Origin of the sequence: Neorhizobium sp. S3-V5DH, assembly GCF_004343065.1 — a bacterium.
In the GTDB taxonomy this organism is placed as follows: domain Bacteria; phylum Pseudomonadota; class Alphaproteobacteria; order Rhizobiales; family Rhizobiaceae; genus Neorhizobium; species Neorhizobium huautlense.
This window is the reverse complement of the sequence record NZ_SMCL01000017.1, coordinates 1-114,999: the sequence shown is the minus strand read 5'-3', so window position 1 is coordinate 114,999 and position 114,999 is coordinate 1. Positions and strand designations below refer to the sequence as shown.

Annotated in this window: 102 protein-coding genes, 11 pseudogenes and 1 other annotated feature (1 of these 114 only partly in view); of the genes and pseudogenes, 45 read left to right on the top strand and 68 right to left on the bottom strand. The window is 59.2% G+C overall.

Annotation, left to right across the window (positions count from 1 at the left end; all coding sequences use genetic code 11):
* Positions 1-429, top strand: partial view of a hypothetical protein gene (locus EDE09_RS20800; protein ID WP_105374721.1) — the 3' portion only. 153 nt of this gene lie to the left of the window's left edge; only the last 429 of its 582 coding nucleotides appear in the window; its start codon lies off the left edge, out of view; its stop codon occupies positions 427-429.
* Positions 430-491: 62 nt separating this feature from the next.
* Here the strand turns inward: EDE09_RS20800 and EDE09_RS20795 are convergent, their stop codons facing one another.
* Positions 492-800, bottom strand: coding sequence for a DUF736 domain-containing protein (locus EDE09_RS20795; RefSeq protein ID WP_132412755.1), 309 nt, complete (start codon positions 798-800; stop codon positions 492-494).
* Positions 801-1,262: 462 nt separating this feature from the next.
* Between EDE09_RS20795 and EDE09_RS28305 the strand changes: the two genes are divergently transcribed.
* On the top strand, positions 1,263-1,436 hold the full coding sequence (locus tag EDE09_RS28305; RefSeq protein WP_165924247.1) for a hypothetical protein: 174 nt from the start codon (positions 1,263-1,265) through the stop codon (positions 1,434-1,436).
* 3 nt (positions 1,437-1,439) lie between these two features.
* On the opposite strand, the gene EDE09_RS20785 is transcribed toward EDE09_RS28305, so the two are convergent.
* Both EDE09_RS20785 and EDE09_RS20780 read right to left on the bottom strand, forming a co-directional pair.
* Complete coding sequence (locus tag EDE09_RS20785) at positions 1,440-2,363, bottom strand: zincin-like metallopeptidase domain-containing protein (protein WP_105374717.1); 924 nt, start codon at positions 2,361-2,363, stop codon at positions 1,440-1,442.
* Positions 2,364-2,635: 272 nt separating this feature from the next.
* Positions 2,636-3,223 carry a hypothetical protein gene (locus EDE09_RS20780; protein ID WP_112796853.1) on the bottom strand — a complete coding sequence of 196 codons (588 nt, stop codon included), beginning with the start codon at positions 3,221-3,223 and terminating at the stop codon, positions 2,636-2,638.
* Between EDE09_RS20780 and EDE09_RS28300 the strand changes: the two genes are divergently transcribed.
* The gene (locus EDE09_RS28300; protein WP_157949113.1) at positions 3,222-3,377 is read left to right on the top strand and encodes a hypothetical protein; all 156 of its coding nucleotides are present in this window, start codon (positions 3,222-3,224) and stop codon (positions 3,375-3,377) included. The genes EDE09_RS20780 and EDE09_RS28300 overlap by 2 nt on opposite strands.
* Positions 3,378-3,577: 200 nt before the next feature.
* Here EDE09_RS28300 and EDE09_RS20775 read toward each other — a convergent pair whose 3' ends face one another.
* A complete protein-coding gene (locus EDE09_RS20775) occupies positions 3,578-3,919 on the bottom strand; it encodes a hypothetical protein (protein WP_207914876.1) in 342 nt (113 codons plus the stop codon).
* A 109-nt stretch (positions 3,920-4,028) separates the two neighbouring features.
* Here EDE09_RS20775 and EDE09_RS28975 point away from each other — a divergent pair, with 109 nt between their 5' ends.
* Entirely contained in the window at positions 4,029-4,427 is a 399-nt protein-coding gene (locus tag EDE09_RS28975; RefSeq protein ID WP_157949111.1) for a hypothetical protein, read from the top strand.
* Positions 4,428-4,459: 32 nt separating this feature from the next.
* Here the strand turns inward: EDE09_RS28975 and EDE09_RS20765 are convergent, their stop codons facing one another.
* The 13 genes from EDE09_RS20765 to EDE09_RS20705 all read right to left on the bottom strand — a co-directional run bounded on the left by EDE09_RS20765 (position 4,460) and on the right by EDE09_RS20705 (position 18,311).
* Complete coding sequence (locus tag EDE09_RS20765; RefSeq protein WP_132412751.1) at positions 4,460-5,719, bottom strand: TRAP transporter large permease subunit; 1,260 nt, start codon at positions 5,717-5,719, stop codon at positions 4,460-4,462.
* The gene (locus EDE09_RS20760; protein ID WP_132412749.1) at positions 5,716-6,246 is read right to left on the bottom strand and encodes a TRAP transporter small permease subunit; all 531 of its coding nucleotides are present in this window, start codon (positions 6,244-6,246) and stop codon (positions 5,716-5,718) included. The genes EDE09_RS20765 and EDE09_RS20760 overlap by 4 nt, the downstream gene beginning before the upstream one ends.
* A gap of 26 nt (positions 6,247-6,272) precedes the next feature.
* Positions 6,273-7,277 (bottom strand): TRAP transporter substrate-binding protein, encoded by a 1,005-nt coding sequence (locus EDE09_RS20755; RefSeq protein ID WP_105374678.1) that lies wholly within the window; start codon positions 7,275-7,277, stop codon positions 6,273-6,275.
* Positions 7,278-7,375: 98 nt separating this feature from the next.
* Positions 7,376-8,128, bottom strand: coding sequence for an SDR family oxidoreductase (locus EDE09_RS20750; RefSeq protein WP_132412747.1), 753 nt, complete (start codon positions 8,126-8,128; stop codon positions 7,376-7,378).
* A 47-nt stretch (positions 8,129-8,175) separates the two neighbouring features.
* Positions 8,176-9,195: a transketolase C-terminal domain-containing protein gene (locus EDE09_RS20745; protein WP_207914879.1), complete on the bottom strand. Its 1,020-nt coding sequence runs from the start codon at positions 9,193-9,195 to the stop codon at positions 8,176-8,178.
* 11 nt (positions 9,196-9,206) lie between these two features.
* Complete coding sequence (locus EDE09_RS20740) at positions 9,207-10,061, bottom strand: transketolase (RefSeq protein ID WP_105374681.1); 855 nt, start codon at positions 10,059-10,061, stop codon at positions 9,207-9,209.
* A 109-nt stretch (positions 10,062-10,170) separates the two neighbouring features.
* Positions 10,171-11,157, bottom strand: coding sequence for a LysR substrate-binding domain-containing protein (locus EDE09_RS20735; RefSeq protein WP_132412743.1), 987 nt, complete (start codon positions 11,155-11,157; stop codon positions 10,171-10,173).
* A gap of 130 nt (positions 11,158-11,287) precedes the next feature.
* On the bottom strand, positions 11,288-12,181 hold the full coding sequence (locus EDE09_RS20730; RefSeq protein WP_132412767.1) for an amidohydrolase: 894 nt from the start codon (positions 12,179-12,181) through the stop codon (positions 11,288-11,290).
* Positions 12,182-12,259: 78 nt separating this feature from the next.
* Complete coding sequence (locus EDE09_RS20725) at positions 12,260-13,219, bottom strand: substrate-binding domain-containing protein (protein ID WP_105374683.1); 960 nt, start codon at positions 13,217-13,219, stop codon at positions 12,260-12,262.
* Between the two features lie 22 nt (positions 13,220-13,241).
* The gene (locus tag EDE09_RS20720; protein WP_105374714.1) at positions 13,242-14,213 is read right to left on the bottom strand and encodes an ABC transporter permease; all 972 of its coding nucleotides are present in this window, start codon (positions 14,211-14,213) and stop codon (positions 13,242-13,244) included.
* Between the two features lie 17 nt (positions 14,214-14,230).
* Positions 14,231-15,694, bottom strand: coding sequence for a sugar ABC transporter ATP-binding protein (locus EDE09_RS20715; RefSeq protein ID WP_105374684.1), 1,464 nt, complete (start codon positions 15,692-15,694; stop codon positions 14,231-14,233).
* 282 nt (positions 15,695-15,976) lie between these two features.
* Positions 15,977-16,810, bottom strand: a complete 834-nt coding sequence (locus tag EDE09_RS20710) for an SDR family oxidoreductase (RefSeq protein WP_132412765.1) — start codon at positions 16,808-16,810, stop codon at positions 15,977-15,979.
* 82 nt (positions 16,811-16,892) lie between these two features.
* Positions 16,893-18,311, bottom strand: a complete 1,419-nt coding sequence (locus EDE09_RS20705; protein WP_132412741.1) for a coniferyl aldehyde dehydrogenase — start codon at positions 18,309-18,311, stop codon at positions 16,893-16,895.
* Between the two features lie 93 nt (positions 18,312-18,404).
* Between EDE09_RS20705 and EDE09_RS20700 the strand changes: the two genes are divergently transcribed.
* Positions 18,405-19,019: a TetR/AcrR family transcriptional regulator gene (locus EDE09_RS20700; protein WP_132412739.1), complete on the top strand. Its 615-nt coding sequence runs from the start codon at positions 18,405-18,407 to the stop codon at positions 19,017-19,019.
* A gap of 409 nt (positions 19,020-19,428) precedes the next feature.
* Here EDE09_RS20700 and EDE09_RS20695 read toward each other — a convergent pair whose 3' ends face one another.
* The 3 genes from EDE09_RS20695 to EDE09_RS20685 all read right to left on the bottom strand — a co-directional run bounded on the left by EDE09_RS20695 (position 19,429) and on the right by EDE09_RS20685 (position 24,396).
* Complete coding sequence (locus tag EDE09_RS20695) at positions 19,429-20,058, bottom strand: glutathione S-transferase family protein (protein ID WP_132412737.1); 630 nt, start codon at positions 20,056-20,058, stop codon at positions 19,429-19,431.
* Between the two features lie 115 nt (positions 20,059-20,173).
* On the bottom strand, positions 20,174-23,287 hold the full coding sequence (locus tag EDE09_RS20690) for an efflux RND transporter permease subunit (protein WP_132412735.1): 3,114 nt from the start codon (positions 23,285-23,287) through the stop codon (positions 20,174-20,176).
* Positions 23,287-24,396, bottom strand: a complete 1,110-nt coding sequence (locus EDE09_RS20685; RefSeq protein WP_132412733.1) for an efflux RND transporter periplasmic adaptor subunit — start codon at positions 24,394-24,396, stop codon at positions 23,287-23,289. The genes EDE09_RS20690 and EDE09_RS20685 overlap by 1 nt, the downstream gene beginning before the upstream one ends.
* Before the next feature lie 98 nt (positions 24,397-24,494).
* Here EDE09_RS20685 and EDE09_RS20680 point away from each other — a divergent pair, with 98 nt between their 5' ends.
* Positions 24,495-25,082, top strand: a complete 588-nt coding sequence (locus tag EDE09_RS20680; RefSeq protein ID WP_105374691.1) for a TetR/AcrR family transcriptional regulator — start codon at positions 24,495-24,497, stop codon at positions 25,080-25,082.
* Positions 25,083-25,248: 166 nt separating this feature from the next.
* The gene (fabF, locus tag EDE09_RS20675) at positions 25,249-26,547 is read left to right on the top strand and encodes a beta-ketoacyl-ACP synthase II (protein ID WP_132412731.1); all 1,299 of its coding nucleotides are present in this window, start codon (positions 25,249-25,251) and stop codon (positions 26,545-26,547) included.
* Positions 26,548-26,588: 41 nt separating this feature from the next.
* Here fabF and EDE09_RS20670 read toward each other — a convergent pair.
* From EDE09_RS20670 to EDE09_RS20625, 10 genes and pseudogenes are all read right to left on the bottom strand, one after another.
* Positions 26,589-27,065 (bottom strand): annotated as a pseudogene (locus EDE09_RS20670) (gluconokinase).
* Between the two features lie 22 nt (positions 27,066-27,087).
* Entirely contained in the window at positions 27,088-27,843 is a 756-nt protein-coding gene (locus EDE09_RS20665; protein WP_132412729.1) for an SDR family oxidoreductase, read from the bottom strand.
* A gap of 67 nt (positions 27,844-27,910) precedes the next feature.
* Positions 27,911-28,942, bottom strand: coding sequence for an L-idonate 5-dehydrogenase (locus EDE09_RS20660; RefSeq protein WP_105374694.1), 1,032 nt, complete (start codon positions 28,940-28,942; stop codon positions 27,911-27,913).
* 8 nt (positions 28,943-28,950) lie between these two features.
* Positions 28,951-29,898 carry a 2-hydroxyacid dehydrogenase gene (locus tag EDE09_RS20655; RefSeq protein WP_132412727.1) on the bottom strand — a complete coding sequence of 316 codons (948 nt, stop codon included), beginning with the start codon at positions 29,896-29,898 and terminating at the stop codon, positions 28,951-28,953.
* 44 nt (positions 29,899-29,942) lie between these two features.
* Positions 29,943-30,713, bottom strand: a complete 771-nt coding sequence (locus EDE09_RS20650; protein ID WP_112796834.1) for a 5-oxoprolinase subunit PxpA — start codon at positions 30,711-30,713, stop codon at positions 29,943-29,945.
* Positions 30,714-30,732: 19 nt separating this feature from the next.
* On the bottom strand, positions 30,733-31,137 hold the full coding sequence (locus EDE09_RS20645; protein WP_132412725.1) for a hypothetical protein: 405 nt from the start codon (positions 31,135-31,137) through the stop codon (positions 30,733-30,735).
* Positions 31,134-32,120 (bottom strand): biotin-dependent carboxyltransferase family protein, encoded by a 987-nt coding sequence (locus tag EDE09_RS20640; RefSeq protein WP_132412723.1) that lies wholly within the window; start codon positions 32,118-32,120, stop codon positions 31,134-31,136. Before EDE09_RS20640 ends, EDE09_RS20645 begins: the two co-directional genes overlap by 4 nt.
* Positions 32,117-32,791: a 5-oxoprolinase subunit PxpB gene (pxpB, locus tag EDE09_RS20635; protein ID WP_132412721.1), complete on the bottom strand. Its 675-nt coding sequence runs from the start codon at positions 32,789-32,791 to the stop codon at positions 32,117-32,119. Before pxpB ends, EDE09_RS20640 begins: the two co-directional genes overlap by 4 nt.
* Positions 32,788-34,161, bottom strand: a complete 1,374-nt coding sequence (gene accC / locus EDE09_RS20630) for an acetyl-CoA carboxylase biotin carboxylase subunit (protein ID WP_132412719.1) — start codon at positions 34,159-34,161, stop codon at positions 32,788-32,790. Before accC ends, pxpB begins: the two co-directional genes overlap by 4 nt.
* Complete coding sequence (locus EDE09_RS20625; RefSeq protein ID WP_165924245.1) at positions 34,158-34,598, bottom strand: biotin/lipoyl-containing protein; 441 nt, start codon at positions 34,596-34,598, stop codon at positions 34,158-34,160. The genes accC and EDE09_RS20625 overlap by 4 nt, the downstream gene beginning before the upstream one ends.
* Positions 34,599-34,854: 256 nt before the next feature.
* Here EDE09_RS20625 and EDE09_RS20620 point away from each other — a divergent pair, with 256 nt between their 5' ends.
* Both EDE09_RS20620 and EDE09_RS20615 read left to right on the top strand, forming a co-directional pair.
* Positions 34,855-36,060, top strand: coding sequence for an aspartate transaminase (locus tag EDE09_RS20620; protein WP_132412715.1), 1,206 nt, complete (start codon positions 34,855-34,857; stop codon positions 36,058-36,060).
* 67 nt (positions 36,061-36,127) lie between these two features.
* Complete coding sequence (locus tag EDE09_RS20615; protein ID WP_132412713.1) at positions 36,128-36,802, top strand: 4-carboxy-4-hydroxy-2-oxoadipate aldolase/oxaloacetate decarboxylase; 675 nt, start codon at positions 36,128-36,130, stop codon at positions 36,800-36,802.
* An 82-nt stretch (positions 36,803-36,884) separates the two neighbouring features.
* Here the strand turns inward: EDE09_RS20615 and EDE09_RS20610 are convergent, their stop codons facing one another.
* From EDE09_RS20610 to EDE09_RS20595, 4 genes are read right to left on the bottom strand one after another with little or no spacing between them, the layout of a single operon-like run.
* A complete protein-coding gene (locus EDE09_RS20610; protein WP_105374704.1) occupies positions 36,885-38,189 on the bottom strand; it encodes a TRAP transporter large permease subunit in 1,305 nt (434 codons plus the stop codon).
* A gap of 48 nt (positions 38,190-38,237) precedes the next feature.
* Positions 38,238-38,831 (bottom strand): TRAP transporter small permease, encoded by a 594-nt coding sequence (locus EDE09_RS20605; protein ID WP_105374705.1) that lies wholly within the window; start codon positions 38,829-38,831, stop codon positions 38,238-38,240.
* A gap of 1 nt (position 38,832) precedes the next feature.
* On the bottom strand, positions 38,833-39,834 hold the full coding sequence (locus EDE09_RS20600; RefSeq protein ID WP_105374706.1) for a TRAP transporter substrate-binding protein: 1,002 nt from the start codon (positions 39,832-39,834) through the stop codon (positions 38,833-38,835).
* Positions 39,835-39,884: 50 nt separating this feature from the next.
* Entirely contained in the window at positions 39,885-40,631 is a 747-nt protein-coding gene (locus EDE09_RS20595; RefSeq protein ID WP_105374707.1) for an SDR family oxidoreductase, read from the bottom strand.
* 183 nt (positions 40,632-40,814) lie between these two features.
* On the opposite strand from EDE09_RS20595, the gene nac reads away from it, so the two are divergent.
* Entirely contained in the window at positions 40,815-41,753 is a 939-nt protein-coding gene (gene nac, locus EDE09_RS20590) for a nitrogen assimilation transcriptional regulator NAC (RefSeq protein WP_105374708.1), read from the top strand.
* 29 nt (positions 41,754-41,782) lie between these two features.
* On the opposite strand, the gene EDE09_RS20585 is transcribed toward nac, so the two are convergent.
* Positions 41,783-42,715 carry a sugar-binding transcriptional regulator gene (locus EDE09_RS20585; RefSeq protein WP_132412711.1) on the bottom strand — a complete coding sequence of 311 codons (933 nt, stop codon included), beginning with the start codon at positions 42,713-42,715 and terminating at the stop codon, positions 41,783-41,785.
* 160 nt (positions 42,716-42,875) lie between these two features.
* Between EDE09_RS20585 and EDE09_RS20580 the strand changes: the two genes are divergently transcribed.
* The 6 genes from EDE09_RS20580 to EDE09_RS20555 are packed head-to-tail and all read left to right on the top strand — an operon-like array spanning position 42,876 to position 49,065.
* Positions 42,876-44,186 (top strand): extracellular solute-binding protein, encoded by a 1,311-nt coding sequence (locus tag EDE09_RS20580; protein WP_245505213.1) that lies wholly within the window; start codon positions 42,876-42,878, stop codon positions 44,184-44,186.
* Positions 44,173-45,162 (top strand): ABC transporter permease subunit, encoded by a 990-nt coding sequence (locus EDE09_RS20575; RefSeq protein ID WP_132412709.1) that lies wholly within the window; start codon positions 44,173-44,175, stop codon positions 45,160-45,162. The genes EDE09_RS20580 and EDE09_RS20575 overlap by 14 nt, the downstream gene beginning before the upstream one ends.
* A 2-nt stretch (positions 45,163-45,164) precedes the next feature.
* Positions 45,165-46,085, top strand: a complete 921-nt coding sequence (locus EDE09_RS20570; protein WP_105374711.1) for an ABC transporter permease subunit — start codon at positions 45,165-45,167, stop codon at positions 46,083-46,085.
* Between the two features lie 10 nt (positions 46,086-46,095).
* On the top strand, positions 46,096-46,848 hold the full coding sequence (locus EDE09_RS20565; RefSeq protein WP_132412707.1) for a glycerophosphodiester phosphodiesterase family protein: 753 nt from the start codon (positions 46,096-46,098) through the stop codon (positions 46,846-46,848).
* The gene (locus tag EDE09_RS20560; RefSeq protein ID WP_132412705.1) at positions 46,835-48,358 is read left to right on the top strand and encodes an alkaline phosphatase D family protein; all 1,524 of its coding nucleotides are present in this window, start codon (positions 46,835-46,837) and stop codon (positions 48,356-48,358) included. The genes EDE09_RS20565 and EDE09_RS20560 overlap by 14 nt, the downstream gene beginning before the upstream one ends.
* 23 nt (positions 48,359-48,381) lie before the next feature.
* Positions 48,382-49,065 carry an HAD-IA family hydrolase gene (locus EDE09_RS20555; protein WP_105375157.1) on the top strand — a complete coding sequence of 228 codons (684 nt, stop codon included), beginning with the start codon at positions 48,382-48,384 and terminating at the stop codon, positions 49,063-49,065.
* Positions 49,066-49,133: 68 nt separating this feature from the next.
* Here EDE09_RS20555 and EDE09_RS20550 read toward each other — a convergent pair.
* The 3 genes and pseudogenes from EDE09_RS20550 to EDE09_RS20540 all read right to left on the bottom strand — a co-directional run.
* Positions 49,134-49,587 (bottom strand): annotated as a pseudogene (locus EDE09_RS20550) (DDE-type integrase/transposase/recombinase); the annotation flags it as partial.
* A 4-nt stretch (positions 49,588-49,591) separates the two neighbouring features.
* Positions 49,592-49,744: pseudogene (locus EDE09_RS20545) on the bottom strand (hypothetical protein); the annotation flags it as partial.
* A gap of 837 nt (positions 49,745-50,581) precedes the next feature.
* Complete coding sequence (locus EDE09_RS20540; protein ID WP_245423073.1) at positions 50,582-50,875, bottom strand: hypothetical protein; 294 nt, start codon at positions 50,873-50,875, stop codon at positions 50,582-50,584.
* 309 nt (positions 50,876-51,184) lie between these two features.
* Here EDE09_RS20540 and EDE09_RS20535 point away from each other — a divergent pair, with 309 nt between their 5' ends.
* From EDE09_RS20535 to istA, 4 genes are all read left to right on the top strand, one after another.
* Positions 51,185-51,919: a phosphotransferase gene (locus EDE09_RS20535; protein ID WP_132412703.1), complete on the top strand. Its 735-nt coding sequence runs from the start codon at positions 51,185-51,187 to the stop codon at positions 51,917-51,919.
* Between the two features lie 131 nt (positions 51,920-52,050).
* Positions 52,051-52,662, top strand: a complete 612-nt coding sequence (locus tag EDE09_RS20530; RefSeq protein WP_132412701.1) for a 3'-5' exonuclease — start codon at positions 52,051-52,053, stop codon at positions 52,660-52,662.
* Between the two features lie 852 nt (positions 52,663-53,514).
* The gene (locus tag EDE09_RS20520) at positions 53,515-53,742 is read left to right on the top strand and encodes a DUF6678 family protein (RefSeq protein WP_105375113.1); all 228 of its coding nucleotides are present in this window, start codon (positions 53,515-53,517) and stop codon (positions 53,740-53,742) included.
* Positions 53,743-53,820: 78 nt separating this feature from the next.
* Positions 53,821-55,296, top strand: a complete 1,476-nt coding sequence (gene istA, locus EDE09_RS20515) for an IS21 family transposase (RefSeq protein ID WP_105375114.1) — start codon at positions 53,821-53,823, stop codon at positions 55,294-55,296.
* A gap of 282 nt (positions 55,297-55,578) precedes the next feature.
* Here the strand turns inward: istA and EDE09_RS20510 are convergent, their stop codons facing one another.
* Complete coding sequence (locus EDE09_RS20510) at positions 55,579-56,832, bottom strand: HipA domain-containing protein (protein ID WP_105375115.1); 1,254 nt, start codon at positions 56,830-56,832, stop codon at positions 55,579-55,581.
* Positions 56,825-57,139: a helix-turn-helix domain-containing protein gene (locus EDE09_RS20505; RefSeq protein WP_112803376.1), complete on the bottom strand. Its 315-nt coding sequence runs from the start codon at positions 57,137-57,139 to the stop codon at positions 56,825-56,827. Before EDE09_RS20505 ends, EDE09_RS20510 begins: the two co-directional genes overlap by 8 nt.
* Positions 57,140-57,377: 238 nt before the next feature.
* Here EDE09_RS20505 and EDE09_RS28970 point away from each other — a divergent pair.
* Together EDE09_RS28970 and EDE09_RS20495 are read left to right on the top strand one after the other, a co-directional pair.
* Positions 57,378-57,677: pseudogene (locus tag EDE09_RS28970) on the top strand (hypothetical protein); the annotation flags it as partial.
* Between the two features lie 209 nt (positions 57,678-57,886).
* Positions 57,887-58,148, top strand: a pseudogene (locus tag EDE09_RS20495) (transposase); the annotation flags it as partial.
* Between the two features lie 112 nt (positions 58,149-58,260).
* Here EDE09_RS20495 and EDE09_RS20490 read toward each other — a convergent pair.
* The 6 genes from EDE09_RS20490 to EDE09_RS20465 form a co-directional block, all read right to left on the bottom strand.
* Positions 58,261-59,580 carry an aminotransferase class III-fold pyridoxal phosphate-dependent enzyme gene (locus EDE09_RS20490; protein ID WP_132412699.1) on the bottom strand — a complete coding sequence of 440 codons (1,320 nt, stop codon included), beginning with the start codon at positions 59,578-59,580 and terminating at the stop codon, positions 58,261-58,263.
* Positions 59,581-59,719: 139 nt separating this feature from the next.
* The gene (locus tag EDE09_RS20485; protein WP_112803380.1) at positions 59,720-60,487 is read right to left on the bottom strand and encodes an SDR family oxidoreductase; all 768 of its coding nucleotides are present in this window, start codon (positions 60,485-60,487) and stop codon (positions 59,720-59,722) included.
* A 79-nt stretch (positions 60,488-60,566) separates the two neighbouring features.
* Positions 60,567-61,472, bottom strand: coding sequence for an aminotransferase class IV (locus tag EDE09_RS20480; protein ID WP_112803382.1), 906 nt, complete (start codon positions 61,470-61,472; stop codon positions 60,567-60,569).
* A 91-nt stretch (positions 61,473-61,563) separates the two neighbouring features.
* A complete protein-coding gene (locus EDE09_RS20475; RefSeq protein WP_132412697.1) occupies positions 61,564-63,378 on the bottom strand; it encodes a hydantoinase B/oxoprolinase family protein in 1,815 nt (604 codons plus the stop codon).
* 13 nt (positions 63,379-63,391) lie between these two features.
* Positions 63,392-65,491: a hydantoinase/oxoprolinase family protein gene (locus tag EDE09_RS20470; protein ID WP_132412695.1), complete on the bottom strand. Its 2,100-nt coding sequence runs from the start codon at positions 65,489-65,491 to the stop codon at positions 63,392-63,394.
* Positions 65,492-65,591: 100 nt separating this feature from the next.
* Entirely contained in the window at positions 65,592-66,719 is a 1,128-nt protein-coding gene (locus EDE09_RS20465; protein ID WP_112803388.1) for a LacI family DNA-binding transcriptional regulator, read from the bottom strand.
* A 513-nt stretch (positions 66,720-67,232) separates the two neighbouring features.
* Between EDE09_RS20465 and EDE09_RS20460 the strand changes: the two genes are divergently transcribed.
* From EDE09_RS20460 to EDE09_RS20440, 5 genes are all read left to right on the top strand, one after another.
* Positions 67,233-68,156, top strand: coding sequence for a substrate-binding domain-containing protein (locus EDE09_RS20460; RefSeq protein ID WP_132412693.1), 924 nt, complete (start codon positions 67,233-67,235; stop codon positions 68,154-68,156).
* 59 nt (positions 68,157-68,215) lie between these two features.
* The gene (locus tag EDE09_RS20455; protein WP_132412691.1) at positions 68,216-69,736 is read left to right on the top strand and encodes a sugar ABC transporter ATP-binding protein; all 1,521 of its coding nucleotides are present in this window, start codon (positions 68,216-68,218) and stop codon (positions 69,734-69,736) included.
* Between the two features lie 26 nt (positions 69,737-69,762).
* A complete protein-coding gene (locus EDE09_RS20450) occupies positions 69,763-70,788 on the top strand; it encodes an ABC transporter permease (protein WP_112803394.1) in 1,026 nt (341 codons plus the stop codon).
* Between the two features lie 168 nt (positions 70,789-70,956).
* Complete coding sequence (locus EDE09_RS20445; RefSeq protein ID WP_132412689.1) at positions 70,957-71,493, top strand: gluconokinase; 537 nt, start codon at positions 70,957-70,959, stop codon at positions 71,491-71,493.
* Between the two features lie 135 nt (positions 71,494-71,628).
* Positions 71,629-72,462 carry a sugar phosphate isomerase/epimerase gene (locus EDE09_RS20440; RefSeq protein WP_132412687.1) on the top strand — a complete coding sequence of 278 codons (834 nt, stop codon included), beginning with the start codon at positions 71,629-71,631 and terminating at the stop codon, positions 72,460-72,462.
* Positions 72,463-73,422: 960 nt separating this feature from the next.
* Here the strand turns inward: EDE09_RS20440 and hisN are convergent.
* Complete coding sequence (gene hisN, locus EDE09_RS20430; protein ID WP_132412683.1) at positions 73,423-74,205, bottom strand: histidinol-phosphatase; 783 nt, start codon at positions 74,203-74,205, stop codon at positions 73,423-73,425.
* 135 nt (positions 74,206-74,340) lie between these two features.
* Positions 74,341-75,510, bottom strand: a complete 1,170-nt coding sequence (locus EDE09_RS20425; RefSeq protein WP_132412681.1) for an MFS transporter — start codon at positions 75,508-75,510, stop codon at positions 74,341-74,343.
* A gap of 541 nt (positions 75,511-76,051) precedes the next feature.
* Between EDE09_RS20425 and EDE09_RS20420 the strand changes: the two genes are divergently transcribed.
* Entirely contained in the window at positions 76,052-76,843 is a 792-nt protein-coding gene (locus EDE09_RS20420; protein ID WP_132412679.1) for a DeoR/GlpR family DNA-binding transcription regulator, read from the top strand.
* 432 nt (positions 76,844-77,275) lie between these two features.
* On the opposite strand, the gene EDE09_RS20415 is transcribed toward EDE09_RS20420, so the two are convergent.
* Positions 77,276-78,106 carry an SDR family oxidoreductase gene (locus EDE09_RS20415; RefSeq protein ID WP_112803406.1) on the bottom strand — a complete coding sequence of 277 codons (831 nt, stop codon included), beginning with the start codon at positions 78,104-78,106 and terminating at the stop codon, positions 77,276-77,278.
* A 111-nt stretch (positions 78,107-78,217) separates the two neighbouring features.
* Here EDE09_RS20415 and EDE09_RS20410 point away from each other — a divergent pair, with 111 nt between their 5' ends.
* Positions 78,218-79,105 carry a LysR family transcriptional regulator gene (locus tag EDE09_RS20410; protein ID WP_112803408.1) on the top strand — a complete coding sequence of 296 codons (888 nt, stop codon included), beginning with the start codon at positions 78,218-78,220 and terminating at the stop codon, positions 79,103-79,105.
* A 368-nt stretch (positions 79,106-79,473) separates the two neighbouring features.
* Here EDE09_RS20410 and EDE09_RS20405 read toward each other — a convergent pair whose 3' ends face one another.
* Positions 79,474-80,784, bottom strand: coding sequence for a lipase family protein (locus EDE09_RS20405; RefSeq protein ID WP_245505211.1), 1,311 nt, complete (start codon positions 80,782-80,784; stop codon positions 79,474-79,476).
* Between the two features lie 573 nt (positions 80,785-81,357).
* Between EDE09_RS20405 and EDE09_RS20400 the strand changes: the two genes are divergently transcribed.
* From EDE09_RS20400 to EDE09_RS20390, 3 genes are read left to right on the top strand one after another with little or no spacing between them, the layout of a single operon-like run.
* Complete coding sequence (locus EDE09_RS20400) at positions 81,358-81,978, top strand: (2Fe-2S)-binding protein (protein WP_112803409.1); 621 nt, start codon at positions 81,358-81,360, stop codon at positions 81,976-81,978.
* A 3-nt stretch (positions 81,979-81,981) separates the two neighbouring features.
* Complete coding sequence (locus tag EDE09_RS20395) at positions 81,982-82,983, top strand: xanthine dehydrogenase family protein subunit M (protein WP_132412677.1); 1,002 nt, start codon at positions 81,982-81,984, stop codon at positions 82,981-82,983.
* Positions 82,980-85,160, top strand: coding sequence for a xanthine dehydrogenase family protein molybdopterin-binding subunit (locus tag EDE09_RS20390; protein WP_132412675.1), 2,181 nt, complete (start codon positions 82,980-82,982; stop codon positions 85,158-85,160). Before EDE09_RS20395 ends, EDE09_RS20390 begins: the two co-directional genes overlap by 4 nt.
* A gap of 61 nt (positions 85,161-85,221) precedes the next feature.
* Here EDE09_RS20390 and EDE09_RS20385 read toward each other — a convergent pair whose 3' ends face one another.
* A complete protein-coding gene (locus EDE09_RS20385; RefSeq protein ID WP_132412673.1) occupies positions 85,222-86,127 on the bottom strand; it encodes a LysR family transcriptional regulator in 906 nt (301 codons plus the stop codon).
* A 120-nt stretch (positions 86,128-86,247) separates the two neighbouring features.
* On the opposite strand from EDE09_RS20385, the pseudogene EDE09_RS28965 reads away from it, so the two are divergent.
* Together EDE09_RS28965 and EDE09_RS20375 are read left to right on the top strand one after the other, a co-directional pair.
* Positions 86,248-86,527 (top strand): annotated as a pseudogene (locus EDE09_RS28965) (MBL fold metallo-hydrolase); the annotation flags it as partial.
* 56 nt (positions 86,528-86,583) lie between these two features.
* Positions 86,584-87,240, top strand: a pseudogene (locus EDE09_RS20375) (IS3 family transposase); the annotation flags it as partial.
* Positions 86,868-86,986: a sequence feature (AL1L pseudoknot), on the top strand. (Overlaps the previous pseudogene by 119 nt.)
* A 322-nt stretch (positions 87,241-87,562) precedes the next feature.
* Here EDE09_RS20375 and EDE09_RS20370 read toward each other — a convergent pair.
* The 3 genes and pseudogenes from EDE09_RS20370 to EDE09_RS20360 form a co-directional block, all read right to left on the bottom strand.
* Positions 87,563-88,150 carry an RES family NAD+ phosphorylase gene (locus tag EDE09_RS20370; protein ID WP_132412671.1) on the bottom strand — a complete coding sequence of 196 codons (588 nt, stop codon included), beginning with the start codon at positions 88,148-88,150 and terminating at the stop codon, positions 87,563-87,565.
* Positions 88,147-88,845 (bottom strand): hypothetical protein, encoded by a 699-nt coding sequence (locus EDE09_RS20365; protein WP_245505210.1) that lies wholly within the window; start codon positions 88,843-88,845, stop codon positions 88,147-88,149. The genes EDE09_RS20370 and EDE09_RS20365 overlap by 4 nt, the downstream gene beginning before the upstream one ends.
* Positions 88,846-88,994: 149 nt before the next feature.
* Positions 88,995-89,591: pseudogene (locus EDE09_RS20360) on the bottom strand (transposase); the annotation flags it as partial.
* Positions 89,592-89,604: 13 nt separating this feature from the next.
* On the opposite strand from EDE09_RS20360, the gene EDE09_RS20355 reads away from it, so the two are divergent.
* The gene (locus EDE09_RS20355) at positions 89,605-90,129 is read left to right on the top strand and encodes a hypothetical protein (protein ID WP_132412669.1); all 525 of its coding nucleotides are present in this window, start codon (positions 89,605-89,607) and stop codon (positions 90,127-90,129) included.
* A gap of 59 nt (positions 90,130-90,188) precedes the next feature.
* Complete coding sequence (locus EDE09_RS20350; RefSeq protein WP_132412667.1) at positions 90,189-90,428, top strand: hypothetical protein; 240 nt, start codon at positions 90,189-90,191, stop codon at positions 90,426-90,428.
* 361 nt (positions 90,429-90,789) lie between these two features.
* Here EDE09_RS20350 and EDE09_RS20345 read toward each other — a convergent pair whose 3' ends face one another.
* From EDE09_RS20345 to EDE09_RS20335, 3 genes are read right to left on the bottom strand one after another with little or no spacing between them, the layout of a single operon-like run.
* A complete protein-coding gene (locus EDE09_RS20345; RefSeq protein ID WP_132412665.1) occupies positions 90,790-91,686 on the bottom strand; it encodes a hypothetical protein in 897 nt (298 codons plus the stop codon).
* Positions 91,662-92,648: a hypothetical protein gene (locus EDE09_RS20340; RefSeq protein WP_132412663.1), complete on the bottom strand. Its 987-nt coding sequence runs from the start codon at positions 92,646-92,648 to the stop codon at positions 91,662-91,664. Before EDE09_RS20340 ends, EDE09_RS20345 begins: the two co-directional genes overlap by 25 nt.
* 26 nt (positions 92,649-92,674) lie before the next feature.
* Entirely contained in the window at positions 92,675-93,490 is an 816-nt protein-coding gene (locus tag EDE09_RS20335; protein ID WP_105374953.1) for a hypothetical protein, read from the bottom strand.
* Between the two features lie 569 nt (positions 93,491-94,059).
* Between EDE09_RS20335 and EDE09_RS20330 the strand changes: the two genes are divergently transcribed.
* Positions 94,060-95,271 (top strand): multidrug effflux MFS transporter, encoded by a 1,212-nt coding sequence (locus EDE09_RS20330; RefSeq protein WP_132412661.1) that lies wholly within the window; start codon positions 94,060-94,062, stop codon positions 95,269-95,271.
* Between the two features lie 326 nt (positions 95,272-95,597).
* Here the strand turns inward: EDE09_RS20330 and EDE09_RS20325 are convergent, their stop codons facing one another.
* From EDE09_RS20325 to EDE09_RS20305, 5 genes are all read right to left on the bottom strand, one after another.
* Entirely contained in the window at positions 95,598-96,962 is a 1,365-nt protein-coding gene (locus tag EDE09_RS20325) for a sigma-54 dependent transcriptional regulator (protein WP_105374951.1), read from the bottom strand.
* Positions 96,959-98,755: an ATP-binding protein gene (locus EDE09_RS20320; protein ID WP_132412659.1), complete on the bottom strand. Its 1,797-nt coding sequence runs from the start codon at positions 98,753-98,755 to the stop codon at positions 96,959-96,961. The genes EDE09_RS20325 and EDE09_RS20320 overlap by 4 nt, the downstream gene beginning before the upstream one ends.
* A gap of 208 nt (positions 98,756-98,963) precedes the next feature.
* Positions 98,964-101,096: a TRAP transporter permease gene (locus EDE09_RS20315; RefSeq protein WP_132412657.1), complete on the bottom strand. Its 2,133-nt coding sequence runs from the start codon at positions 101,094-101,096 to the stop codon at positions 98,964-98,966.
* A gap of 64 nt (positions 101,097-101,160) precedes the next feature.
* On the bottom strand, positions 101,161-102,117 hold the full coding sequence (locus tag EDE09_RS20310; RefSeq protein WP_132412655.1) for a TAXI family TRAP transporter solute-binding subunit: 957 nt from the start codon (positions 102,115-102,117) through the stop codon (positions 101,161-101,163).
* A gap of 348 nt (positions 102,118-102,465) precedes the next feature.
* Positions 102,466-102,951 (bottom strand): Lrp/AsnC family transcriptional regulator, encoded by a 486-nt coding sequence (locus EDE09_RS20305; RefSeq protein ID WP_132412653.1) that lies wholly within the window; start codon positions 102,949-102,951, stop codon positions 102,466-102,468.
* Positions 102,952-103,075: 124 nt separating this feature from the next.
* Between EDE09_RS20305 and EDE09_RS20300 the strand changes: the two are divergent.
* Together EDE09_RS20300 and EDE09_RS20295 are read left to right on the top strand one after the other, a co-directional pair.
* Positions 103,076-103,375 (top strand): annotated as a pseudogene (locus EDE09_RS20300) (transketolase); the annotation flags it as partial.
* 17 nt (positions 103,376-103,392) lie between these two features.
* On the top strand, positions 103,393-103,797 hold the full coding sequence (locus tag EDE09_RS20295) for a substrate-binding domain-containing protein (RefSeq protein WP_245505209.1): 405 nt from the start codon (positions 103,393-103,395) through the stop codon (positions 103,795-103,797).
* 135 nt (positions 103,798-103,932) lie between these two features.
* Here the strand turns inward: EDE09_RS20295 and EDE09_RS20290 are convergent, their stop codons facing one another.
* Genes EDE09_RS20290 through EDE09_RS20280 form a run of 3 tightly spaced genes read right to left on the bottom strand, consistent with a single transcriptional unit; the run spans position 103,933 to position 106,956 of the window.
* Positions 103,933-104,964: an L-idonate 5-dehydrogenase gene (locus EDE09_RS20290; RefSeq protein WP_132412649.1), complete on the bottom strand. Its 1,032-nt coding sequence runs from the start codon at positions 104,962-104,964 to the stop codon at positions 103,933-103,935.
* A gap of 13 nt (positions 104,965-104,977) precedes the next feature.
* On the bottom strand, positions 104,978-105,745 hold the full coding sequence (locus EDE09_RS20285) for an SDR family oxidoreductase (protein ID WP_207914875.1): 768 nt from the start codon (positions 105,743-105,745) through the stop codon (positions 104,978-104,980).
* An 11-nt stretch (positions 105,746-105,756) separates the two neighbouring features.
* Entirely contained in the window at positions 105,757-106,956 is a 1,200-nt protein-coding gene (locus EDE09_RS20280) for a mandelate racemase/muconate lactonizing enzyme family protein (RefSeq protein WP_132412645.1), read from the bottom strand.
* A gap of 164 nt (positions 106,957-107,120) precedes the next feature.
* Here EDE09_RS20280 and EDE09_RS20275 point away from each other — a divergent pair, with 164 nt between their 5' ends.
* The 5 genes from EDE09_RS20275 (at position 107,121) to EDE09_RS28960 (ending at position 111,644) form a co-directional block, all read left to right on the top strand.
* The gene (locus EDE09_RS20275; protein WP_132412643.1) at positions 107,121-107,906 is read left to right on the top strand and encodes a GntR family transcriptional regulator; all 786 of its coding nucleotides are present in this window, start codon (positions 107,121-107,123) and stop codon (positions 107,904-107,906) included.
* A 141-nt stretch (positions 107,907-108,047) separates the two neighbouring features.
* A complete protein-coding gene (locus tag EDE09_RS20270; protein WP_132412641.1) occupies positions 108,048-109,067 on the top strand; it encodes a TRAP transporter substrate-binding protein in 1,020 nt (339 codons plus the stop codon).
* Between the two features lie 54 nt (positions 109,068-109,121).
* Entirely contained in the window at positions 109,122-109,694 is a 573-nt protein-coding gene (locus EDE09_RS20265; protein ID WP_132412639.1) for a TRAP transporter small permease, read from the top strand.
* Positions 109,695-109,697: 3 nt separating this feature from the next.
* The gene (locus tag EDE09_RS20260; RefSeq protein ID WP_207914874.1) at positions 109,698-111,026 is read left to right on the top strand and encodes a TRAP transporter large permease subunit; all 1,329 of its coding nucleotides are present in this window, start codon (positions 109,698-109,700) and stop codon (positions 111,024-111,026) included.
* A gap of 297 nt (positions 111,027-111,323) precedes the next feature.
* Complete coding sequence (locus EDE09_RS28960; protein WP_348631327.1) at positions 111,324-111,644, top strand: class II aldolase/adducin family protein; 321 nt, start codon at positions 111,324-111,326, stop codon at positions 111,642-111,644.
* Positions 111,645-111,720: 76 nt separating this feature from the next.
* On the opposite strand, the pseudogene EDE09_RS20250 reads toward EDE09_RS28960, so the two are convergent.
* The 3 genes and pseudogenes from EDE09_RS20250 to EDE09_RS20240 all read right to left on the bottom strand — a co-directional run.
* A pseudogene (locus EDE09_RS20250) lies at positions 111,721-112,620 on the bottom strand (SMP-30/gluconolactonase/LRE family protein).
* On the bottom strand, positions 112,617-113,651 hold the full coding sequence (locus EDE09_RS20245) for a 4-hydroxythreonine-4-phosphate dehydrogenase PdxA (protein ID WP_132412637.1): 1,035 nt from the start codon (positions 113,649-113,651) through the stop codon (positions 112,617-112,619). The pseudogene EDE09_RS20250 and the gene EDE09_RS20245 overlap by 4 nt, the downstream one beginning before the upstream one ends.
* A 107-nt stretch (positions 113,652-113,758) precedes the next feature.
* Positions 113,759-114,574, bottom strand: a pseudogene (locus EDE09_RS20240) (ATP-binding cassette domain-containing protein); the annotation flags it as partial.
* Here EDE09_RS20240 and EDE09_RS20235 point away from each other — a divergent pair.
* A complete protein-coding gene (locus EDE09_RS20235; RefSeq protein ID WP_245505208.1) occupies positions 114,567-114,800 on the top strand; it encodes a hypothetical protein in 234 nt (77 codons plus the stop codon). The pseudogene EDE09_RS20240 and the gene EDE09_RS20235 overlap by 8 nt on opposite strands.
* Positions 114,801-114,999: the final 199 nt, after the last annotated feature.

The window sequence follows — 114,999 nt, the reverse complement described above, 5'->3', positions numbered from 1 at the left end:
GACTCCGAGGCGCAAGTCGAGGCAAACCTGCGCGACCCAGATACTGACTCGACGGACATCGAAACGGCGACACCAGTTGTAGCGAAAGCTCCTGCGGCCCCAGCCAGAAACGAGGAGCCGGCAGCGCTCCCCCCATCGCAAGAGCCTGACGAGAAGCCGCCTGCTCCCAAGCCGACCCGAGCTGCCGAAACACCGGTCGAGCGAGCGCCGGCACGCCAAAAGAAGATTAAGCCGATCGTGGAGCCGGTGGTTTCCGTCGCCCAAACCGACGAGGTCGCCCCTGCCGTCGCTGCCGGCCCGAAATCTTTCGCGGATGAAATGGCTAACCTGGATGTGGAGGTCGATGCGTTGCGGCGCCAGCTTGCAAAGAAGCTCATCGAGCAGAACGCGCAACTACGCAAGATGCTCGCCAGGTTCGACGCGCGGTAATCGCGCGTCCCCATTCCGATAAGGGAAAAGGCTCCGCCGGTGGCGGAGCCTCGTGATCTTGATCAATCCCGGTTCGGGCGGGACGAGATTAGCTGGATGCCGTCTTCGCCTTCGACTTCGGCGAGTGTTGCGTAGATTGGAGCCGGGAAGCTCGGATCGTCGAGTTTAACCGAGAGGTAGTCGCGGCCCTCACCGGAGGTCTTCTGCCAGGCGACGCCTAGTTCAACGCTCCCGGCGTAGACGCGGAACTGCGGGCCCTTGTCGGACGGGTTCTCGACGCGGGCGATGCGGGCTTTGACGTTGAGGGCGAGAGTGCGGATGGAGCCAGTGAAGCCGTTTTCGGTGGAGGTGAAGGTGCCGATGGTTGCCATTGTCGTATTCCTTTTCTCGTATTCGGGCCGCGCCCATCGCGGTCTCGATGGCTGTCGCAAAGACCGGTGACGATCGGACCGCACCTGATAAGGCCGGAATGAAATGGAGGGCGGCAACTGCCACTTTTGTTAGTGGGAGAGGAATGGCGGCGCAGCCGACGGGGGTAAGAAAAGTGGTCGTGGCCGTTGCGGGAAAACGATCGAGGCGCAGCCGGTCTCCGGTCAGACATGCCTCATCGAGCTCGCAGATGGGTTGCCGGCAACTCCGACGGGAAGGGATATGGCAGTGGCGTCCCGCCGCATTTCCCTCGGTCAGGAATAGTAGCCTAGGCCCTGCCTCACTTGCACCGCCGTCGTTGCCTGCTTCAATTGGGGAAACGAGCTCCACGTAGACATCGGCCGGCTTGTCCAAGACGCCTCGTGCGATATCGTTGCACCCGCGAATCGTAGCCTGGAGAACCAATGCGTCAGCAGACCAAGCCGTTCATCGTCGAACGCAAGCCGTCCCGTAAACCCAAACCCGACACCGCAAAACCGTCGATCTGGGGAAGGCTGGATGCTGACATTGCACAAGGTCTCAGGGACCAGCGTGATACGGATCACGCGGCCGCCACCGGTGGTGACGACCGCGCTTGAGCATTAGGCCGCAGCCATCAAATCCGCTTCCGGCTGTAAGGAATGCAGAAAGCTCACTGCCTGCTGCGCATGGGCGGCCGCCTGGAAAATTGCTCGCTTGTCGTTGGCCAGCACCGATAGCCACGACTGCAGATACGATGCATGATCCGGCCGCGGCTCAAGTTCCGGCGCGATACCGAGGTCAGCGCACAGGAAGCAGCTGCCGAGTTCGGCAACAAGTTCTTCCCGCGCGCGCTCCGTCCGGTCCTTGGCATAGCGGGACAGGTCACGTCCGACGCGATGCGCTGCCGCTGTCCAGTGCGTCGCCTCATGACTGAGGACGGCCGCGTACCCGGCAGCATCGCGAAACGCCTCGAAGGGCGGCATCTGGATATAGTCCATGACCGGCGAATAGTAGGCTTGATTGCCGCCGTGCCGGATGACTGCGCCGGTATTGCGGAAAAAGCGATCGGCACTCTTGATCCGGTCGATCGGATCAAGAACCTTGGCCGGCGGCGCATAGTAGCCATCGGGCAAACCCTCGATCTGCTCCACATTGAACACCGAATACGCCTTCAGGAACGGGATCTCCCGATCGACTTCGTTGCCGTTTCCGTCGGCTTCGGACTTGGTGAAACGGCTGGCGAAGACAACGGTCGAGCCGGTCTCGCCCTTGCGCACGGCCCCGCCCAGTTCGAGCGCCTGCTTGAAGGTCATCCACATCGACGAGGCGAAGCCGCGCGACATCTGCTCCGACCATAGGAGGAGCACGTTCATGCCCGAGTAGGGAACGCCGTTGTGGCGCACCGGCCGGCTTATGCGACCATTGGTGTTGGCGGCGCTCCACGGCTTCATCCAAGTACGCACGCCTTGTTCGAGATCCTCGACAATCCGATCGGTGATCCGCGCATAGATGTCGACGCGGTTGGAATCCGTTTTCCTGCTCATGACTTCTTTCTCCATTAGGATAGCGCCTATCGCGGTCCGTCACGGAGGTCCGAACTCAGGGGCCGATGGTGTGGCCATGCACCGGAACGGCCGCAACAGCGTGGAGGACGGCAAAGCCGTTGCATGGGCGCCCGGCTCCTGCAGGACCGCCGAGCGGGGCGGGTCGCGATAGGCGCGTCTCCAGTTTTCCTTTTCGGCATGAGAAAAGCCGGCGCTGTAAGCACCGGCCTTGGACCAGGAAAAGAAGGCGGGGTGCGACCCCGCCAAATGAGTTATCCGAATGCAGCCATCTGAACTTCGGCCGCTTTGCGGTCGAGCGATGCGCCCGGGTTTTCGACCGGCCGGTCGAATGGTTTCCAGCTCTCGCCGACGACCTGTTCGTAAGCCGCCACCGCGCCCTCGGCTGCCATGCGCAGCGGATGGGACTGGATACCCATGTCAGCCGCGAATTCCCGCTTGCGTTGTGCGGCGCTGTCATAGCCGACCGGACCGTCGAGATCCTCGTCGCGGGCATCGTTGGATGCCTTGGCCGTTGCGTCGCGCGCCTCGGTGACGACGCGCGAGTAGAACTGCCCGACGCCATGCGCCGATCCGACGAAGGCCCCGACGATGCGCTGCAGATGGATCTGCATGGCCCGCTCGCCCAAGCCTTCGGAGAGGCTGTCGGCGGTTTCGACGATCAGCCGCTCATGCAGGCTGCGGATGCCTTCGCTGTCGACAACCGTGGTGCCGAAGCTTTCGGCGATCTTGAGCGCCTGGGCCGCATCGGGGCATGTGAGACGGACCATTTCGAGTGTTGCTCCTTTGCGAAGTTGCGAGATCCGTGCGTTGGAGCGGTTTGAAGTTGCTGGCTTGGCCATGGCTGTTCCTTCCTTGGCTGCCGAAGCGGTTCCGGCCCGTGCCGGTCTGCCCTTCGATGCGGACGACCAGAACCGGCAAAGGACGGGCGGCTTCACAGGTCCGATCCGGCTGAGCCAGCAGGGCCGGTCTGCGGGCAAGCAGGTTTTGACCTGAGCAGACGGCGAGCCTGCCCTCGCGCAGGGAGGCTGGGTCGGCCGCCACGCGGCGCGACAGCGGCCTTGAAACGCCCGGCCGCCGGTTCAGACCGCAGCGAACAAGAAGGGCAGTCCAGCACGGCCCGATATCTGGCTCTAGCGGGGAAGGAACAGACGCGGCCAAACCCGCCACGCCGACGACATCGAAGCCGGGCAAGTTCAGCACCAGTGGCTACGTTTCCGGGCCTGCCTATGTCGGCGGACAATGCAAAGGTCGCTCGTCGCGATGCTGCAGTTCACCGATGACACTCTCTGCATCGCCAGCCTGCGGCGGATCATGTCGAGTTCGACCCAACGCTCGAAGGTGAGGCGGTCGACGAGCTCCTGATGGCAAGTACGACGACCCGATCGGCGACGCGCTCGGCTCAGGGCTTTCACCGTCGTCGTCTGCCTTCCCGCGCGCGCTGTAATTTGCCGGGTGAGACATTCCAGATGCCGCTGGATCTCTCGCCGGTCGACGATTGCTTTTGCCAGCGGTTTCGAAACGCGGACATTGATCATCGCCCATCCCCCGGTCGCCGGCGGCCGATGAAGGAGGATGGTCTGTCGACGGATAAACCGTCCGCACTGCTTGCAAACTCCACCCCCGAAAAATAAGGGGTGGGTGCTGGTGCTGCCACGTTCGACGGGGAGACGGCGCTCACGCTGCATCCCTCTGATCGAAGTCGGCATCGTGCTCTTCGTGGTTAGAACAGTCTGTATCCTGCACATAGTATTGGTCCGCTTCCTCGTCGATCTTCCCTTCCTGGACTTCAGCGGAGTCGTCAGCATCACCGTCGTCGTCGCACGGCGCCGCGCCATTGACGGCCGTGGCAGAATTTGCCCGGATCCAATCGAGCAACTCGCCGGCTGGCGGTGCGAAGCGCGCCGACGCATGAACGAAGTGCTCGTTAGAGAAATGCTCGACGTGCGCTGCGGGGTTTCACGAACCTTGGGCCGAGGCTGCACGGATGCCTCGGCGCACGATGCTTCCAGTGCCTGGCGGGACAAGCACAGGAGGAGCGTCTGAGGCGTCGACTGTAGAACGCCCCAGATACTCTGTCAGTAGACGGTCAACGCCGGAATAAAACTCACAGCCAGCAACAGAAGTATCGCCATCGTGAAGAACGGCACGAGTTCCCGCGTTGTTTCGCCAAGCGGAGACTTGGCGATCGACGACGAGATGAACAGCGTGGTTCCGATCGGAGGCGTGTAGAGACCTATACCAAGATTGATAACCATCATCAGCCCAAGTTGCACACGGTCGAGGCCGATGGCATCAGCCAGCGGCACGAAGATAGGGCCGAGCAACAGAATCGCCGGTGGCATGTCGAGCGGCATGCCAACGATCAGCATGATGATGTTCATCATCAGGATGATGGCGATGGGGCTCGAGATATTGCTAGCAACCCAGTCGGCCATGTGCTGCGGCGCCTGATCGAACGTCAGCACCCAGCCGACCGCCGCACTCCCCATGATCACGAGCATGACCACACCAGTCCCGACACCGGCTTCCACGACGTTCTCGCAGAAGCGCTTCCATGTGAGATCTCGGTAGAACAGTAGACTGAGAAGCAGTGAGTAAACCACAGAGAGCACTGCGACTTCTGTCGGCGTTGCGAAACCGAAGCGTAAGAGCAGGATGATCAGGATCGGCAGAAGAATGGCCGGGAAGCTCTTAGTCGCGAGAGTCGCCAGCTCCCGCCCGCCGAGGCGGGACTTCTCCGTGGGATAGTTCCGGCGCACCGAGACGAACCAGCAGACGAGGACGAAGCTCGCCGCCATAATCAGTCCGGGCAAGATGCCGGCGATGAACAGGTCCCCGACGCTGACCCCGCTGACCAGGGCGTAGAGGATCATTGGGATCGACGGCGGGATCAGCACGTCGATGACCGAGGAGGTCGCATTGTTGGCGGCACAGAGCGCCGGCGGATAGCCGTGCTTCTTCTGCCAGGGGATCAGCACCGACCCCAGGGCGCTGGCATTGGCGACGGCCGATCCAGAGACGCCACCGAACACCACGGACGAAACGACGGTGGTCGAGAGGGGACCGCCCCGCCAGCGCTGCATCGCCTTGGAGGCGAGTTCGAGCAATTGCCGACCGAGTTCTCCGCCGAGCATCAGCGTGCCCGCCAGCATAAAGAACGGCAGCGCCAGCATGGGAAAGGACTGGGTCTGATCGTAGATCTGCTGGGCCACGATCGAGAGCGGTAAATAACCGTTGAACAGCACCGCGATGCCGGCGGAGATTATCAGGGCGTACCCGACAGGGACTGCCAGAACCATGAGGATGCAGAAGGCGGCGATCATGATGAGCGTCATAGCGGCACATCCTCTAACTTGAGTTCAATCCGGTGCTCCCAACCGCGCCGGAAGACACGGGCCGTGGCAGCGATCGTCACCAGGGCGACGAGCAGGGCACCAATTGCCAGCGCGTAGTAGCCGACGCTGTTCGGGATACCGAGCACGGGGCTGCTTTCGACGCTGGCAATTTCGGCCACCAGGACCGCCTGATAGGCGAGAACCACAAACGACAGGACGCTGATCGCGCCTGCCAGGGCGAAGGCGCCAAGCCGGGCGGTCCCGGTCAGCTTGTCGTAGAGCCACTCGACGGCCATGTGGCCGCCCATATTCGCGGCCAGCACGATCCCTGACAGGATGAACCAGGGAAAGATCAGCATCGGTAGTTCCTGTGCGAAGGAAAAGCCGCCGCTGCTGAGCGCGTATCGGGCCAGGACGTTCGCCGTTGTGACGACGGTCAGCGCGATGCCGCTGGCAATGACCATGAAGCGTGCGAACTTCACGGTCAGAAGCGCCAGAATGTCGAGGGACCTCAAAAGAGTAGACATGGGAAGCCTCCGGCTTGGCTTTGTCATCAGCCGCGTGCGGCAGCTTCGATCTGCTTGACGAAGTCCCCGAACGGCTTCTGTTTCCAGTTTTCCGCAACGGTTGCTGTCGCCTTGACGAAGGCCTCGCGATCGACTTCCGTCACTTCAACCGCCGAATTCTTCTTGAAGGCCTCCAGCACCTGCGCCGACTTCTCGAGCGACAGCTTGCGCTGCAGGTCCCCGGCCTCCTTCGCGGCGGCGCGAACGGCCTCCAGATCGGCACCGAGCCGCGCCTCGGCGATTTTGGACATCAGGAATGGCGTCGATTCCCACTTGTGCGCGGTGAGGCTGATGAAACGGTTGACCTCGAACAGCTTGGAGCTTTCGATATTGGCAAGCGGGTTCTCCTGCCCGTCGACGACACCCTGTTGAAGGGCGATGTAGAGTTCGCCAAAAGCAATCTGTTCCGTGCTCGCCCCGAGTGCATGGAAGATGTCGATGGTCATCGGATCGGCGGGCGTGCGAATTTTCATGCCCTTGAGGTCGTCCGGCGTGGCGACCTTGCGTTTGGAATTGGTCAGGTGGCGGATGCCGTTGTCCCACCAATCGAGCGGAACGACACCGACGGCCTCGAAGCGCTTGTTGAGATCCTCGCCGACGGGACCGGCGAGCACGCGCATGGCCGCCGCAGTGTCGGCAAACAGGAAAGGCAGGCCGAGAGCGGCGAGTTCCGGCACGATCGCCGAGGTCGCCCCCTGGCTGTTTGCGGTGAAGTCGAGCGCCCCGGTGCGCAGGCTGGTCAGCATGGCGGAGTCGCTGCCGAGCGTCTCGGCGCCGGCGACATTGATGGTCACGCGGCCCTCGGTCTTCTGTCCAACGAGTTCGGCAAACTTTGCCGCAGCCACGGTGCGGGGATTGCCCGGCGCAGCGCCATGGCCGAGCGTGAGAGTGGTCGCCGCACGGGCCGGACGAATGCCGGAGACGATGGCGGGGGCCGCAAGAGCCACGCTGGCACCGGTCAGGAATGTCCGTCTGTTGATGTTCATATGCATATCCTCCTCCTTGGTGTGATGTTTAAGGGCGAAGCGAGGCTTCGCCTAGGCCGTCTCCCTCCTCTTGAAAGACGGCCATCCTGTTGACCTGGATCAATTCAATGGATCAGTGATCCTCCGTTCACGTCGACCTCAGTGCCCGTGCAATAGGACGAAAGCTCGGACGCCAGGAACAGCGCGCAGCCGGCGACATCGGAAGCTTCACCTGGACGTCCCATCGGAATGCCTTCCACGATTTTCTCCAGCATGTCGGGCGTCAGCTTGCCAGCCGTGATGTCGGTTGCAATGAAGCCCGGGCAAATCGCGTTGACACGCACATTGGCGGGCGCCAGCTCGCGGGCCATGGCCTTGGTCAGCCCGAGTATGCCGGCCTTGGCTGCGGAATAATGCGGGCCGCCGAAGATGCCGCCGCCACGCTGGGCCGAAACCGAGCTGAGGTTGACGATCGAGCCGGACTTTTGCTCCCGCATGCCAGGAATGACCGCCTGGCTCATGTAGAGCGTACCACGCAGATTGACGTCGAGAACGGCGTCGTAGTTGGCAGGACCGATCTCCATGAACTTCAACGGTTGCGTGATGCCGGCATTGTTCACGAGAATGTCGACACGGCCCCAGCGCTTCAGGAGTTCGGCAATGGCCGCATCGCAGGCGGCCTTGTCAGTCACGTTGCACGCCAGGCCAACATGATCCGGGCCGAGATCGGCAGCGGCACTGTGTGCGGCCTCCGCATCTAGATCGAGAATGGCGACTGTAGCTTCATGTTCGGCGAACAGTTTCGCAGTGGCCTTTCCAAGACCACGTGCCGAGGCAGCCCCCGTCACGACGGCAAATTTTCCCTTCAGAAGGCTCATGGGCCCTTCTCCTCCTTGTCTGCTGTTTGAAGAAATGAACTTGCTGGTTAGAGCCAGCCCTTGATCTGCTCGATGACCTTGCCGACCGAGATGCCGTACATCTCGTGCAGCGTCGGCAACGCGCCCGCCTCCAGGAACGCGTCCGGAAGGCCGATCATGCGGAACCGTGGAGCAATGCCGCGCGACAGAAGACCGGCGGCGACGGCCTCGCCCAGACCGCCCATGAGCGTGTGGTTCTCTGCGGTGACGACCAGTCGTCCGCCCTTGGCGGCTTCGGCAGCGATGGTTTCGAGGTCGAGCGGCTTGATGGTCGGGCAATGCAGAAGCGCCACGTCCACCTTGTCATCAGCGAGCTTCACGGCCGCATCGAGCGCGCGCATGGTCATAAGGCCCGTGGAAATCACGAGGACGTCCTTGCCCTCGCGGATCATATGCGCCTTGCCGAGCTGGAACCGATAGTCCGGCTTGTGCTTCTTGATGACCGACGGCACCTTGCCGCGCAACAGGCGGGAGTAGATGGGCCCATCATGCGCGATCATCTGCGGGATCATGCCGAGGATATCGTCAGCGTCACAGGGATCGATCAGCGTCATGTTCGGCAGGCCGCGGAAGATCGCAAGATCCTCGGTTGCCTGGTGGCTCGGTCCATAGCCCGTCGTCAAACCCGGAAGGGCGCAGACGATCTTTACAGGAAGGTTTTCCTCGGCGATCGCCATGGCGATGAAGTCGTAGGCGCGACGCGAGGCAAAAACGGCATAGGTCGTGGCAAAGGGAATGAAGCCTTCACGGGCGAGACCTGCGGCAGCCGACATCAGCACCTGCTCGGCCATGCCCATTTGGTAAAAGCGGTCAGGCATCGCCTGCTGGAAAATATGGAGGTCGGTATATTTCCCGAGATCGGCGGTCAGGCCGACGATGCGCTCATCCTTGCGCGCGGCATCGACGAGAGCGTTGCCGAACGGGGCAGCGACGGTGTCATACCCTTCGGCAGCCAGAGAGGCGATCATCGCGGAGGTCGCCTGACGCTCCCCTTCAGGCGCTTTGCGGGCTTCGTATTTGCGGGCCATTGATGCGAGGGTCATGCCGGTTTTCCTTCTTCCAGAACTGCGAGCGCCTTGTCCCATTCGTCCGCTTCGACGCGGACGAAGTGAGTGATTTCGCGGCTTTCGAGGAAGGGGACCCCTTTGCACATGGTGGTATCGAAGATGATGACGCGCGGCTGGGGCTCCTTGACCGCGCGTGCCTTGTCGAAGGCCTCGACGACTGCGGCGAGATCGTTGCCATTGACCCTCTGGGCGTGCCAGCCAAAGGCTTCCCATTTCTCGGTCAACGGTTCGGAGCACAGCATCTCGGTCGACTTACCGTCAGCCTGCTGGTCGTTGAAGTCGACGAGGCAGATCAGGTTGTCGAGCTTGTGGTGGGCGCCGGACATCGCCGCCTCCCAGGTGGAACCTTCGCCCAGCTCGCCATCCGACATCAGGTTGTAGACGAAGGCGCGATTGGCCTTCCGCTTCAGACCCATTGCCATGCCGACGGCAATGCCGAGACCGTGGCCGAGCGAACCGCCGGTAATTTCCATGCCAGGTGTGTAGGATGCCATGCCGGACATCGGCATGCGACTGTCATCCATCCCATAGGTCTGCAGTTCATCCTCAGGCAGGATGCCGGCTTCCATCAGAACGGCATAAAGAGCGATGGCATAATGCCCGATCGACAGGAGGAATCGGTCTCGCCCCTCCCACTCGGGGTCTTCGGGACGATAGTCCAGAGCGTGGAAATAGGATGCGGCAAGGACGTCGGCGATCCCGAGCGCCTGTCCGATATAGCCCTGCCCCTGAACCTGCCCCATGAGCAGTGCTTTGCGACGAATATTCCATGCACGCAGCTCCAATGAAACATTGGAACGCGCGACAGCGCGGCCAGCCAAATTCATGTTTTCCTCCCGGCATTCGCTACAGCCAGAGATAGCACCGTCGCCGGAGGATTGATTTTAAGAAAAGTGAAAGACCTCTGTAGGCCACCTTAATGCTAAGACGAAAGCCTTATAGCCCCCAAGGTTTCACATCGATCAGGTCGGTCGCCGAACCAATCCGGAAACGGCACCCCAGATCTTTGAGGTGGGCCCGGGCAGCGTCGTCATGCAGCTTGCAAGCGTTCGTCATCCAGGTCTGGAAACGCTGGACGATGCGTCGGCTGAGATGTCGGGACGGACACACCAGCCAGTAGGCCGGAAAATCGATCACCTCATAGGCCGTCGAAAACGGGACCAGTTCTCCCCTCTGCAATTCGCCGAGGCAGAGGCTTACACTGTCGAGAGCGACCCCACCTCCCTGCTTAGCCATCTCGATCGACATGGAGGATCGGTCGAAACGGAGCGGATAGTTGACCTTCGGAATATCGATCCTGTTGGCCGCAAGCCAGAGATCCCAGCGATAGAGTGTTTTGACGCTGTCGATCAGGCGCGCGCCCGCAAGCTGACGAGCGGGATCAGGATCGATCTGGCGCAAACGTTCCAGATAATCAGGGCTGCAGAGAGGCAGAACCAGATCGTGCATCAGCGGCGTCACGGCCACGCCGCTCCAGGTACCCAACCCATATCTCAGGTCGATATCGACACTTTCCGTTTCGAATGCAGTAAAGTCCGGCGTCGCATCGATACGGAGATTCCAGTCCTCGTTTTCTGCAGCGAAGGCGCCGACCCGAGGCCCCAGCCAGCGCACACCGAAGCTCGGGCTGACGCGGATGACGAAATTGCGTCGGTCCCGTTGAAATGAAACGGCAGAGCGGGCGTTGCGTATGGCGCTGAAGGCTTGGGTGGTTGTCTGGAACAGGCGGTCGCCGTCCAGCGTCAGCACCAGACGACCTTTCTCACGGCGGAAGAGCTTCACGCCAAGTTGCGCCTCAAGGAGCGAAAGCTGTTGGCTCACCGCCGAGGGAGAAATGCCAAGTTCTTCGGCCGCCTTGGTCACGCTGCTCAAGCGGGCAACGGCTTCAAAATACTCGGTCGCTTTGAGATTGAGATCACGCATCCGCGAAGCTTATCTGAAGGCTGAACGGCGTTCCACCGTGCGAACCGCTGAAAAAGAAAGGCGGCTCCCCAAAGAGTTGCCGCCTGTCGAGTTGACCTTGGGAGGTTACATGCACCTGCTGATGCAAGGTTCAGATCCGGTAGAACTTTTCCGCATTGTCGTGGAAAAGCTTCATGCGATCCTCCAGCGTATAGCTTGCCGTAATCTCGTTGAAGGCATTGAAAATGGCGTCATACGAGGAGAACAGCTTGTCGACGGGGAAGTTCGACGCAAACATGCAGCGATCCACTCCGAAGATCTCGATCGCCGACTCGACGTAAGGACGAATTGATTCCGTCGTCCAGGTGAAGTCACCCATCCCGAGGCCGGAGATCTTGCAGGCGACGTTGGGAGCCTCAGCAAGCTTTTGCATGCTCTTGCGCCAGCCGTCAAAATGAGACGGACCATCCACCTGCATGCCGGTATGGTTGAGGATGATCTGCGTATCGGGGAAATCGCGCGCCAGTTCGAAGAACTCTTCCATCTGCCAGTAGTAGAGTTGCAGATCGTAGGAGAGGTTACGCTTCACCAGTTCCTTGAAACCGCGGCGCCATTCCGGGGCGCGGCTGACCTCAGCTCGATCCAGATAAGTCTTGGCGGGGTCGGTGTGAAAATTCATCGACTGCCGGATACCGCGAAAGTTCTTGAACTGCATGTGTTCATCCAGAAGGTCGGCCACATCAGCTTTGCGAAAATCCGCATAGCCGACGATCCCGTGAGGGAAGCCGCAGCGATCGGCGATGTCCTGTAGCCATCGCGTTTCGCCCACCGGATCTTTGGGATCGTAACCGACGTCGAGATGCACAGATTTGACCAGGTTCTGGTTCTTCGCATCCTCGAGGAAGTCCTCGATCAGATAGTCGTGAATGATGGCCGAGTAATCCCCGAAGGCTGACGGCTTAGCGCCATCGTTCAGCCAGGGATAGTAGTTGTTGGTGATGTCCCACAGATGGTGATGGGGATCGATCAAGGGAATGTCGTTCATCGCGATGCCGATCAGAGAGAGAGGTGAGCCGGAAACCGGAGGGACCGGAGGCATCTTTGATACCTCCGGTCGAATGGATCACTGCGGGAAAACGCGCGCAATCACCTTTTTCGCGTCCTCGGAGTCGATGTCGGCAGCCTTCACCAGCGGCATCACGAGCGCCATGTTCTGCGTTGTCTTTTCACCCTTCAGAGCCTTGTACACTTGCTCCGTCGCATCCATGCCCTGACCGACAGCTTCCTGGAAGAAAATGCCCTGGATGGCGCCGTCCTTCAGCAGTTGGATGGTCGTCGGGCTGCCATCTGCAACGGTGACGCCGATCTTGCCCTTTAGGCCGCGGGTTGCGAGGGCCTTGGCAGCGCCCGTGCCCGCCTGGTCATACATGCCATAGATTGCCTTGACCTTGGGATGGGCGGTCAACAAGTCGTTCGCCTGTGTGACGGCCTCGTTGATCGTCAAGCCCTTGGTTTCCAGCATCTGCACGAGCTGACAGCCATTGGCGTTGAAGGCTTCCTGAGCGCCCTTCAGATACTTCTGCGCGTTTTCACGGTCCTGCGGCAGGGAGAGCATGCCGACTTCCGAGCCACCGCGCTCCTTGGCGAGTTCGCAAGTGTACTTGCCCTGGGCAAGACCGGTTTCGTAGTTATTGGCCGTGACCGAAGAGGTGAACTTGGTCTCGCCGGGCTGCGGGCCAATGCCAGCGAAAGCGATCGGGACTTTCTGCTGCGCAAGATAGTTCAGAAGCGGCGGGGTTGAGGTCGAGCTGACCGGACCGATGACGATGGCGTTGACACCACGGGTGACGGCAACGCGGGCGTTGTCCATCTGCTTGGCCGGTGAGTTTTCCGAGGTGTACTCGACATAGTCCATGCCCAGCTCCTTGGCCTTCTGCTGCACGCCATGTGCAACCCACTGCCAGTAGTCGATGTCTAGCGACGGTGCGATATAGGCCACCGTAAACTTCTTGTCTTGTGCGTGAGCCCCCTGTGCGACAAGCACGGCTGCGGCCATGGCAATTGCTTTAACGATCGTTTTCATCTTTCTCCTCCTCCTTGAGTGATTATCGATGACTGAACCTGTCAATGAGCACGGCGACGAGGATTGCGAGCCCCGTCACGGATCCCTGCCAGAAACTGTTGATGCCGATGAGATTGACCCCGTTCTGAATGATCGTGATCATCAGGGCGCCGAGCACGGCACCGATGGCGGACCCTGATCCGCCAGAGAGGCTAGCCCCGCCGATGACGACGGCGGCGATCGCCTGAAGCATGAGGGACGCTCCCGCCGTCGCCTCTGCATTGAGAATGTAGCTGACGGTCAAGAGGCCGGCGAAGGACGCCATCGTGCCCGAAATTACATAGGCCGCGAAGCGCGTGCGCTTGACCGGAATACCGAGCAGATAGGCGGCCATGGGTGAGCTGCCGACCGAATAGAACCAGCGTCCGGCCGTCACCTTGCGCAGCACGAATTCCAGCGCCACGGTGAAAATCAGACAGAACAGGATGAAGTTCGGCAGGCCCGGTATGAATTCACCGCTGTTGAACAGCCAGTAGTCTGGCGAGTTCACGCCGAGCGAGCGGCCGTTGGTCACGATGAAGGCCAGTGATGCCGCAACCGCATAGGTGATCAGGGTGACGACGAAGGGCGCAAGCCCCACCAGGGTGATCAGTGCCCCGTTTATCGATCCGAACACAATCCCGACACCCAGCCCGGCAAGACTTGCGCTGATATCACTGAACCCGTTCGCCATGGCGAGAGCCGTCACCATGCCCGTCAGCGAGAAGATGGAGCCCACAGACAGATCGATGCCGCCGGTGATGATGACGATCAACACGCCAAGCGACATGATGACAAGGGGAGCCGAGGCCTGGAGGATATTGGCAAAATTGCCGGAAGACAGGGCAGCCGGCACGAAGAAGCCGACGCCGACAAGCAGAACGACACAGGCAATGGCGATGGCGAGTTCCGACCGGTAGACGGACAGGAGTGAAGGCGACTTCGGCGGCGGCGCCGTTTTGTCATTCGAGGTCATGGATGTTGCTTTCGTCGTCATGCGGCCATTCCCGTCAGGTCAGCCAGTGCGTCTTCGTTGAACTGATCCTGTGGGAGCAGTCCTTTGGCGCGGCCTTCCGTGTCGAAGGCGAGGATTTCGTCGCAGAGCTCGAGCAGCTCGACATTTTCGGTCGACCACCACACGACGATGGTGCCCTGCCCGGCCATGTTGCGGATGAGCTCGTAGATTTCGCGTTTGGTGCCGATGTCGACGCCCCGGGTCGGCTCTTCGAAGACCACCATCTTCAGAGGCATACCGAGCCAGCGCGCGACGAGCAGCTTCTGCTGGTTGCCCCCGGAGAGCGTCGACGGCAGATCCCAGATCGAGCCTGCCTTGAGCTTCAGCGCCTTGACGAGACCGAGGCACTCGTCACGCTCGGAGCCGCGGACCAGATGGCGACCTTCGCGCACCCGTCGGGATGCCAGCACGTTGTCGACAATCGGCAGTTGGGAAAGCACGCCCTTTAGACGTCGATCACCGGACACGTGGCCGATTCCCAGTTGCACCGCCTGACGCGGCGATGTGGGTCGCTTCGGCCAATCCTTAGCGTCGACCTCCCAATCTGCATTGGCGGCTGTTCCGTTCAGCACTGCAATCAAGCGCGACGGCCCGGCAGGTGCACCGGCAAGACCAAGGATCTGGCCCTTCAGGACGGGGACGGAGGTCTCGGGTCCGCGCAAGACGACACCGCCTCCCGCCTGGTCGAGCACCCGCTTGTCGCGCTCGACGCTGCGCTCTGTCGGTTGCCCCATCTGATGAATGATCTCGTTGTCACTCAAGTGGGTCAACGGCAGAGCATCGATGACGGTCATGCCGTCGCGAATGATCGTGCAGACATCGCAGAGCTGCCGGATCTCCTTCATGCGATGCGACACGAAGACGATGCCAATATTCTTCTCAGTCGCCAGCCGCCGCAGGACAACGAATAGTCGCTCGGTTTCGCCTGCCGTAAGGTTGGCGGTCGGCTCGTCCAGAAGTAGGACTTCGGCGCCCGTGGAGAGAGCCCGCGCGATTTCCACGATCTGCCCCTCGTGCATCGAGAGTTCCGACGCCTTGCGATGCAGGGCGTGATGGGCGAGATGGGGGTCGATCAGACAAAGGGCCTCATGCGCCCGGGCAGCTTGCGACCGGTTGCGCACCAGTGTTGCCGCCGATGCGGCGTGGACAAGCGCGATATTCTCGGCGACGGTCAGGTCGGGAAGAAGGGCGAGCTCCTGGTGCACCACCGCGATTTTCGGAATGCCGCCCCTCGGTGATGCCAGCACAACGTCGCCATCGTCCTTGCGCACGGCACCCGTGATGATCCGGATCATCGTGCTCTTGCCAGCACCATTACCACCCAGAAGGGCGTGAATCTCGCCCGGGAGTACGGTAAAGTTGACGCCGCGGAGCACCTTCGTGGCCCCGAAACCCTTCATCAAATTTCGAACCGAGATCAGCGCCGTCTTATTGCTGTCCATCGTCACCCATCCCCACGACACGAGCATCGACGTACGGGAGCAACGGCAACAGACCGTATTTTTTATCTAGCATCCAGTAGTCCTCCCAAAAGTGAAATCTAGTGAGAGGCTGAACCTTCAGATAGTTATTAAAGTTAAAGGGGTATTAAGCACAGCTGAATACCTAGGAAGGATGGAATAAAGTAACCTTTAGCCTTAGAGCCAGACACGGCGGCCGGGAACCCGCGTTGAAAAGTAGCGAGGCGGTAGGCGACGGATACCCCGCCGCCTCACCTCAATACATCATCCCCCCGTGACGCTTTTCATGACGGATCGCTGCATCGAGCGAGGTGTCAGGCGATTTGAAAACACAATGATGTTGTTCATGAACCCTGGGAGGACGGATGCTTTTCCTTTCGCCAGCGCCCGCAGACCGGTTTCAGCGGTCGGACGCGCCTTCATCGTCAGAAAACGTAGCACTGGCGACACCGGCGCGCTGGCGGCTGCATCAAATCCAGTTTCTGTGTGGCCGGGGCAAAGACAGGTAACAGTGACGCCGCGAGGGCGCAGCTCGTGGTGAAGTGCTTCTCCGAAGGAAAGAACGTAGGCCTTGGTAGCGGCATAGGCGGCAAACCCAGGAACAGGTTGGAAGGATAGAATGCTTGCAATGAGGAGAATCTGTCCATCTCCGCGGGCTGCCATGTCCTGCCCAAAGATAAAGCTGAGTTCTGTTACCGCCGTGATATTGAGCTGTATCATATCGGTCGTGCGCTCCAAGGTGGTGTCCAGAAAGTCCCCATGCAGCCCATAGCCCGCGTTGTTCACCAGGATATCGATCTGCAGCGACTTGCCGTCCAGACTGTTTTTCAACTGAGCGGCAGCGCCAGGGACTGCGAGATCGATTGGTTCAACAACGACCTCTACTCCGTATTTCTGGCGAAGCTCAGCAGCGATCTTTTCCATCGGCTCCCTTCGCCGGGCTGCGAGCACCAGATTGATCTTCTGTGCTGCCAGAAGGTCGGCATATTCGAGGCCCATGCCACTGGATGCACCGGTGATCAGCGCGCGCCTTGCGGCGCCGGAATGCGATTTCCCTGCGAATGTCTTTGAGGTTTGAGCGTGAGTAACGTTTTGCATTGAATTATCCTTTCGATCGCTTCGTGACGTGGCGTGTCGGCGAAAGCGAAGCTCCCCGAGCACGCCCTTTGAGTTCGAACTTTCATCGGAGTAGGACCTTGAGGATCCGTTCGGCCAGTATTCCGTATGGGGGCTGGAGCAGTTTCACGATGTTCCACCGCCCCTGCTCATAGATGCCCTTGGCATGGCTCAGTCGCCTGAAGCCCTCGATGCCGTGATAGGCGCCGATGCCGCTTTCGCCGATACCGCCGAATGGCAGGTCATCCTGCGCCACGTGCATAATCGTGCCGTTGATCGTGACGTTGCCCGATGTGGTGCGGTCGAGCACCTCTCGCCGTTCCGCAGAGTCTCCACCGAAGTAATAAAGTGCGAGCGGTCGGGGACGGGCGTTTACATAGTCGATCGCTTCACCGATTTTACGATAGGGAAAAACCGGCAGGATCGGACCGAATATCTCCTGGTGGGCGATCTTCATTTCGTCGGTGACGCCCAGCACAACCGTCGGCGCGAGCGTATGCGGACGGCGGGCGGCCTCGCCCGGCTGGTGGCCGACCTCGATAATCTGCGCGCCATGGGCTCGGGCATCCTCGATCAAGTCGATAAGAGTCCCATACTGCCGGTCGTTGACAATCGACGTATAGTCCTCGCTGGTCGGACCGCCGGGATAGGCCGCCTTTACCAGCCTGTCGAAACTCGCGACAAACGTATCGACTTCGGACTCATGGACCATCGCATAGTCAGGTGCGATGCAGGTCTGCCCGCCACTGAGGAGCTTCCCCCAAACGATGTCTGACACAAAACGATCCTGAACACCGCCCTTGGCGACGATTGCCGGGGACTTCCCGCCAAGCTCCAGGGTTACGGGTACGAGATTGTCGCTCGCCGCCTTCATCACCGCGCGCCCTACGGCGGTACTGCCGGTGAAAACGAGGTGATCAAAGGCAAGTGAAGAAAAGACCGGACCGTCGCCCTCGACGAGCGCGACCTGTTCCTCAGTAAAGATTTCTCCGAGCATCGAAGCGATGAGGGCATTGGTGGCAGGCGTCACATTCGACGGCTTGAGCATGACGCGGTTTCCCGCAGCAACCGCGGTAATCAACGGCATCAGAGACAGCTGAACGGGATAGTTCCATGGCGAGATGACACCAACCACTCCAAGCGGCTGATAGTCGATCCGGGCGCGCCCAAACTGCATGTGAAGGGCAACATGACGTCGCTCAGGCTTCATGAAGCGGCGCAGGTTCTTGTGGAGATAGTCAATGCCGCCGACGACCCCGTAGATTTCCATGATGGCTGTCTCCTGTCGGGCCCGGTGACCGAAGTCGGACGAGATCGCCGCCTCGAACATTTGCCGCCGGCTGATCAGGGCACTCTTGAGTTTGGCGAGAGAGGCACGCCGCTCGGCAAGCGATGTTGCACCGTCGCGCAAAAATGCGGTTCGCTGGGCAGCGAGGATGCGGCCCATACGCTCGGCGTCTGTAATTTTTTCTATGGCGTTCATGGCACACCCCGATGTAGACAAAAGAAACATTGAGATCTATATAGGTCGCAATGTTACCCCTGTCAACAATGTAGTCACGAGAAACTTAAAGCCATGACGGACGTTCAAAACCGCCCCTATCACCACGGTGATCTCCGCCGCACGATCATTGAAACGGGACTAGACATCCTCCGCGATGAAAAGAACTGGCAGTTTACGCTGCGAGAGGTCGCCCGTCGGGCTGGCGTCAGCCACGCCGCGCCCTACAAACACTTTCCGGACAAAGCTGCTCTGCTCGTCGAACTCGCCATGATTGGATTCGATCGACTACGCGAGGCGCTAGCGGGAGCGAAACCCGAAGCCCCCCAATCTCTGTTCGAAGAAATCATGCCAATATCCCTGGCATATGTCGCCTTTGGCACCGATAACCCGGCCCTGTATCGCCTGATGTTCAGCGCGGAGGAGGGACGCTCCGTGGGAATGCATCTCGATCAAAGAGCGCTTGCGGTATTCGACATAGTGTTGGACATGCTCAGTCGCGGTCAGGACGCCGGGACCATTCGCAAGCGGCCAGTTAGGGGGCAGGCGACCGCCGCATGGGCGCTTATTCACGGCATCACCTTGCTGGCGATCGATGGACTTCTGGTGCCGGAAAAGGTCGGATCGGCGCCGCTAGACGCAGCCATCGCCACCTTGGTGGAAGGGCTGGCAATCCCGCAACCGATATAGCAGCGAGTTACAAGGCGCGGCAAGCTATCTGCGGCGGCTCAGCCTGATCTCCAAAATCAGTTTAGCGCCGGTCGGCTTCCCGCTCGCTGGGCTGATCTCTCCCACGCTTTTGGTTGTTGGCAGCCGTAAGTCTTGGTTTGTTTCCAGGCGGGACCTGCTTTCGATGGTGTCGCAGCACAGGCAACCACGCCGCATCATCGGTTCGTTAGTGACACTCAGTGATCAGCGAACGCAGTTGACCGATACGAATTTGCGTCATCCTGATCAGACCTCTAAATAACTCAAACTCAGGTTACTTACCTCAAACGGATCGATGGTGCGGCGAAGAGGAAAAAGGAGTTTCTTCCTTTGCTGCTTCCTGAATTGCCAATCGCCGCAAGAAAAAGAACCCGAATCATGCGGATTCCCGTTAAAGAGCGAAATTTTCCACCGACAGATTTTCGTCTGATCTCCCTGATGTTCTCCTCACTGATGGGGGCGCATTCAGAGCGCGTTGGAACGCTTCTCTTTCCTCGCCGCAGGCCACGTAATTCTGCAGACGCCTGCTCTGCTTCAGAATGTCCGAATCCTTCAGTGGTCGCAGAACGCTAACCATCATCAGATCGCCAACGCTGAAGTCTTCGCCTTCAAACCATGTCTTCTCGCCAAGGACCAGGGCGAGTTGTTGAAGCCTCTGCTCAAGATACCCGACACTGCCTGAAGCGATGCATGGCTCGATTGTGTTAACGGCGGCAAACATCCACATGATGGACCGGGAGCGGGCATCTGGCCCCCCTGGAAGCAGGCCGGCAAAACGCTGTGCTATGTGAAGTACAATGGCGCCCGATTCGAAGAGGGTCAAATCCCCCTCTTGATAAACCGGCATCTGACCGAACGGTTGCAGTTGCATATAGTCGGGGCGACGCATTTCAGAGAAGGTAACATACCTCAAACTATACGGCTGACCGACCTCCTCAAGCGCCCATCTGACGCGTGTGTCGCGGTGGTACCCCCTGCCACCATCAGGAGGATGTCTGAATACTGATACTACAGGGTTCATTGCGGTTTCCTTCTCATCATGACTGCGACGAGACCCGAGTGGGGGCTTGCCCCCCAACGCCGTGCCTGCCTCTAGGATATATCTCCCGCAGGGGTTCCTGCGGGAGATACCTTGTCTATTCGGCGGCCAATGCGTGCTGAGGTCTGGGGACGTCCGCGCCGGTCGTCGAAGATCCTTCCGCTTTTGGCGGCTTGATGCGAAACCATGCTGCATAGAGTGCAGGCAGGAAGAGCAGGATGATAAACGTCCCGACTGCCGTTCCGCCGATCAGCGTGTAGGCCATCGAACCCCAGAAAACCGAATGCGTCAGGGGAATGAAGGCGAGGACTGCGGCAAGCGCCGTGAGGATGACGGGCCTTGTTCTTTGAACCGTTGCTTCGATCACCGCATGATAGTCATCCCGACCTGCCGCCTTGTTCTCCTTGATCTGCTCGGTCAGGATCAGCGTGTTGCGCATGAGGATGCCCGCCAGACCGATGAGACCCAGGATCGCGTTGAAGCCGAAGGGCTGATTGAAGAGGATGAGCGTCGGCACCACGCCTGCGAGACCGAGCGGGGCTGTCAGCATCACCATCGTCATCGTCGATAGGCTGCGTACCTGAAGGATAATGACGATCAGGGTTGCAGCTATCATGAGCGGGAACACCTTTACCAAGGCCGTATTGGCCTTAAGTGACTCCTCGATATTGCCGCCCATCTCGATGCTATAGCTCGCCGGAAGTGACGCAATGAGAGGTTCGAACGCTTTCATAACCTGCTGGGCGACTTCTGGCGGTTGGGTCGCCTCGTTGATGTCGGACCTCACGGTTACCACAGGCGTTCGGTCACGGCGCTTGAGGATCGGCTCTTCGAAGCGCACCTCCGTGTGGCCGATCTGGTCGAGCGGGATTGTCCGACCCTCTCTCGTGACAAGCGAAAAGTCGGCGAGCCTTGCTGGGTCGAGGCGGATTTCACCCGCGCTTCTGGCCACGACAGGAACATTTCGGATGTTCTCACGGACTTGCGTAACCGGCACACCACTCAGCAGGAGCTGTATTTGCTGGGCAGCCTCGGCACTGGACATGCCAATAAGGTTCAGGCGATCCTGGTCAGGAACGAACCTGACAACAGGTGTGCGGTTACCCCAGTCGCGGTTGGCGTTTCTGACGTCAGGTACCGAAGTCATGAGAGCAAGGGCCTGCTCGGAGATTTTGTACAGCTCTTCGGCGTCCGGCCCCTTGATCCGGAATTCCACAGGAAACGGCGTGTAGGGGCCGAAGACGAGTTGCGTCACACGAACGAATGCTTCGGGCGCCAGCCCTTGCGCAACGGCTTCCCGCAGACGCAGTTTCAGCACCTCGCGCTCATGGGCGTCGGGCGTCAGAACAACGATCTTTGCAAAGGCCGGATCGGGCAGCTCAGGCGCCATTGCAAAGAAGAATCGGGGCGCACCTTGACCGATGTAGCTGGTCGCGATCTTCGTTTCGGGCTGCTGCTTCAGCCAGTCTTCAAGCTTCTTGACCGTGGCTGTCGTCGTTTCGATGCTCGTGCCTTCAGGCATGCGGACTTCGACAAGAACCTCAGGGCGGTCAGAGGTCGGGAAGAACTGCTGCTTCAGCGCACCCATTCCGACAACGGAAAGTGCCATAACGACGCCAACGACAGCGCAGGTCAGGAATTTGTGCTTGACGGTGAATTCGATCGCGCCGCGCAGCCGCCTGTAGTTCGGCGTATCGTAGATCGCATGATGGCCGCCTGCCACAGGCTTGATATAGGGGAGCAGCTTAATGCCGAGATAGGGGGTGAAGATCACCGCGACGAACCAGGATACGATCAGAGCAAAACCGACGATCCAGAAGATATTGCCGGCATATTCACCCGCTGCGGAGGCGGCAAAACCGACCGGCATCAGGCCGATAATGGTCACAAGCGTGCCCGATAGCATAGGCGCCGCAGTATGGCTCCAGGCATAGGCAGCCGCCCCGATTCGGTCCATGCCCTCTTCCATCTTCACAACCATGACTTCGATGGCGATGATCGCGTCATCCACCAGAAGACCGAGCGCCAGGATCAACGCGCCAAGCGTGATGCGGTCGAAGAAGCGTCCACTCTCCAGCATGATAATGAAGACGACGGCAAGCGTCAGCGGCACGGCGAGTGCAACGACAATGCCCACCCGCCAGCCAAGTGCAATAAGGCTGACGAACAGCACGACGCCCAGAGCCATAGCAAATTTCATCATGAACTCGCCAACGGCCGCATCAATATTGACAGCCTGATCACTCACCTTCGTCAGCGTAATGCCAAGTGGCAGCGATTGCGCGATTTGGCTGGAGCGTTGTTCCAGGGCTTTGCCGAGCTCGAGACCGTTCCAGCCTTGCTGCATGACAACACCGAGCATGATGGTCGGTTCGCCATTGTGGCGAATGAGGTAAGTTGACGGCTCCTGATAGCCGCGACGAACCTCTGCAATGTCCGAAAGTTTTAGCGCGCGCCCCGAGGCGACAATAGGCGTATCGGCGATAGACTGTATGCTGTCATACGCGCCGTCGAAACGGATGAAAACTTGGGGACCCTGCGTGTCGATAGAACCTGCCGGCGTTACCGTGTTACGCCGTTGAAGCGCTGCGGCAACATCCTGCGGAGAGATGCCAAGTGTCGCAAGTTTCTCGTATGAAAACTCGACGAATATCTGCTCTTGCTGCTCACCCAGAATGTTGATTTTCTTTACGCCTGGCACATGAAGCATGTCCTGCCTGATCTTTTCCGCTTCCCGGACGAGATCGCGCATTGGCATGCCCTGCGCCTTGAGAGCGTAAAGGCCGAAGCTGACGTCAGAATATTCGTCGTTCACGAATGGCCCCAGAACACCCTGCGGCAGGTTTCTGGCTTCATCGCCGAGCTTCTTGCGCGCCTGATAAAATTCTTCGGCGACGGCGCTTGGTGGCGTATTGTCCTTGAGCGTAACGGTAAGATAGGCAAAGCCGGGACGCGTCGTTGTCTCGACACGGTCGTACCATGCCAATTCCTGAATGCGTTTCTCCAGCGGCTCGGCAACGAGATCCTGCATCTCGCGTGCGGTTGCGCCCGGCCAGACAGTCGTGACCGTCAATGTCTTGATGGTAAAGGAGGGGTCTTCCGCGCGGCCTAACTTGACGAAGGCATACGCACCGGCGAGCGACAAGAGAACGATGAAGAAGAGCGTGACGGCACGTTCACGAACGGCCAGAGCGGACAGATTGAAGTTCATCAGTTTGCTGCCTTTTCTGTCTCAAGGCTGGTGCGAACCGACGCTCCATCCTTCAGAAGATGTGCGCCGAGGGCAACAACTGCCTCTCCGGGCTTAACGTTCGTAAGGACCACATTCTCTTCGCTCAGCCGTTCGACCTTCACATCACGAAACGTCACGGCCGATGTTTGCTGATCAATGATCCACACGCCTGTGCGCGTACCGTCGTCCAGAAGGGCACCGATCGGCAGTTCGGCGTGGTTCTGTGCATCTCTGTTCTCGATTTCTATAGTGACGGTCGCCCCCAGTGGAGCATTGGCCGCAGCCCCTTCAAGCACCCATCGCGTTTCATAGGTGCGGGTCTGTTGATCGGCAGAATCGGAGATTTGGCGTAAGGTGGCATTTTCCGTGTTGCTTCTGCCATAGATGGACGCAGAAGCTTGAGCACCGATTTCAGGACGCATGGTTTCAGGAAGCCAGACGATGGCTTCGCGAGGACCGGATTTCGCGAGCCGCACTACCGGTTGCCCGGCCGTCACAACCTGGCCGGGTTCACCAAGCGTCTCGACAATCGTTCCGTCTGCATCGGCAACGAGAACTGCATATTTCGCTTCGTTTTCTGCTACATTTGCGTCCGCCTGTGCGGCAGCCAACTGTGCCGTCGCCGTATCCAACAGGGCCTTCGATCGTTCATATTGCTGCGTCGAAGCGGCAGAGGTCTTCACCAGCACGGCGAAGCGTTTCTCATCGGCTTTCGCTTGGACAAATGTCGCCTGTGCTGCAATGACAGCGTTCCGCTTGGCGGTCAGAGCAAGGCGAAGATCGGTCTCGTCAAGCCTCATCAATGGCTGTCCAGCGCTTACCTGCTCCCCGACGTCGACAAAACGTTCAACGATCTTGCCGGGGACACGAAAGCCGAGGTTGCTCTGGACCCGGGCACCAACGGTTCCGGTAAAGCTGCTGCTCGAATTGGCAGGCAGTCGGGCCGTCGCAAGGTTGACAAGTGGCGCCAATGTCCGGGGATCGGCACCCTTTGCCTCGGGTGCCTGCGTCGGAAGCAGCAGTGCTGCGGCTCCGCCTGCGGCCAGCGCCAGCACTGCTGCTGCAGTGACAACAAGTTTCCGTTTCATTTCATCGCCCCTTCTTGACGGCCATTCCAAAAATATTAGATTGCAACCTAACTCTAAAAATAATATAGATGTCAAATGAAATCTAAAATGAGGTCCATATGAGAGTGAGCCGCGCACAGGCAGAAGAAAACAGGGAACGGGTGATCACTGTCGCCAGCCGATTATTTCGAGAGCACGGGTTCGATGGGATCGGCCTGAAAGACCTGATGAAGGGTGCAGGCCTCACCCAGGGTGGATTCTACAAGCAGTTCGCATCGAAGGACGATCTTGCCGCACTGGCTTCGCGGCGCGCGCTTGAGAGTGCGACCCGCCGGTGGTCTGCTGCCGCAGCAGATACGTCAGACCCACTAGAGGCAGTCATCAGGTTCTACCTCTCGAAAGATCATAGCGGCGAGAAGGCAGAAGGATGCCCGCTTGTCGCTCTCGGTTCCGACGCTGCCCGTCAAACTGCCGAAGTTCGGCGCCCGTTTGAGGATGGCATCCGAGCACATTTCGAGGTGCTCGAAGAAATGATCGGCGAGAGCGACGGAACGGCGGTCGCCGACAAGGCCATGGCAATATTGTCCATGATGGTCGGTGCAGTAATGTTGTCCAGGATCATCGAGGATAAAGAATTGTCATCCGGTGTTCTTGATTCAGCCGCAAGTGAAGTCCGGCGCATAGCTGGCCGCGATGTCAGCGCCTAACGGACAGCTTCTTGGTACTGGGCGGCGGTAGGTGCATTTAGCCTAGCCTCAGTCGCCCAAGTATCTGAAAAATAGCGAGAACCGCGTGTCCCACGTTAACGACCGGTTATTCGGTAGGACGCCGGAGGCATGCCTATTTCTAGGATTAAACACAGGTGGAAAACAGATGCGCCGTATCGTTGTAACAGGAATGGGAGCCATCAGCCCCCTGGGAGCAAACGTCGATATCTCCTGGTCGCGACTTCTTGCAGGCCAAAGCGGCATTCGACGACTGGATGACGACGTGGTCGGGGATCTGCCGTCGAAAATTGGAGGCTTGGTCCCTTCTCTGGCTGACGACCCCGAAGGAGGATTTGATCCTGACAGGACCCTGCCCTCGAAGGATCAACGGAAGGTCGACCGCTTCATCATCTTTGCACTGGCAGCGGCTGAAGAGGCGTTGGCGCAGGCACATTGGAAGCCGGCATCGAATGAAGATCGGCTAAGAACCGCGACCATTATCGCGTCCGGTATCGGCGGCTTTCCAGCAATCACCGACGCGGTACGCACCGTCGACCACCGCGGTGTCCGCCGCCTTTCACCATTCACAATACCGTCTTTCCTCGTCAATCTCGCAGCGGGACAAGTCTCGATCCGCCATGGTTTCAAAGGTCCGCTTGGAGCGCCCGTGACGGCATGTGCCGCTGGGGTTCAGGCGATCGGCGATGCCGCAAGACTGATCAGGTCCAATGAAGCCGACATTGCGGTTTGTGGTGGCACTGAGGCCTGTATGAACATTGTCAGCCTTGGCGGTTTCGCGGCGGCAAGGTCACTATCAACGGGCTTTAACGAGACGCCGGCCAAGGCATCACGTCCCTTCGATACGTTGCGCGACGGCTTCGTCATGGGTGAGGGCGCGGGCATACTCGTTATAGAAGCCCTTAGTCATGCTCTCGCTCGCGGTGCGACCCCGATTGCAGAACTCGTCGGGTACGGCACGACAGCCGATGCTCATCACATCACCTCCGGTCCCGAAGACGGAAGCGGCGCGCGCAGGGCAATGGAAATTGCCATCGCGCAAGCGGGCATTGCCCCTTCTGCGATTGGTCATCTGAACGCGCATGCGACCTCTACACCGGTTGGCGATCTCGGAGAAATCAAGGCTATCAAAAGTGTATTTGGCCAAAGAAAGTCGGTGGCTGTCAGCGGAACCAAGTCTGCGACGGGGCACCTGCTCGGCGCGGCCGGCGGGCTGGAAGCCATCTTCACGATTTTGGCGCTCAAAAACCAGATCGCGCCGCCGACACTGAACCTGAACACGCCGGATCCGGAAGCGGACGGGATCGATTTTGTCGCAAACGAAGCGCGATCCCTGGACGCTGAATATGCCATATCCAACGGTTTCGGTTTTGGCGGCGTCAATGCCAGCGTTCTTTTCCGACGCTGGGCAAAGACAAGCAACCGCGGGATATCCTCCTTGCGCTAACGCTCGTCGCCACATCCAAAACTCCATGAACCCGAGACCAGCTACCGAGCGTCAAAGAACACAACAATTTGGTCGACAATTGCCTCCAAAGGCTTGGCTACATTAACGGTGATGGCGTCTTCCTCCACGCCGGGCGGCTCCAGCGTGGCGAACTGGCTTTCAATCAGATCCGTCGGCATGAAATGGCCGGTGCGGGCCGCCATGCGGGTGGCGATCAGGTCCTTTGTGCCAGAAAGGTGCACGAAGACGACCAGCGCACCCTTCCTCGCCCGGATACGGTCGCGATAGCTCCGCTTGAGCGACGAACAGCCGACGATCAAGGTGCTTTCCGCCTCGGCCCGCCGCGAGCCGATCTCGCCGAGCCAGGGCCAGCGGTCCTCGTCGGTCAACGGCTCGCCGCGCCTCACCTTCTCGATATTGGCCTACGGGTGCAGGTCGTCGCCATCGAGATAGATAGCACCGAGGCGCGCGGCCAACGCCGCGCCGACCGCCGACTTGCCGCAGCCGGCGACGCCCATCAGCAGGATGCGCCGAGGTACATCAGAGCGAGGCTGTGATACCACCGTCGACATAGAGCACGTGTCCGTTGACGAAGGAGGAGGCGTTGGAGGCAAGGAAGATGCAGGCGCCCACCAGTTCCTCCACCTTGCCCCAGCGGCCCGCCGGTGTGCGTTTCTCCAGCCAGGCGGAAAAGGCCGGATCGGCAACCAGCGCGGCATTCAGCGGCGTGTCGAAATAGCCTGGCGCAATGGCATTGCATTGCAGCCCGTATTTCGCCCAGTCGGTCGCCATGCCTTTGGTCAGGTTGCCCACGGCGCCCTTTGTGGCGGTATAGGGGGCTATGCCGGGACGGGCGAGAGCGGTCTGCACGCTGGCGATGTTGATGATCTTGCCGGCACCGCGCCCGATCATGTGGCGGGCGACCGCCTGGCCCACATTGAAGACGGTGGAGATATTGGTCTTCAGCAGTCGCTCGAAAGCGTCGGCCGGGAAGTCCTCCAGCGGCGTGCGGTGCTGCATGCCGGCATTGTTGACCAGGACGTCGATCGCACCGACCTCCGCCTCGCAGGCATCGACCGCCCGGCGCACGGCCTCGTGATCGGTCGCATCGAAAGCAAGGGTGTGTTTTGCCCCAATCTCCCTTGCGGCTAGGGCCAGCTTGGCCTCGTCGCGGCCGTTGAGGACAACCTCGGCGCCGGCGGCAGCGAGGCCGCGTGCGAGCGCGAGCCCGATGCCCTGGGAGGAGCCGGTGACGAGGGCGCGCTTGCCGGTGAGATCGAAGAGTTGGATGCTCATGGTCTGCTGGTCTCTTTGTTTGCAGTGGCGGCCTGAAGACCGCGTCGGTCTCTTCCTACTATTGCTCTCAGGAAAATGCGATCTGCGTCTTCATGGACTGCCCCTTGTCCGAGGCGATCTCGAATGCCTTGAGGGCATCGGAGAGCGGCAGCATGTGGGTGATCAGCGGCTTCACATCGATCAGGCCGCCTTGCATCAGCGCCACCGCCGTGGCGAATTCCTCATGGAAACGGAAGGAGCCCCGCAGGTCCAGTTCCTTTGCCGTGATCACCATCATCGGCAGGCTCATATCGCCTCCGAGGCCGAGCTGCACGATCGTGCCGCGCGACCTGAGCGCCTGAATGCCGGCGGCCAGGGCCGCTTGTGCGCCAGAGCATTCGTACAGGACGTCGAATGTACCCTTGTTCTGGCTGAAGGGAACAAGTCCGTCGCGATCTTCCGAAAGATCGATCGTCCGATCCGCGCCGACCGCCCGGGCAAAGCCCAGCGCTCGGTCGGACAGATCGGCCGCAACGATTTCTGATGCACCCGCCCGCCTTGCGGCGAGGATGGATAGCGTGCCGATCGGACCGCAGCCGGTGATCAGCACGCGCTTGCCGAGCATCTCTCCAGCGCGACGGGTGGCATGCAGCGTCACCGACAGCGGTTCGGCCATCGCAGCCTCCCCCGCCGAAAGACCCTCAGCCTTCACGCACTGGCTGGCCTTGGCGACGAGCCGCTCACGAAAGGCGCCCTGGATATGCGGAAAGGGCATGGCCGACCCGTAGAAACGCATGTTGAAGCAATGGTTCGGCAGGCCCTTCAGGCAGTAGTCACAGGCTCCGCAGGGCCGCGAAGGCGATACGGCGACGAGATCGCCAACCGCGAGGCCGGATACGCCTTCGCCAAGCACGGCGACATGGCCAGATACCTCATGCCCCAGGATCATCGGTTCCTTCAGCCGCACCGTGCCGAAGCCGCCATGGTTGTAGTAATGCAGGTCCGATCCGCAGATACCGCCGACGGCGAGGCGGATTTCCACCTCGCCCGGCCCCGGCGCTTCAACGGCGTTATCCTCGATACGCAGGTCCTTGGCGGAATGAATGACGATCGATTTCATGGCTTTCCTCACAGAACCGGCGTCGGCAATGGCCGACCGTCGAAATGGGCCGACAGGTTGTCGAAGACCAGCGCGCCCATGGCCTTGCGGGTTTCCACTGTGCCGGAGGCCATGTGCGGCTGCAGCAGCACGTTGTCGAGCGCCAGGAACCGCGGGTCGAGATTGGGTTCCCCCTCGAAGACATCGAGGGCGGCAGAGCCGAGTGTCCGATTTTCCAGCGCATCGAGCAGCGCCTTTTCATCGATATTGGAAGCGCGCGAGATGTTGATCAGCATGCCCTCGGGACCGAGCGCCTCGATGACCTTGCTGCCGACGATGTGGCGCGTGTCGGCTGATGCGGCCAAGGTCACGAACAGAAAATCGGAGCGGGCGGCGAGCGCGACAGGATCGGCGACGAAGGTCCAATCCTTCGCATAATCTTTCGGGGCCACATCGCTATAGGCGATTTCCATGTCGAAGCCTGAAAGGCGCTTGGCGACCTCGAAGCCAATGCGGCCGAGGCCGAGCACGCCGGCCCGCTTGCCGTGCACGCGCGATTTCAGCGGATAGAGGCCCTTCCGCGCCCAGTCGCCGCTCCTGACCCAGCTTTCGCCGCCGATCATGCCGCGCGCCTGTGCCAGCATCATCGCCATCCCCAAATCCGCCACGTCCTTGGTCAGGACATCGGGCGTGTTGGTGACGCGAATGCCGCGTTCCCGGGCTGCAGCCAGATCGACGGCATCGAAGCCGACGCCATAGACGCAGATGACTTCAAGCTTCGGCAGCGCCTCGATCATGACCCTGTTGGCACCGAGTTCGCCGCGGGTCGCAATGGCGCGAATATTCGACCCATGCTGGGCCAGAAATGCGACCTTGTCACTCGCTTCGAAATAGCGGTGCATGGTGAAGGTGGCGTTCAGGCGCTCCTCGTCCCAGGCGGGATAGGGGCCGACCTGAAGAATTTCGATCCTGCTCACGGTGTTTTCTCCCAATTTGTCTTGTCGCCGGCAGCAGCCGGAAATCAGCCTTCGCACAGTTTGGACAGCGCGGTGAATTCGGCACCTTCGGCCGCGAGCGACCGGCGGATTTCTCGCGCCAGTGCGACGGCCCCCGGCGTATCCGAATGCACCAGGATGGAGCGCGCATGCATGTCGATGACCTGACCGTCGACCGCCTCGACCGTGCCCTCGCGAAGAAGGCGCAGAATGCGCGCCATGACGGCGCTCTCGTCCTTGATGACGGCTCCCGGCAGGGAGCGCGGTGCCAGCTGGCGATCGGCGGTATAGGCCCGGTCGGCGAGAAACAGGCGATGGCATTTCATACCCATGCCCATCGCTTCCTTTTCCAGCGCCGAGCCGGGCAGGACGAGAAAGTGGATATCCGGATCGAAAGAAAAGGTCGCCCTAACCAGAATTTCGGCAATAGCGGGATCGGCCGATGCCTTGTTGCCCAACGCTCCATGGGGATTGAGATGGGTGATGCGGTGTCCGGCGGCCCCGGCGATCGCATGCAACGCTCCGAGCTGGTAGAGGATGTGCATTTCCAGTTCCCGGGCATCCATGACCATGGGACGGCGCCCAAAACCCATGCGGTCGGGATAGCTGACATGGGCGCCCAGGTCGACGCCATGCTCAAGCGCCAGCCGCACTGTGCGGTCCATGATGACGGGATCGCCGGCGTGGTAACCGCAGGCGACATTGGCCGACGTGATGAGCGGCATCAGCGCCGCGTCGTCGGCAATCGTGTAGGGCCCGAAACCCTCGCCGAGGTCCGCATTGATATCGATCCGCATTCCCGCACCTCCCCTGTTGTCAGCCATGCGCTACGAATTCGAAAACAGGCGTGCCGTAACCGACGATATCGCCTTCTTCCCGCAGCCTCCTGCCGAGCGAGCCGGGCTTTTCCGCGACGACAGCGGTGATGGCCTGGCCGGAGACGACATAAGCGACGGCCTGTCCTGCCCCCATGGTGAGACCTTCGGCCGCGACATCTTCCGGCCGGCCGGGATGGGCGAAGACAAGGCGCCCCATGGACGCGGTCGAGATCGTCTCTGGCTCAGCAACAGCCGGCGCCGGGGCCGCGCTCAAGGGCACGGCGGAGGCGGGGTCGAGCCGCATCGAAATACTCGCCCGGCCATCGGAATAGGACAAATGCGACAAGCCGGCAGCGATCATGCGGGCAAGGAGGTCATCGAGGTCGGCCACCGTCAGGCTCATGCGACACCCCATGCTGTTGCCAGGCGGCGCTGGCGACCTACGTCAGCTGCCAGTTGGGCAAGATATGTCTCCGTCTCGTCATGCGCATCGGCTGCGCCTGCCGTGTCGCATTCCACGAAACGCAGCGCATCACCCGGCCGGGCCTGGGCAATCCGCCAAAGGTCCGCATCGATGACCACCCCGATCTTCGGATAACCACCCATGGTGGCGGCATCGGCCAGCTGGATGATCGGCTGTCCGCCGGCTGGCACCTGGACGACGCCGGGCACTACCCCATGCGACCTGAGTTCGCGCGGCCGCGTCAGCGCTAGCTCGGGACCTTCGAGCCGGTAGCCGGCACGGTTGCTCTGCACGGTCACCTTCCAGTCTGCCGACCAGAAGGCGGCACGGGAGGCGTCGTCGTAGTCCGCGTGCTCGGCCGCCGGGATGACGCGCACCGCAGTTGTGCTATCGCCTGCCGCCGCAAGCGCCACAGCGGGCGGCACCGTCCCGACCCCTGCATGAGGAAGCCTGACGTCATTACCCACGGCGGCTATGCGATCACCCTTTGCCAGCGCCCGGCCCTCGATGCCCCCGAAGGTCTCGCGCAACTGCGTGCTGCGCGAGTCAAGCACTTCCGGTACGTCGATGCCACCGGCAACACAGAGATAGACGCGGCATCCGGAACGCGGCGCATTGAGCGTGAGCACATCCTCCGCCTTTGCGCGGGTGGCCCAAAAGGGCGGCAACGGCCGGTCGCCGAGCATGGCGCCGCAATCCGCCCCCGTCAGTGAAAAATTCAGGTCGGAATTGAAGCGCAGGCGCAGCGGCAGGATCGGGATCTCAAGCCCGGCGGCGCCACGGTCATTACCCAGCAACAGGTTGCCAATGGCGAGCGCCAGCCTGTCCATCGCCCCGGACCGGCAGACGCCATAGCGATAGAAGCCGCTGCGGCCGAGATCCTGGATAGTGACCAGCGAAGGCGTGGAAAGGATCTCGATCATGCGATGACGCGCTCCGCCTTGAACCGAATGACATCGCCGGGCTTCAGCAGAGCCGGCGGCAGCCGTTTAGGGTCGAAAAAGCTGATCTCGGCTCGGCCGATCGTGTGCCAGCCGCTCGGACCGGCCGAGGCCGAAACGCCGGTCTGCATGCCGGCAAGCGAGAGGGACCCGCCGGGAATACTAACCAGCGGCACCTTGCGACGGGGCATGAACAGACGCGCATCGAGACCGCCAAGATAGCAATAGCCGGCATGGCTGCCGACGGCATAGACGGTGTAATCTGGCTCGGTGTGGATCCGTACGACCTCGGCGACGGACAAGCCCGTGCCTTCCGCCACGTCGTGCAGATGGGGACCACCCTCGCCGCCGTAGACGATGGGCAATTCCAGCACGGTCGGCTCCACATGCTTTTCGTCGCCGGTATCCCAGGCGCCACGGAGCAGCGTTTCGAAGACGCCGATATCTCGGGGCGGCCGGGCCAGGATCAGCATCAGGTTGGTCATGCCGGGCACCGCCTCGACGACCATGTCCCAGGTTGCGGCGGCATCCGCCAGCGCCCAGATGCGCCTCTGATGCTGGATATCGAATGCGCCCGGCGCTTCGAACAGGATGGCGCTGGATCCAAGCGGTGTGATACGCGGCTCTTCCAGGCTGGCGGCGGAAGCGCTCATGCGATGCCCCTCTTCTCCAGCAGCTTTTCCAGATGGTGAATGTCGACGCCCCCCGCGACAAAACCCGGATCGCACAGCAGTTCCGCATGCAGCGGCGCGTTGCAGGCGGGGCCGGCGATGACAAGCTCCGACAGGGCAAGCCGCATGCGCGCCAGGGCCTCTGCCCGCGTCGCGCCATGCACGATCAGCTTGGCGATCATGGAATCGTAACTCGACGGTATGACGTAGCCGCGCGTCACATGGGTATCGACCCGCACACCAGGCCCGCCGGGCAACACCAGATCTTCAATAAGGCCCGGCCGCGGCGCGAAGGTGAAAGGATCCTCTGCATTGATCCGGCATTCCAGTGCATGGCCCGAGATGCCGATATCCCGCTGCCGGAGGCCCAGCGGCTCGCCGCCTGCAATGCGCAACTGGGCCGTGACGATGTCGATGCCCGTGACCAGTTCCGTGACCGGATGCTCGACCTGGACGCGGGTGTTCATCTCGATGAAATAGAAGGCCCCGTCCTCGAAAAGGAACTCGAAGGTGCCAGCGCCGATATAGCCGATACGCCGGCACGCTTCAGCACAGCGCTCCCCGATCGCGGCAATTGCGGAACGGTCAATATCAGGCGCCGGCGCTTCTTCAATCACCTTCTGGTGCCGGCGCTGCAGCGAGCAGTCGCGGTCGCTGAGCCAAACGGCCTCGCCATGGCTGTCACACAGTACCTGGATTTCGACATGGCGCGGATGTTCCAGGAACTTCTCGATATAGATATCCGGATTGGCGAAGAAGCGCTGTGCTTCTTCCCGCGTGACCTGCACCGCCTTGAACAGTTCCGCCTGCGAACGAACGACCCGCATGCCGCGCCCGCCGCCGCCGCCCGCCGCCTTCAGGATGACGGGGTAACCGATATCGGCAGCGATTCGTGCGGTCTCGGCCTCATCCTCCCCCAGGGCACCGCCGGAGCCCGGCACGCAGGGCACGCCAACGGCGAGCATCGCCCTCTTCGCGGCGACCTTGTTTCCCATGACGCGGATCGCCTCGGCCGGCGGTCCGATGAAGACGCGCCCGGACGCATGCACCGCTTGGGCGAAATCGACATTTTCAGAGAGGAAGCCGTAGCCGGGGTGGATCGCTTCCGCGCCCGTCAACTCCGCGGCCGTGAGGATCGCCTCGATATTGAGATAGCTTTTGGCTGCGGGTGCCGGGCCGATGCAGATGGCGGCATCTGCGCTCTGCAGATAGGGCGCGTGTCGGTCGGACTCTGAATAGGCGCAGACAGAGCGCAGGCCAAGGGTTCGGCAGGCGCGCTGGATGCGCAACGCGATCTCGCCGCGATTGGCGATCAGGACGCTGGAGAAAGGCAGGGCATGCGGACGTGTCATGATGCGCTGGCCTCGATCACGAAAATCGGCTGCCCCATTGTTACCTCGCCGCCGGCCTTGACCAGGAGTTCAGCGATAACGCCGTCGCGCGGCGCCTCCACGGTAGTGAAGACCTTCATCGCCTCTATCAGGCACAGCGTGTCGCCAGCCTGCACGGGACGCCCGGGTTCGACGAAATCGGGTTCGTCGGGCGACGGCGAGAGATGGACGATCCCGAAGATCGGCGCGTCGACTGTCTGCTTGGACGGGGAGACCCGTGGTGGCGCTGCAGCCGCTGGGACCATGTCGCCTGAGGCCTGCGGCGCGGGAGACGGCTGAACGATGCCGGAGCCAGCCTTGACCAGCCGGATATGTTGGTCTCCGTCGGTGAATTCCAGCTCGGCGAGCGGCGAGGCCGCCATCCACTGCATCACGGTCTTGAGTCTTTCGATATCCATCGGAACCTGCGCTTCTGCCGGGCCTGCCGGACAGCGCTCGATGGCGCTGCGAGACGAGGCAAGACTGGCAAAAACGCTATCATAACGGTTCGATGATGGGGTCAGACCGGTTTTTAATGATGGGTCCGGCCGCTTGTCCATTGGCCGGGACTATTACGCCAGACCGATTCCGTCTTAGCCCTGCCTTCCCGCCCATCTTATGATTCCCCTGCTCTTTTCACAGCCAGAAGCCGCAAAACCGGCAAGCAGGTGATCCATGTCCGACTTCCAGCCCGCAGCGCGTGTCGAGCGCATCAAGCCTTCTCCGAGCACCGCAGCCGCAGCCCGAGCGAGGGAATTGAAAGCCGAAGGCCGTGATATCGTCGACATGACCGTCGGCGAGCCGGATTTCGATACCCCCGACGCCATCAAGGAAGCGGGCATTGTCGCCATCCGCGCCGGCGACACCAAGTATACGCCGGTCAACGGCACGCTGGCTCTGCGCCGAGCGATCGCCGGCCGGCTGCAGCGCCATACGGGCCACGCCTATCCGCTCGACGCAATCACGGCCGGCGGCGGCGGCAAGCAGATCATCTTCCTGGCGCTGATGGCATCAGTAGACAACCAGGCCGAGGTCATCATTCCCGCGCCCTACTGGGTCTCCTATCCCGATATGGTGCTGGCCAATGAAGGCAAGCCCGTCATCGTCACCTGCCCCGAGGCGGACGGCTTCAAGCTGAAACCGGAAGCCTTCGAGGCAGCGATCACTCCGAGAACCCGGTGGCTGATTCTCAACGCGCCTTCCAATCCGACCGGCGCCACTTATTCCCGCGCGGAACTTGAGGCGCTGGCCGCGGTGCTTCAGCGCCATCCCCATGTCTGGGTTTTGACCGACGAAATCTATGACGAGATCTGGTTCGGCGAAGGCAAGGCCGTCAGCCTGGTCGAGGCCGCCCCCAGCCTTGTTGACCGCATCTTCCTAGTGAACGGCGTATCGAAAAGCTACGCCATGACCGGCTGGCGCATCGGCTATGGAGCCGGCCCCGCCCCGCTGGTAGCGGCGGTCAACAAGCTCCAGTCGCAGATTTCGTCCTGCCCGTCCTCCATCAGCCAGGCAGCGGCCGCGGCCGCACTCGACGGCGACCAGGCTTTCATTATCGACAGCGTCGCGGCCTATCGCCGCCGCCGGGACATCGCGGTCGAACGCCTGAATGCGATCGACGGTATTTCCTGCACGGCTCCGGAAGGTGCATTCTATCTCTTCGTCAACTGCGCCGGCCTGATTGGCAAGACCGCCCCCGACGGGCGAAAGATCACCAACGACCTCGACTTCGTGCTCTACCTGCTCGACTGCGGGGTCGCGGCCATCCAGGGCGCCGCCTATGGCCTTTCACCCTATTTCCGGCTGTCGATCGCCACGTCGGAGGCGCAGATCGAAAAGGCCTGCGCCTTGATCGCCAAGGCCTGCGCAGCCCTGTCCTGAGACGGCCGGAACATCGAACCAATCTTGGGGACCGGATGACCGGTCCCTTTTCACAAGGAGGAAAGCCATGGTCCACGTCCGGACAAAAGTCGAACGCGCGTCGCCGGAAAGCGTCGCCGCCCTGTCGCGGCACAGCGTCGCCACCATCCACGAGGCACAGGGACGTCTCGGCGCACTGAGCTCCCGCATAAAGCCTGTCGACCGCGCGATGTCCTTCTGTGGTACCGCCTTCACGGTGAAATGCGCGCCGCGTGACAACATCATGCTCCAGGTCGCTATCCACTACGCAAAGGCCGGCGACGTGATCGTGGTGTCGGCCGGGGAATATGAGGAGGCCGGGTCCTTCGGCGACGTGCTTGCCAATGCCTGCCTGGCAAAAGGCATCGCGGCGGTTGTGACCGACACGGGCGTCCGCGACACTGCCGACCTGATCAAGCTCGGCCTGCCGGTGTTTTCGCTCAGCGTCTGCGTCAAGGGAACCGTCAAGGAGACGCTTGGCCAGATCAATGCCGATATCGTCGTCGGTGACGAGTTGATTCGTCCGGGCGATGTGGTGCGCGGCGATGCCGATGGCGTCGTCGTCATCCGTCGCGAAGATGCCGCCGCCGTCGCAGTCAAGTCGCAGCAGCGCGAAGAAGCGGAAGCTGGCTACATCGCCGCCTACAAGGCCGGCAATACCGTGATCGAGGTGAGCAATCTCGCCGGGGTGCTCGCCGCCAAGGGCCTGACCACAGACGAGTGAACCTTCACCGTTTCCACCTTGTGGAATGAAAAGGGGCGGGTCATGGACTTGCCCCTTTCGCTTGCCGAATGCGTGGACAACTTTAATTCAGGATCAGGTCCGGGAGGAAGGTTACAACTTCGGGAAATAGCGCCAGGAACACCACGAAACCCATCATGATCAGCAGATAGGGCATGGTCACGCGGGCGATGTAGCCCGTTCCGCGTCCGGTTATGTTCTGGATCACCGCGAAATTGAAGGCCACCGGAGGCGTGATCTGCGCCATCTCGACCACCAACACAATGAAGATGCCGAACCAGACCTTATCGAAACCGGCCTGCTCGACAATCGGCAGGACGACCGGCAGGGTCGTGGCGATCATCGAGAAGCCTTCGAGCGCCGTGCCGAGGATCAGGTAAAGCACCATGAGCGCGATGATCAGGGTGATGGGCGACAATTCCCAGGCCGAGACGGTCGCCGCGACCACATCGGGGATGCCCAGCGTGGCGCTGACATTGCCGAGCACCGTCGCACCGAGAATGATCATGCCCATCACGGAACAGGTCTGCACCGCGCCGAGCGCGATATCGCGCAGGACTTTTGCAGACAGCGCATCCTGTGCCCAGGAGAGAGCGAAGGCACCGAGCACGCCGAGGGCCGCCGCCTCCGTCGGCGTGGCTAACCCGCCATACATTGACCCTAGCACACACAGGATCAGGAACAGGGCCGGCCACAGCTCCTTCAACGCGCCGATTCGCTGTGAAAGCGGCATATGACGCAGGGCTCGCTCGCTTTCCGGCACCATGTCCTTGCGAAGGGTCGTGTGGATCATGATCCAGGCACCGAACGTCCCCGCCAGCAGGATACCGGGAATGAACCCCGCCGTGAACAGCCGCAGGACGGATTCTTCCGCCAGCACGCCGTAAATGATCATAACCGTCGAGGGTGGAATGAGAAATCCGAGCGTGCCGGCCCCGGCCAGACTGCCGATGGCGATATCCGGCGAGTAGCCGCGACGCAGCAATTCGGTCAGCGTCATGCGGCCGACCACCTGCGTGGTCGCCGCAGACGAACCCGAAATGGCGGCGAAAATCGAGCATCCGATGATATTCACATGCAGGAGCCGGCCCGGCAGCAGTCCGGCCCAGGGCGCGAGCCCGGCAAACAATGCCTTGGAGAGCTTTGTACGGAACAGGAACTCGCCCATCAGGACGAAGAGCGGGAGCGCGACGAGATCTGGCGTCGTCAAGATGTTGAATGCATATTGCGGCAACAGCCGACCCATCGGCGCCGTCATGAAGAGAAAGCCGAGGCCGAGCGCCGTCGCCAGGAGCGCGATACCGATCCATCCGCCGATGGCCAGGAATCCGAACAGGAATCCGAACAGGCTTCCCATAACAGCAGTCATGTCAAAATTCTCCATCTGGCCGCGCCTGGAAAGGCTGCGGCATGGGGCCTATCCTTCGATGGCGGTGGCAGCACCGAGATCCGGACGGTCGACGGCATGGCCGGCCAGGCATGTCAGCGTCCGCGCGACCATTTGCGCGGCAAGAATGATGGCGCCCAGCGCCAGAACCGCCTGCGGTATCCAAAGCGGTGTCAGGCTGTCCTGCGACACCTCGCCGAAGCGGTAGGTCCTGAGCGTGAATTCTACCAGCGTATAGGCCATGAAGGCTGAAACGGCGGAGCCCAGCGCACTGGAGATGCCTTCCAGCACTCGGGCATATCGGCCATGGCCTGCACGCATCAGCATCTCGACCCTGATCTGCAGGCCGGCCCGAAGGGTCATGCCGGCACCCAGTAGGAAGGAGGCGCCCATCAGATAGGCGCTGTATTCCCAACCCACGTGAATGCTATTTGGCATGGTGGGAATGATCTTCGACAGCAAGGCAACTGCAATCTCAGCCAAGACAAGGAAGGTCAAGGCGACGATGCATGCGGCCGCGAGCAGGGCGCCGGCAACGGAGAGGTGATCGGCCGCGCGTTGAAGCGCGACCACCAGTCCATTTTCGCGCCCCGTCCCGCTTGCGGGAGCTGGCGTCTGTGCCATCTCAGTTCGCCTTGACCGAGGCCTTGTACTGCTCGACGAGAGGAGCCGCATCCGGAACTCGCTCGATGAATGCCTTCTGCAGAGCCTCGGCCCGTTCGACCATGGTTGCGCGCATCTCCGGGGAAATATCGGCGAGCTTCATGCCCTGGTCGGACATGATCTTGATGCTGTCAAGGTCGCCCTGGCGGGAGATGCCCCAGAATTCCGGCTCCAGATCACGGGCAGCCTTCTCGATCGCCGCCTGCTGGTCGTCCGGAATCTTGTTCCAAATGTCGAGGTTGATCGTCACCATGTTCGAACCCCAGGTGTGGTTCGTCGGGTAGATGTAGTCCAGGAACTCCCAGAACTTGCCGTCGACGCCCGAGGTGGCGGAGGTGGCGACACCCGCAACGCGGCCGGACGCCAGGGCCGGGATGAGTTCACCCCAGGGCATCGCCACGCCGGCCATGCCGAGTGCATTGACGATATCGACCGTGTTCTTGTCGGCGCCGCGGACCGGAATGCCCTTGAACCCCTCGATATTGTCGACCGCGACCTTCAGATAGACGTACTGAGCCGGCGACGGCACCATGTAGAGGATCTTCTGGTTGTTCTGTTCGGCGATCTTCTCGAAAACCGGGCGAATGATCGCGTGGTATTTCTTCAACTCCTCCATTGAGCTGACGAGAAAAGGAATTCCCTCAGCGCCGAACAGCGGATTGACGCCGACCTGCTGGGAGATGTTGATGTCCGCCATCTCGACGAGCCCATCCCGCACGGCCGTGAGCTGGTCCGGCCCTTTGAAGCCGAGCGAACCGCCCGGCTTCACCGAAATGACGATCTCACCCTTGGTGGCTTCCTTGACAACATCGGCGAAGCGGATCGCGTTCTTCACCATGAAATTGCCTTCCGGCAGCACATCGGAGAGATTGATCTGCATCTCCGCCATGGATGGAAGGGCCGACGATAGGAGCAGGGCCGCGGCTGCGACCGAGCGAATGAACTGACGTTTGCTGACGGACATTTTTATGTTCCTTTCCCCTTTTTGTAAGTCGTTTGCCTCCCGGCTGGTGTTCAGTCGCCGGACCGCCTTTCAAAGTTTAGACCACCTGGGACCTGGAAGGTCGGCAGGATCTCGATATGGCCGATGTTCACATGCCGCGGAGCATCGATCGCAAAGGCGATGGCATCGGAAATGTCTTCCGGCTTGAGGGATTCGTAGCCGTCGTAGAACTGACGCTGCGCCTCCTCCATGTCGCCGAGCAGACGCCCGAAAATTTCCGTTTCCACCCGGCCGGGGCAGATCTCGGTGACCCTGACGCGCTTGCCGTAGGCATCGACTCGAAGCTGCCGCGACAATTGGTGCACGGCCGCCTTGGTCGCGTGATAGATGGTGTTGCCGCCAAAATTGTAGACCGCGGCGATCGAACTGATGTTGACGATATGCCCGAGGTCACGTTCGACCATGCCCGGCATCAGCAGGCGCACGAGGTGCAGCACCGCCTGGATGTTGACCTCGATCTGTTCATCGATCGCGAACTCATCTGCCGTCAAGATGTTGCCGGTGCGCGAAACACCTGCATTGTTGACGAGGATGTCAATCTTCAGGCCCCCGACCGCCGATGTCAGAGCCTTGGTGTCCGAAACATCGACCACATGCGGGATGCAGCCGCACTTCGCCGCCAGCGCATTCAGCCGCTGCGCATTGCGCGCCAGCGCATGGACTTCCAGCCCCTCGCGCCGCAGGCGCTCCACGATAACGGCGCCCATACCGGTCGACGCGCCGGTTACCAGTGCGGTGTTATAATCCGAGAATGCCATCCGTGGTTCGTCCTTCGCATCTGTTGCTGACGATCACGCTAACCCTGTCTCCCGACGCTGCAAAAGATCACTTGCATATGGGGTGATCGGCATTTGTTATAGTTCCGCCAAAACAGAAGCTTGGCATAGGCGGCGACAGCGTTGATTGCTACACTGCAAGCAGGTTTTGGAGGAAGCTGCCCGTTGGATACACGCCGGCTACAGGCATTCGTAAAGATCGTCGATATCGGCAGCCTGACGCGGGCTTCCGCCATCCTGCATATTGCGCAGCCGGCACTGAGCCAGCAGATCATCTCGCTGGAAAGCCAGTTCGGGAAGAAGCTGCTGATCCGCTCGAAACAGGGCGTCGTGCCGACGGAGGCCGGGCGCGCGCTTTACCGTCACGCCCAGATGATCCTACGCCAGATAGACCAGGCCCAGGCGGATATCAGCGCCTCGGGTAATGTGGTCGCCGGACGCGTGTCCGTCGGCCTCGCACCCTTCAGCACGGCGTCGGTGCTGGCGTTGCCCCTGTTGCAGACCGTTCGTGCCCGCTATCCGAACATCCTCCTGCACATCAACGAGAATTTCGGTGGCGTCATCAGCGAGATGATCATGACGGGAAAGCTCGACGTCGCCTTCATCTACGATGCGGGCCCGATCCGCGGTGTGACCTTCGAGCCGTTGCTTAACGAGAACCTGTTCGCAGTGGCCCCCTCTAGCCATGTCGAGCGTATAGACGGCAAGGACGAAATCACGGTGGAGCAGCTCGCAGAGCTCGACCTCATGCTTCCGACCGCGATACATACGGTCCGCAAGGTCGTCGATACGACGTTTAGACGGGTGGGCCTCGCGCCTAAACTGATTGCCGAAATCGAATCTCTCTCCACGATGGCTCGCGCTATTAGTGCCGGCATAGGCTCGACGATTCTACCGTGGTCTGCGGCGAATGCGGTGCGCGACTCCGACGAACAGGTCGCCGTACTCAGGATCGTTAAGCCGTCGATGAACGTGAAGATATCGCTCTGCGTTTCAGACCAGTTCCCGCTGTCTGAGCCCGCGCTCGCGGTCAACGACATCCTCACCGAGCTTGCGCATTCCTTTGCTGCGAGCGACGATGTCTACGGGGTACAGAAAGCCTGATCAGCGCATTGACGATGTCGGCGCAATATCTAGGCAAGGATCGCCCGGGCGCTGTCGGCATCGGTGATCAGTACGTTGGCAAGGCCGCTTTGCGCTACCGCGTGAAGAATCTTGTGCTTATGTGCGCCGCCGGAAGCGACAATGCGGCAGCCGATGCGACGGAAGTCATCCAGTTCCGGTGAGAGCACCTGCCGATTCAGCAGGTGGTCGATTTCCTGCCCCGAGGCGTTGAGATACCGGCCCATCAGATCGCCCACCGCGCCGGCCTTCTGGAGAATTTCCTCGCTCATCCCTTCGGGCAGGCCATAGCGCACCTGCAGCGATTGCTGCGATACGTCGCCGACGCTCAAATAGGCCACGTCCACGTCGCAGATCTGCCTGAAAGTCCTCTGAAAGACCGTCTGAGATATGATGGCCTCGCGGGATTCGGGGCTTTCCGCATAAATCGGCGCGGCGAAATAGCGGCATTGGGCGCTGATCGCCTGGGCGAAGCCGCGAACGATCTCGAATGTGTTGATTTCGGAGCCGTGGGTAAGACCGCCCATCATCGAGCGCACCTTGATCTGCGGCTCGTTGAGCGACGGCATGTGCTGGATCGTCTCGCGGAGCGTCGAGCCCCAGCCGATGCCGATGGACGCCGGCTTCTGCGTCTGGATCAGTCGGCCGAGGAAGCCCGCGGCGCCCCGTCCGAGCACCGAATGCAGGAGAGCCGTCTCATTCGGGGTCGGAACCACGACCGCGTCCCTGAGCGCAAAACGCTTGCGCAGCTTCACCTCCAGTTCGACGCTTTCGGAGAGCGCGGAATCGAAACTGATCCGTACAACGCCGGTTTCCAAGGCTTCCGACAGGATTTCGTTTACCCGCCGCCGGGTGATGTTCATCCGCTCGGCGATCTGCTGCTGGGTAAGCCCCTCTACGTGGTAGAGCCATGCAGCCCGCACCATCAACTCACGATGTTCCATATCCCACCACCCGCTTGCACAAACGTCACAACGATGTAACATATGTAACATAAACCTGCATGTCATGGCTAACCCAGACGGATGGTGATGGCCAGAACCGAAACAAGGCGGGTCATGAAAAAGACCCGATAGAAGGATCCGAGACATGGCTTCGACATATATGAAATCGGTTGCCAGCCTGCTTGCCGCCGGTGCGTTGCTGATGGGCGCGGCCGGTGCTTCCGCGGCGGAACGCGTGAAGATCGAATGGTGGTATGCCATCTCCGGCAAGCTTGGCGAAACGGTGCAGCAACTGATCTCCGACTTCAACAAGTCGCAGGACAAGTATGAGGTCGTCGGCACGTTCAAGGGCAACTACGAGGAGACGATGGCGGCCATGGTTGCCGCCTACCGCGTCAATCAGCAGCCGGCTATCCTTCAGTCGGCGGAGCGCGGTTTCATGACCATGCTGAAATCTGGCGCCATTATCCCGGCGGACGAATTGATGGCCAAGCAGGGCTATAAGATCGACTGGAGCGATTTCGTAAAGCCGGTGGCAGGTTTTTACATCGTCAACGGCAAGCCGGCGGCGCTGCCTTTCAATTCCTCGACGCCGATCCTCTGGTACAATGCCGATGCCTTCAAGGCTGCTGGCTTCGACGCGCCCGCCGATACTTGGCAGGGGCTTGAAAAGCAGCTCTATGCGCTGAAGGAAAAGAAGGTCACCGACTGCCCCATGGCATTGCCGGGCGATTTCCAGTGGAGCCTGATCGAGAATTATTCGGCCATCAACGATCAGCCGTTCGGAACCAAGGCCAATGGCTACGGCGGCCTCGACACCGAATTCGTCTACAACAGGACTTCCGTCGTCGGGCAGGTCGCGCGGCTGAAGAAGTGGATCGATGACGGCGTGCTGAAGATCGCCGGTCAGGGCGTGGCGCCGATCAGCCTCTATACCTCGGGCACCTGCGCATCGATCATCAATTCCACAGCCAGCCATTCGGCCGTCGAGGCAGATGCCAAGTTCAAGTGGAGCGCCGCGGTCATGCCGCATGAGGAAGGCGTCCAGCCGAAGAACAGCACGATCGGCGGCGCCGCGCTTTGGGCGATCAAGGGCAAGCCGGAAGAGGTTCAGGCAGGCGTTGCCGCTTTCTTCAACTATGTCGCTCAACCCGGCGTGCAGGAATGGTGGAGCAAGGCGACCGGTTATGTGCCGGTCACCAACGCCGCCTATGCGAAGATGAAGCTGGAAGGTTATTTCAAGGATCATCCGACCCGTGAGGTTGCTATCGAGCAGCTCTCCCGCGGCGAACCGACCGACAATTCCCGTGGCTTCCGCTTCGGCAACCACAATCAGTCGACCGCGATCCTGCTTGAGGAAATGCAGGCCGTATGGACCGGCAAGAAGGCACCGCAGGAAGCGCTCGACAGCTCCGTCAAGCGCGGCAACGAAATCCTGCGCCAGTACGAGAAGCTCCATGCCGGCAAGTAGTGCCATGAGGTTGAGCGAGGGCGCAGCGACGCGCCTTCGTTTCCCGCTGCGGCTCAAGCTGGGCTCGCTGCTCACTTCGTCGGAAACCGGGTTGAAGGCCTCGCATTTCCGGCGCCCGTGGTTGGCAGCGGGCCTTCTGGCCCCGCAGCTTCTCATCCTGCTCTTTTTCTTCTTCATCCCCACCTGGAAGGCGTTGTCACTCGCTTTCGTGCAGGTGGATCCCTTCGGGGCGACGATGATCTTCGTCGGCCTTGATAATTTCACCACGCTGTTTTCGAGCCCGGAATACCGCGACAGCGCGGTGCTGACCTTGTGGTTCACGACGGTCCAATGTTTCGTGACGCTCTTTGTCGCCTGCCTTTTCGCCTTTGCCACCGATCAGGTGATGCGCGGCCGGGCGATCTACAAAGGCGTCATCCTCTTGCCCTATGCCATCGCACCGGCGATTTCCGGGGTGCTCTGGGCGTTTCTCTTCAACCCGACCGTCGGGCCGCTGGCGCAGATGTTGGACGAGCTCGGATATGCCTGGGATCCGAACCGCCGCCCGTCCGACGCGCTTCTTCTGGTTTCGGTGGCGGCAATTTGGAAGCATGTCTGTTACGACTACATCTTCCTCGTCGCGGCCTTTCTCGCGGTGCCCGCCTCCGTTATCGAGGCCGGCGCGATTGACGGCGCAGGGCCTGTTCGGCGTTTCCTGACAATCACGCTGCCGATGGCCGCACCGACGATCTTCTTCCTGATCGTGATGAATTTCGTTTACGGCCTCTTCGAGACCTTCGGTATCATCGACGTCATCACCCATGGCGGCCCGGCCGGCAGCACCAACACGCTCGTCTACAAGGTCTACCAGGACGGATTCCGCCAGCTCGATCTCGGCTCTTCCGCCGCCCAATCTGTGGTGCTGATGGCGATCGCCGTCCTCTTCACGGTCTTGCAGTTCCGCGCCGTCGAGCGCAAAGTCAACTATCAGGTGTGACCATGGTCGAACGGCATATCTGGCTTTCCCTGTTCTGCCATGTGGTGCTTCTGATCGGCGCCGCGGCCGTCTGCCTGCCGCTCTACTTCGCCTTTGTTGCCGGCTCGCTCACAGTCGGTGAGGTGCAGCAGGTCCCGTTCCCGCTGGTACCGGGCGATCATTTCGTCGAAAACACGGTTACTGCGTGGATGGAGGGCGATTTCGGGCGACTCTACCTCAATTCGATTATCGTCACGGTTGGCATCGTCGTTGGCAAGCTTGCTGTTTCGGTCATTGCCGGTTTTGCGGTCACCTATTTCCGCTTTCCCTTCCGTATGACGGCTTTCTGGCTGATCTTCATCTCGCTGATGCTGCCGGTCGAAGTGCGTATCATCCCGACCTATGAGGCTGTGGCGGATGCCGGAGGGCCGCTTCGGTCCTTCTTCGGAGCGATCGGCTTGACCGGGTTCCTCGCAAGTACCACCGGCTATCAACTCGATGCCGCCCTGCAGTGGAACATGATCAACAGCTATGGCGGCCTCATACTACCCCTGATCGCGTCGGCCTCCGCGACCTTTTTGTTTCGCCAGTTCTTCCTGACCGTGCCGGACGAGCTTTGCGAGGCGGCCAAGCTCGATGGCGCAGGTCCGTTGAAGTTCTTCCGCGACGTGCTGCTGCCGCTGTCCAGCTCCAATATCGCGGCGCTGTCGATCATCCTCTTTCTCTATGGCTGGAACCAGTATTTGTGGCCCCTGCTCTTCACCACCGAAAAGGAGATGTACACTGCGATGATCGGACTGAAGGACCTGATCCCGGTGGCTGATGCCCAGCCCGCCTGGCACTTGGCAATGGCGGCCTCCTTCTTCGTCATGGCGCCCCCTGCGCTCGTCATTCTCCTGATGCAGCGGTGGTTCACCAGGGGCCTGGTGGATTCCAGCAAATGAGGTATTTCCAATGACCACTCCGATCATCGTCGGCCATCGCGGCGCCCGCAATCTCTGGGCAGAGAACAGTCTCTCGGGCTTCCGCAATCTCATCGGGCTTGAGGTCGAATCCGTGGAGTTCGATGTGCATCTCAGCGCTGCCGGCGAACTTCTGGTCATCCATGACGCGACGCTCGACCGCACGACGGAGCGGTCCGGCCGTGTGGCTGATCTTGCCGCCGGCGAATATCGCTCGGTCATCCTCAAAGGTACCGATGAATGCATACCGACCCTTGAGGAGGTGCTGGAAACCTACGCGCCCACCGGCCTCGAACTGCACGTCGAACTGAAGGCGGATTCCGGCGGCAAGCCTTACGACGGTCTTGAAGCCAAGGTGACTGCGGAGCTGGACCGCTTCGACCTAGCAGACCGCGCGTTCCTGACGAGCTTCAACGGTGATGTCCTGAAGAAAGTCGGTGAGGTGGCACCGCATATCCGCCGGCTTTCTTCGCTCAATCATAAGTCCGTCGAGGTTCGAGGCCTGAGACGGTCGGTCGAGTTCATGCTGCAGGTGTCCGACGTGCTTGCCGTCGAGAAGGCGCTGCTCTCCGAGGAATGGGACCTGCTGTCAGCCTTGATACCGGCCGAAAAGTTGGGCGTCTGGGTGCCGAACGAGCCGGATGATCTGTCGTTTTGGCTGAAGCAGCCGATCCGCCAGATCACCACCGATCGACCGGACCTGGCCGTCAGGGTGCGAGAAGGACTGTTCGATGCCACGCATTGATCGGCGAAGCCTCCTGGCATGCGGACTTGCGGCTGCGGCCATCTGGCGACCGCTCGGGCGGGCACGTGCGGCAAGTTTTAAGGCTGATCCGTTTTCTCTGGGCGTCGCCTCCGGCTCGCCGCGGGCGAACAGTGTCGTCATCTGGACGCGACTGATTCTGGAAGATACGTCTGCGATCACTTCCGCCGATCCTTTTGCCCCTGCTCCGAAGCGGGTGGCGGAACCTATGGACATTGAGTGGATGGTCGCCGAGGACGAGACGTTCTCGAAAACGGTACAGTCCGGTCTTTTCCGCGCCGTACCGGAATTCGCGCATTCGGTGCATGTGGAAGTAAAGGGCCTGAAGCCCGGCCGTTGGTATTTCTACCGCTTCCGCTCCGGCAATGCGACAAGTCCGGTCGGGCGCACCCGAACTGCGCCGGAAGGCGGAGACGCTTTCCGTTTCGCTTTCGCTTCCTGCCAGCAATATGAGCAGGGTTTCTACAGCGCCTACGGTGAGATGGCCAGGAGCGACCTCGATCTCGTCGTGCACCTCGGCGACTACATCTACGAACGCAGCTACGGTAACGAGCTTGTCCGCCAGCATGGAACCGGCGTACCTTCACTTCTCTACGAATTCCGTGATCGCTACGCGCTATACAAGTCGGACCCGCAATTGCAGGCGGCGCATGCCGCTTTCCCTTGGCTCACCATCTGGGACGATCACGAGGTCACCAATAATTATGCGAGCGATCGCGCGCCGGATGCTCCGAACCCGGCGGAATTCCTCGACCGCCGCCGTGCTGCTTATCAGGCCTGGTTCGAACACATGCCTGTTCCGCCGGCTCTGGCTGCCGGCTTCGACGCGCTGCGCATTTATGACCACTACCGCTTTGGTAATCTGCTCAGCGTGAGCCTGCTCGACACGCGGCAATACCGCTCGCCGCAGCTCCAGGGCGCCGCCGGCAACGATCAGGCGGAGCGGACCATGCTGGGGCCGGCCCAGGAAGAATGGCTGGCGGAAACGCTTGGCATGTCGCAGGCGAAATGGAATGTCATCGCTCAGCAGACGCTGGTTTCGGAACGCGACACCAAGGTGGGGCCTGAGACGGGTTATAATCTTGACGGCTGGGACGGCTACCGCGCCGCGCGTGGCAGATTACTGAGCGCCGTACACTCTTCGGCTGCCTCGAACCCGATTGTCATCGGCGGTGATCTGCATGCCTTCTATGCCGCCGATATAAAGCGGGATTTCGCTGATGAAAAGACTCATCCGATCGCCAGCGAATTCGTCTGCGGCTCGATCACCTCGGATGCGCCGTCAGAAGCGAGCCTGGCGACGGCTCTCGCCGAGAACCCGCATCTCAAGTTTACATCCGGCAAGCATGGTTATGCGATCATGCGTCTCAGCGAGCGGTCTGCGGAGGTGGATTTCATCGGCATTGCCGACCGCAAGCAGCAAAATTCACCTGCTGCCGTTTTCCAGCGCTTCGCCGTCGTTGACGGTGCTGCCGGCGTCAATCGGCTTTGACGCCTCATTGGAATTGGACTTTTATGCAGATAGATCTTCTGATTTTCGATTGTGACGGCGTGCTGATCAACAGCGAGCCGATCGCCAGCCGTACGCTTGCCAAGGCTCTCCAGGATGCCGGCGCGGCGATAACCGCCGAAGAGGTTCTGGTCCGGTTCACCGGCAATTCCGCCACCGCTATCCGCCGCATCTGCACGGAAGAGCTCGGCATCGGCGATCTGGATCCGGTCTTCGACGCCTGGCATCTCGATATCTATCCGGAATTCGCCCGTTGTCTGGAACCGATGCCCGGCATGGAAAAGCTGGTGCGGTCGTTGCCGCACCGAAAATGCGTTGCCTCGAACAGTTCGACGGAGCGGCTGTCGAAGAGTCTCGGCCTGTTGGATCTCTGGCACGCCTTCGCCCCGTCCGTCTTTAGCGCCGATATGGTAGCGCGACCGAAACCAGCGCCGGACCTCTTCCATCTCTGTGCTGAAACCGTCGGGGTCGATCCCGCGCATTGCGTGGTGATCGATGACAGCGCCCATGGCATAATGGGGGCGAGGGCGGCTGGCATGACGGCGATCGGTTTTGTCGACCCGGCCGACCCGCGTCCAGACCGCGCGCTGGTCCTCAGGCAAGCGGGTGCCGCTTTCGTGGCAACTGGCGCCGGCGAACTCGCAGAAGCGCTCATCCGCCTCGAAGCTTCACAGCCAATGGAAGTCTGAGCTGCCTATCCTTGCGGGGTGATGTCATGTTGTTTGACTGAAGCCGGGCGAATGGCTTGCCGTTGAACTCAGGCAGCTGTGCCAGTTACGGCCCTCCACTGCGCCATTGCGCGGATTCGATGAATGTGGGTGGCGAGGGCGGTGTCCTTATAGTGGGACGGGACAAAGTGATTTCTGATTGCCGAAAAGACCGCGGTGAATCGTTGCAATCCGCCGGAGGCTCGGAAGCCTTGCATCATCCGTCCTCGCTTTCGCAGCGGCAGGTGTGAATTTTCCGCGCGATTGTTCAGGCCTTTATGCGATCGATGTTCGACAGAAGGCATCACATCCCGCTTTGCCGCTCCATATGAGCGCAGCTTGTCGCTGATGATCCGCTTCGGCGTGAGGCCTTGCTTCTTCAGCAGCCTGACCAGCAATCGCTTGGCAGCCTTCGTGTCGCGACGAGCCTGCACGATTTCGTCGAGAATATCCGTCCTGATCGACGGCTCGCCAAAGCCAGTGTTTCCGGCCGCCAATGGAGATATTCGACCGGCTCCTTGCCCTCGCGGCGGCGCAGATAAGGATTGACCATATCGCCCTGGATCGGTCCCGGCCGAACGATCGCCACCTGAATCACGAAATCGTAGTAGGTGCGCGGCTTCAAACGGGGCAGCATGGCCATCTGAGCCCGGCTCTCGATCTGAAAGGTGCCGCGCGTGAGGTACCGGCCCAGCTCTTTGTCCTCGAAATCGCGAAAATATTCGTTCGCGAGGTGAATTGCAGGCATTCTCCTGAAGCCATCGTCCTTGTTTTTCATCCATTGGCGCAACAAAGGTCGATATCGTTCGACCAGACCAAGATAGCGACATAACGCTTTGAGTGCGTACTCCGCGTAGACGTTGTTCTCCTCACCCTGCAGATAGGCTTCCAACAGTGGTGCGTCGCTAGCGCCGCCACAAAGCCCGACGATATGGATTGCATCAACGACGCCTCCGTCGCGTCCTCGGAGAATGTTCCGGGCGAGTTCGACCTCTTCTGGTGAAATAGGCCCTGGCTCCAGGCCATTGGCACGATTTGCAATGTTTGCGACGCTAATGCTGTTCATGGACGTTTCGTGATCGGTGGCAGTAGTTTATCTAACTCCAGTACCGTTGGCGAGCAACGACGACTTCGGGCCGAGAGGCGTTAAGGCGCTGATGTGCCAACAGGAGATATCAGGGACGGCGAGGGAAATGTTCTCGCGAGCTATTGGAAAGTCGACATGCCTAAAGAACCGGTAAGAGAGAAGATGCACTTGAAGATCAACTTTCACGGAGCGGCAATGAGCTAGATAGGAGAATTGCCTTACTTGATCCGAATTGTGACTTCTTTGGAGCCTACTTCTCACTGGAAGACGTTGAAGTTCAGCGATTCCCAAGGGAGGGGTGGACGACGATCAGCGGCGATGAATACCTTCGCCAGCTAGACTCAGAGGAACAAGCGTCTGCTGAGGGCCGACGTTCGCTTTCCGTTTCGCACCAATAGGAGCCGAACGGGGCTACATATCCGCCGGGCGTCCTGGGATGAATGAAATCGCCACCTTCTTCGCCCTGATGAAGCCGTCCAAGCCGTAACAAGGTGTCAATTCGATCTCGACGTCGGTCCCATCTTCCGGCAGGCTGAAATAGCTTGATCTGCCTCGGTCGGTCGCGCGTTGCAGGACGAGGCCCGCGATCACATTCTGGCCGCTGAAGCCGTCGAGCTGAAGGTCCATGATGCCTTCGAGTGAAAAGGTTACGACCGCGTGCTTGTCCAGCACAATGTGTCCGTCTGGACCGACCTCATTGGTCATGATCCAGCCATGCACCTTCAATTCGCTGGCCCCGGTTCTATGGAGGATAGACTGAGGATTTCGCTGTCGTGAAAGGTAGGAACCTCGCCGAACCATCTTAAAAGCTCATCGCCTCCAATCACATCCGAATAATTCATCTAACAAGCTTCCCCGTGTCGCAGCACTTCACCTATCAAACGGAAGCGTGCGTCGAAAGTCGGACGACTGCCCCGTGCCGCGTGCGCAGGTGTGTCAAAGCGGACTTCCTTGTGTCGCAAACTTTCTCTATTTCTTCCGCCAATTTTTACACAGCCGCCAAGGGCACTGCCAATGGGATGGGACGCACTCAGACAATGGGGCGAAGACGCGGTTCGCATTGAACCACTGACTGGTGGAGTTGCCAATGACGTGTGGACCGTTCGTGTGCACGGGCAGATCGCGGTCGGTCGTCTTGGTTCAAGGACCGACGCTGATCTTGCGTGGGAAACCCACCTCCTCCAACACCTCAACCGTAAAGGCATGACGGTTCCGGTACCGATTCCGGCGACTGGTGGCCGCCTGTTCGTGGACGGTCTAGTAGTGATGAAGTACCTCGAGGGCGGACCGCCCGAAACGATGTCAGACTGGCGTCGCGTCGCCGATGCACTCCGTGAACTGCATCGGTTGACCCAGGGCTGGCCGCAGCGGCCTGGCTGGAGATCATCGACCGACCTCCTCGGTGCTGAAACCGGAACCAGGATCAATCTTGCTGCGATGCCGCCCGAGGGCGTTATTCGATGTCGAGCAGCGTGGGCGCGGCTAATCGGGCGTGAGACATGCGTTGTTCACGGCAATCCGAACAACCCTGCCAACGTCCGCATGACCGCAGATCGGGTCGCGTTGATCGACTGGGACGAGTCACATGTCGACGTGCCCGACCTTGACCTGGTACTGCCCGGCAACGCTGCTGATCTCGACGACGGCACACATGACATCGCAGAGCAGGCGTCGGCCGCATGGGAAGCCGCCGTCTGCTGGCAGGACGAGTACGCAGTGAAGCGGCTTGCCGAAGTTCGAGCGGTCTGAGCAGTTCTGCGGATCGACAGAAGTGTCTATGCCGGAACCTCCGACGGCCATATTGCGCCAACCCACCAGTCATTGCCACTCCCCCCGAGCCCGATTATTCTTGCTGCGGATAATGTTGTCGGGAGACGCGCGTGAAAACAGCTATCATCTTCGACTGCGAGTTCCTTTGCATCAAAGGCTCTCAGAGTCGTTTCTGGTGTGCAGCTATCGACCCCGACCCTGTGATTGCTCAAATCGGAGCAGTGAAAATCGGTCTCGAAGAAGATTTCCCGATACTTGAGACTTTCAAAGCTTACGTGACGCCGCACGACAGGCATGGCGCTCGATATGCAATCGACCCCTACTTCACAGACCTCACGGGCATCACCGTGGAACAAATCACGCGAGATGGCAGACCTCTGCAGACAGCGCTGGACGATCTTGACCGCTTTTCTGATGGTGCAACCTTCTGGTCATGGGGGAAAGACGAGCTGAACATGATCGCAATCAGCTGCTACGTCGAAGGCATTAAGCCACCGATTCCCGCGCCCCGGTTTGATAACGCCGTGAAGCTTCTGCTTGCTGCTGGGATGCCTGTCGAGGATTTGGCGCGAACGCCCAGCAACAAGCTTGCAGATTATTACGGCGTTGAGCATCCGGACTTACAGGGGCACGATGCGTTGGACGATGCACGCTCTGTCGCTTACACGCTCCAACATCTTCTTACGTCCGGGAAGCTACAGCCCTCTGCCTTTGGCAGCTAAGGCCATCTTCCGCTTCGCACCAATTGCAGTCATTGTGGCGTCTCAATTTCCCTTGTATCGACGCAGATAGCGACAGTTTGATCCTGAGCTTCCTGTAGTTGATGTCGCTGACGACACTACCTCAGCTCGCTCGAAAGGAATCGTTATGCTCAACCCGGTCATGAACGATACAAAGTGGGACGAACTCGGTTTGGCGATGCATGCGCTTGATCCAACTCCGGCGTGAAGTACGCTTTCGACAAATGGCTACAGATACGGCCCTGATTACGAGTGGCTTCATCATTTTCGCATTGGCGGTTACAAGGACATTGTCCACGTCGACATTCACGTCGAAACATCGGATCAGCGCGATCTTGTTCGGTCTGCACTGAAGAAAATCCATGTGCCAGGTGAGGAAACAGCAGACCGCTTTCGTGTGTTCGGCTACCTCCAGAATGCTCACGTTGCAGACTACGTTTGAAGTCCAGACTGACCAGGTATCCTGCCCTAGCCGATGGAGGATTGCACCACTGCGGCACCGAACGTATCCGCTTTGGGGCGAGAGCAGCCGTCACTCACTTGCGCCGAACTCTTCCTAAATGATCCAGCACCTTTACGCGTTTGCCGGGGCTCCCCGAGAAATGATCGGTGGCAGATCGGCCTTGATGATCTTCTGTCGTAACACTAACCACCCTGAATGCTCCCTGTCCCGAGAACCGAGCGGTCAATTTGCGAAAGTCTTTAATATTAATCCCGTGGCGATCACAGAGAGGGCAATACCAATCCATATTCCTTGATAGCACATGCAAATTTATGACTAACTGTTCCGCCCGATGTTTCTGACATCCAGTTGAAGAAGAGCAGGAACGACGGATGCTCTATATTGGCTCGACAGACAGCAATGAGACCGCGAAAGTACGCCGTGCCATCGCGGAACGCGGCTTGTCTTCCCATATGAATGATACGAAGTGGCGAGCACTTTGCACGGCCGTAGCCGAGGAATTTCCCTTTCCACCGCCTTATCAGGTGAAGTGCGTTCTTTCAGATATGGCCCATCTGAGAGCGGCGGTGGAAAAGTCGGCCACGGTAGCGGCGGCATAGTGCTGCTGCGGGCGGAGTAAAATCCGGCCACCTATTTCCTTTCTGCAATGATCGCAGGAGGGACGGGGGATCTACACCGTGGAACTTTATTTGAGGGTTCGCCTGGCTGTTTCCGAAGGGATGACGCAGCGACAGGCAGCAAAGCATTTCAACGTATCGCGCGACAGCGTTGCCAAGATGCTGTCGTATTCGACACCGCCCGGCTATCAGCGACGTTCGCCGATCCGGCGTCCGAAGCTGGATGCATTCGTTTCGACGATCGAGCAGTGGCTGGAAGCTGACATGGTGATGCCGCGCAAGCAGCGGCATACTGCCAAACGGGTGTTCGACCGGCTTCGTGACGAGTGCGGGTTCACCGGCGCCTACACGATCATCAAGGATTACATGCGCGAGCGGGATCAGCGCCGACAGGAGGTATTCGTGCCACTGTCGCATCCGGCCGGCCATGCGCAGGCCGACTTCGGTGAGGCGACGGTGGTGATCGGCGGCGTCGAGCAAAAGGCCCGCTTCTTCGTGCTCGATCTGCCGCATAGCGACGGCTGCTATGTGCGGGCCTATCCGGCGGCGGTGGCCGAGGCCTGGGTGGATGGCCACATCCATGCGTTTGCCTTTTTCGGAGCCGTGCCGCAGTCGATCGTCTATGACAACGACCGTTGCCTGGTGGCCAAGATCCTGCCGGACGGCACACGCAAGCGGGCGACGTTGTTCAGCGGCTTCCTGTCCCACTACCTGATCCGGGATCGCTACGGCCGTCCCGGCAAAGGCAACGACAAGGGGAATGTCGAGGGTCTCGTCGGCTATGCCCGACGTAATTTTATGGTGCCGATCCCGCAGTTTCCGACATGGGACGCCTTCAACGCTTTTCTGGAAGAGCAGTGCCGCAAACGCCAGCGCGACAAGCTGCGCGGTGAGAGCGAGACGATCGGCGAACGATTGCAGCGGGATTTGGCGGCCATGCGCCCCTTGCCCGCGTCGCCGTTTGATGCCTGCGACCAGGCCAGCGCTGTTGTGACGGCCCAGTCGCTCGTCCGCTATAAGGCGAACGACTATTCCGTGCCTGTAGCCTACGGCCATCAAGACGTCTGGGTCCGGGGCTATGTCGATCAGGTGGTGATCGGTTGCCGCGGCGAGGTCATTGCCCGTTATCCGCGGTGCTGGGAGCGGGAGGACGTCGTCTTCGATCCCGTTCATTACCTGCCGCTGATCGAGCAGAAGATCAACTCCCTGGATCAGGCTGCCCCTCTCCAGGGTTGGGACCTGCCGGAGGAATTCGCGACGCTGCGCCGGCTGATGGAAGGCCGCATGGCCAAGCATGGGCGGCGGGAATATGTGCAGGTTCTCCGTCTTCTGGAAAGCTTCGAATTGGCAGATCTGCATGCGGCGGTGAAGCAGGCCCTTCAGCTCGGCGCAATCGGCTTCGACGCCGTCAAGCATCTAATCCTGTGCCGGGTCGAGCGCCGGCCGCCGCGACTGGATCTGTCGATCTACCCGTACCTCACCTGCCGTCGTTGGGTCACATATCCCGCGAGTTCTTCGAACCCGAGAAGCGCGTGAAGCAGAAGAAGGTCGGCTCCCCGATCCCAACGCACCTGAATTTGCATTCAGCTTTCCGGGAACCAAAGCCGACAACACCGTCGTCCACTTCAATCCTTCGGCTATGAAAGCCGAAAGCCTCTCAAAGTGAAGGCTGGCGCGGGATAATGCTTCCGAGCTGTGCGTGTCGTTCAGGTGCCGTCGATCAGGATCAATGACGCCATTTGGCAACGCGTAGAGATGCGCCAGGAGAACTGGCGAGCGGGCTAGAGCAGAGTTTTGTTGCCGCTCCGCCGGATGGCCTCAGTCTGCACACGTACCGAGGATTGGTGTCATCAGCCGCACGTGAGTATCGATGCGCTCGAGAACCTTCGCCGGAACAACTTTCCGATCCGGCAGTGACCACCACAGCTGATTGACGAGCTCAACCGTGTCGACCACCGCCCCGAGAACTGCGGCTTCCGGCAGGCGTGCGCGGTTGGAGAAGGCTTTCCACCGCTGTACGTTCAGCGCCTTGAAGTGGCGCTCGCCGGCAAGCGACAGAGCCATGGCATCCGCGGGGATGTAAGGGACCGTCGAGAGCACGTCATAGACAGGCGCGAGTTGCGGTTTGTCGCCTGTCTCGCGATAGATCAATGACCAGTTCTTCAGGTGCATGTCGCCATTGCCGGTTATGGCAGCCAGAGCCAGCCGGCGGACGAACTCGAGAGCAGCGGTGGACGAAACGGCAACGTTCAAGGCTGCAGCGATATCATGATAGGCGGCACCTTCGTACTTCCGCGAAGGATAGACGCCGAACACCTGGGCGAAATCCTCGATATGGATCCGCTCACCGTTTGCGCCACGGTCGAAGCGTTTGACAAGCAGGACTTTTCCAGCCGACAGCGTCTCGAATTCCTTCGGTATACCCTCGAACTCCGATTGCTCGACCAGTTCACGTTCGGGAACCTCCATGCCGATCGCTTCAGCCAATGCGAGGTTGGCATATTCATTTTCCGACACGCCGGGAAATGAGGTCGATGGAAACTTGGCGATGTAGGATCCCTGGTCGTCGCCGAGCGGCAGCGTCAATCCACCGCCCTTGCCCGTGTTCTTGATCACCGAAAGCTTCATCTGAACACCGGCAAGCGAGAACCGGGCTTTCGGTTTGGAAGCAGGCAGGTTGTCGAGACGCATAACCGTTCCGTCGCTCGGCACGACGCGGACCGCACCTGGCAGATCCGACCCGAGCGCAACAAGCAGGTCGAAATCGTTTCCTGCGCGAACACTCCCCGCATGGTGTTTTTCCATCGCCTCGCGCAGCTTGTCTTCGGGGAGCAGATTGGCAAAGAATGCCGGCAACGCACGGGCTACGGGTTTCGGGTCCTTGCGCAATCCGCCAGTGGCTGCGCGAAAAGACAGACTGAGCACCGGAAAGCCGCCCGTTTCACGATAGCTCTCCGCGAAGCTGAAGGCGTTGAAGTCGCCGGGCGTTCTGACGATCGTGCCGACCTTCACGTCGTTCAACAGCACGTCGAGCGACGAGATGGATTTCGGATCGGATGAAGCTTCAGACATTCTCATCCTCATCTGGGTGAGCCATGAATGCCGGCAGATCGTCGAGATCATCCTGAGGCCGCAGCAGCGCGCCAACGGCCGGCACCATGGCTTGCGGTATGAGCATCAATTCAAGCCCGAGAGCGCGGGCGATATTGATCAGTGTCGTCGTGCGCGCAGAACTGCTTCCGGCTTCTATCTCTCTATAGCGGGGACGCGATATACCCGCCATGTCGGCAACCTGCTCTTGGGTCAATTGCCGGACTTTACGCGTAGCCTTCAGCAACTGCCCGATCTCCAGCAACGATTCTGACTCAGACCGTGCCATCTACCTATCCCACCATTCTCCGTGGAGTAAGGCAAAGCTATCTCAAACATTCCAGGATCGGTCAACCAAAAAGATATAAATACGCATCATAATCTAAAAATTGATCCGTTTATATGTCATTTACGCTGTTTTCTGAATGGTAGTGCCACAGCCGGCGGGTCTGCCCACCATACATGCTTTTTTAAAAGCATGCTCCTATTCCCGCTCGCCCTCGGTACTGGTGCCGGAGAGAAACGGAATGAGCATGCCCAAACACGATCTTTCATCACGTCATTTTCAGCGAAAAATTTCGGAATTCTGCGAAGTGCGTATTGCACCGATATCCTCAAAGCGGGTTCTAGAGAATGTCCGCTCCTATCTGATCAGCCTGATCATTTACCGCAAACGGCCACCGATCCTGAACGGCCATCTCGATTGGATCGCGATTGGAGACGCCTGCGGGATCGAAGCCGACATGACAGCCGAGCTGAAGAAACAACTGCGGCCGGCCTTGGACGCGATCATCCGCTGGCTGAAGGCGCCCCCCGTCAGCGAAGACATTGCGCCGACAAAGTTGCCTGTCCGCGCATGCAAAGCTGAGGCGGTCAAAAAGAAAGCGCCATAAACGGTCATAGCCGGTCTCCTTTACAGTGTGGCTTCGCAAAACCACTGTGAGACCTTAGGCCTGGCTATGACCACCTGCTTCGCCTGATAAGGGCTATGCAACTGGTCAAAGCCTCATTCAGCGCAAACTTCCGAAGGTGTTACGGCGCTGAATATGTCATTTCAACCCTCACCGAATGCCGAGAGCCAGGGAATCGCATTGAACTACATCCAGCCCGGCAAGCCTCACTATGTCGAGCGCTACCATTGAACGGTCCGGCATGAATGGCTTGATCTGTATATTTTTGACAGCATAACGGAGGTGCAGCAGATCGCCACGGAGTGGCTTTGGACATACAACCACGAACGACCCAACATGGGAATTGGCGGCATCACACCCGCTCAGAAACTGAAAATGGTCGCGTGAATTCTATCGCTGAACCCCGTTAAAACGGGGAGGATTACCGCACCACCGAGTTATCAAATTGAAAGACGTGGGCGCTAACGCCTCATTCGGAAATATCAACGGCCTAGCTTCCCTACGCGATCTTTTTGAAGATTTTATCCAGACGGTTGAGGGTTTCGTCAATGTCTTTTGCCGTGTGGGCGATTGTGAAGCCGTAATGAGCCGGTGACACAGGGCCGGCGGTATCATGAAACCAGAGCCTATTGTTCACGCACTCGGTCACGAATTTCTTGTAGGTCGCCCTGTCTTGTAATGCAGCGACCTTGCGGAAGTCGAAGTCGTCTTGCGGATTTTCGACGCCGAAGTAGATACCAAAGCGGGCGCCGACGCCCCGCACGTGACCGGCAATCTTATGCTTGGACAGAAGGTCATCGATGCCGGTGAACAACTTCCCTCCAATAGCCTCGATGCGATCGTAGAAACCGTCTTCGCTGGCCATGGTCAGGCAGGCGATGCTCGCCAGCACTGGCATGAGCGCACCGCTATACGTGCCGCTGACTGCGGCATTCCCGGTCGGATTGACGTGCTGCATGATTTCTTTTGTGCCGCCGACAGCCGCGATGGACAGGCCACCCCCAATTGCTTTCGCCATGGCGGTCATGTCAGGCAGGATGCCGTAATACTTCTGAGCGCTGCCCGGACGCATCCGCAATCCGCTGACGACCTCGTCGAAGATCAGGACGATATTCTCTCGCGTACAAATCTCCCGCACGGCGCGAAGATATTCCCCACGCGCCTCAAGGCATCCGCAATTATAGCTGATAGGCTCAAGGATGACGCATGCGAGCTCATCTCTGTACTTCCTGATTGCGTGCTCAACCGCCTCGACGTCATTGAAGATGACGTTGACGACACCATCCTTGGCGTGGATCGGAAACCCTTCGGAATCCGCGTTCGTCTCGACCTCACCGCGCCCGTCAACATTGCTCACCATATTATGGTTGAACCAGATGCTTTCGTACATGCCGTGAAAATGGCCCTCGAACCGCAGCACTTTGTCGCGACCGGTATGGGCGCGGGCCAACCGGATTGCGGACTGTGTTGCTTCCGCGCCGGTGTTCAGCAACCGGAACCGTTCACAGCTAGGGAAAAAGTGCTGAAGCAACCGGGCGAGTTGCGTGTGGTATTCCGTGTCGAAATTCATGAAGAAACCTGCATCCAGGGCCTTGCCAATGGCCTCGCGGATACGCGGGTTGTTATGTCCAAATAGGGCGGCGCCCGCCCCAGTATGGAAATCGATGAACTCGTTTCCATCAGCGTCCCAAAATCTGCTGCCATCAGCGCGAGTGATGTAGAGCGGCTGGCCCAGCGGCGCGTTATAACGTTGCCCTGCAGAAGCACCACCAATGAAATATTTGCTGGCTTCGGCGTGAATTTCAGAGAGTTTTGTCATTGGAATGGTTCTCCGTTTGCGGCGATCTGTCTGCAACTGCGGCGCCCTTGCTCTGGTCGAGCTGTGTTTCGATTTCGTCGTTCCCGGAGCGACATCAATTTCTCCGAAAGACAGTGGTTGTGGTCGGTCGGTTCCGATTTCAAAGACTGGCGGTTATGCCGCCATCGACGTAGAGCGTGTGGCCATTGATGAACGAAGAGGCTGGGCTGGATAGGAAGACCGCGGCGCCGACAAGTTCGTCCACCTCTCCCCACCTGCCGGCGGGCGTGCGTTTCTGAAGCCATTCCGAGAATTCTTCACTCTTGACGAGAGCTTTATTGAGCGGCGTCTTGAAGTAACCCGGCGCGATCGCATTGATCTGCAGTCCGTATTTTGCCCAGTCCGTGCACATCCCCCTGGTAAGATTACGGATGGCTCCTTTCGTCGCGGTATAGGGAGCAATTCCAGGACGGGCGAGCTCGCTCTGAACGGATGCGATATTGATGATCTTTCCCTGGCGGCGAGAGATCATGCCCCCCGCGACAGCCCTGCTCACGTAAAACGCACTGGATACGTTTGTCCTAAGCAGCTCTTCCCATTTTTCAACCGGAAAGTCTTCCAGGGGTGAGCGAAACTGCATCCCGGCATTGTTGATAAGAATGTCCACCGATCCGACGGATGCCTCAATCTCAGCAATACCGGATGCGCTCGATTGTGCGTCCGTGACGTCGAACGAACAGACCTCGCAAAGAAGGTTCTCGGTCCGTAACTGGTTTTGGGCGGCTGCGAGTTTCTCGGTGCTCCGTCCGTTGAGGATAATCTTGGCGCCATTCTGGGCCAGCCCTCTTGCGAGCGCCAACCCGATGCCCTGACTAGAACCGGTCACCAGCGCGGTCTTGCCGCTGAGGTCGAAAATGGATTGCTGCATGAAGCTAACTCACTTGCTTTGCATTGGATCGATCGCCAGGCCAGGCCACCTTGACCGAGTTGGTCCGTTTGAGATGCCGTTATTCATAGGCGATGGGGGTTGCGTGCCAGCCCTGCTTGCGCTTTTCCCAGAAGGTGTCTTTGAGAAGGGTCGAGATCGGACCCGGCCGGCCATTTCCGAGAATGCGGCTGCCGAGCTTGCTGATCGGCATGATGCCGCCGGCTGTTGTAGAGCAGAAGATTTCGTCCGCGTTTTCGAACTCGTCACGCGTGATGTCCCGTAGCTCGCATTCGAGCCTCAGCATCTGACAAAGCTCGATCACCGATTTGCGGGTAATTCCTTCGAGCGCGCCGGAACGCGGCGTGACAACCTTGCCATCGAACACTGCAAAAACGTTATAACCTGGACCTTCCGTGACATGGCCATAGCGATCGAGGAGAATGGCAGTTTCGGCGCCTTGTTCATGTGCCTCGAAGTTGCCGCGGGTGAGGTCACCCCAGTGGAAATTCTTGATCGTGGGATCGAAGGATTCAGGTGCAATCCGCTCGGGAGTGCCGATGATCGCGTGAACCCCACGCTCTTGTTGCTCCGGCGTGAAAACCCAGACCCAGGGCAAGACGTGGCAAATAAGATAGCTGCGGCCATAGGCAGGGTGAAGGGGCACGCCACGGGGCGGGCGAGAGCGAAGGCAGTCCATCGCGACATATGCTTCGCGATAACCCGAGCGCGTGACGATCTCGGTTAGGATTTCCTTGATCTGATCGTCGCTTTCCTCCGGCTTCATGCGGAGCTTTTCCATGGAAGCGCGAAAGCGCTTCACGTGATCGTCCAGACGGAAGAATGCGCCATAGTAGACCCCGACGACGTCATAGGTGACGTCGGAACGGCGATATCCCCATTCCGTTACCGGGATCTTGGCATCCTTGAGCGGCATATATTGACCGTCGACATAGGCAGCACCGCTGCTCCAGTCCAAATCCGACATGGAGATTCCCTCCCTTATTTGCCTCTGATAGGTTCGCTTCGACGCTGGCGCCACTCGGCCCGGCCAAGGGCGCCAGCTGGGTCTCGGTCGATCAGCTTGCCGCTGCGAGCTGCTTGACGTTGCCGCGCAGCTTTTCCGTTCCGGCGGCGTCGAGTGCTAGATCATCCGTGGCGCGTGAGCCCACGACGGCAACGCCATAGACGGCACGGGCGCGCTCGATGCTGATCCAGCCTTCAGCCAGATCGTGGATGACGCGGGCTGGATCGCGCTCAGTCGGCGTGCCGTAGCCGCCGCCACTTGCCGAATGCGAGATGATCTTTTCGCCCGCCTTGAGCGTGATGCCATGGCAAGGCGGGAGCTCGACAACGCTGCCGTCAGTCTTGCGCATGGCCGCTCGGCAGGTCCCACCAGAGCCACCACCACGCGCGCCCGCAGCCGGCGTGATCGTCCCGTCAGCCGCATAGAGAACGGTCAGTTCACCACCACCCCATGGGCCATACTCGCTGTAAATGGATGGCGCGCCACGATAGGTGCCAGCCCCTTCGCTATCTTCCATCAGATGCCGGTCGTCGATCAGGATCGGATGGTGGAGTTCGTCGACCTCGACGCTGTCGATACGGCACATGCCGGCATTGCCCGCATGGATGATCGACAGGAAGCCGTCAGTGACCGGCGTACCGGCACCACCGCTGACGCCGATATGGACCTGGTTGATGAACGGCTCGTCATTATTATGGGGATCGCGCCCGGAAATGACGCCCATGCCTGGCGGCTGGATCGGACCCGTGGCCGCCTGACCAAAACCAGCCGACAGTTCGGCAATGGCGCGCTGGACCGGGTTGGTCACGTGGTCGGCCAGATTAGTCGTCGCAACAGAGCAGGATGCCGGATGGCGCGGAATGCCGACGCAGCAATTTTCTCTGAGCTTCACCTCGATACGACGGAAGCTACCGGAATTCGGGATCACATGATGATCCAGAAGCGCGTTGAAGATACCGATCATAGCAGCGCTCTTCGACGTCGCTTCGGTCAGGTTGAGACCGCAGGGCTGGCAATCGGGATTGTCGGTCAGATCGACCATGATGCGGGCATTTTCCGCATCGATTTCGACCTCCACCTTGACCGGAATGCCGTCCGGCAGGCCAAGGAACGGATCATGCGCCGAATGCAGTGTGATCTTGCCCGTCGTCAGCTTCGAGATGGCCTGGATCATCTTCTGCTCGGAATAGTCGAACCAGCGCGATGCATAGCCTTCCAGCATATCCCAGCCGAGTTCTTCGCCGAGCGCCAACAATTCACGTTCACCGATACGGACAGAACCGAGTGTCGCCAGGAAGTCGCCCCACCATTGATCCGGTACGCGGATGCGGGCCTCGCACATGCGCACGATGTCCTGGTTTGTTTTGTAATCTTCCTGGATCTTGGTCGCCGAGAAGATCAGCGCACCTTCCTCGTAGACGTCCTTGACGTCGGCGAGATAGGTGGAGGGACGTGAGTTACCGCAATCAGCCTGATGGGCCTTTGCAAGCACGAAGAAGCGCAACATGCCCGCGTCATCGACGACCGGTACGATCATGCAGTGATCGGCGGCGTGAGAATTGCCTTCATAGGGGCTGTTGTGCAGGAAGCAGTCGCCCCGCTTCATGACGGGATGGTGCTTCAGCACAGCCTGGCACATCAAGTCCGGGCCGATCAGTGTGTGGTTCGGTAAGCTTTCTGCAGCCGAAAGCATCTGGCAATCGGCCGTTAACACAACGCACGAAAAATCGTGCGCCGTATTGAGAATGCCGGAGCGTGCTGTCCGGAAGATGGTGTTCTGCATTTTGCGGGCAATCGTCTCCATGCGGCTGGAGATCATCGCCATCTGCACGCCGTCGGGAGCGTTTTTCGAAGGAGAGCTGATCATGGGTAATTCCTGGTTAGAATGTTATGCGTAAGCCGCCGCCGGCGGTGCGTTCGGCTACGGTCTGCGGATCGATGACAACCGTAGTGAATGAGGATTCGACGATCGACGGACCGGGAGCCGGATTGCCCGGAACCATCGCTTCGAAGCGGTGAACCGGGACCTCGATCCAGCCGGTATCGCTGAAATAGACCGGCCGCGATGCCTTCCCGCCGGTGAATTCACCTTCGCGTGGTAGCGATCCTGAGGTCGCTTCCTTGAGCTTGCAGCTGACCTTCGCCCGCCAGGTGACGAACTCGACTTCCGATTCCGGATCGGAGATTTCGAAAATGCGCTGGTGCATCTGGTGGAATGCCGATTTCAGTGCCTGCAGGTCGCTGTCGGAGGAAATGCGGCTGGAACGCAAGGGCACGTCAATCTCCCAGATCTGGTGCGGATAGCGAGCTTCGACCGAGAATTCGATCCTGTGCTCGATCGCATTCGCGCCGGGACCGGCTGCAAAGCTCTGGCAATGGGCTTCCAACTCGGCGAGGACCGCATTGACCTTCTCACCGTCGAATTTTCCGCTGGTAGTGAAGTTCAACTGTGCGTAGTCGGAGGAAAGCTCCGACATCAAGGCCCCGGCAGCGCTCATCACCGCGCCGGCTTCCGGGATCAGAACGCCCGCGCACTGCAGGCGCTTGCCGATGGCGACAGCATTGAGTCCAGCCGCGCCGCCGCCGCCGACCAGAAGCGCAGATGCCGGATCGATACCCTGGTTGACGGTTATCTCCTCGACCGCACCGACCATTTTTTCGGTCGAGAGCTTGAGAACCGAAGCCGCCGCTTCCTCGACGCTGATGCTAAGAGGATCTGCAACCTTGGTCCGTAGCGCCTCGGTCGCTCCTGCTCGGTCGAGAACCATCGCGCCGCCGAGGAAGAAGTCGGGATCGATATAGCCAAGAATGATGGCGCAATCGGTGACCGTCGGCTCGGTGCCGCCGCGGCGATAGGCGACCGGGCCAGGCGTCGAGCCCGCGCTTTGGGGACCAAGCTGCAGGATCCCGCCGTCATCAACCCAGGCAATCGATCCGCCGCCGGCGCCAATGCTCTTGATGTCGACCGAGGGGAAACCAGTCATATGACCGCGTGTCGCCTGACCGATCCAGGTTTCCCGGCTCCAAGGAATACGGCCGTCGCGCACAAGGCTGACGTCAAACGTGGTGCCACCGGTGTCGGCGACGATGGCAATCGATTTGCCGAAGTCACGGTCTGCATAGTAGCGACCGGCTACCGGTGCCATTGCCGGACCGGAATTGATCGAGTGGATCGGCGCACGGGCGACGGCCTCCGCATCCATGATACCACCGCCGGAGGTGACCATCAGAGTGCGCCCGTCGAAACCGGCCTCCTTCAGACGGTTCGTGAGGCTGTCGAGATAACGGAACATCAACGGCTTCAGCGAGGCATCTATAACCGTTGCAGATGCGCGGCGATATTCGCGCAGCGTTGGATTGAGCTGATGCGAGAGGGTGAAAGGGACATCCGGAAGGTGCTGCTTGATTAGCTCGCCGATGCGCAGCTCGTGGACGGAATTGGTCACCGACCAGAGAAGACAAACTCCAATCGCCTCGATCTTCAGATCTTTTAGGCGCTTCAGCGTTTCAATGAAGTCGACCTCATCGAGTTCAGAGACGACATTGCCGCGGGCATCGATTCGCTCGTTGACCTCGAATGTATAGCGGCGCGGAACATAAGGTTCGGGATACGCGACAGTGAAGTTGAAAGGCTCGATACGACCGCCTTCACGGATCACCAGAATGTCCCGGTGCCCCTTCGTCGTGATGAACGCCGTCTTGGCCGTTTTCTGGGTGATGATCGCGTTGATGGCGCGGGTCGTGCCATGAACGAACATGGAAGCGCGCTTGAGGAAGGCGCTTCGGTTAAGGTTGTAGTGATCCGCCGCGAGCTGCAAGGCGACGAGCACGCCGCGAACCGGATCATCCGGGGTGGTAGACGCCTTGAACAGTCGGATCGTCTCGCCGTCTTCCACGACCAGATCGGTGAATGTGCCGCCGGTGTCGCAAGCAAGCCGGAGTCCCGTGCTCAAGCCCTTGGCGGGGGAACTGATATCCATCAAGCAAAGCCTTCTCTTTAAGGCGCGGCGATGTGCCGGCCAGTTGCTCAAAATCATGGGGAGGTTTGGATGTTTGTTGCGACCTGCTGTTACCGCACGCTTAGCTGGACGGTTCTCCGCATGTCTCCCTCAGAGTGAGTTCGGGCAGGAAAAGTGTGTCGGAACCTCCCCCGACAGCCCCTGCCAAAGGGTTTACGATCCGATCGACGGCCGCCACGCCCATCGCCTCAATGGGTTGGCGCACCGTCGTCAATGCCGGGTAGGACAGTTGACTGACCCAGACATCGTCTATTCCCACCAAGGAGAGGTCGCCAGGTACGGATAGCCCAGCCTGTCTGAAGCTCGCGAGGAGACCGAGAGCAATCATGTCATTGAAAGCCACAACCGCAGTTGGCCGAGGGCGGAGTTTCAACACCTCCGGTGCTGCACTTCTACCAACTTCCAGCATCTCGGCGTCGGCGATATCGCGCGCTCCGTGATCTGCATCGAGCTCTACGAGCAAATCGCTCTGAAGGCCTCTGTTTGCCATCGCGGCCTTGAAACCAGCCAGACGTTTGCGACGACTGTACGTGATCATTGGATCCGTGACGTAAGCAATGCGGCGATGCCCAAGCTCATAGAGGTGGTCCACGGCCAGATCGATCGCCACTTCATGATTGAAGTTGATCGTATCGAGACGCGGCAGGCGAAGATCGAGCCGATCCGCGTCTATAGCGACGACGGAGAAATCGCTTTGCGGCCCGTAAAAGCCTTTTCGGGTGCTGAGCGGCGCAATGGTGATCAGATCGCTGACACCCAACCCGACCAAGTTTTCGAGGAAGCGCTTTTCCACTGCATTGTCGCGCATCGTATTGCAGAGATGGACAGCGTAGCCCGCCTTGACCGCAGCCTGCTCGATTGCGAAAACCAGCTGGCCGTTGAATGGATTGACGATACTTGGAACAACGAGCGCTATTCCCTTGGTCTTGCCGGTCTTCAACTGCCGTGCCGCTTGATTTGGCTTGAAGCCGAGCCGTCCCACGGCATCCGCGATCCGTGCTCTTGTTTCGGGACCCAGCCGCTCCAACCTACCGTTCATGTAGTTGGAGACGCTCGTATTGGAGACGCCAGCAGCCTTCGCCACATCCTGAATCGTCGCGCGATCGGCTGCAACATCTACGGATGTCGTCCCCTGAGATCGCCGTTCGCTTCGCTTCGGCCGCGTGGTTTCCATATGTTTATCATCCATGATCAGCTCGTTCAGACTATCGGAACGACAAGGATATCATCGAAATAGGGATGCGACAGAGGACATGTTCGTCCACTCCGACGAGCGCCTCCAAAGTAGGTGTAACGATACATCTAAAAAGCTCCTTGTCAAACCGTTTTTTTGCAGCGACGCCGGCAATATGTGCTGAATCGGCGCTCAAACGAAGGAAATAGCGACATTTCTTCAAAAATTTGCGAACGCGCCGATTGACAGAAATCCGAAGTTTAGTTTATCGTTTTACCTATCGGACGCGGCGACTGCCATTTTGGGAGAATGGCGGGCGCTCTGTTCGAAAAATATCGCAAACCTCAAGTGATCTCGGCTGAAGCCGAGCATCAGCGATGCAAAAACCTCCCCCACATGATCCAAGCCGAGGCGGTCTGTCGATTGCCGCGATCAGGTACATGTGCGCCCCGCGAGCGCTAGCCCGTAGAGCTCCGGCATAAAGCAAAAGCGGGCAAAGAATGATCACACAACCACCGGAGCAGGAACATGAAGAAATTCGCACTCGCAGCAGTATTTGCAGCAACCATCGCGGCATCCGCGCATGCTGAAACCACGATCGGTTTCAGCATGCAGCGCTTCGATGACAACTTCCTCGCAATTCTTCGTAGCGGCCTGGAAGCCCGCGCGAAGGAGCTGGGTAACGTCAAGCTGCTGATCGAAGACGCGCAAGGCGATGTTTCCAAGCAGCAGAGCCAGATCGACAACTTCATCGCCAGCAAGGTCGACGGAATTATTGTCATTCCCGTCGAAGCAGACGCTGGTGTGACGATCTCTAAGACCGTCGACAAGGCGGACATCCCGATGGTCTTCGCAAACAACCAGCCGAGCAACGTTGATGATCTGCCGGCGAAGCAAGTATTCGTAGGCTCCGATCAGATCGAGGCCGGCACTCTTCAGGCCACTGCGATCTGCAAGGCACTAGGCGGCGAAGGCAGTGCCGTCATCCTGATGGGTGAGTTGGGCACACTTGTCGCTCGCGGTCGTACCGAAGCTGTTCACAATGTCTTCAAGACGGACGAGTGCAAGGGCATCAAGATCGTCGAGGAACAGACAGCTGCCTGGCAGAGAACCAATGCTCTCGACCTGGTTACCAACTGGTTGACAGCCGGCACGCAGTTCGATGCCGTCATCGCCAACAACGACGAGATGGCCCTCGGCGCAATCCAGGCACTAAAAGCATCCGGCAGCTCCACAAATGTGGTTGTCGCGGGGATCGACGCCACGCAGGACGCACTCGTTGCCATGAAAGCTGGCGATATGGCTGTGACCGTGCAGCAGGATCCAGCAGTTCAGGGCAAGGATGCGCTCGATGCAATACTCAAGGTCGTGAAGGGAGAGCCGACCGAAAAGAAGATCTACTCGAAGCTGACGCTGGTGACAAAGGACAACCTGGCCGAGTTCCTCAAGTAAAGCTCACAATTGTGCGCGCGGCGGCACGTCGCGCGCAATTTACGTTGGAAGGAATTGTCATGAGCGACGCCACATTGACCGATCCTGCAGCCGAACAAGGCTTGCTTCTCAGTGCGTTGGGCATTCGGAAAGAGTTTCCAGGCGTGGTTGCGCTTGACGGCGCGCAATTCAATCTCCGGAAAGGCAGCGTCCACGCCTTGATGGGCGAAAATGGCGCAGGCAAGTCTACGTTGATGAAGATCCTTGCGGGAATTTATCAGCCGGACGCAGGGTCGCTACACTTCAAGGGAAAAGAGATTACGCTCTCGACGCCGCTGGATGCGCTCGAAAAGGGTATCGCCATGATCCATCAGGAATTGAACCTGATGGCCTCTATGACTGTAGCGGAGAACATTTGGATACGCCGAGAGCCCCGCAATGCGCTCGGGCTCATCGACCACAAGAAGATGAACCGCATCACCGATAACCTTCTGCAGCGCCTCAGGATCAACGTCCGGGCGGATGCAGAAGTCAGAACACTGTCGGTGGCCAGCCGGCAAATGGTCGAGATCGCCAAGGCTGTCTCCTATGATTCCGACGTCTTGATCATGGATGAACCGACTTCGGCCCTGACGGACCGGGAGGTAAGCCATCTCTTCGAAATCATCAGCGGATTGCGGACCGAGGGCAAAGGCATCGTCTATATTTCGCACAAAATGAACGAGATCCTGGAGATCTCTGACGAAATTTCCATCTACCGTGACGGTCGATACATATCGACGCGTCCAGCCAGCACCATCAGTCGTGACGAAATCATCCGGCGGATGGTGGGCCGAGAAGTCTCCCAGATGTTCCCCAAAGAGGTGGTTGAACTGGGGGATGTCCTTCTATCAGTGAAAGATCTCGAACTCGAAGGTGTTTTCTCAAACGTCTCATTCGACTTGCGCGCTGGCGAGATACTCGGGATGGCTGGGCTCCTAGGGTCTGGGCGTTCGAACCTTGCGGAAGCGCTCTTCGGTGTCACGCCCCCGACATCTGGCGAAATTCGCATCGATGGACAGAGGGTGGAAGTCAAAAAGCCAAGCGATGCGATCGGGCATGGCATGGCCTTCCTCACGGAGGATCGCAAGGAAACAGGCTGTCTTCTCGCGCTCAACATTCTCGAAAACATGCAGATTGCAGCCCTGCAAACCCGCTACACTCGCTCTGGCTTCGTTCAGGGAGCCTCTGTCGCCGTGGATTGCGCCGAGATGGCCCGCAAGCTGCGCATCAAGATGGCCAACCTCAACGTCAGCATCCAGAATCTGTCGGGCGGCAACCAGCAGAAGGTGCTGATTGGACGGTGGCTGCTTACCGGACCAAGGATTCTCATTCTCGACGAGCCCACCAAGGGCATTGACGTTGGCGCCAAGGCGGAAATCCACGGCCTCGTTTCCAGTCTCGCCAAATCCGGCGCGGCAGTCATTCTGATCTCTTCCGAACTTCCCGAAGTCTTGGGGATGAGCGATCGCGTCCTGGTTATGCATGAAGGAAAAGTCACGGGCATCCTGCCGCGAAGCGATGCGACCCAGGTCGCCGTGATGGAACTGGCATCCCGTTGAGCAGAACCAATAAGGGAACAAATTCTATGGAAAAGAACCTCGTTGAAAAATATGGCATTGTGCGCTCCCCTGCTGCGCAGGGATGGAAGCCACCGCAGGAGTTCAATATCTTCCTCGTACTCGTTGGGATCGCCCTGATCTATGAGGCGCTGGGCTGGATCTTCATCGGTCAGAGCTTTCTTGGAAACACGCAGAGGCTGACGATCACGATCCTACAGGTTTCTGTCGTCGGCATCATTGCTATTGGCGTCACTCAGGTCATCATCACCAGCGGTATCGATCTCTCAGCAGGCTCCGTTGTCGCCATGACCGCAATGATCGCTGCGAGTTTAGCGCAGTCCTCGGAATGGGCACGGGCTCTATATCCCGGCTTCACGGACATGCCGGCAATCGTGCCGATTGGCGTCGGCATCATCCTCGGAGCGATAGCGGGATTCATCAACGGCGCACTTATTGCCCACGCTCGCATCCCCCCATTCATTGCCACGCTCGGTATGATGGTTGCAGCACGCGGCATCTCCAAATGGTACACGAAGGGCCAGCCGATTTCTGGTCTGACGGACCAGTTCACCTTTATCGGCTCCGGTGCCTGGCCGGTGGTCGTGTTCATCGCGGTCGCGATCATCTTCCATGTCGTCCTCAGGTACACACGATACGGCAAGTTTACCTACGCTATCGGCGCGAACATGCAGGCTGCGCGGGTGTCCGGCATTAATGTGGAAGCTCACCTCGTCAAGGTTTATGCGATCGCCGGTATGCTCGCAGGGCTCGCTGGAATCGTTACCGCGGCGCGTGCCCAGACAGCGCAATCGGGTATGGGCGTCAACTACGAGCTTGACGCAATCGCTGCAGCGGTTATCGGCGGAACCTCGCTCGCCGGCGGGATCGGAAGGATCACCGGCACAGTCATCGGCGTCATCATCTTGGGCGTAATGTCCTCCGGCTTCACGTTCCTTCGCATCGACGCCTACTACCAGGAGATCGTCAAGGGCATCATCATCGTCGCCGCAGTGACGGTTGACGTCTATCGCAACCGTCGCCGTCGGGGTTGACCGCTGCATTTGACACGATTGGAGACCCAAGAAATGTCCACGTTCCGATATTTCTCGCCTTATGCCGCACGGCAACTTCTGAATTGGCATTGGTCTGTAAAGCAATGGCTTAAGGCACGGAGGCATCGCCGGAGGCGTAAAATTACCTGACAGGAATGAGAAGACTTCATGATGGTCGTACCACAGATGCACAAGATACCAGTGATCGTGATGGGAGTGTCGGGATGCGGGAAGACGTCGGTTGCACGCTTGGTCGCGGCTCGGCTGCAACAGAGGCTTGTGGAGGGTGATGAGCTTCATTCCGTTACCAACATTGCAAAGATGACCGCTGGCACACCACTGACCGATAGTGACAGGGCTGCGTGGTTAGAAACCATTGGTCGCGCCTTAGCCTCCAATAGTCGTGATCCCCCGGTTGTCACCTGCTCCGCGTTGAAAGCGCAATACAGGGATCAATTGCGATCACTCGCAGGCAACGGCGTGACGTTCCTTTATCTGAGAATCTCCCATGAAGAAGCCAAACAGCGACTTGCCGGTCGGGTTGGGCATTTCATGCCCGCCACGTTGATCGAGAGCCAGTTCCAGACCCTGGAAGATCCTTCGGCCGAGAATGACGTGATAACGATCGACGCTGGTACACCCGAAAGAGTTGTCGAGCAGTTCATGACCATACTCTCAGGTGAGAACCGACCGGTCGCGCAATGACCAGTTTCCTCTGGCATTGAGGAAACTGCTTGGAGGATAGGCCGCTGCTGGCTTGTGAGAAATGGCCGGCTCATCCTCACGCGTTGCGCTTCTGCGATCTGTCGGGCTAAGCTCCAGGCTATCTCAAGGGGAGCGTTGCTGCATCAGATGGTCTCAGCAATAGGTTCAAGTTCGTTTCCGTCGTTGGTTGCGGTGCCAAACGCGGCACTGTGGGGTCACGCGTCTGTTTCGATAGCGCTGCAGCTTTTCTCGATGAGGCGCCTAGGATCCATCGATGCACAGCTTGAGGCCTCTCGCAACGCCGGGTTTAAGATCGTCGAATGTCTGCAAATCCATATCCATGAACCGTCGATCTTCAGAACTATGCTGGATGTCCGGGGGCTGGAATGCACGACGCTGCACGTCGAGTATCAGTTCCTCATCGACAACGCTGGCTCCATTCTTGATGCCTGCCTCATCGTAGGAATTCGAAGCGTCTTCGTGCACGATTTGCGAATTCAAAAGGTGCGGGACGCTTCTCAATGGGCACGAGCGGGATCTCGTCTCGGGATTCTGGCAGAACGATTTTCTGGCAGCGGCATCGAACTTGGCTTCCATAATGGTGGAGACTGCTTCGACCTTCTCAAATCTGGCCGTTCGCCGATCGAAGAATTGTTTCGCTCCGACGATAGTGGTCTGTTGAAATGGCAAGCAGATATAGGCTGGATACGTCTCAGTGGTGCAGATCCGATCGTCTGGCTCCGTCGCTTGAAATCAAGGCTAGTCGCCGCGCATATAAAAGATGTCGCCACATCCGTAACAAGGGGTCATGAGTGGACCGACGTCGGCGACGGGATTTTGGTATTACCCTTGGTGATAAGAAGCGCGGTCCAGGAGGGCGCAAGACTTCTCGTAGCCGAACACGATGATCCAGAGCACCCTGAACGATTTGCCAATAGTGCGTACTTGTACCTTAGCCGCTTCACTTGAAGACATGGAAGATCGACAGGTTAGGGCAGCTGAACGCAGGCATGGGCATAGCTGGGCTGAACAGGCCAAGGCGCAGTGGTTAACTTTCTCCCCCAAAATAGGAAGCCAGTGTGGGGTATAGGGCTTTGGGGTTGGCAATACGCGTGCCTCTTGGAAAGCTGATCTGACAACGATGCGGTTCAGGCCAACCTATGACCTGCATGCCTGCGGCGTGAGCCGCAATGGCTCCCGGCACGCTATCCTCAACAGCCACACATGACTGCGGTGCGACACCGAGTAAGGCCGCGGCCTTAAGGAACGGGTCGGGATTTGGCTTCCCAAGCTCGACATCGTCTCGGCTGACTGAGATGACCTTGGTGGGGTCCATGCCGATGGCAGCAAGGTTCGTGTCAACCACAACCCTGCTTGAGTTGGACGCAATTGCAAAGGGAATACTTCCTCGCGTGACATATGTCAGTGCCTCTCGAGCGCCAGCACGTATGGCAAGTGATGAGGACCGATCGAGATAGTACCTATGTTTGGCATCCACGAAATTGCCGCATGAACCGGAAAGCTGAGTTTCACGCTGAAGCAAAGCGTAACAGGCTTCGCTGCTGAGGCCTGACAACCTGGACGCCAGATCCTCAGATAGTTCGCACCCCATCGATAGGGCTGCCGCAGACATAGAGGCGAAGTGATGGTTCTCACTGTCAACAAGTGTTCCATCGAGGTCGAAGATGACGGCTATCATTGCAATCTGTGCAGGAGGCATTGTGCGGCCTTGGCTATTTTGGAAACTCTGTTCGGAGGACTGATGGCGGGGCCAAATGGGTCATTTCCAGATACGAACGGCTCCTCGCTACGTCTTTGTAAGAGATTGGAAAGAGGCTGGAGCTTTCATCTCGTATCCAGATCACAAAAGCTGATGTAAACAAGTGCAACATTGCGGCCGATGCTCATCTCGTTGCTAACATAGGATCGTTAGCCGTTTAAGATCTGAAGCACCTGAGCATGCAAGCTAGCATTCGCGGCCATGACGACGGGACCACCTGCCGCGGCATTGCCGCCACTCAGGGTCGTCACGACGCCGCCCGCTTTTTCGATGATCGGAATGATGGCCACTATGTCATAGGGCTGAAGCGAAAATTCGAAACAGATGTCGATATGCCCGGCGGCCAACATCGCGAAGGCGTAGCACTCGCCGCCATAACGCGTCATTTTGACCTGACGGTTAAGAGCCTCGAACGAAATTTGGGAGTTCCGCAGTATCGGCTCGGGACTATTCGTGTGGAGGATTGCGTCGGCTAGATCGACCTTTTCACTCGTTTTGAGTTCAATGGTCTTGCTATCCCGCTGCATCCAGGATCCCGTCCGGTCCGCCCAGAAGCGTTCTCTCGTGACCGGCTGGCTCATCATGCCGCTGACGGCATGACCCTTTTGCGTCACCCCGATCAGAGTTCCCCACACGGGGATACCGAGCAAAAAGGGTCTTGTCCCGTCGATGGGGTCGATGACCCAACGAATGTCGCCAGACCCAGAGACACCAAATTCTTCTCCCTCAATAGCATGGTCCGGGTAAGCGTCACGAATAATTGCCCGGATAGCAATCTCCGCCGCTCTGTCCGCATCCGTCACAGGATCGAACTTGTAACCGTCTTTCGGTTTGCTCTGCACATCCAAGCGGGTCCTGAACCGTTGCATCGTTTCCGCGTCGGCCGCATCGGCAAGACGATGTAGGAACAGCGCGTCAGGTAACTGTGTCATGTTGGGATCCATAACGATGGGCGGACAAGGTAGACCGCGAGGTTTCATGTTTCCGCCGGCGATCCGACGTTCTCGATGATGTTGGCTGAAATGATCGAGGCCGGGATGAGGCCGCCCCCGATCCTACACTTCGGCTTAAGGGGCGGCGGAACGCGGCCCGATAAGCGCAACGACGAGCAGTAGACCGGCAAGCATCACCAGCGCGGTAGAGAGACTGAAATGCTGCGCAACGAAACCGATTAAGGCTGGTCCTAGCAGAATTCCCGCATAGCCGACGGTAGTGACGGCGGCGATTGCGAGACTGGACGGCATTGCCTTCTGCCGACCTGCTGCCGTGAATAGCACGGGAACGATGTTTGAAGCGCCCAATCCGACAAGTGCAAACCCGCCAAGCGCGACAGAAGCATTTGGGGCAACGACTGCAAGAAGGAAACCGGTCGCAGACAACAGGCCGCCGAAGAAGACCACTTGGGCACCGCCCAACGTCTTGACAATCCAGTCGCCGATCAACCGGCCAAAGGTCATTGTGATCGAGAACACTGAATAACCGAACCCGGCATATGACTGATCGAGTCCATGTGCGGAAATGAGGAACAACGCACTCCAGTCGAGGATCGACCCTTCACCCAAAAAAACGATGAAGCAGAGGACGCCAATGAGAATGACAATGCCTCGTGGCAGGACGAAGAGCGGCGTGGCGCTCCTGTCGCGATTTCCATAGGGCAGCAGGCCAGAGTAAGAGGCGACCAGAAGGATCAGCATTGATGCGCCTGCGATCAGGGTCGCTCCGAAAGGCGACAGGCCGGCACCCAGAATAAGGCTGATGCCACCGGCGCCAACGATACCACCCAAACTGAACAGACCATGGAAGCCCGACATCATGTTGCGGCCGCTGTCTTTTTCAACAATCACGGCCTGAACGTTGATCGCGACATCGAGCGTGCCGACGCTGGCGCCGCAAAATGCCAATGCCAGTGCAAGATCAATAGGCGTGTTGGCGAGCGCGAGGAAGGGTACGCCGATAGCCAATAGAGTTGAGGAAGCGGCAATCACGGCACGACATCCGAACTTCGACGCTAGGACACCCGTGATCGGCATCGCTACGATTGAGCCCAGTCCAAGGCAAAGAAGCAGAAGGCCGAATGCGGCATCTCCAACAGCCAAGCGCGCCTTTGCAAACGGTACAAGTGGTGCCCAGGCCGCCATTCCAAGGCCTGCTATTAGAAAGACCGCTCTCGTTGCAAACTGTTCGCGCCGACCGCTCAAATCGTGGCGGGATAGAATCGAGGTAACGTTGCTGGTCATGCCGTGTCCTTGAGAGTGGGCCGTCTTGGGCTGTGTTTCCTAGGTATTTTTTGTCTATGCCGTCAGGCGATCTGGCAAACGCGTCGGAGAAGCCGTGGCTGGTGATCCTCGGGCCAAGGATTACCCTGTCGTCGTCGAGAAACTCGCAGCCACATCATCATCGGCCTCGGACAGCCCAAACTTAATCGTCAGTTCGCTGCGCAGGTCGGTGCCCGCCAATATCAGGAACCGTGCCTAGAAGCCGATTACTCCCTTGCTCTCGGAAAAATCTCCGGTAGTTGGGCCGAGATGGTTCCGCGAGACGCGAGCTGGAACCGTCGAGTCAGATCCCCGTAGCGGAACCTGGTGCAAACGCATTTTCCTTTCTTCTGGCGCGATTGGGTGCGCAACACATCGCTTAACCTAATCCTGCCGTCCGACAGGCTAGCGGGCACGGGCCAATTGGCGCCTGTTCTTGCACGTTTATCGGTCGACAGCGAGGCGAATTTGGCATAACATGCATAAATGTGCAACAACATAAATCAACAAGAAACGGAATGGCATGTTAACAGAAGAGCGTCACGACCGAATTCGGGGAGAACTCTCGCGAAAAGGCAAGGTGCTGGCGGCGCAGCTAGCTGTGGATTTTGGTGTTTCCGAAGATACGGTTAGGCGTGATTTGAGAGAAATGGCACGAATGGGTTTGTGCCGCAGAGTATATGGCGGCGCGCTGTCGCCCGCACCTGACCTAGGAACCATTCAGACTCGTTCAGCGATACTAAGCGAGGCAAAGCACAGGCTCGGAGCGGCGATCGGAGAACTGCTCAAGTCCGGTCAAACCATATTTATTGATGCAGGCTCGACAAACATCACAATTGCTGGCGCCATCCCAGTCGACACACAATTGACTGTCATTACGAATGCTCCAAGCATAGCGCTCGCGCTCGAGAACCACGAAAAGTGCCGAACGATCCTGCTTGGCGGCATATTTAGCCCTTCTAAAGGCGCTTGCCTGGGTGGACAGGTGCTGCGCGAAGCTCAGCAGATTTTTGCGGATATCTTCATCTTAGGTGCCTGCGGTATAGACGCAGAGATAGGGTTGACTGCATTGGATGCGGAAGAGGCGGAGCTTAAGCGGTGTATGATTGAACAATCCAATCAGCTTTGGGTGCCAGTCACCGTTGATAAGATTGGCACAGTCGCGCCCTACAAGATCGCAGACGCGTCCGCTATCGGTAAGTTATTCGCTGTTTCAGACGATGAGGGCGCATTGACCCTTCCATTTTCTGAGAAAGGCATTGTCGTCCACGAGGTTCGAAGCAATTATTTTGCACGCAAGCTCGACGGTGGGTGATTGCTTGAAATCGCGGTGACGAGGTGACCGAGGGTTAAGGACGCAGTTCGCTCTTGGCTCAGAACTCCGTTTGTTCGAACGCATCGACCAGCTGATCCCCGTTTGAACAGAGCGACAAGCTTATACCGGGAGAGTTGGAGCATTATGCTGCGTGGTCTGGGTAGGTAATCAAATGCCGTCGGATGCACCACTACCATCTTTAAGCCCTTCACGAAGGGTTCCGCCTTGGCTTCGTCCTATGTATGGCCTATTCGACCCCTCGAGCCAACTCGGAAGAATGGGTGCAGCCTGCCGCTGGTCTTCGTTCTTCTATGGCCGCCTTGAGCGCGGCGACAGTTAGGAGGTCGCGCCGCCGGCACCTGACAATATGTCAGGCGCCATACAAAACGGCAATGCAAGCTCGACAAAGCTCACGGCCGTGCTGCCGAGTCGTCAATCGTCATCCATTGCGAGAGTGATTTCCTTCTGAGCTTCTAGCTCCGAAAGCCGTTCCCTCAGGGCGTTTCGGATGGCGTAATAGGGCGCCTTGCCGAGAGCCAGTCTAACAGGTGCTGGTGTGTGCTCGGCCACTGAAAGGATCGCGGCAGTCATCTTTTCAGGATTACCGGTGATCTCGAACATACCACTGTCGATCGCCTTGCGGACCTCGCCGGCAGGCGTCTCATCATAAATCGCCAGCGGCTTCGCGGGTCGTACCAAGCCGCGGCCGAAATCCGTCTTACTGGGACCGGGCTCGATGAGGGTGAATGAGATTCCGAAGGGGGCAACCTCCTGGCGGACCGATTCCACAAAACCTTCGATGCCCCATTTGGTCGCATGATAGAGGCTAAAATTCGGATAGGCGATCTGGCCACCTTCTGACGAAATCTGCAAGATACGACCACCGCCCTGTTCTCGAAGTTGGGGAAGGACTGCGCGAATTAACTGGATGGATCCGATCAAATTCGTATCGATCTGGTGACGTATCTGCTCGTCGGTCACCTCCTCGCTCGCGCCGAACAGGCCGTACGCAGCGTTGCTAACCACCACATCGATCCGGCCAAGCTCGGAAAAGGCCCCATTGACTGTTTCACGTATTGCCGCAGTGTCAGTCAGGTCTAATGAGGCAATCCAAAGACGATCCCCGTGTTTGCTCTTAAGGTCATCCAACGCACCTTCCTTGCGCAGTGTCGCGGCCACTCTGTCACCGCGCTCCAGAAGGCGTTCTGTCAACAGCCGACCGAAGCCGGAGGATGTTCCAGTGATAAGCCAAGTCTGTACCATTGCTTTCTCCTTTGGTCGCCGCCGAAGCGACTGGGTTCTGTGCCAAAAGGTACGAAGACGGGATTGAAGATACTATTCGTGCGATCTTGGATGTAGTAGTGGCGTATCGCCATGAATGACGCGTCTCTTACCGAACTGACAGCCTTTTTGGCGGTGATCCGCCATCGAAGCTTTCGTAAAGCGGCCGATGAACTCGGCCTCGCGCCCTCTTCTGTCAGCCACATCATCCGGAGCCTCGAAAGCCGGATGGGTCTGCGGCTATTGAATAGGACAACACGTAGCGTTGCGGCCACGGCCGGGGGGCAACGCCTCTTCGATCGCATTGGTCCACTCCTTCGGGATTTGGACGCAGCGCTTTCGGAAGTAGACGACCTGCGTGACGCTCCTAGTGGGACTTTGCGCATCAACACCAATGACATTGCCGCTCGCCTCCTCCTGGCGAGAGCCGTGCCCGAATTTCTTGCCCGCTACCCGCAGATGTCGATCGACCTTGTCAACGAAGGCAGATTGGTCGATGTCGTCGCCGAAGGCTTCGACGCGGGCATAAGGCTGCGCGAGTCCGTTCCGCAAGACATGGTAGCAATTCCATTCGGCGGCTCGACCCGTTTTGTTGTCGTCGGTTCTCCCGCCTATCTCATCAGTGCGGGCGAGCCGAGGGCGCCAGACGACCTGCGACAGCATCGGTGTATCCGTCATCGAATGCCAAGCGGGAAGATGTACAAATGGGAGTTCGAACGTCGTGGGGAAGAAATTGCGGTTGATGTCCCAGGAGCGCTGACCCTTGACGACGTGGCACTGATGGCGCACGCAGCGCAGCGCGGCTTAGGTTTGGCATATGTGCCACTTGGCGCCGCTATGGAGGGCCTGGAGACGGGCTCTCTGAAAACCGTACTCGATGAATGGTGCCCGGAAATCGAGGGGCTTTGCCTATATTATCCTGGCCGCCGACATGTGCCGGCGGGCCTTCGAGCCTTTATTGAAGTCCTGCGGGCGCTCTAGTTGTAGCCGATGTAGCGCTCCTGATCCGGTTTTGCTGTAGTTGCCGTCCCGTGCAAACCTCCTTTGAGACCCTTTGCGACGTGATGCTATTATCGCCCATGCTCGATGCGGCGCTACGATACAGCGCCGGGATTTCCAGGAACGAGTAGCCTTAAGAGGACGGTATGCCACTCGTCTCTGATCGCTCTGATGACCGCGAGGACGCGTTGGACGACAGAAAAGCCGTTAATCACTGGACTGGTTTTCAACCCCTTGAAGGCCGAGTGTTTGAAAGGCCAGTCGACACTCGCAGGCCCCCAATGCGGGGCAGTTATCTATGCGCCGACAGAGCTTACAAAGACGATCACACTTTCCCTAATCGTTTTAGTTCAGTCAGCATTGAAAGGCGCGGCCGGATTTGGTTCGCCGGGAGGGCCAGGTTGTGATATTTCAGAGCAATTGCTCGCGGCGTGATGTCCCTCGAGTTGCGACCGAGCGAATGCGAGCGAGTCGTCAAGTGATCCATTCAAGACGCCGTCGTGGCTTAACCCGGGATAGCGACGCCACAAGACGCCGTTTCCCGCTTCGCATAGTGCAGAAACTGCCGCGAACTGCCGCATCGGCTCCACCGTCTGATCGGCTAGCCCCGTCCCAACCAGCAGCGGCACACCGATGGATTTCATAGGCATATTTGTCACCTGAATACGAACTGCCGACAATTGATCGAGCGAGATTGAAAGTGTTTCCGCCAGCGACCGCACCTTTAGTTCGCGCGCCCGAGTCTGAATCTCCGCAGTGCATGCCCGTCGCGCCGTGTCCAGGAGCTGTTTGCCGACGGGGCTTACTATGTCATCGATCTGCGGGCCATCAGAGCGGAGGCCGCCCGTGGCGAAACTCATGAACATATTGGCGGAATTGCGGACCGGAAGCGCAACAGGGCCATCCGGGAATGTGACGTTAATACCGGTTGCGATGGCAGCAAGAATATTGATTTCGGGCGCATATTGACTAGAGAACAGCGCGGCGCCCAGAGCCGCGCCTGATCCTTGAGAGTGGCCGGCAATCAATACCTTCTTCGAGATTTTCCCCGGCCTCGCCGCAGACGCCGCGCGAATGGAATCGAGGACGGAATAACTGGCCACTTGCCAATCGAGATAGGGATGTGGCCCAGGTCCGCCGAGGCCCTGATAGTCGGTCAGGACAAGCGCGAAGCCGGCGTCAAGCCACCGCCTCAGATACGCGGTGTCGCGTGGCTTGAAGCCGGTCCAAGACGGTGCGCATATGTCCGCAATGCCGACAGTACCGTGCGCCCAGGCGAGTAAGGGCCAGCCCTCGGACGGAGGCCTACCGGGCGGCATATACAGGGTGCCACTGACCGGAACTTGCCCGGAACCCCAGCGCTTGTCGGTCGATGAATATAGGATGCGGACTGCTTCCTTAGCGCCAGGAATAATTAGCTCTTTCGGAAGAGGCTCTTCCTTCATCACGACACCCGATTTGTCTGGCACGGGCCCCTCCCACTTATAGAATGGTGAGAGATCCATATCACCCGCGGTCGGACCTACGGGAAGCATGTTTCTGGAAACAGGACCTGTAGGTTTGTGCGTCGCTTGCTTCTCAATATCCGTGGATGCCCACACCACAGTCGTAGACAATATTGAGAGGCCCAAAAACAAGAAGATTGATTTTACTATATACATATTATTCTCCGCCATCTGAGAGATAGCCGCTGTATAAAACCTTCATCAAGCGCGTCATTAGTTCTAATTACATTGGCCATTCCTAGGATTGCTCACTGATCCGATTGGAATTGACAGATATATAAAATCGCGCTGGGGATACGTGTATTTGAGTTAAGAAATGTTTCGTGGCCGCTTAGAGCGATCACACTTTTGACGCAAGGAAACCGCTTGCTCATCCCCCGACATCATCGAGCTCAGTTGGCTTGCATCGGAGCGCTGACATCGGATGCTCGATGCTACCGGTGGACGGCTACGCAGATCGCGAATGCAGCTTGGCGCCGCCAGCTTTAGCTATTTCGACCGGGCCTAGGCTGTCACGAGTGTGCCCAGCTTTTCAGAATCGTGGCCGTTGGTGGCGCTCAGGGATTGTGATCGCCCATGATTGCGAAGCGTGACTTATCAGCCCGCGCGCTGATCAGCGACTAATCGCTTTAGCGGGTCTGCAATATAATTCCTGGGACTTCTATGGCGGGGGGAAAATCACCCTGAAGCCGGAAGGCGACATGCATCTTGCGACCATGAGGAGACTAGATGTCGGACCAGAGAGATCTGCGAAATTTGAAAACAACCAGGCGACAGGTACTCGAAGCCGGCGCCCTTGTTTCGATGGCTGGAACAATTTTGCCCGCGACATCGAATGCCCAAGCGCCAGATTTGATGCCTCCCCGCGAGAACGGAACAACGGTCCAGATCGCGTGCCGCATCAACGACCACCCCTTTAGCTTAGTGATTGATGCAAGAGCGTCGTTGTTGGACATGTTGCGTGAACGTTTGGGTTTAGTTGGCACAAAAAAGGGATGCGACCACGGTCAATGCGGAGCCTGCACTGTTCATATCGACGGCCGTAGAGTTGCTTCCTGTCTGACGCTGGCAGCCAAAGTCAATGGCCGCGAGGTGACCACCATCGAGGGTGTAGCGGGTGCTGACGGCCTTCATCCGATGCAACAGGCTTTTATCGATCACGACGCTCTGCAATGCGGGTACTGCACACCCGGGCAGATCATGGCCGCGATCGCATGCGTCAAGGAGGGGCACGCTTCAACGCCGGAGCAAATCAGAGAATATATGAGTGGAAATATCTGTCGATGCGGTGCCTACGTCGGCATCATTGCGGCTATCGAGCAGGCGGCTCCCCAGATCGAGCGGAGTTGAATCATGAAAGCGATATCTTATGTCCGTGCCAGGAACGTTGGTGAAGCAATCGAAGCGTTTGCGGCGGCAGGCGACGATGCGCGCTACATCGCTGGCGGCACCAACCTCTACGACTTAATGAAACTCGGGATAGAGCAACCGCGCCATCTGATCGATATAGCGACGCTCGAAGGCGCTGACACGATAGATACGAGCGGGGATCACCTATTCTTTGGTGCTGGTGCGCTGATGGCTGACGTTGCAGAGGACGCCGTTGTCAAGCGTGAATACCCCATTCTCGCTGAAAGCCTCTGGAAAGCTGCCTCTCAGCAGCTTCGCAATATGGCAACCGTCGGCGGCAACCTCCTGCAGCGCACTCGCTGTCCCTATTTTCGGAACGGCGCGAATGGTATTTATCCATGCAACAAGCGGGCACCAGGCTCCGGATGCGCGGCGATCGGTGGGTTAGATCGTACTCAAGCCGTATTGGGAGTAAGTGATGCGTGCACCGCCGTGTCGCCGGGCGATTGGCCCGTCGCTCTGACGGCATTGGATGCAGCGATAGAACTACGAGGACCTGCGGGGATGCGATCGGTCCCCATCGCAGAGTTTTATCTCTTGCCCGGTAAAACTCCCCACTTGGAATTCGATATTGGGCAAGGCGAAATCATAACGGGCATCTCAGTGCCCAAAAGCGATGCTGGTCGAAATTCAACCTACCTTAAGGTGCGTGACCGCCAGTCCTACGCTTTTGCGCTGGCGTCTGCTGCGGTCGCCCTCAAGATGGATGGTGGGCGGGTGGCGCGGGCGCTTATCGCTTTGGGTGGCGTTGGGACCCGGCCTTGGCGCGCGGGCGCGGCGGAGCGTCATTTGACTGGCCAAACCCTCGACAGAGCAGTGGCTTTGGACGCTGCCAAGGCGGCATTTGCGGATGCCAGAGCCGGCAAGCACAACGCTTTCAAAGTCGAACTTGGGGCTCGAACCCTTGCTGACGCCATCATGAATGCCGGAGGGAAGATCCAATGACACTGGAACCGACGCCTGACCGTCCCCGAATCGATGCCTACGAGAAAGTTCTCGGTCGCGCGTTGTACGCCGCCGATCATCCGGTCGCTGGGCTGCTTCATGGGATGACGGTTCCTGCGGCCATTGCTAGAGGATATATTGAGGCAATCGATATTACTGATGCGAAAAACGTACCGGGAGTCGTGCGAGTTTTCACGCACGAGGATTTTTCGCAGATTAAAACGACGCCTGCGGCACGTGGGGCTTACGGACAGCCTGGCAAGGGCTACCAGCCGATGACGAGCCGACTTATCCGGCACCGGGGTGAGGCGGTCGCTCTGGTGGTCGCGGAGACGCTCGAAGCTGCAATCGAAGGAGCAGAGGCAGTCAAGGTGCGTTATGTTCCCGAGCCATTCAGCGCGTCGATGGATGACGCCCTCGCGAAAGCAGAGCAAGAGGCCGCCAGCAAACTTTCGTCCGGCGACGCGGAGTCCGTCTTCGCTTCCGCAACCCACCGCATTGATGTCGAGTATCTACATCCTCAACAACATCACAACCCAATCGAGCTAATCTCGACCACCGCGGCATTCGAGGAAGGGAAAATCGCAATCTACGAAGGGACGCAGGCGGTAGCGGCCTTTGCAGGCGGACTTGCCGGCATGATGGGAATTGAGCCGCAAGCGCTTCGTGGCGTCAGCCCCTACACCGGAGGCGGATTCGGTCAGAAGAACGGCATACAGGAGCAGAGCGTACTGGTTGCAAGTGCAGCTATGGCGCTTCGCCGGCCGGTCAAACTGGTTATGCCACGCAGCCAGCTATTCCACACGGCATCCTACCGCCCGCACAGCCGACATCGGGTACGCCTCGCCGCAGATGATGAAGGTCATTTGCTTGCGGGCATCTACGAAACCGTTCAGCAAAACAGCCAATACGACGGTTTTGGCTGCGAGCATGGCGTCAATCCTCCCCGCATGTATAATTACGGCAGTTGGCGGGGAAATGACCGGATCATACGAGTCGATTCCCAAACGCCTGGGCACCAGCGTGCGCCGCATGAGCACCCCTCGAGCTATGCCACCGAATGTGCTATGGACGAACTCGCCGAGGCGCTGGCAATAGATCCCGTCCAGCTCCGGCTTATCAATGACACCCATCGCGACGTACTCACGCGCAAACCATTTTCATCCCGTTACCTGGCCGAATGCTTGAGGCGTGGCGCAGAGCTATTCGAGTGGGGCCGACGTGCGCGCCAACCCGGCAGCTTGGTGGCTGCTAATGGTGAACGCATCGGTCTCGGCGTTGGATGCGGCTGCTACAAAGCATCGATGACGCCTGCAATAACGACACTTCGCCTTTCAGCCACTGGGCGATGCGAAATCGCCACGTCCGGCCACGAGATGGGACAAGGCTTGCGCAGCGTTATTGCGGCCGAGCTCATTGAGGTTCTAGGCGTAGATCCAAACAAGCTGGAAATACGCATCGGTGACACTGGTTATGCGCCCCAACACGTTACCGCTGGCTCCTGGGGGACGGGGAGCGTGGCGCCGGCGGCGCGGACTGCGGCATTGAAACTTCGCGAGGAACTCAGTCAACTAACCGGAGCGCCGCTCTCGGACGAGCCCGTCCATGTCCAGCTTATGCGAACCCGCAGACCCGTTCTGGAGGTGTCGGTCGATACTGTGCCCTTGGGCAAGGATCGACAGGCAATCGACCAAATTCGGAAAGGTATTCCGTCTACGACTGGCCCTGAATATCCCGATTTTATGGCGTTCAGCTGGATCGCACATTTTGCTGAAGTTCATGTAGAACCGTCGACCGCACGAGTACGCGTAAGACGTGTCGTTAGCGTCGCCGACTGCGGCCGAGTCATGAACCGCCGCACAGCTGAAAGCCAAGTCCGGGGGGGCGTCGTTTGGGGTATTGGTGCCGCTTTGCGTGAAGCGGGAGAAACTGATCCGCGGTTCGGTGGCGTTCTGAACAACGACCTCGCCGAATATATCGTTCCCGTTAACGCCGACATTGGCCGGATTGAGGTCGATTTCATCGATGAGCCGGATCCAAAGCTGAACATTTCCGGCGTGAAGGGGCTGGGTGAAGTCGCCATGGTCGGTGCGACTGCAGCTGTCGTCAACGCGGTATATAATGCCACCGGCAAGCGCATCAGGCACCTTCCAATCCGCGTTGAGGATCTCCTCTAGGCCGCGGGTGCTGATACTCCGCAAAGAGATCAATACCGAGCTGGACGTCAACGACCGGCGGCTATCCGGTGGCATCCCATTTGTAGCTTTTCATATAGTCGAGAAACGCGCGCATGGCCGCGCTGGGAAGCCGACGGTTAGGATAGTACAGGAACCAGCTTGGCAAGGAAGGGCGCCAGCCGACCAGGAGCTCAACCAACAGACCGCTTTCAATATGAGGTTTGGCATAGTCATCCAGAACGTGAGCAACGCCTTTGCCTGCCAGGGCTGCCTGAAGCTCATTGTGAGCCGAATTGAGCGTCAGGCGTCCCTCCGGCGTGACATCGAGTTCCTCGCTTCCGTCGGTGAATCGCCATGTCACCAGCGTCCCGCCTGGGAACCTCCTCCTGATACAATCGTGATCGACAAGTTCATGCGGGGTTTCAGGCGTGCCCCGCCTTTCAAGGTAATCCGGTGAGGCAACAATCGCATATCTCAACGACGGCCCAAGCGGGACTGCGATCATGTCCTGGGCCAGTTGCTTGCCGAATCTTACTCCGGCGTCGAATCCCTGTTCGACGATGTCGATCACGGCGGCGTCACTGATGATCTCTATTTTTACCGCGCGATATATTTCCATGAAGTCGAACACCAGTGGGCACAGAAGATGATCAACCGCTGGAGCAGGCGCGTTGATCCGAAGCGTCCCCGTGGGAGTGTCCCTCAGTTCGTCGACCTCGGCAATCGCGAGCCTGATGTCCGCCAAAGCCGGTGCGAGGCGGTCCAGGAGACGCTGCCCGGCCTCAGTTGGGGAAACGCTCCTGGTGGTCCGATTGAGCAATCGAATGCCAAGTGCCTCTTCAAGCGAATTGATTGTTTGGCTCAAGGCCGAGGAAGAGACGCCACGTTCAACCGCCGCAGCGCGGAAGCCACCGCAGCGGACAATTGCTACGAAGGCATCAAAACCATCCAGGCGCAGTACGTTCATTGCGAAGATAATCTTACCAAGCCGATCTGATTTCCATCACTTATCAGCGCGGAGCTCTGATGTCATCGTCTTTGTAGACGTACTAAACGTCTCGTCCCGAGTGATGATGAAAGGAACCTGATCACCGTGTCTACCATTAATAGACGAACTCATGCTCTCTGCGGTATTTGGCGTCTCTAACGCGGTAATTCCTGGTTTGGGCAGCGAGAGCGCAGACGTACAGACAAGATCCTCCCAGAGTGGCAATGTTGGACACTATCGCTTTCGGGTCGGTGAAATTAAAGCGACGGTTTTGAGCGATGGCCTGATCGGCGGCCCTCCCCGAATCTATGCGAGCGACGCGCCGGAAGTGGAGCTTCAGGAGGTTCTGCGGCGGGCGTTCTTGCCAACTGACCACCTGGCACTCTGAACCGCACCGGCTTTGCCGGAGACTCCAACTCGTGAGAAGTAGGGTCTATGACAAGCAAGACGACAAACAAGGTTTCTCCTGAAGTCCGCGCCCGCGTCGTGCGAATGGTGACGGAGCATGAAGCCGAGCACCCTTCCCGGTGGGCGGCAGTATCTTCCAAAGCCGCCAAGATTGGCTGCTCGGCCCATACGCTCAATGAACGGGTGACGAAAGCCGAGGTGGACAGCGGCAAGCGGGCTGGCCTGCCGAGTGACGTCGCCGAGAAGATGAAGGCTCTGGAGCGGGAGAACCGCGAGCTTCGTCAGGCCAACGAGATTTTGCGCAAGGCGTCCGCATATTTTGCCCAGGCGGAGCTCGATCGCCCACTGAAGCGCGATGATTGCCTTCATCTAGGAACACCGGTCGGTGCTCGGGGTCGAGCCGATCTGCAGACTGTTGCCTATTGCCCCGTCCACCTATTATGAGGTCATCGCCAAGCGCCCGGACGTGGACCGTCATCGGCCCGCGCCCGACGCGACATTGCCATGAAGGTCGAGATACGCCGGGTGTTCAACGAGAACTTCCAGGTCTACCGCGTGCGGAAAGTCTGGCGACAGTTGCTACGGGAGGGTTACGACATCGCCCGTTGCACCGTCACTCGGCTTATGAGGGTAATGGGGCTGCAGGGCATTATTCGCGGCAAACCGATCCGCACGACGATCAGCCCTCCGCGAAGTGTCGCATACAGAGGAGCCAACTGGAATTGGGACTTACGAGCTCCAGCTGTGGCTTGGTCTGAGGGGCAATCAACCTCGCGGGTGGAGGCCCATATCGAGTGCCTGAAGCGAGAGGGTCCAGCTTTCTGAGGCGATTGCAGGCGGCCACTCCGCCAACTGCTCAAGCACGGAAGACGCAGGAAGATCTCTGCAACTGGTTGACTGAACGGCAACTAGCTAGCTGGCAGCTCATTGACCGGCCGAATCATTCTCTGCCATCTCCCGCAACGTGAGTACGCCAACCCGTTTGTGGCGGGCCAGGTTACCGCACTCACGGCGCAAATCCCGCTCCGTAGGGTTCACCGATCCGCCAGAACCAATTCTGGTCGAGGTCGGTCCGCCGTTCTGTTTCGACAACGGCATCGGCCGCCCGATCGAAAAGTGCGTAGCAGAGTTCCGCATCATCATGACGAGAAAAATAGGCAAGGCCATCGGCCTCGACGGGATGTCCATACAATGCCTTCGACCAGGTCTGCGGAACGTCATATGGCAAGCCGCTATGCGAGACTTCAGCTGTGGCGCCGAGCCGTGCGAGACCTGGACCGGCGAAGCGGATCAGCTTCAAATTTCTGTTAGTGCTGAAGCGGAGATAGGCTTTCCGTTGGAGTAGATCGGCGTCGATCAGCGTGCGGCCCGGTGTCCGCAGAAATGTTTCTGCGAAAGCACCGGCGATCTCCTTGGCAGAATAGAGCACGCCGTACGAAGCATCAGGAGCATTGAAGCGCCCCATCGTAGAGGTGTCGAAGAAGATCGGGTCCCGCTTGGCCGCGTAGAAGCGATGAAGGCTTTCTCCCGCCGGAAGCTCCACCAGTTCCGGCTGGCGCCGGTTGAGGTCGGCGGGAGGCAGCGGGCCGCTCACGCCCCCTGCTCGCCGTGCCGCCTCGCAGCGTCAAGCACGATATCAACGTTGCCGGATTTGAGCAGATCGATGGGCCTGCGGTTGTCCAATCGCACATCCGGGTGGGAAAGGAAGTTGAGCACCGACCATGGATTGCTGGTCTGCAAGGCTTCACGCACAGCTTTCAGACCGGGCACGACCGTACCGTCGCGGTTGAATTGGAGTGTCGGATAGCTGCGACGATTGCTAGGGCCGGGAACAGCCAGCAACGAACCTTCCTGCACGCGCTTGTCGACCGCCTGCCGGGACACGCCGCGCATCAATGTGCGGACCTGATCGAGGTCATAGGCTCCGCCGGCGTCTCGCAGATCCTCCTCGGCGATGCGGATGCCTTCGAGCATGGCCCGGCTGCGGGCATCTGGCTCGAAAGCCGACCTGTCTACGAGCGGCTTTGAATCGGCCCGAACTTGACCGGGCTCTTTCTCGATCACTTCCGTGACACGAGCGACACGACCACGGGTGGTCTTCCTGATTTCCCTGACGGACTCCGGCCTCGACGACACGATCGCAACCTTGGCCCCGGCAGGCAGCTTGAACCCAGAAAGCGCCTTGATGGCATCGCCCTTCATGGTGAACATCGTTACTATGCCCAACGGCGTCTTGCCGCGGGTTTTCGCCGAACTCCTCGATTTCCTCGAATGTGCCTTGTCGATCATAGCTCATCTCCGTCGTCCTTAATATGGAGAATGACGCAACTTTGTCAACCGAGACAACTAAAGCAACGTCCAAGCCGCAAGCCGATTTACATTGCGTTCCTTGAAATGCACTTACTCAACCGCCTCCACCAGGTCGCAACCGAAAGCGTGGTCCGCCTTGCAATCTCGCTGTAGGTGAGGCCTTGCTGACGCAAAGCTTGAAGCGTGTCGCATATCTCCTGACGGGATTGCCTGTGCGACAAGCCGGCGCGGCGCTGTTGGGACCTGGCGCTGGCGATAGCATCTTCGGAGAGAATGGGTCTAACATGGGCGTGACCATAGACGCTCATCTGTTCCTTGATTGCCTCCCTGAGATTTTGGACCAGATGAAAACGGTCAGCGACCTGGCGGGCCTGCGGTGCGCCCTCCCGGGTTGCCTGGGCATATAGGCCACAGCGATCTCGGCTAACGACCTCGATAGTCGGACGTTCTCGCAACCATGCTTTTGCGCTCTCGACGCTGCGGTCGTCCAGAACATCGACGACCGAATGACGCTCGAGATCGACGATGATCGTGCCGTAGCGCCACGATTTCCTCCAACTCCAGTCATCGATACCGATGATACGTGCCGGGGGCTCGTTGTCGACCTGTGAAGCCATGCGCTTCAAGTGCCGAAGGATGGTGTCGTCGCTGACCGGCATCCCGAGCTGTTTCATCAAGCGCTCGCCCGGGCGTCCGCCTGTGCCGTGACCCAGAAGGCCAACTAAGATCATCCGCGCTGTGCACCGCCAGGTCGAAGTCGACAACGTCGATCCGGGTTGTCGTTACGGCTCCAGCAGCTATTTTGCCGGACGTTACCTCCCCATGGTTGAGGGGACGGAACGGGCGGTAGACCCCGCCGCTGATTTGCTTGGATATGGCATCATCCTGAAGCCCGAAGACGATGCGCGCCTACGCCTGCTTCTCGGTGATGAATTGTACCGGCACATGGCGCGGACATTCGAAGCGTCGATGAAGGTCGATATCCTCGACGCGAGCGTCACCAAAGCAGACATAGGCAGTGAGGTTTCTGGCCCGGACTACGACAAACCCATCCTGTTGCAGGCCCCGGATGGACGCTTCTGGGTCGCGTTCCGGGAACACAGGGACTATAAGGCCGTGCTGCTTCGGTACTACACCAACGTGGAGGAATGGCAGCGCAGGCTGCCGCAAACCATCCGGGAATGGCACAAGAAGTACGGTGCGCCAATGCCGGTTCAGTTTATGAGCGCACCCGGCGCTCCTGTCGACGATGATCCGCAATGAACGGCAACGGGCGCGCTGTCCATCCTGCCTCTATGACGCCAATCAGGAGCCCGAAACGCATGACAACAATCGCGCTCCTGCTGGGAATTCTTTCATTCATCGGCAGCATCCTGTTCTTTCTCGGTGAGCTAACTTCGCCGGCGGAATGGGGTGTGCTCGTTTTTGGTCTGGGGGGCCTGGGATTGGGGTTGGTACAGCGCAGAACTGTGCCGGGCAAAATGGCCGTGGCGCTCGCACTGCTTGCTTTGCTCCCCGGCATGGCGCTGATTGGCTGGCTGCGCTGGACAGTGACGGGTTGACCGATCATCAGGAAATGGCCCTTGAAGGGCTCGGCGGGGATGCCGGCGGTGGTTTCACACCACAGAACCCCAGTAGACCAGGGGGTAGAGGCACAGGGCGGCGACGAGGACTGCCAACATCGCCATACCCGGCTCTTCGAGAAACCGTAGGCTGCAAACAGCGCTACTCCGGAGACAATGATCGCCAGCGGCCAGACAGAAACAACGGGAGATGACGTATGCATCGAAGAGGTTGAAACTGATCAGCATTGAGACCCCGTTCGCCTTGGCAGGTCTCAGCCACGCTCGGCCAGATAACGCGTCGACCGTCCTCTCCGATAGCTACCAATGAGGAGGCCTACCACTGCGAAACACACGCCGCTCATTGATCGGTGACCTCGTCAGAACAAACAATAGGTCTGACTGTCGGATCACTGTCGTTTCCGTCATACTCGGCAACCTCGCACTTGTGGGCGCGGTACCGGTGCCCGTCGAAGCGGTAGACGGTCGTGTCATAGCGTGCCGCTGCCATCCTCGCGCTGACACGAAGATCGGCCAGTCCATGGTGACGGTCTGGGAGAGCCTGGAAATCACCCCAACCATTCAGAACGACGCGCCACTCTCGCCCTTCTTTATGGAGAACGGCAAATCCACAATCGGCACTGCTGCAGTCGGGATCCACAACGACATATGACGGCTCCCCGGCCGCCTCCAGATCCATCCTGGTGAGATTAACGCTGTGGGAGTAATCGTCGGTAGTCGCCTCGAATGACAAAGGCGACTGCCAGAAACCGACGATAGCTTGAAGCCGTCGCGCGAGCCAGAACCGGTCCAAATCTGCCGCGGACGGTCCCGCCTTGCCGCCTGCCGCTTCCAAGTCTTGCCGGATGTCGTCACGGTCGAGCAGCGTTGCGATCCGGACGGGAGACAACCCGTCGGTCGGTTCATTGGGATTGGCGTCGTGGTCCAGCATCCACGCCAGTATTCTCTTCTCGGCCTCACTGTCTCCTTTAAGTTCAAAAGGTTTGAGGCAGGCAAAGAAACGCGGAAGGTTGGCGCTGACTGCCCTTCCCTCCTTAAGCCGGGTAGCCAGAGTCTCGTCGCCACGGCAGAACGCGGCGCTCAGCACGCTCTCATGGTCGGATAATTCAACCCCGCGATTCATAGCCCTGATCACGAGGTCGCCACTGCCTGCTTGCACGACATACTTCCACTCGGTGAAATTGTCGAAGAGTGCTGCATCACAGTGCTGGATCAGCCAATCCGTCCCTGCCCGCACGGCCTTGTTTCTGTCGTCAGGTACCGGTTGTGACGGATCAAGCACCTGCTCATTTGTCCAACTGCCGCTTGCCACCGATATGACGCCTCACTACAAGCCTCGGGGCTGCGTTCCTTTCGGGAAAGCACTTCGTACCATTCGGGCATGGCCGTAAGGTTGAGTTGAAGATTTGGACCCGAACGCTCGACGGATGTCCGCAGAAGATGGGCAAACAGGCTCCCCGGGCGATATCCTGTCCCGTAGAGAAAATCGTCCGGCAAGGGCGCATCGAGGTCGACACTGCCAAGGATCCGGGCAGCAGTGCGTCTTCCCTCAGGAGAAGCCGGGAGATATGTCAGCAGCCGCGCTGCATCACCCGGCGTCGGTGACATGCCTGCCGCGAAAAGGGGTTCCACCCGTTCCGGGATTCGGTCGGTTTCCACCAGTCTTCCCGCCATCCGGAAGAGATCCTGGCATTCCGGAGACAGACGTTCACGGACCGGGATCGTGGCAAGGCTGGCCATGGCGCTCTCCCACTGGCCCTTGTTGCTGTCGTTCGCCAGGTCAGCGACGATCGCGCAGCGTTGTTCCGCAGGCGCTTGCATTGTGAGTTCAATGACAAATTCCCGCTCCCCCGCGACCCGGGAAATCCATGTAACTGGCGTGCCGATCGACCCGGCATGCACGCTCTGGAACGCCACGTCCAGCCGGGTTCCCGCCGACACCAGAATGCGGACTATCTCCCGGGCCCGTTCCTTGGTCTCCGGCGTCGCTCTTTCGAGCACCTTGATCGCCTGCATCATCGGCGGATTGTAGGTATCTGTTCGCAGTGCCGCGGGATCATTTGCGAGTGCATGCCGCAGAGTCGCCACGTCGCTGTCGGCAATTGCCTGTTCCGTGGCAGAGCGGTCTTCCGCGACCCCCTTTGCAGCGGCAGGGCGATCATGAGAAGGACGGCCAGGGCAATGACGGACTTGGGCCAATCTCTCATCAGAAGTTATCCATAACGTTAAAGCGGCTTCATCGCCTCGGGGACGGAATATCGCTTGCCGTCATAAACCACGCGCCTGCTCGTCGCATTGGTTTTGTGGCTCCGCTCCCCGCATTCGCCTTTGCCGCCAACGGCGGTGGTGCTTGATGAGGCCTTTTCCGTCACCACAATGTCGGCATAGCCACTACGGCCTGTTTTCCCCATCGCCAGGGTTCTCGTCGTGCGATCAAAAGTTCCTGCACAATTGCCGTCCCACTCGCCTCCATTGCTGGTTACGGCGATGCCATCGAGCACCGGCTTCAACTGGCCACCGTCGATTACGTAGAGCGACAGGCTTACCTCTTCAAAGGGATTGACGCGTGACGATCCTTCCTTGGCCAGTCGCACACCAAAGGCGATCTGCCCGGGCGCTAACTGGTATCGCGCCGTGTCGAAGGTGATCGCCTTGGTCCGGATCGCATCGTCGATGATGCGCTCCTTCAGGCGCAGGCGCTGTTGGACCTTCAGACTCGAGGCATCCAGCACAAGCAGCTCGAGATCGCCGACTGTCAGCAATTCCGATTCTTCGGTGATGAGCGGAACGGCAACGAGTAGCCGCTCCGGATACGATGGCCATACCCGGCAGACGATAGTGTGGCGCTCATCAAAAACCTCCTCCGCGTCAGGCAGGAGGATCGTCGCCCCATCGATTGCAAACTCCGTCTCGGACGTCTTCTTGGCGGTCGGATAGGCCTGGGCGATAATCGTAGCCGCATCTGTTCCGCACCCATCTTCGGCAGCAGACGCGGCCTGTGCGAAGAACAGGAGGGCGGCGGCGATCAGGAGTCGGTGCATCGGAATTCTCTCGAGAGATCTATCAGGAAGGATGAAAAGTACTGCGCCACTTGAAACAAAAAGGCGAACGTTTGCATAGGACGGTAGGCTGGCTGTCCATGCAACTAGCACATCATACCGGCTTGACGTCGCGAGCTAGTTTTGCCTCGCATCGTAGATTGCAAAACGGTCGGTTAAAGAAGCTCTTGCTTCGTCGGGGTATAAAGAGGGCGGGCATAGCGAGGTTGTCATAGAACCGTCGCGACAATCCAGTTCTCCGGGTCATCGATATACCTGCAATGACGGGCTTTCCATCTTCTACCACGTGAAGATTAAGGTTTGCGCGAGATTCCTGATTTTCGTATCAGAGTGCCGACTTTGAATTCCAGGGAGTTTCCGTGGCAAATATCACGTGCGAAAGGCAGCGTATGCCATGAGTTTTGCTGCAACTGACAAGTTTCCGACCCTTTCCCGGTCATTCCTATCGAGAAGGGTCAAAACCGAGAGCGGACATTCTCGCGGCAGTCCCTGTCGCGGCCGGATCGCTAGACAGCGACTAGCAATTGACAACAACTAAGGATCATGGCGGCATGGCGCCCAGTGTCCCACGAGAGCACATCGTCCTCTACGCGCTTCTCACCGCGCTGACCGCCGTCAGCATTGATTCGCTTCTGCCGGGTCTGCGTGAGATCTCGTGCGAGCTTGCGCCTGCGCCGCCCCTATCTACCCAGCATGTCGTCTCCTTGTTCATTTTGGGTATGGTGTTCGGCGAGCTATTCCTCGGCCCCCTCTCGGATGCGATCGGCCGCAAGCAGGCCCTGGTCATAGGGCTCGGCGTCTACGCTATCGGGACGTTTGTCGCGCTGTTCGCGTCCTCACTCGAAGGAGTGGTCGTCGGGCGCATCCTCCAGGGCGTCGGGGTGGCGGGTCCGAAGATCGCAACCCGCGCCATGATCCGCGACCAGTTCGAGGGAGAGGCCATGGCGCGCATCATGTCCTTCCTGTTCTCGCTATTCATCCTCGTGCCGATGGTCGCTCCCGCGCTGGGTCAGGGTGTGATCGCGTTTGGCGGATGGCGAGCGATGTTCGCCGTCTACCTCGTGCTCGCCTTAGCGTTAGGAACCTGGGTCGTTCTACGCCAGCCCGAGACGCTGCCGCCAGAGCGCCGCATCCCGTTGCGGCCTCGCATCCTGCTTGCCAACGGCGTCCGCATTCTTGCCAACCGGCGCGTCGCGCTTCTGATCGTGGCGACTGGATTCGTGTTCGGTGCACAGCTCCTTTATCTTAGCATCGCTGCCGACCTCTTCGCCGACGCCTACGAAGTCCGTGAGACATTTCCGTTCTACTTTGCCTTGCTCGCCGGGGGGATCGGGCTTGCCTCCTACCTCAACGGTCGCTTTGTGGGGCGCTTCGGCATGGATGCCATGGCGCGGTGCGGGTTCCTCGGCCTGACGCTTGCCGGGCTGCTCATGCTGGCCGCATCGAACGCCTTCGACGGCCGACCACCGCTCATGCTCCTTCTGCTCTTCGGCTTCGCCGCCTTCTTCTCGATCGGCATCCTGTTCGGCAACCTCAACGCCATGGCGATGCGCTCGCTAGGACAAGTCGCCGGCCTTGGGGCTTCCCTGATCGCGTCTGGATCGAGCTTGGTGGCGTCCCTCTTCGCTGTCGGGCTGGGTCCGTTCTACGACGGAACCGTGAGCGTTCTGGCAGGTGGCATCTTCCTGGCGGGTGCCGCCTCGCTGACGCTGGGCGAACTGTCGGCTCGCGTTAGCGATGCTCCCATTGCAGCGGTTCGATGACCCACTAGTTCGTTCATTGAAGGTAGCTATTTGTTTGCTGCCCCAGACCGGATAGCCCGAAGTTCACTCTAGTCCGATTTTCGGATGTGTGTATCCGGAACCGCAGCTTGCAGCGCTCGCCCCTTCCAGCATAGACAACCGACCTGGTGCCTAAGCCGCCGTTGAGGGTTGCCGAATTGGTAAGGACAATTAGATGGACGAGCTTCTTTGCCTTGAACTGTATCGAACCGTCGACCCGCTGGAGGCGTGCTCGCAGCAAACCGGTCCCTGGAACTCTAATAGGACCACAGAGGCGTCAGTGACATAGTTTTGAGGTTTTCCACCAGCTAGAATGGGTCTCGTTCTTTTTTAACGGACGGACTCTTGGTTCGTTTGATCGAATATTTCGCGATCTTCTCATTCAGGGTTCGCAGAGGGATTTGAAGGTCTGCTGCCGCTCGGGCGGTACTTCCTTGATGGTTTTGAAGCGCCTGCGCAATCACGGAACCTTCGTACGCCGCAAGCTGGTCCGGCAAAGAAGTTGCACGAGCATCTCCGCCTGTTCCGGAGGACGTAGGGAGTTCATCCAGGCCCAGGGCGAAGCGCTCTGCACGCGCTTTTAGGGCTCTGACATTTCCCTTCCAGTCCTGGCTCTTCAGATCGGCGAGGAGTTCGGGCGACAGATCTCGCTCGGAGCGCCCATACCGGCGCGCAGCCAACGATGCGAAATGTACGAACAACGCCTCGATATCCTCGCGGCGCTCCCGCAGTGTCGGTATGCGGACGTCCACGGTCGCAAGCCGGAAAAACAGATCTTCCCTAAAGCGGGACGCAGACATCTCCGCGGAGAGATCGCTTTTTGCCGCCGCAAGGATGCGGACGTTCACCGGTCGCAACCGGTTTTCCCCAAGCCGCTCGATTACCCGCTCCTGCAGGACGCGCAGGATCTTTGCCTGCAGAGATAGCGGCATCGCCTCGATCTCATCGAGGAATATGGTCCCGCCCTCGGCGAATTCGAACTTGCCCACCCGCTCGGTCAGCGCTCCGGTAAAGGCCCCCTTCACATGCCCGAAGACCTCGCTCTCGAACAGGGTTTCGGGCAAGGCGCCGCAGTTGATCGCGACGAAGGGCGCAGACGCGCGGCTGCTTTGCCGATGCAGCGCCTGAGCAACCAGTTCCTTGCCGGTCCCGGTTTCGCCGATAATGAGAACGTCGATATCGACTGCGGCCAAGGCCGCGACCCGCTGCCGCAGGGCCTGCATCGAAGCGCTGTCCCCGATCAGGGTCTCAGACGGCTTGACGTCGCCGACAAGCCCCTGAAGCCGGACGATCTCCTCCTTCATTCGTTTTTTCTCGAGCGCCTTGTTGAGCACCGAGATCAACCGCTCTGCGTCATAGGGCTTCTCAATGAAATCTTCCGCACCGCGTTTCATCGCCGCGACCGCCAATGAGACGTCGCCATGAGCCGTCAACAAAACGACAGGCAGTTCCGGCTTTTGCCGCTGCAGCGAGTTCAAGAGGGTCATGCCGTCTATGTTGGGCATCCGGACGTCGGTGAGCACAATGTCGACGCCATCTTCGAGTGCGGCCTTGTAGGCTTCTTCGGCGCGCTCGAAGCTTCCAACGTCAAAGCCGCTTACCGCCAGCCAGTCACTCACGGCGCGCAGGTGATCGCGATCGTCATCGACGACAATGATACGCCCCCTGCTCACTGCGCCGCCTCCAGTCGCAGCTCAGCGTCATTCGCGGCCGGTACCGTGATCACTGTCCGTGTGCCTCCCTCCTCGGCATCTTCGAAGCGTATCGCACCACCGCATTCCTTGATGATCGTCGTCGCGATGGACAGGCCGAGCCCGAGCCCCTCGCCTGTCAGCTTGGTCGTGAAGAACGGTTCAATGATCCGCTCACGAAGATCAGGCGCGATTCCGCTGCCGTTGTCGATGATGGCAATCTCAACCTGCTCGCCGATCCGCCGACTCTCGATCCGCACACGAGGGTCCGGCCGGTCTTGCACCGCGTCGAGCGCGTTCAGGAGCAGATTGAGCATGGCCTGCTCCAGCTTGACGGAGACCGCCCTGACAGCCAGCACCTTGCCTGCGGCGACGTCAACGTCAACTCCCATGGCTTTACTGCGCGGCGAAGCCAGCTCAAGGACGTTCCTGATCACGCTGTCAACGGCCAGGACCTCGAACTCCGACACATCCTTGCGGGCAAACGTTTTCAGGTGCTTGACCGTTCTCTGCATCCGCCTGACGAGATCTCTCGCCTTCGTCAGCCGCTCGCCGGCATCCGCGCGCCGGCCCTGATCCGCCAACAGACCTGCGGTGGCAAGCGTAGCATCGAGGGCTGCCAGCGGCTGGCTCACCTCATGGACGATGGCAGTCGACATCCTGCCGAGCGCCGCCATCTTCTCCGAGTGTATCAGGCCCTGCTGGGCTTGCCGCAGTTCCTCTTCGGTTCGCTTGCGCATGTCGATCTCGCAGGCGAGGTCGTGGGTCCGTTCTGCCACCATCCGTTCAAGCAGTTCTCCCTGCCTGAGCCGCATCCGGACGAGCTGGCGACGCTGCCGCAGGACGTAGAAGATTGCTCCCGTCGTCAAACCAACCGCAAACACCGCAAACGCCCACAACGCGCCGATCATGTCCACCTGTCGCACGTCGGCTGCGGCGACGATCTGCCAGTCGTCCGGCTGAAGTGGAGCAAACTTGGCCATTAGTTGTCTGTCCGCCCCGGGCATGATGACGGAGGTGTCGGCGGAGCGGGAGGCAGTCGAGGAGATGGGCTCGGCGCGCCCGAGATCGACGCCATCATAGGTCCGCTCCTGCAGCAACCGCTCAAGCATCTGATCTGCCAGGGGTTGTAGGGGCCTGTACTTCCAGCCCGGATCTCCCGACAGGAAAACCACCCCTGCCCTATCTGCGATGGCAATGCGAACACCGGCCGCCGCCCATGCCGCCTCAAGTGGGCTCAGATCCGCCTTCACGACGACGACAACCGGCCGCGCCCCGGCGATGTCGATCCGTGAGGACAGGAAATAGCCGGGCTTTCTGGTCGTTACGCCGATGGCATAGAAACGGCCATTGCCCGCTACAAGAGCGTCGCGGAAATATGGCCTGAAGCTGTAATCATGGCCGACAAAGCTTTGGGGCGTCGCATGATTGCTTGCCGCGAGGGTCAGCCCGGCAGCGTTCAGCACATAGAGATCAGCCGGTCCGGTTTGTTCGACGATCCGCTCAAGATAGGCATTTGCAGCATCAATTGCCTCTGGTGACGTGTCCCTGGCCAGGGCGCGCACTCGGGCATCTTCGCCAACGATCGCTGGCAAGGAACGGAAGCGGTCGATCTCGGTGGTGATTGAACGCTTAGCGAGGACCAGACTTTGCTCGAGCTGTGCCTCCTGCTTATGAAGCACCAGATTACGAGCGACATGATATGAAAACCATGACGCAAGGGAGGTGACGACAAGAATGGCGGCCGCCATCCGGTTGAAGCTTTCTGTCAGCATCGCCCCGCCCTGCTGGTCCGATAACCCATGCTGATGATCCTCCCCTTAAAGACCGCCACAGGAACAACATAGCATTCTTGTTGCACCTTGCATCTGCCGCTTTGAAGGTTCCACTGGCCTGATTATGTGGTGACAGAACGCGCTGTCGCGGAAGAACTTGCGTGCCTGCACAGGAGCTCCCCCATGCAGGCAGGATCAGCGGACGTAGTCAAGCAGAGGAGACGGCAGACTCGTCGACTGGCACTGGCCGTGCGGGCGTCACTCGGGACGCCCGCCACACCATGATGCCGAAGACCACGGTCAGGGCAAAGCCGATCTCGTCCGTCAACGGAAGGGCGGCAAACAGGGTAAATGCGGCACTGGTTGCGATCAGCCGATGGACGATCGACAAGCGGATCACCATGAACCCGATGACGGCTGCACCCCATAGCCCGATCGCCAAGGTTGTCTTCATCACTATATAAGCCACGGCCGTCCAGTATCCATAGGCCATGGCAAAGGCGCCGCCGTCCTGCAGCATGAGGGCCGGCGAGTAGACTGCCATGAACGGTATGACGAAGCCTGCCGCTGCAACCTTGATGGCCTGAATAGATATCTTCAGCCCGCTTTCACGAGCGATGGGCGCCGCGGCGAAACAGGCGAGTGCCACAGGCGGCGTCAGGTCGGCCAGGATTCCGAAATAGAAGACGAACATGTGGCTGATGATCAGCGGCACGCCCAATTCCAGAAGCGCCGGCCCTGCGATCGAGGACGTGATGATGTAGTTTGGAATGGTCGGAATGCCCATTCCGAGCACGAGACATGTCACCATGGTCAGAAGCAGTGACAGAAACAGGCTCTTGTCGCCGACAGAGACAATGAATTGTCCAAAGGTGTTGGCAGCACCCGTCAGTGTCATGGTTCCGATGATGATGCCCACCAGCGCACACGCGATGGCCACCGGCAGGGCTGTCTTGGCCCCTTCCGCCAGGGCATCACGGCACGCAACCAGAGTTTCCCGTCCCCCTTGACGCAGCGCATTGGCAAGGACGAGGACCGCGAGGGTAGTCAAGACGATCGTCATGCCGAACTGGAAGAATGAGGCGGCGACAAGCCCGAGGCCGAGCCAGAAGATGATCCGGATCGCGATCGACGGAATCCCGAGCGCCAACGAGGTGCCGAGGATCAGCAACATGATGAAGGCCAGACCGACGGTGCCGGCGAAAAGCGGAGTGTACCCGGAAAAGAGCAGCCATACGAGCGCTGCCAGCGGCAGCACGAGATGCCAGCCCTTCTTCAGTGCCGCAAGCCCCGAGGGAAGTTCCTCCTTCCGCAACCCGACCAGCCCGTGCTTGCCAGCCTCCAGATGCACCATCCAAAAAGCCGAGGCAAAATACAAGATCGCAGGGATCAGGGCGGCCTTGACGATCTCGTGGTACTCGACCCCAAGGGTCTCGGCCATGATGAAGGCAACCGCACCCATGACCGGCGGCATGATCTGGCCGCCCATGGAGGCCGTGGCCTCGACGCCACCCGCGAAGGCAGGGCGATAGCCGAACCGCTTCATCAGCGGGATGGTGAACTGACCGGTGGTCACGACATTGGCGACGCCGGATCCGGAGATCGTGCCCATCAGGCCCGAGGAGATGATCGCCACCTTGGCCGGACCGCCCCTGCGGCTACCGACCAGGCTCAGCGAGACATCGTTGAAAAGCTCGATCATGCCGGCCTTTTCCAGGAAGGCTCCAAACAGGATAAACAGAAAAATGTAGGTCGCCGATACAAGCGTCGGAATCCCGTAAATGCCCTCGGTCCCGTAGGCCATGTGGTCAATGACCTGGGAAAACCCGTAGCCCCGGTGGTTCAATGGCGAAGGCAGATACTCGCCGAGCAGGCAGTAGAGGAAGAAAATGCCGGCGATGACCGGAAGCGCCGGTCCCATCAGAACCCAGGAAGCGGCAAACACGATGGTGATCGCCAGGATGCCGAACAGAATGTCACGCGGCACTGGATCACCGGCTCGCAGGATCAGATCAGTATATTCATAGCACTGGTAGAAAGCGACGGCGGCCGCCACCAGAGACGCACACCAGGCAAGGACGCGCACTAGTCCGCTCTTGTCGAGGAGTGCGGCCAGAAGCGGAAAGATCAAGACGGTGACGAAGCCGACATGAATGGCTCGCAGCACCTGACTTGGCGGGTCGAGAAGATGTGCAGCCGTGGCAAGCTGGAATGCGGAAAACACGAACGCGATGGCGAAGATAAATCGGCCTTCCCGTGATTTAGGGAAAGCGGCTGCAAGCGCGTCATGCGCGCTCAGGTCTGCAGCATGTCCGTCAATGGATGTCGAAAGCGGTTTCATGGGATCCTCCGGTCGAAAGGGTGAGGGCGGCGAATCCTCCACCGCCGCCCGGTTTTCATCGCGCTTACAGGAGGCCTTTTTCCTTGTAGTAGCGCTCCGCGCCCGGATGCAGCGGAACCGGCATCCCCGTCATAGCGTCTTCCAGTTTCACGCTGCCAGCCGCCTTGTGGGCGGCCGACAGTGCTGGCAGGTTTTCGAACAGCTGCTTGGTCATCTCGTAGGCAACGTCGTCAGAAACGTCGGAATGAGTGATCAGGAAGTTTCCGACCGCAACGGTGCTTACATCAGCATCCTGGCCTTCATACGTGCCGGCGGGGACGGTCGCGGCGACATACGGTGCTCCAAGCTTCGTCGCGATCTCTGCGGGAATAGCTACCAGCTGTACATCAAGCGATGTGGCCAGATCGCGAAACGACGACACGCCGAGACCCGCTGACTGTAGGGTGGCATCGAGCTGGCGGTTCTTCATCAGCTCGACGGACTCCGCGAACGGAAGATATTCCGTCTTTCCCAGCTGATCATAGCTCATCCCAGCAGCGGCCAGGATGGCGCGCGCATTGAGCTCCGTCCCAGATTTCGGCGCACCGACAGACAGGCTCTGCTCCTTCAGTTCCGCAAGCGTGGTGATCCCCGACTCGCGCGATGCCATGATCTGGATGTAGTTGGGATAGATGGTTGCGATCCCGCGCAGCTTGTCGAGCGGTGCCTTGAAGCCGGCGTCTGCATCCCCTTCCCAGGCCATCTTGACCGAATCGCCCAACGCAAAGGCGATCTCGCCGCGCCCCTGCTGCAAAAGGTTGAGATTTTCGACCGAAGCCTTGGTTGCCTGCACCTGTGTGCGCGCCCCTTCGATCGTCTCGCCATAGATCTTCGACAAGGCGACCCCCAGAGGGTAATAGACGCCGGATGTTCCTCCAGTAAGGATGTTGATGAACTGGTCGGCACGTGCGGCCGTTGCCGTTGTGGCAAGGCTAACCAAACCGACCGTCACTAAGGCAAAGTTTCGAATGCTATTGCTCATGCAGGTTTCCTCCCAGTGCACGTTGCGCGGCTGATCCACCGCGTGACGTGTCAGGAGCAAAAGCTGGGCCATTTCCTAAGTTATTGGAAAAGCTCAAGGGAGAATGGCGCGATCGTTTGAGCGAGGCGAATTTTCGCCAGGTTCAGAATAGCTCCAGCGGAAACCTGCCTACTCTCCATCGTCTAGCTCAAGCCTGAGCAGATGCTGTTCAGCATCATCATTGGTGATCATGTCACCTCTTCCGCCTTGATGGGATCCGAACCGCCTTTCTTCTATTCAGCCGGATAAGTCGCTGAAAAGATGGCGCCGTAGTGTAAACTATCTGCACAGATTCCGGCGCCGGCTTGCTCATGTAACGTCGATCACATTTGCCCCCGCCGCTTTTACGCGCCTCAGCGACACCGATGACTGGATCGACGCTATTCCTGGAATCTTCGTGAGCTTGCTGGTGAGGAAATGTTCGTATTCGCGCAGGCCTGGGGCGAGGATGCGCAACAGGTAGTCGTTCTCCCCCGTCATCAGCCAGCAGTCGACGACTTCGGGGTATTTCATCACCTCGGCTTCAAAGACCTTGAGCTGAGAATCGATCTGCCTGACGAGCTTGACCGACATGAAGACGGCAACCGGCAGTCCGATCCTCTCTTCATCGAGATTGGCCGTATAGCCGGTGATGACCCCTTCGTCCTCCAGCCTGCGCAGGCGGCGCAGGCATGGAGAGGGGCTGAGACCGACACGTTCGCTGAGATCCTGGTTGGATATGCGTGCGTCGGCGAGCAGTTCACGCAGGATCACTCTGTCGATTTTGTCGAGTTGGACGGATTTGGCAGAAGTCATGTGTTTTTCTGATTTGTCTGGCAGAAATATGCCGAACGTTATACTGCTTCAGCACGAATACGCAAGAACCGCCTTCCGAAACTTCCCTATTCTGCGGTCGGCCGCTGGACAGGGAGGAAGATCAATGGCGAAAAGCACTGAAGCGTCGGAAACTCAAATATTGCGCGATCTGGAGCGAAGGATTCTTTGGCTCGCTTGCTGGATGATCGACCAGGCCAATCGGCGCGATAAGATCGATGGCGTGAAGGTCGGCGGCCATCAAGCCTCCAGCGCCTCGCTGGTTTCGATTATGACGGCGCTCTATTTTGACGTTCTCAATCCTGAAGACCGGGTGGCCGTCAAGCCGCACGCCTCCCCTGTCTTTCATGCCATCCAGTATCTGATGGACAATCAGACGGTGGAGAAACTCAAGAATTTCCGGGGTCCTTGCGCGCGGCGGGGGTGAGCCTCCCACCCCACCGCATGTTGATCGGCGCTTCATCCCTGGATTACGGCGCACAGGGCTTCTCGGCGCTGATGGCGGAAGCCCGGCGGCCGACGGCGATCATCTGCGGCAACGACACGATCGCGCTCGGCGCCCTTCTCGCGGCCCAACAGTTAAAGGTCGAGGTGCCCGCGGACTGTTCGATCACCGGCTTCGACGACCTCGCTATTTCGAGCCGCATTTCACCAGGACTGACGACCATGCACGTCGACAACGCTGCAATCGGAGCCGAGGCCGCGCGGCAGTTGCTAAAGGCGATAGATCAAAAGTTTACGTCCCTCAGCCCCGTGGAGTTCATTCCTGACTTTAGACTGAGGGGTAGCACAGCGCCGCCGATGCGACCAGATCAACCTGACCAGTGATGGAGCTGTTTCGTATCCGTGCCGCATCCGCAACTGGGAGCGGAGGAAGTCATTTCCTGAGCCGAGGCATAAGGATGTTCTTCACCAAGCTGAGGGACATCATTGAATGAAACCGGCCCATTGACGATATAACGCCTAAAAAGAAATCTGAGTTTTCATTGAGCGTGAACGATCAGAGGCCAAGCCAAAAGCTTGAATGGCGTGTTCAACGGGCAAGGTGGCGGTAATAAGAGGCCGCACACCAATCAACCCTTTTCCGAGCAAGTCCACTGCCAATGCAAACTCACTATCGAAGCGGAAACTGCCAGAAAAGTCGATCTCTTTCGTGACAATAAGGTTCATCGGAATTTTGAAATCTCCTCCTAAACCGAGCTGCACAAAGGTTCCGCCAGGTCTCAGTACCTCCAACGCAAGATGAGCAGCCTGCTCGGCGCCGGACGCTTCGAACGCAACATCAAATTGCCCCTTGTCGGCTTTCTCCGGTTCGAGTGCCACAGCATCCGTTGCGATGTTGATGGCACGAGATGCGCCGATCTCTATGGCCTTTTGAAGAGGGAACGGACCGATATCAGTGACGACCACCTCGGCCGCGCCAGAAAACCGGGCAGCCAAGATCATCAACGCTCCTATCGGCCCACAACCTGTTATAAGGACCCGCTTTCCCACGAGCGGCCCCGCACGATTGACCGCGTGGAGACACACCGCAAGCGGCTCCGCCATAGCGGCTTCGCCCAGCGAAAGTGACCCGGCGATCGGGATTGCTTGCTCAAACTCGACAACAACGTGGCTCCGAAAGCCGCCCTGAACGTGGGGCACCCTCATGGCACTGCCCATAAACCGCATGTCGAGACACTCGTTGCGCATGCCTCGGTGGCAATAGACACACCGGCCACACGGAAGGCTCGGGTTTATGGCAACGCGGGTGCCAATGGCGAGACGGGAGACACCCTCACCGAGCTTTGTGACTGTCCCGGAAATTTCGTGCCCAAGCGCCATCGGCTCCTTCACGCGAACGGTGCCAAAGCCGCCATGGTGATAGTAGTGAAGATCGGAGCCGCATATTCCACCTACCCCGATTGAAACCTCAACCTGGCCCGCGGCAGGGGTGGATCTGTTCGCCTCCTCGATCCGTAGATCACCGGCCGCATAAATCATTACTGCTGGCATGCCGCCGCTCCTCTTAAAGTACTGAGATCATTCCGCCATCGACGTAGATGATCTGACCATTGACATAGTCGGCTGCAGACGAGGCGAGATAAACGGCGGTGCCGGCGAGTTCGTCCGGTCGGCCCCAGCGCCGCGCCGGCGTTCGCGCTTTGACCCAGCTGTCGAATTGAGGATTGGAAATAAGAGCCTCATTCATGTCTGTTATCATATATCCAGGCCCGATTGCGTTCGCTTGAACTCCGTGTTCTCCCCACTCCGCAGCCATCGCCTTGGTCAGCATCTTAATGCCCCCCTTGGCGACGGTATACGGGGCAACAGTCGCGCGAGCGAGTTCGCTCGTCAGCGACCCGATATTGATGATCTTGCCGCGGCCGCGCACAATCATTCGACGCGCGGCCTCTCTTCCTATGATGAATGCACTGGTGAGGTTGGTATCGATGACGCGTTGCCAATCCGCAGTCTCGAGTTCTACCATCGGCTTTCGGAACTGCATGCCGGCGTTGTTCACGAGAATGTCTATGGACGTGCCTCCTGCGTCGAAATTTTCGAACGCCGCAACGATGGCGGCTTCGTCGGTCACGTCGAAGGGTGCGACGAGCACATCATGACCCGCGGCGCGCAGCTCATTTGCAGTTTGCTCCAAGCGTCCCAGATTAATTCCGTTGAGAACGATCTGCGCTCCGGCTCTTGCGAGCCCTTCTGCAATCGCCAGCCCAAGTCCGCGCGACGAACCGGTAACAAGAGCCGTACGTCCAGAAAGATCGAATGGGTTTGTCATCATACAGCTTCCGTTCACAGGGTGGAAACGCGCGTGGAGAAATCTGACCGCTCGAATATCTGCGGCACAAGCTCAGTCCCAAGCCCCGGACCCTCCATCGGCAGAACATGACCATTCACGACCCGGGGAAGCTCTGTCACCAGTTCCTTGTACCAACCGGTATAAAAGGCACGTACGGATTCCTGGATCAGGGTGTTGGGTTGCGAGAGCGACGAATGCACTGCGGCAACGTAGGCAACAGGCCCTGTGCAGTCGTGCGGCGCGTAAGGACGATGATAGGTGTCGGCTAGAGCTGCTATCTTTCGGCCCTCGGTCAACCCTCCTGTCCAGACAAGGTCCGTCATCACAACGCCGATCGCCCCCGCCTCCAGCATATCCTTGTATGGGAAACGAGATCCGAGCGTCTCCGACGCGCAGATGGGGATCGTTGTGGCGGCAGCAAGTTCCTTAAGCGCCGAGACAGAATTCATTCGGATGGGGTCCTCGTACCAGGTCGGCTCGTATGCCTCCAGCTCTCGAGCGATCTTCTTCACCGTGGGCAGATTCCACAGGCAATGAAATTCCACCATGATCTGCATCTTATCGCCGACGGCCTTCCGAATCTTCTCAAACGGCGTCACAGCAACCCGCATCTGCTCTGCAGTGATGAAGCGTCCGTCGTTTTCTATGGCCGCGGGGTCAAACGGCCAAATCTTCATGCCGGTAATTCCCTGCTCCAGGAGGCTCTCCGCGATCACGCCGGCATCCGTCATGAAGCCGTTCAGATCTTCGTAGGGGCCGTCAGCCGCCCCAAAGTTCCAGGTGTCGACCGGCTTGATCTTGTTTGATCGCACATAGCCATAGCCAGCACACGTGTTGTAAACGGGCACGCGCTCGTGGCAAAGGCCACCCAGCATCTGATGCACGGGCTGACCGCAGGCCTTTCCAAAGATATCCCATAGGGCCAGATCAATCGCTGACGCGGCTCTATATTCAGCACCTGTGGAAGACTGCGCCATAGGCAGGTTCACAAGTTCCCGCGAATGGGCCTCAATCCGCAGCGGATCCTTTCCCAGAAGCCGCCCCGCCAGGACGTCGTGAATATGTGCCTCTACTGAGCCGGCGCCGTAGAAGGTCTCACCCAGCCCGATGATGCCGGCATCAGTTTCGACATGAACCCACAATACGTTTGCGAACTCTTCGAGTCGGAAGGTCCGAATGGCGGTGACTTTCATGGTTCCTCCGAAGGCGTCTGCAGGAAGCGTTTTTTTGGTCCCGCCTGGACAATATCGGCACCAGCTCCCCCACAATTTACGCGAAGATGCATAAATCAGTTTGTAAAATGTCACAACATGTTTTATCTTTTCTCCATCGACTAGTCGCGAACGGGAGGTGAGCGATGACGACGGACAAGCCCAAGCTTCACGTGGTGAAGCAGACCATTGCCAGCACCAAAGGCGCAACCCGTCCTGCCCGCGTCAATCGGGTCAATCACTTTCAACTCGCTTACGAGCGGATCGAGAACCTGATCGTGAAATGCGACCTTGCGCCGGGAAGCGAGCTGTCGATGCAGGATCTTCAGGATCTAATTGGGCTTGGCCGGACACCGATTCATCATGCGGTAAACCGCCTGGCACTCGATACGCTCATTTATGTACGGCCGAGACACGGCTTGCGAATTGCGCCAATAGATCTGTCACGAGAACGGCTCCTACTGAGCCTGCGCAAGGACATCGAGCGGTTCGTCATTGAACTCGCTGCGCAACGCTCCAGCGCCTCACATCGTAACCAGATGCTCCACCTGAACCGCGTGCTGCGAGAGCGGCGTGATGCGATGGATATCAATGAGTTCAACGAAATCGACCGTCGAATCGACAGCCTGATGCTATCGGCCGCGGGTGAGCCCTTTGTCGAGCACACACTTCGCCCACTTCATACTATTTTTCGCCGCACTGGCTGGCTTTACCACCGTCAGATGCCCGGCAGCGCCGATTTGAAGACGACCATTGATGTTCACCTAGCAGTGCTGGATGCGGTTGCGAACCGACACATTGACGCGGCTCTGCAAGCTTCTGATGCACTTATCGCGTTCGTCGATGGCATGTTCGACCACCTGGAGGACCGGATTGACCCGAGCCTCCTTGACGTCAGCATTCAGCCGCTTGGGGATCCCTTGCGAAGGTAGGCGGCTCATTCGCCAACTGCAGCCTAAGTCCCGGCGAGGCTGAATCACGACCCACCCAAAGTCTTTTGCGCCAGCTTTGATGGTAAGCGGGCAAATCGGATGGCGTAAACAACAAATGTGAGTATCCAAGGGAGGTAATTCATGAAACGCGTACTTCTTAGAACCGCAGCGGCACTGGTAGCGGTGGCCAGCCTTATGGGGACTGCCCTCGCCCAGGACTTTTCGTTCCGGTTTCAGTCTTCCGATCCGGCAGGTAATCCCAACTTCGAATACCAGAAGGGCTGGACGAACCTCGTCGCGGAGCGTTCGGGTGGAAAAATAAAGATCGAGCTCCTGCCCGTGGGGTCAGTTGCCGAATACAACGAGACCTTGGACGCAGTCGCAGCCGGCATTCTCGATGGCCAGATCTGCGATTCTTCGTACTGGGCAGGCAAAGACCCCGCATTCGGTTTGATTTCAAATCCAGTCGGCGCCTGGTCGGACCCTACACAGATGATCGATTTTGTCGAGAACGGTGGTGGAAAAGAGATCATGCAGGAGCTTCTTGGTTCCTATGGTCTTCACTTCATCGGGGTATCTACCCCTGGCTTGGAAGCCTTTGTGTCACGCGTTCCGCTCGATGGGGTGGATGACTTGAAGGGCGTGAAGGTCAGATCGCCGGAGGGGCCGATTGCCAACGTGTTTGCCGCGGCAGGTGCCGCACCCGTCAACCTGCCCGCCTCAGAAGTATATACATCGCTGGACAAAGGCGTCGTCGACGCGGCCGACTACTCGGTCTTCTCCGTGAACCAGCAGCAGGGGCTTAATAAGGTTGCAAATCATCCGGTCTATCCCGGCTTCCATTCTCTGCCACTCGTCGAGGTGTCGATGAACAAAGCGAAATGGGAAGCGCTCCCCGACGACGTCAAGACGATGCTCGAGGAGACCGTGAAGGATTTTCAGCAGACCCAGATTAATGGTCTTAAAGCGGCCGATCAGAAGGCGCTCGAAGCGGCGAAGGCGGACGGATCAATCACCATCCATGACTGGTCGGCCGAAGAACGGACTAAGTTCCGGGCACTGGCCGTGGCCGAATGGGAGCGCATCGCTAAAGGCTCACCCATGTCACAGAAGGTGTTCGACACGCTCACCATCTACCTCAAGGAAAAGGGCCTGCTCTGAACCCAGCCGCGGCCTCTTTCGGGGCCGCGCATTCCCGAATCTACGGAGAGAGCCGTGTCAGATCACATTTCTATTGTCCGTGACTCAGAAGCCATTTCTGCAGGTCCTGCCGGCGCGGCGCCGGAGTCGGGTTTGCTCGGCCGCATAGTCGACAAAGTTGCGTTCGTGTTCGCCGCAGGCATCGTCCTGGCCGCAGCCATACTCTTGATGGAGGTTTTTCTTCGCTACCTGTTTAACCGGCCTACAATCTGGGCTCACGAGACGACAGTCTTTCTCTGCGGCGTGTCGTTCGTGTTTGGCGGCCTCTATTGCACGTGCAGAAACACTCACATCCGCGTGGTCCTTCTCTACGATCTGTTTCCAGCGCGCATCCGCCTTTGGGCAGATGTGATCATATCACTGGTGAGCGCCCTCGCGAGCGCCTTCTTCGCGTATGCGGCACTGCATATGGTCCAACGCGCCATCATCACTCCGTCTGGCGAAATTCGGTTTGAAACAACCGGCAGCGCATGGAGCCCTCCGACGCCGGCTCTCATCAAGATTTTCATACTGATCACAATGATTTTGCTGGTTATCCAGTTCCTAATCCTGGCGGTCAACTACGCCCGGCGTAGCGTAAGAGACTAAATAATGATGAATCTCTTGGACTTCAGCATCAATATGCAGGCGCTGGGCATCGGCTGGGGCACCTTGCTGATGTTTGCGATGATGGTGGCGCTGCTCCTCACGGGCATGCCGCTCGCGTTCGTCACGCTTCTCGTAGCGCTGATCTTTGCGCTCGGCTGGTTCGGCCCGATGTCAATCCCGCTGATCGCGAGCCGCGTCTATTCCTTCGTGATGAATTTCGTCTTCGTCTCGGTTCCAATGTTCGTCCTGATGGCCGCGATATTGGACCGCTCCGGAATAGCACGGGACTTGTTCGACGCGATGAAACTCTTCGCCGGAAGAATCCGCGGAGGGGTCGCAGTCCAAACCGTATTCGTCTCGGTTATACTGGCTGCAATGAGCGGAATCATTGGTGGCGAGATCGTGCTGCTTGGTCTCATCGCATTGCCCCAAATGCTGCGCTTGGGATATGATCGCGACCTCGCGATCGGTGTCGTCTGCGCAGGCGGATCACTTGGAACCATGATTCCGCCGTCAATTGTCCTCATCATATACGGGCTGACGGCGAACGTTTCCATTGGCGAGCTGTTCACGGCAGCCTTCCTCCCCGGCTTTATGCTGGCGATGTTCTATGTCGTGTACATATTGGCACGAGCCTACTTGACGCCGCATGTCGTTCCGAAGGTCGATCCGACACCCATTCCGCGAGATGAGAAGATCCGCCTGTTGAAGGGTCTCGCCTTGCCTGTTCTCGTGGTGTTCGTCGTCTTGGGGTCCATCTATGGCGGTATTGCCTCGGTGACGGAAGCATCGGCGATCGGTGTTGGGGGAGTATTGCTCTCAACGATGCTGCGGGGTGAATTCTCTTACGCCTTGCTGAGGGATGCAGCCATGCAAACTCTAGCGACGGTAGGAATGATCGTCTGGATTGGTATCGGCGCGACGGCGATTGTCGGCGTCTACAACCTGATGGGCGGGGTGAACTTCGTCTCCGGAATGATTACCGGTGTCTCTGACAACCCCACCGTGATCGTCTTGGTGATGATGGTGATCTTGTTCGTGCTCGGAGCGTTTCTTGATTGGGTCGGCATTGCCCTTCTCACGATGCCAATCTTCGTTCCGATCATCAAATCGCTGGGCATGGATCCGGTTTGGTTCGGCGTGTTGTTCTGCATGAACATGCAAATCTCGTTTCTGTCTCCCCCGTTCGGGCCAGCTGCCTTCTATCTCAAGTCGGTAGCGCCCCCGGGCATAACATTGGGGATCATCTTCAAGGCTCTGGTACCATTCATTCTCCTGCAGATGCTCGCGGTGGGGATCCTGATTGCATTCCCCGGGATTACCGGTCGTTAGACAAAAATTTACCAGACCTTCGTCGGGGATGGCAGAGCACCGTTTCGTCGACGGCTCTGGCGGTGGCCCCTTACCAGCGAGGTTTTGGGCTTGGAGAATGTCCTCTCTATCGGGTTGGCGTAAGGGGTGCATGGCGGCAAGAGCAGGTGTGCTCTCCGCCAGTTGCCATCTCACTCCGCAAGCTCGCAGACCTGTCTGACGTTGACCGCTTGTCGCAGCGCAACTGTCGAAATTTTCCGCCGAAGGCGTGCACGCTGGGGGTGAAAAGCCGACCAAGGAGGCCTTCTCTACCAATGCATGTATTGCGAGCGGCAGAGCGCCGGCGCCGTCGTGCATCTGCATCCCACCCATGCGGTCCCCATCAGCATTCTCGACGGGTTGAATCCGGATGATCTGCTTCCGCCGCTGATGGCCTACTACGTCATGCGCGTGGGCCGCCTGCCGCTGGTTGCGCATTTCCCGCGCGGCGAGGTGGCTTTGGCCAAGGCGGTCGGGCTGAAGGCGCGCAAAAGCCACGCGGTGCTGCTGGCCAATCACGGACTGGTGGTTGCCGGCAAGACATTGCGGCAAGCCCAATATGCGACCGAAGAGCAGGAGGAAACACCCAGCTGTTCCTGATGCTGCGGGGCAGCCCGATCCGCCGGCCTTTGACTCAGGCACAGGCAAGTTCGATCAGGCTGCGACCGGCCGAGACTCAGCCCGGTCGCAGCGCTCCCTGCGTCCTGACATCGATGGCATAGAACGACGTCGAAGCTGTCATGAAGATCCGCTCGCGCTGGGGCCGCCGAACGTACAGTCGGCGATGATCTCGGGTACCAGGATCTTGCCCAGCCTGCAGCCGTCCGGCGCATATACCTGGACGCTGTCGTGCGAGGAGGTGAGAAGGTTGCCGTTGATGTCGATCCGGAACGCGTCCGAAGCACCGAGTCGCACATCGCAGAAGACCGGCTGCGCGCCGGTCTGCGGCAATCGACGACGTCGAACACCTTACATGGCGGTGCCCGCCGCGTGGATGCGAAAAGCCGGTGGTCAGAGATGTAGAGCAGATTCTCGTCGGGCGAAAACGCCAAGCCGTTCAGCTTTTCGAGATCATCGGCGACAATCTGCACATCGCTGGTGGCCGGATTGAAGCGATAGACGTGGCAAGCGCCGATTTCACTCTCGGCCTTGACGCCTTCATCGTCGGAAAGGATTCCATAGGACGGGTCGGTGAACCAGATCGTCCCATCCGACTTGACCACCACGTCGTTGGGAGAGTTCAAGCGCTTTCCCTGTAGCGATCAACGAGCGTCACGACCGTTCCATCGTGTTGGGTCCGGCTGATGCGGCGGCCCGAATGTTCGCAGGACACCAGGCGGCCGTCGCGATCCCGCGTGTGGCTGTTGGCGTGGTTCGACGGCTGGTGAAAAATGGTGCCGTCCTTGATCGGGTGCCAGCGCATCCGGTTGTTAGGAATGTCGCTCCAGGTGACGCCGCCGTCCTCCCACCAGACCGGCCCCTCGCTCCACGCAGCGCCGGTCCAGAGCTTTTCGAGCGCGGCGTCAGGATCGACCAGTGTCCGCATGCGCGGATCCTCAATGACGATGCCGCTCATGCTGTGCGACCTCGCATTGCTGCTGCGGTGGCCATGCGGGCCGCCAGCATAACCGCTTCCTCGCTGGCAAGCGGATTGGCAATGCCCTTGCCGGCAATGTCGTAGGCCGTGCCATGCGCCGGCGTGCAAACGGGAAATGGAAGGCCGCCCAACATCGTCACGCCGCGATCGAAGCCGATCAGCTTCATCGCGATCTGCCCCTGGTCATGATACATGGTTAGCACCCCATGATAGCCGTCGCGAAGCGCCGCCAGGAAGATGGTGTCGGCCGGGTATGGGCCCGAGACATCGAAGCCCTCGGCCGCGGCCGCATCGACCGCCGGACTGATGATTTCGATTTCCTCCATGCCGAAACTGCCACCGTCGCCCGCATGCGGATTGAGGCCCGCCACAAGCAGGCGCGGGGTTTCGACGCCCGACTGTTTCAGGCAATCCACCGTCAGCCGGATCTCGGCGAGGATCGCCTCGCGCGACAGACTGGCCGCGACATCCTTCAGCGGAACATGCGAGGTGACGCGGGCATTCCACACGGTATCGAGGACGTTGAACTCCTTGACCCTTCCGGCCAGCTGCAACAGCTCCTGGATGAAGCGGCTTTCGTCGTCATAGCCCGGATAGGCGAAGCGCATGGCCTTCTTGTTCAGCGGTGTATAACAGACCGCCGCCACCCGGCGGGCCTCTGCCAACCGCAGCGCAAACGAAAAATTCTCTATGGCGAAGCGTCCGCCTGCCGGCGTCGCTTCGCCGATGGTGACGGCTGCCGGATCGAGATTGCGCAGATCGATCAGCACCGGGCTCAGTGCCTGCCCTATCGCAGGTTCCCCCACCGTGTCGATGTCGAGCGACAGGCCAGCTACCCTCGCGCCGCCTTCAAGAATTCGGCGGTCGCCGATCACCACCAGGCGCGCGGCGGCGGCGAGCCTGGGTGATACGATCAGCCTCGCGGCAAGCTCCGGACTGATCCCGGCAGGATCGCCCATGGCGAGCGCTATCAGCGGGCGTTCGGCAGCGCCGTTAACATTTGCATTCATGGCGTCGCACCCTCAAGACCCGCTTCGGGGCACAACCGCCGGCCATCCGCCGCAAACAACCTGATGCATTCGGGCTCCCAACTCAGCCACGCGTCTTCGCCCGGTCAAAAATCTCGCCCGTCGCGCTGTTCCACCGTGACCATCTCACCGCCCGGAAGATAGCAGTAGAGGTATCGGGTGCTGCCGAGATATTCGGAGAAATCGATTTCGACGCGCAGCGCATCCTCCCTGCGGTCTCCCACTATCAGGTGTTCGGGGCGGATACCGAGCTTGACGGAATCCCCCTCCGTCACGCCCGTCAGGGGCTGCGGCAACGGAATGATTGTGCCGGCCAGGTCGATACGGTTTCCCGCCAGGTAAACCGCATCCACGAAGTTCATGCGTGGGGAGCCGATGAAGCCCGCGACGAACAGGTTGTTGGGGTCCTCATAGACGTCACGCGGCGTGCCGACCTGCTCGATCACGCCGTCCTTGAGCACGACGATGCGATCCGCCAGCGTCATGGCTTCCGTCTGATCATGGGTGACGTATATCATGGTGTTACCGAGTTCCCGATGCAGGCGGGCGATCTCGATGCGCATGCTGACGCGCAGTTCCGCATCCAGGTTGCTGAGCGGCTCGTCGAACAGGAATGCCAACGGCTTGCGCACGATGGCGCGCCCGATCGCCACGCGCTGACGCTGCCCACCGGACAGTTGCCCGGGGCGGCGATCGAGCAGCGGCTCGATCTTGAGTATCTGGGCTGCTGCCTGCACCTGGCGCTCGATCTCGTCGCGCGGAGTCTTCGCCATTTCGAGGCCGAAGGACAGGTTCTCCCGCACGTTCATGTGGGGGTAGAGGGCGTAGGACTGGAAGACCATGGCAATCCCGCGCCTGGACGGATCGAGATCCGTCACATCGCGACCGGCGATCAAAATGTCGCCCGATTTGGAAACCTCGATGCTGAACTGCTGTTATTTCGCGGCATCCGGAATGGGTGTCGGCATCGTCGATCGCACCAGCCTTCGCTCGGCCGGGGCCGCCATCCTCGCCATTCCATTCGAGCCAAGGATCGAAGTCTCCTATTTCGCCATTCGTCCGTCCGGCGGGCAGCGCATTGCCGTGCTGGATGACATCGTGGGGCGGATGGGCGAATTGATGGGTCAGTAGCCACCGCTGTCTATCAGAGCTTCGAGACCTAAATCGGGATAGGGGGGAGCCTATTGGCTCCGCCCCTCCCACACCACCCGGCATGCGGGTCCGCACCGGGCGGCTGGAGCAGTTGAGGTCGTCAGGCCCGTAGTTCTCCCGGCCTGGCGCCTGGGTTTGCTTATTCTGGTTCGGCCGATTTGATTTCTCGCTGCCGTGG

Bases quoted from the DNA above. Each gene is read 5' to 3' on its own strand.
- EDE09_RS20685 (WP_132412733.1), bottom strand. From the start codon at position 24,396: ATGAAACGGAAACTTGTTGTCACTGCAGCAGCAGTGCTGGCGCTGGCC.
- EDE09_RS20730 (WP_132412767.1), bottom strand. From the start codon at position 12,181: ATGAACGACATTCCCTTGATCGATCCCCATCACCATCTGTGGGACATC.
- EDE09_RS20585 (WP_132412711.1), bottom strand. From the start codon at position 42,715: ATGGAACATCGTGAGTTGATGGTGCGGGCTGCATGGCTCTACCACGTA.
- EDE09_RS28960 (WP_348631327.1), top strand. From the start codon at position 111,324: ATGTATTGCGAGCGGCAGAGCGCCGGCGCCGTCGTGCATCTGCATCCC.
- EDE09_RS20445 (WP_132412689.1), top strand. From the start codon at position 70,957: ATGATGGTCGTACCACAGATGCACAAGATACCAGTGATCGTGATGGGA.
- EDE09_RS20700 (WP_132412739.1), top strand. From the start codon at position 18,405: ATGACGGACGTTCAAAACCGCCCCTATCACCACGGTGATCTCCGCCGC.
- EDE09_RS20570 (WP_105374711.1), top strand. From the start codon at position 45,165: ATGGTCGAACGGCATATCTGGCTTTCCCTGTTCTGCCATGTGGTGCTT.
- EDE09_RS20320 (WP_132412659.1), bottom strand. From the start codon at position 98,755: ATGCTGACAGAAAGCTTCAACCGGATGGCGGCCGCCATTCTTGTCGTC.
- EDE09_RS20645 (WP_132412725.1), bottom strand. From the start codon at position 31,137: ATGAGCCTGACGGTGGCCGACCTCGATGACCTCCTTGCCCGCATGATC.
- EDE09_RS20305 (WP_132412653.1), bottom strand. From the start codon at position 102,951: ATGACTTCTGCCAAATCCGTCCAACTCGACAAAATCGACAGAGTGATC.
- EDE09_RS20335 (WP_105374953.1), bottom strand. From the start codon at position 93,490: ATGCACCGACTCCTGATCGCCGCCGCCCTCCTGTTCTTCGCACAGGCC.
- EDE09_RS20280 (WP_132412645.1), bottom strand. From the start codon at position 106,956: ATGAAAGTCACCGCCATTCGGACCTTCCGACTCGAAGAGTTCGCAAAC.
- EDE09_RS20610 (WP_105374704.1), bottom strand. From the start codon at position 38,189: ATGACTGCTGTTATGGGAAGCCTGTTCGGATTCCTGTTCGGATTCCTG.
- EDE09_RS20750 (WP_132412747.1), bottom strand. From the start codon at position 8,128: ATGAGCCTTCTGAAGGGAAAATTTGCCGTCGTGACGGGGGCTGCCTCG.
- fabF (WP_132412731.1), top strand. From the start codon at position 25,249: ATGCGCCGTATCGTTGTAACAGGAATGGGAGCCATCAGCCCCCTGGGA.
- EDE09_RS20505 (WP_112803376.1), bottom strand. From the start codon at position 57,139: ATGGCACGGTCTGAGTCAGAATCGTTGCTGGAGATCGGGCAGTTGCTG.
- EDE09_RS20540 (WP_245423073.1), bottom strand. From the start codon at position 50,875: ATGACCAATGAGGTCGGTCCAGACGGACACATTGTGCTGGACAAGCAC.
- EDE09_RS20245 (WP_132412637.1), bottom strand. From the start codon at position 113,651: ATGAATGCAAATGTTAACGGCGCTGCCGAACGCCCGCTGATAGCGCTC.
- EDE09_RS20470 (WP_132412695.1), bottom strand. From the start codon at position 65,491: ATGGATATCAGTTCCCCCGCCAAGGGCTTGAGCACGGGACTCCGGCTT.
- EDE09_RS20385 (WP_132412673.1), bottom strand. From the start codon at position 86,127: ATGAACGTACTGCGCCTGGATGGTTTTGATGCCTTCGTAGCAATTGTC.
- EDE09_RS20795 (WP_132412755.1), bottom strand. From the start codon at position 800: ATGGCAACCATCGGCACCTTCACCTCCACCGAAAACGGCTTCACTGGC.
- EDE09_RS20680 (WP_105374691.1), top strand. From the start codon at position 24,495: ATGAGAGTGAGCCGCGCACAGGCAGAAGAAAACAGGGAACGGGTGATC.
- EDE09_RS20620 (WP_132412715.1), top strand. From the start codon at position 34,855: ATGTCCGACTTCCAGCCCGCAGCGCGTGTCGAGCGCATCAAGCCTTCT.
- EDE09_RS20735 (WP_132412743.1), bottom strand. From the start codon at position 11,157: ATGCGTGATCTCAATCTCAAAGCGACCGAGTATTTTGAAGCCGTTGCC.
- EDE09_RS20310 (WP_132412655.1), bottom strand. From the start codon at position 102,117: ATGAGCAATAGCATTCGAAACTTTGCCTTAGTGACGGTCGGTTTGGTT.
- EDE09_RS20270 (WP_132412641.1), top strand. From the start codon at position 108,048: ATGAAACGCGTACTTCTTAGAACCGCAGCGGCACTGGTAGCGGTGGCC.
- EDE09_RS20615 (WP_132412713.1), top strand. From the start codon at position 36,128: ATGGTCCACGTCCGGACAAAAGTCGAACGCGCGTCGCCGGAAAGCGTC.
- EDE09_RS20275 (WP_132412643.1), top strand. From the start codon at position 107,121: ATGACGACGGACAAGCCCAAGCTTCACGTGGTGAAGCAGACCATTGCC.
- EDE09_RS20480 (WP_112803382.1), bottom strand. From the start codon at position 61,472: ATGTCGGATTTGGACTGGAGCAGCGGTGCTGCCTATGTCGACGGTCAA.
- EDE09_RS20600 (WP_105374706.1), bottom strand. From the start codon at position 39,834: ATGTCCGTCAGCAAACGTCAGTTCATTCGCTCGGTCGCAGCCGCGGCC.
- EDE09_RS20775 (WP_207914876.1), bottom strand. From the start codon at position 3,919: ATGATCAATGTCCGCGTTTCGAAACCGCTGGCAAAAGCAATCGTCGAC.
- EDE09_RS20650 (WP_112796834.1), bottom strand. From the start codon at position 30,713: ATGCGGATCGATATCAATGCGGACCTCGGCGAGGGTTTCGGGCCCTAC.
- EDE09_RS20365 (WP_245505210.1), bottom strand. From the start codon at position 88,845: ATGATCGACAAGGCACATTCGAGGAAATCGAGGAGTTCGGCGAAAACC.
- EDE09_RS20740 (WP_105374681.1), bottom strand. From the start codon at position 10,061: ATGAATTTGGCTGGCCGCGCTGTCGCGCGTTCCAATGTTTCATTGGAG.
- pxpB (WP_132412721.1), bottom strand. From the start codon at position 32,791: ATGAGCGCTTCCGCCGCCAGCCTGGAAGAGCCGCGTATCACACCGCTT.
- EDE09_RS20400 (WP_112803409.1), top strand. From the start codon at position 81,358: ATGTCGGACCAGAGAGATCTGCGAAATTTGAAAACAACCAGGCGACAG.
- EDE09_RS20350 (WP_132412667.1), top strand. From the start codon at position 90,189: ATGACAACAATCGCGCTCCTGCTGGGAATTCTTTCATTCATCGGCAGC.
- EDE09_RS20765 (WP_132412751.1), bottom strand. From the start codon at position 5,719: ATGACGCTCATCATGATCGCCGCCTTCTGCATCCTCATGGTTCTGGCA.
- EDE09_RS20410 (WP_112803408.1), top strand. From the start codon at position 78,218: ATGAATGACGCGTCTCTTACCGAACTGACAGCCTTTTTGGCGGTGATC.
- EDE09_RS20575 (WP_132412709.1), top strand. From the start codon at position 44,173: ATGCCGGCAAGTAGTGCCATGAGGTTGAGCGAGGGCGCAGCGACGCGC.
- EDE09_RS20720 (WP_105374714.1), bottom strand. From the start codon at position 14,213: ATGACCTCGAATGACAAAACGGCGCCGCCGCCGAAGTCGCCTTCACTC.
- EDE09_RS20290 (WP_132412649.1), bottom strand. From the start codon at position 104,964: ATGCCAGCAGTAATGATTTATGCGGCCGGTGATCTACGGATCGAGGAG.
- EDE09_RS20595 (WP_105374707.1), bottom strand. From the start codon at position 40,631: ATGGCATTCTCGGATTATAACACCGCACTGGTAACCGGCGCGTCGACC.
- EDE09_RS20690 (WP_132412735.1), bottom strand. From the start codon at position 23,287: ATGAACTTCAATCTGTCCGCTCTGGCCGTTCGTGAACGTGCCGTCACG.
- EDE09_RS20520 (WP_105375113.1), top strand. From the start codon at position 53,515: ATGCTCTATATTGGCTCGACAGACAGCAATGAGACCGCGAAAGTACGC.
- EDE09_RS20510 (WP_105375115.1), bottom strand. From the start codon at position 56,832: ATGTCTGAAGCTTCATCCGATCCGAAATCCATCTCGTCGCTCGACGTG.
- EDE09_RS20560 (WP_132412705.1), top strand. From the start codon at position 46,835: ATGCCACGCATTGATCGGCGAAGCCTCCTGGCATGCGGACTTGCGGCT.
- EDE09_RS20465 (WP_112803388.1), bottom strand. From the start codon at position 66,719: ATGGATGATAAACATATGGAAACCACGCGGCCGAAGCGAAGCGAACGG.
- hisN (WP_132412683.1), bottom strand. From the start codon at position 74,205: ATGACACAGTTACCTGACGCGCTGTTCCTACATCGTCTTGCCGATGCG.
- EDE09_RS20490 (WP_132412699.1), bottom strand. From the start codon at position 59,580: ATGACAAAACTCTCTGAAATTCACGCCGAAGCCAGCAAATATTTCATT.
- EDE09_RS20475 (WP_132412697.1), bottom strand. From the start codon at position 63,378: ATGATCAGCTCTCCTTCGAAAAACGCTCCCGACGGCGTGCAGATGGCG.
- EDE09_RS20625 (WP_165924245.1), bottom strand. From the start codon at position 34,598: ATGGATATCGAAAGACTCAAGACCGTGATGCAGTGGATGGCGGCCTCG.
- EDE09_RS28305 (WP_165924247.1), top strand. From the start codon at position 1,263: ATGCGTCAGCAGACCAAGCCGTTCATCGTCGAACGCAAGCCGTCCCGT.
- EDE09_RS20760 (WP_132412749.1), bottom strand. From the start codon at position 6,246: ATGTCTACTCTTTTGAGGTCCCTCGACATTCTGGCGCTTCTGACCGTG.
- EDE09_RS20785 (WP_105374717.1), bottom strand. From the start codon at position 2,363: ATGAGCAGGAAAACGGATTCCAACCGCGTCGACATCTATGCGCGGATC.
- EDE09_RS20460 (WP_132412693.1), top strand. From the start codon at position 67,233: ATGAAGAAATTCGCACTCGCAGCAGTATTTGCAGCAACCATCGCGGCA.
- EDE09_RS20260 (WP_207914874.1), top strand. From the start codon at position 109,698: ATGATGAATCTCTTGGACTTCAGCATCAATATGCAGGCGCTGGGCATC.
- EDE09_RS20235 (WP_245505208.1), top strand. From the start codon at position 114,567: ATGTCGCCCGATTTGGAAACCTCGATGCTGAACTGCTGTTATTTCGCG.
- EDE09_RS28300 (WP_157949113.1), top strand. From the start codon at position 3,222: ATGGCTGTTCCTTCCTTGGCTGCCGAAGCGGTTCCGGCCCGTGCCGGT.
- EDE09_RS20415 (WP_112803406.1), bottom strand. From the start codon at position 78,106: ATGGTACAGACTTGGCTTATCACTGGAACATCCTCCGGCTTCGGTCGG.
- EDE09_RS20420 (WP_132412679.1), top strand. From the start codon at position 76,052: ATGTTAACAGAAGAGCGTCACGACCGAATTCGGGGAGAACTCTCGCGA.
- EDE09_RS20695 (WP_132412737.1), bottom strand. From the start codon at position 20,058: ATGAACCCTGTAGTATCAGTATTCAGACATCCTCCTGATGGTGGCAGG.
- EDE09_RS20555 (WP_105375157.1), top strand. From the start codon at position 48,382: ATGCAGATAGATCTTCTGATTTTCGATTGTGACGGCGTGCTGATCAAC.
- EDE09_RS20285 (WP_207914875.1), bottom strand. From the start codon at position 105,745: ATGATGACAAACCCATTCGATCTTTCTGGACGTACGGCTCTTGTTACC.
- accC (WP_132412719.1), bottom strand. From the start codon at position 34,161: ATGACACGTCCGCATGCCCTGCCTTTCTCCAGCGTCCTGATCGCCAAT.
- EDE09_RS20710 (WP_132412765.1), bottom strand. From the start codon at position 16,810: ATGCAAAACGTTACTCACGCTCAAACCTCAAAGACATTCGCAGGGAAA.
- EDE09_RS20725 (WP_105374683.1), bottom strand. From the start codon at position 13,219: ATGAAAACGATCGTTAAAGCAATTGCCATGGCCGCAGCCGTGCTTGTC.
- EDE09_RS20580 (WP_245505213.1), top strand. From the start codon at position 42,876: ATGAAATCGGTTGCCAGCCTGCTTGCCGCCGGTGCGTTGCTGATGGGC.
- EDE09_RS20660 (WP_105374694.1), bottom strand. From the start codon at position 28,942: ATGAAATCGATCGTCATTCATTCCGCCAAGGACCTGCGTATCGAGGAT.
- EDE09_RS20535 (WP_132412703.1), top strand. From the start codon at position 51,185: ATGGGATGGGACGCACTCAGACAATGGGGCGAAGACGCGGTTCGCATT.
- EDE09_RS20640 (WP_132412723.1), bottom strand. From the start codon at position 32,120: ATGATCGAGATCCTTTCCACGCCTTCGCTGGTCACTATCCAGGATCTC.
- EDE09_RS20745 (WP_207914879.1), bottom strand. From the start codon at position 9,195: ATGGCCCGCAAATACGAAGCCCGCAAAGCGCCTGAAGGGGAGCGTCAG.
- EDE09_RS20405 (WP_245505211.1), bottom strand. From the start codon at position 80,784: ATGTATATAGTAAAATCAATCTTCTTGTTTTTGGGCCTCTCAATATTG.
- EDE09_RS20565 (WP_132412707.1), top strand. From the start codon at position 46,096: ATGACCACTCCGATCATCGTCGGCCATCGCGGCGCCCGCAATCTCTGG.
- EDE09_RS20705 (WP_132412741.1), bottom strand. From the start codon at position 18,311: ATGAACGCCATAGAAAAAATTACAGACGCCGAGCGTATGGGCCGCATC.
- EDE09_RS20425 (WP_132412681.1), bottom strand. From the start codon at position 75,510: ATGACCAGCAACGTTACCTCGATTCTATCCCGCCACGATTTGAGCGGT.
- EDE09_RS20665 (WP_132412729.1), bottom strand. From the start codon at position 27,843: ATGAGCATCCAACTCTTCGATCTCACCGGCAAGCGCGCCCTCGTCACC.
- EDE09_RS20485 (WP_112803380.1), bottom strand. From the start codon at position 60,487: ATGCAGCAATCCATTTTCGACCTCAGCGGCAAGACCGCGCTGGTGACC.
- EDE09_RS20450 (WP_112803394.1), top strand. From the start codon at position 69,763: ATGGAAAAGAACCTCGTTGAAAAATATGGCATTGTGCGCTCCCCTGCT.
- EDE09_RS20455 (WP_132412691.1), top strand. From the start codon at position 68,216: ATGAGCGACGCCACATTGACCGATCCTGCAGCCGAACAAGGCTTGCTT.
- EDE09_RS20715 (WP_105374684.1), bottom strand. From the start codon at position 15,694: ATGGACAGCAATAAGACGGCGCTGATCTCGGTTCGAAATTTGATGAAG.
- EDE09_RS20390 (WP_132412675.1), top strand. From the start codon at position 82,980: ATGACACTGGAACCGACGCCTGACCGTCCCCGAATCGATGCCTACGAG.
- EDE09_RS20780 (WP_112796853.1), bottom strand. From the start codon at position 3,223: ATGGCCAAGCCAGCAACTTCAAACCGCTCCAACGCACGGATCTCGCAA.
- EDE09_RS20395 (WP_132412677.1), top strand. From the start codon at position 81,982: ATGAAAGCGATATCTTATGTCCGTGCCAGGAACGTTGGTGAAGCAATC.
- EDE09_RS20755 (WP_105374678.1), bottom strand. From the start codon at position 7,277: ATGCATATGAACATCAACAGACGGACATTCCTGACCGGTGCCAGCGTG.
- EDE09_RS20330 (WP_132412661.1), top strand. From the start codon at position 94,060: ATGGCGCCCAGTGTCCCACGAGAGCACATCGTCCTCTACGCGCTTCTC.
- EDE09_RS20605 (WP_105374705.1), bottom strand. From the start codon at position 38,831: ATGGCACAGACGCCAGCTCCCGCAAGCGGGACGGGGCGCGAAAATGGA.
- EDE09_RS20315 (WP_132412657.1), bottom strand. From the start codon at position 101,096: ATGAAACCGCTTTCGACATCCATTGACGGACATGCTGCAGACCTGAGC.